Genomic DNA, 114,260 nt, shown 5'->3' with positions numbered 1-114,260 from the left:
CAGATTCGCACCGACATGGTCAACGCCGCCCGCGCCGCCCAGGAAAGCGAGGAAATCCTGAGCGAGTTGGAAACCCAGCTTGAGGATTTGAAGTCGCTGGAAGGCGACAAGGGCGAAACGCTACGGCGGCGGTCGCAACAGATGACCGGCGTGCTGACCGCCTTGCAGCGTCTGGCGTGGCGGCCGACCGAGGCCTTGCTGGCCCAGCCACAGACCCCGGCGGACACCGTGCGTTCGGCCATCCTGCTGCGCGCCGCCGTGCCGCAGATCGAACGCTCGGCCCAGGATCTCAAGGGCGAGATCGACATGATGGCCCGCGTGCGGGCCGATATCGTCCAGCAAAAGAAACGAATCGCCACCACCGCCGCCCGGCTTGAGGGCGAGCACAACCGTCTCAAGGATTTGTGGCTGCGCAAGTCCAGCCTTCAGACCGCCACCTTGGCCGAGTCGGATGCCGCCGAACAACGCCTGCGAAACCTGGCGAGCGAAGCCGAGGATTTACGCGACCTGTTGACGCGGCTGGAAGAGGAACGCAAACGCCGCGAAGCCGAGGCCGCCGCCAAGGTCGCCGCCGAAAAGGCCGCCCGCGAGGCCGAGATCAAGGCCCAAAAAGCGGCGCGCGAGGCCGAATTGGCCGCGCAAAAGGCGGCGCGCGAGGCCGAATTGGCCGCGCAACGGGCGGAAAAGGAACGCAAGGTCCGCGAGATGGCCGCCGCCCAGACGGCCCGCGAAGCCGAACTGGCCGCGCAAAAAACCGCCAAGGAAGCGGAAATCATGGCCCAGAAAGCCGCCCGCGACGTGGAAAAGGCGGCGCGCGAGGTTGCCGCCTCGCGCACCGCCTCGACCGGCCGCTCGTTCAGCCAGGGCCAAGGCCAGATGCCGTTTCCGGCCCGCGGCCGCATCATCACCCGGTACGGGCAGACCAACGATGTCGGCGTGGTCAACAAGGGGCTTGAGATCGCCACCCGCAAGGGGGCCCAGGTCATCGCCCCCTTCGACGGCCAGGTCGCTTTCGCCGGGCCGTTTCGCGGCTATGGCCTGCTCTTGATCATCGAACACAGCGAAGGCTATCATACGCTCCTTGCGGGCATGGCCCGGATTGACGCCACGGTCGGACAACGCCTCACTTCGGGCGAACCCGTCGGGATCATGGCTCAGGACGAAGCCAAGCCCATGTTGTATGTGGAACTGCGCCGCAACGGCCAGCCCGTGAACCCCTTGCCTTGGCTCACCGCTCAGAAACGTAAGGTTAGTGGATGATTCGCAAGACTTTGATTGCTGCGGGTGCGCTTGCCCTGCTGGCTGGCACGTCGCTTGTTCCCGCCCACGCGGCCGAGCGCAAGGAAACCTATAAGCTGATGGAACTGTTCGCCGAGGTGTTCGAGAAGGTCCGCTCGGACTACGTCGAGCCGGTGAACGACGAGGAACTGATCGAGGCGGCGCTGAACGGCATGCTGACCTCGCTCGATCCCCATTCCAGCTACCTCAATCCCAAGAATTCGCGGGACATGGACATCAACACCAAGGGCGAGTTCGGCGGCCTTGGCATCGAGGTGACCATGGAACAGGGCTGGGTCAAGGTGGTGTCGCCCATCGACGACACCCCGGCCTTCCGCGCGGGCATGCAGCCGGGTGACTTCATCACCCACCTCGACGGCGAGCCGGTCCAGGGGCTGACCCTGTCCGAGGCGGTGGACCGCATGCGCGGCCCGGTCAATACCGACATCAAGCTGACCGTGCGTCGCGTTGGGGCCGAACCCTTCGACGTCAAGCTGACGCGCGCCGTCATCCGTATCCAGACGGTGCGCTCGCACGCCGAAGGCAATATCGGCTATATCCGCATCACCCAATTCAGCCAAAGCACCCACGGCGATCTGGTCAAGCACATGGCCGAGTTGAAGAAGTCCATCGGCAAGGACATCGCCGGCTTCGTCATCGACCTGCGCAACAATCCCGGCGGATTGCTGGATCAGGCCATCGCCGTGTCCGACGACTTCCTGGACAAGGGGGAAATCGTCTCGACCCGTTCGCGCAAGGCCGAGGACACCCAGCGCTTCAACGCCCGCGCTGGGGACATCGCCGACGGCCTGCCGCTGGTGGTGCTGATCAACGATGGTTCGGCCTCGGCCTCGGAAATCGTCGCCGGCGCGCTTCAGGATCATCGCCGCGCCCTGCTGCTGGGCAGCCGGTCGTTCGGCAAGGGCTCGGTGCAGACCCTGATCCAGTTGCCGGGACATGGCTCCATGCGCCTGACCACGGCGCGTTACTACACGCCTTCGGGCCGGTCGATCCAGGCGGTCGGCATCGAGCCCGACATCAAGGTGCTGCAAGCCAAGGTCGAGCCGATCGCTGTTCCCGAGCGGGAACGCCGGGCCGAGGCGCATTTGCGCGGTGCGCTGGCCAATCCAGACGCCCCGAACGGCAAGGAAGACAAGAAGGCGGCGCCCCAGGGCAAGGCGACTCCCGAGCCCGAGCCCGAGGATGCCGACGGCAAGCCGGCTCCCGTGGTGATCAAGCTGGGCGACCCGACCCAGGATTACCAGATGGCCCGCGCGCTGGACCTGATCCGCGGCCTGTCGCTGTACCGCGCGCCCGCCAACTAGTGCATTGAAACATTCAGATGGTTCAATGCACCAAGCCCGAGCGGCACTTGAGCTTGGCTTGCGCCGCAGCCGCAGCCGCCAAAGGCAAGCCTAGTGCTCTGACGCATATGAATGCGTCGGAGCACTAGGCACGGCACGCAATTGTCGGACGCCGCCCGGTGCGTTGGCCCCGGGCGGCGTTTCCGTAAGGACTTATTGAATTCTTAACCGGGCCGTCCGCATGGTCTTGGCATCATGGGACGGACACGGCGCGCATAAGGGTGGCAATGCTCTCGTTGGACGACGACGAGGATCTGATTGCGGAACGGCTGCTCGGATCGGTGGAACCCGAACCGCGCCGGCGCGTCAACCTGCGCCCGCTGTTGACCGGCCTGTTGGTTCTGGTGCTTGGCGGCGGCTTGGGAGCCGGGGCCTATCTGGCTTCCACCATGGACACGCGCGATCTGATCGCCCTGCTCGACATCGGCGACCGGCCCCGCCTGTCGCTGGAAATGCCGGGGCGCAACAACCGTGGCGACAGCACGCCGCCGGTGGTCTCGGGGGCGGGGCCATTGCTCACGCCTCCCGGCGCGCCGGGCGAAAACGACACCCCCGCCCTGGTGCCGCCGCAGACCGGCCACACCGAGGGCGAAGGCCACGAAAGCCCGCCGCAACCGGCCGCCCCGGTCGAAACGCCTCCCCCTCCCGTGATCGCGCCGCCGGTTCCATCCGGTCCGGTGGCGACCACGTCGCCGCCGGTGGTGCCGGCCGCCCCGGTTGCCGCCACGCAACCGTTGCCCGCCGCCGGCTATCAGGCCCCAAGCTACGCTTCGTTGCCGGACCCCGCCACCAAGGCGCAGCCGTTGCCGCCGGCCCCGATCGAGGAGCTGTTGCGCCGCAGCGCCTATGGACCGTTGCCGGTGGTGTCGCGCGGCGGCCAGACCGCGTTCCAGGCCTATGCCCGACCGTTCGAGATGAAGCCCGGAAAAATCCGCATGGCCGTGGTGGTGGCCGGACTGGGCCTGGACAAGGACGCGACCGAAGCCGCCATCGACAAGCTGCCGCCCGAGGTCACCCTGGCTTTCAGTCCCTATGCCGGGGCCTTGGACAAATGGGTCAAGCGGGCGCGTGACGCCGGGCACGAGGTCATGGTCATGGTGCCTGCCGAATCCGAAGGCTTTCCCTCTCGCGACCCCGGTCCCTGGGGGTTGTTGGTGGGCAACCCGGCCGAAGAGAACATTACCCGGCTGGAACAGGTGTTGGCCCGTGTGCCCGGCGCCTTCGGCGCGCTGGCGCCCGGCGGGGCCTTCGTTCGCTCGCCCAAGCTGGCGCCGGTGCTGGCCGCGTTGCGCGAACGTGGACTGGCCTTCGCCGGAGAGGGAGCCAAGCTCGACGTGGACTTGCCGCGTGCCGAAGTCATCGCCACCATCGACCACGACCTGTTCCGCGACGCCATCGAGAGTCGTCTGAACGCCGCCGCCGACATCGCCCGCAAGAACGGGCGGGGGTTGCTGGTGGTCACCCCTCGCCCGGTGGCCTTCGACCGTCTGTTGGGATGGTTCGGGCGCATGGGCGAACAGGGTTTGGTGCTGGCCCCGGCCTCGGCTGTCGTCACCTTGAACGGAAAGTCATGAGCAAGCTCGTCCCCTATCACGACCGCCCTTACCGCCCCAATGTCGGCCTGGTGCTGTTCAACGCCCACGGTCTGGTGTTCACCGCGCGACGGATCGACACCAACCAGGACGCCTGGCAGTTCCCCCAAGGCGGCATCGACGACGGCGAGGACCCGACCACCGCCGCCTTGCGCGAGATGGAAGAGGAAATCGGCACCGCCAAGGCCGAGGTGATCGGCGAAAGCCAAAGCTGGTTCTCCTACGATCTGCCGCCCGAAGTGGCCGACCGTTGGCACCAGGGCCGCTGGCGCGGCCAAAAACAGAAATGGTTCGCCTTGCGCTTCCTGGGCGACGATTCCGACATAAACATCGCCACCGAACACCCGGAATTCGCCGAATGGCGGTGGATGCGGCTTGAGGATGTTCCCGCGACCATCGTGCCGTTCAAACGGGCGCTTTACGAACAGGTGGTGGCCGAGTTCCTGCCTATCGCCCGCTCTTTCGGCGGCTGACGCGGCCAATCGCCAGCGGTCGGGAAAATTGGTAGTGTTGTCGGAAGAGCGTGGCAAGGAAAGCCGCATGAGTTCACCCGATCACCGCCAGCCGCAAGACGAGTTGCGGTCAATCCTCGACAACATGACCGACGTGTTCTATCGCACCGATGCCCAGGGACGGATTACCCTGGTGTCGCGGTCGGTCGAGGATTTGTTGGGATGGTCCCGCGAAGAGGTGCTGGGTCGCGACGTCCGCGACTTCTACGTGGATTCCGATCAGCGCCTCTTGCTTCTGGAACATCTGGATAGCCAGGGGGGCCGAATCCTGGGGCACGACCTGGCCCTTCGACGGCGCGACGGCGCCGTCGTGTGGGTTTCGGTCAGCGCCCGCCGTTTGAGTGAACGCGAAGGCGGCGGCACCGAAGGCACCGTGCATGACGTTTCCGACCGTCGCCGCGCCGAGGCCGAGGCCCGGCACCGCCGCGAAGTGGTGCAATCGCTGCTGAACGCCACCAGCGACGCCACCATGCTGATCGATGGCGACGGCGCCTTGCTGGCCTGCAACCAGGTGTTCGCCGAGCGCCTCGGCCATACGGTGGAGCAGTTGATCGGCCACGACCTGTTCGCCCTGTTTCCGCCAGAGGTGGCCGCCCGCCGTCGCATCGCCTGCGCGCAGGCGGCAAGAAGCGGCGAAACCATCGTGTTGCGCGACATCCGTGGTCAACGTCACCTGCTCAACACCATAACACCCGTTCCCAACCCGGACGGGACGCCGTGGCTGGCGGTGTTTTCCCGCGACATCACCGAGGACGTGGAAACCAAGGCCCGGATCGAAGCGCATCTGGCGACCATCCGTCGTTCCAACGAGGAACTGGAGCAATTCGCCTATGTCGCGTCACACGACCTGCGCGAACCGTTGCGTCAGATCTCCAGCTATATCGGCCTGTTGGAACGCCGGTGCGCGGAATTGTTCGACGACGACGGACGCGAGTTCATGGCCTATGTGAGCAACGGCGCCCGGCGGATGGATTCGTTGATTCTCGACCTGCTGGCGTTTTCCCGCGTCACCCGCCACGAGGTCGAGATGAGCGACGTGGTCTTGGCCCGTGCTGTCGCCGCCGGTTTGGAAGTCTTGAACCTCGCTCCCGAAGACAGCGTCGAAGTGGCGGTGGATGATGGTTTCGTCATCCATGGCGATTTCGGCCAACTGGCCCGGATGTTCCAGAACCTGATCGGCAACGCCCTGAAATACCGTTCCCCGGAGCGTCCAGCACGGGTCAGGGTGCGGGCGGAACGCCAAGAGGGCGGCACGGTCGCCGTCGCGGTGATCGACAACGGTATCGGCATCGACCCTTGCTACCATGACCGGATTTTCCGCATTTTTCAGCGCCTGCACGGCGGCGGCAAGTACGAGGGGACCGGCATCGGTCTGGCCATCGTCAAAAAGGTGGCGGAAAACCACGGCGGCATGGTCGGCGTGGAATCCGCCCTCGACCAAGGCAGCACCTTCACCGTGACCTTGCCGCTGGTGGATTAGGCGAAGGGGCCGAAGCGGTCGCCCAGGCGCAGGGCCAGGGCGGCGATGGTCAAGGTGGGGTTGGCCCAGCCGCCGGTGGGAAACACCGAACTGCCGGCGATGTGCAGATTGGCGACCCCGTGTACCCGGCCGTGCCGGTCCACCACGCCATGGGCGGGATCGTCGGCCATGCGGGTGGTTCCCATGTGGTGGTAGCCGCCGATGGGGTGGGCGCTGATCTTGGGGTCGGTGTGCCACAGAGGCCCGTTCTCGTCCAGCCAATCGGCCGGGCCGAGTTCGCCAAGATTGTCGCGCGTCAACGCGGTGCCCAAGGCTTCGACCAGGGAACGGACGCTGTGCTTGTCGAGCGCGGTGAAGTTCCAGTCGAGCAGGGTGCGGGGCATCCCCAACGCGTCGCGTTCGTCGGCCAACGTCACCCGGCTGTCGGGATTGGGTGCCTGTTCGGCGCGGACGATGACCGCCACTTCCGCCTGTCCGCTTTTGATCGCCAGCCACGGGCGCAAGGGATGGGTCGCCTCGTTCAGCCACCGCAGGCCGCGCTTGGTCATCCGCCAAAGCCGGCGGTTGGTCGAGGTGGCGTCGAGATTGTGCTTGAGCGCGGCGTAAGAGCGCGCGATCAACGCCTGGCGCGCAGCCTCGGGCTGACGCAAGCCCAGGGTGATGGCGCTGTTGAGGGATCGGGTACGTTCCTGTGCCGTCTCGGACAGGCGCAACAGGGCGGCATGCGACGCGGTTCCGGTCCGGTGGCGGCGGCCGAACGTGCGCAACAATTCCCAGATGCCCGGTCCGCTGACCCGGCCGCCGCGCGCGTGGGGGTGTTCCATGAAGAACCGGCCCACCAGATCGCGATCATTGCCGATACCCGCCGCCGCGACGTCGCACGACGCCAGCAACAGGCGCGGGTTTTCGATGCCGCCCAAGGCCAGCACGAAATGGCGTGCGGTCACCGTGGCGCATTTTCCCGATACGTCGCGGATCGTGGCCGAGGAAACGAAGCTTGCTCCGGGATCAAGATGCAGGGCGGTCACCGTGGCGTGAGTCAGGACACGGCAGCGGGGATGGTCCAACACGTCGCCGATCCTGGGGGCGGCGAAGCGGTCGGCCACGTCGTCGAAGCTCCAGAACCCGACCGCCAGATCATCCCGGTCCAGGGACTGCAACAACGGCAAGCAATCCGCCATCGACCGGCGGTCGGCCGCGGGGGCGGGGACCTGGAAAATCTTCAGCGCCTGATCGTAATAGGGACGCAATTCCGCAAGACCGAACGGCCATCCGCTGTGCGGCACCCAGGCCCGCGTCTCGAAATCGACCGGGTCCAGTTCAGCGCAGCGGCCGCCCCAGATGGCGGTGGTGCCCCCCAGCATGCGCAGGCTGACGGAATCGAGGTCGTAATAGGGATGCCCGATTTCCCCGCCCGCCGACAGGTTCTGAACCCGCGTTTCGAAATCCGTGCCGCCGCTTTCCACCAAAAGGACCGACCAGCCCAGCGCCAGCAATCTCCGGGCCAGGGTCAGGCCGGCAATTCCGGCACCGATGATGCAAATGGGCGTGTCAAAGGTCTGGTTCGAATCAAGGGAACGAAGGTCGGCAAGCATCGCAAAATGGTCAAGTTCACAGGTTTGTGAAGTGTACCACTCGCATGTTGCGTTGCCACAAAATATTCATCTTCAGGTGTTGTTCGTTTTCGGAGCCAGGATCTCGCCGAACACGGCGCGAATGTCCTCGAATGCCGGCGGCGGCAGACCGCCCAATTGCGCAAGACGGTCGGCATAACGCTTGACCATCCATTGAGTGGCTCCGCCAATCCCGAACACCGAACGGTATTCGTCTTCGCCCAAGGTGACGTAGGCGACGAAGAAGAAGCTGACGAACAGCCGCAAGTCGCCCCCCAGCACCGGCATGATATGAGCCAACGCCTCGGGCGCGGTGCCGGCCACTTGGGCGATGGCACGGCGCAGCTTGCCGGCGTCGCGATCCGGGAACAGCCGCGCCAGATCCATCTGGCTGCACACCTTGTACAACAGGTCCGAATCCAGCGTGTCGCCGCTGGGCTTGATCAGCCTCTGCGCTTTGTCCAACAACAAGGGGGGGCGCCCCTCGGCCAGACCGGCCCGTTCCTCGCGGCTGGCCAGCGCCCTGAGTTCGCTGGGTTCGCGGATGTCGAGAAGACGAGGGCCCAGTTGTGCCACCATCTCGGGCGCCAGAGGGGCGTAATGGGGGATAAGACCGGCTTGCCAATCGAACCGCAGATGTTCGCGGATCATCCCGAACAGCCGGTCGCCAGCCCCCACCACCTTGCGAAAGGTCGGCGGCGGCGGCGCGCTGAGACCCAAGGCGCGGGACATGCGGGCCAACAGTCCGGGGCGGTGCTTGGGCACCAGCTTGACCCGTTTGGTCGCGCCCAGCTTGCGGCGGAAATAACGTCGCGCCGACGCCTGGACGATCAGCGTCACCGCCTCGCCCAAGGTACGGCCGCATGACAGTGTCGCGTCGTCGCGCACCACCGGTTGACGGGACGCATCGACCACATGGCCAGAGAACAGTTCGGGCCGGGAACGGAACAGGCGGAAGCAATCGTGCAAAATGGTGGGATCGTTCATGGCGGCCTCGTAGGCCACCTCGGTCGTCACCCCGCGCAAAGGCTCGATCTCGGCCTGGAACACGCTCACCAACTCACCCTTCAGGGCGTCGGCGATCTGTTGCGTGGGTTTCGGTGAATTCTGCTCGAACGGGCTGCGTGTTGTCACTGCGTCTACCCCAAGACGTGACACTGCCCTCCCCCATGCAAATGCTTATCATTGAAGATGGGGTTTTTCTTCCGTCGAAATGTAACTTCTTGCAACCGTCACAAACGGACAACACGCGATGCAAACGAAACGGGCGGCCCATGGGGGCCGCCCGGCGTTAAACAAAGCCTGTCCAGGCCGTCGCTCAGCCAGCGGCGGAGCCGTGGCAATGCTTGTATTTCTTGCCGGACCCGCACGGGCACGGCGCGTTGCGCGGCGTCGCCCCCCAGGTGGCGGGATCGGAGGGGTTGACCGACGTGTCGCGGCGCACCAGGCCGGCGGCCTCGGCGTCTTCGGCGAAAGCGGGGTCCTGGCGGCTTTCATGCATTTCCGAAGGCGCATGCGGCGCCAGCGTTTCCTCGACGTCGCTGGGGCCGACCCGAAGCTCCACATGGGCCAGGACGCTGGTCACCCGTTCGCGCAGATCGTGCAACATCTGCTCGAACAGGTTGAAGGCCTCGCGCTTGTATTCGTTCAGCGGGTCGCGCTGGGCATAGGCCCGCAAGCCGATACCCTGGCGCAGGTGGTCGAGTTGCAGCAGGTGCTCTTTCCACGACTGGTCGAGAATCTGCAACAACAGGCTCTTTTCCACCATGCGCATGACCTCGGGACCGTAATCGGCGGCCTTGGCCGCCATCTTGCGGTCGACGGCGTCGACGACACGGTGCTTGACCTCCTGGTCGGCGATGCCTTCTTCCTTGCCCCATTCGACGATGGGCAGGTCCAGGTTGAAGACGCGCAGCACTTCCTCGTGCAGGCCGGCCAAGTCCCATTGTTCGGCATAGGCGCGTTCGGGGATGCAGCGGGCGACCATCTCGTCCACCACTTCGTGGCGCATGCCGACGATCTCGTCAGACACGTCGTCCACCTGCATCAGTTCCTTGCGCTGCTCGTAGATGACCTTGCGCTGGTCGTTCATGACGTCGTCGAACTTCAGCAGGTTCTTACGAACGTCGAAATTCCGCGCTTCGACCTTTTGCTGAGCCTTTTCCAGGGCCTTGTTGATCCAGGGATGGACGATGGCCTCGCCTTCCTTGAGCCCCAGCTTCTGCAACATGGTGTCCATGCGCTGCGAACCGAAGATGCGCATCAGATCGTCTTCCAGCGACAGGAAGAACTTGGAGGCGCCGGGGTCGCCCTGGCGGCCGGAACGGCCGCGCAACTGGTTGTCGATGCGGCGGCTTTCGTGGCGTTCGGTGCCGATCACGTAAAGGCCGCCGGCTTCCAGCACCCGCTGCTTGTTGGCTTCGACCTCGGCACGAATGGCCTCGACCTTGGCCGGGTCGGCGTCGGCGCCCAGTTCGTTGCGTACCCGCATGTCGAAATTGCCGCCCAACTGGATGTCGGTGCCGCGGCCGGCCATGTTGGTGGCGATGGTCACCGCGCCGGGCACGCCGGCCTGGGCGACGATGCTGGCTTCCTGTTCGTGGTAGCGGGCGTTCAGCACGCTATGCGGAATCTTCTTCTTCTTGAGAAGGTCGGCCAGAAGCTCGGACTTCTCGATCGAGGTGGTGCCGACCAGGATCGGCTGTTCGCGGGTCCGGCATTCCTCGATCAAGGTGACGATGGCGTCGTACTTCTCGCGCGCGGTGCGATAGACCTCGTCGTCGTGATCGGCGCGGGCGACGGGGTTGTTGGTCGGCATCTCGACCACTTCCAGGTTATAGATTTCCTGGAATTCGCCGGCCTCGGTCATGGCGGTGCCGGTCATGCCCGACAGCTTGGGATACAGACGGAACAGGTTCTGGAAGGTGATCGAGGCCAGCGTCTGGTTCTCGTTCTCGATCCGCACGTTTTCCTTGGCCTCCAGCGCCTGATGCAGGCCCTCGCCATAGCGGCGGCCTTCCATCATGCGGCCGGTGAACTCGTCGATGATGATGACCTTGTCGTTCTTGACGATGTAGTCGACGTCGCGGGTGAACAGCTTGTGCGCCCGCAGCGCCTGGTTGGAATGGTGCACCAGGCTGACGTTGGCGTAGTCGTAGAGGTTGCCCCCGGTCTTCATCAGGCCGGCCTCGATCAGCAACTGCTCCATGTGCTCGGTGCCGGCCTCGGTGAAGGTGACGGCGCGCACCTTCTCGTCCTTTTCGAAATCCTCGTCGGAAAGTGACGGGATCAGGCGGTTGACCAGGCGGTACAGTTCGGAATTGTCCTCGGTCGGACCCGAGATGATCAGCGGCGTGCGCGCCTCGTCGATCAGGATCGAGTCGACTTCGTCGACGATGGCGAAGCTGAACGGCCGGTGGACCATTTCCTCCAGCCGGAACTTCATGTTGTCGCGCAGGTAGTCGAAGCCCAGTTCGTTGTTGGTGGCGTAGGTCACGTCGCAGGCATAGGCGGCCCGGCGCTGCTCGTCGTCCATGCCGTGCACGATGACGCCGGTGGTGAGGCCCAGGAAGCGGTAGACTTGGCCCATCCATTCGCTGTCGCGCTTGGCCAGGTAGTCGTTGACGGTGACCACGTGCACGCCCATGCCGGGCAGGGCGTTGAGGTAGCCGGCCAGGGTCGAGACCAGGGTCTTGCCTTCACCGGTCTTCATCTCGGCGATCTTGCCGGAATGCAGCACCATGCCGCCCATCAACTGGACGTCGAAATGGCGCTGACCAAGGGTGCGGCGCGCCGCTTCGCGCACGGTGGCGAAGGCTTCGTCCAACAGGTCGTCGAGGTCGGCGCCTTCGGCCAAGCGGTTGCGGAACTCTTCCGTCTTTCCCTGCAACTGGGCGTCGGAGAGCGCCTGGAACTCGGGTTCCAGGGCGTTGATCGCGGCCACATGGGCTTTGAGCCCCTTGATGATGCGGTCGTTCGCGGTTCCGAAGAGCCGCCGGGCGATGGCGCCGAACATGCGTTGAGACCTCGGGAATTCTGTGGTTGGCCGCGGGGCGCGGGGGCCTTTTTCGACCGGCAACAGATAGAGCCCATGGGGGGTTCTGTCAATGACGGGCGGCCAACTTTGCCTTATCCCCCCGCCTCAGGCCGGCAGGGTGAAGCACACCGCGACGCCGCCGTCGTTGCCGTCCTCGATCCAGATACGGCCGCCATGGGCTTCGACCAGCTTGCGGGCCAGCGCCAGGCCGGTGCCGTTGCCGGGGATGCGGTCGCGGGTGTGAAGGCGGGAAAACAACGAAAAAACCGCTTCGCGGAATTCCGCTTCGATGCCGATGCCGTTGTCCACCACCCGTACTTGCCATCCCTTGTCGATCTGCCGCGCCTCGACCGTGATCTTGGGCGGCACGCCGGGCCGGCGGAATTTCAAGGCGTTGCCCAAAAGCGCGTGCAACACCACCGCCAGCTTGCCGGGATCGGCGTCGAGCCACGGCAGGTCCCGCGCGACGATTTCGGCGTCGCAGGATTCGATGACCGTTCGCAATCCCTCGACCGTGTCGGCCACCAGACGGCCCAGCGACACCCGCATGGGCACGAATCCCGAGGTCAGGGCGAAGCGTTCGGCGTCGCCGATCAAGGCCTTGAGGCGGGCGATGCCTTCGACCGTGTAGGCGATGAACTGCCGCCCCTCGGCATCCAGTTGGCTGTCATAACGTTTGGCCAGCAATTGCACGAAACTGCCGACCTGACGCAACGGCTCCTGAAGGTCATGGGACAGGGCGTGACTGAGTTCGCGCATGCGCTCGTTGGCCGCCGCCACTTCCTCGAGGCTGCGCATCAGCTCGCGCTCGGCCTTCAGTTTGGCGGTGACGTCGACGATCTGCACCAGCCGCAGATAGCGCCCTCCCACCAGAACCATCCGGCCATAGGTGGCGACGTCCAGCGGACGCCCGTCCTTGCAGCGCATGCGCCACACTCCGCCGCGCTCGCCGTCGATCAGACGCGGCAGGCTGGCCTCGAAGGTCACCCGCGTCTCTTGGGGCATGAGGTCGGTGAAGGAAAGCCCGCGGGCCTCGGCCGGGTCATAACCGAACAGTCGTCCGGCGGCGTCGTTGATCTCGACCAGACACAGGCTTTCGGGATCATAAAGCGCCAGCGCCTCGGGACTGTCGGCGAACAGCATGCGGTAGCGGTTCTCGGAATGCTCGATGGCCCGCAGCAATTGGACGCCCACGCCATAGATCAAAAGCGCGCTGATCCCGACGAAGAACCAGCCCTTCCAGGTCTGGACGGTCGTCAGGGTGATCGGGTCATGGACCAGCATCGCCACCACCAGATCGGACACCGCGATCCAGATCGTCCCGAAAATGGCGTAGATTGCCGCCAATGCCAGGGCGAAATACGCACTTCTGGTTGAAATTATGGCGCCCATCCCCTCCCTCCCGACGAAAGGCGCTTCAGTTTAGCATCGTTTGTGGGAATGATGGCACCCCGCCTTAAGGGGGACAGCCGAGGCCGCTCTTGTGCTGGTCCTCGGGTTGTGCTTCAACCGCCGTATCGAGGTGTGGAAGCCTGCGCTCCGGCGACCGTCCTCTTTCTTGCAAGGAACATTCGACCGATGAAGATCCTTTCCGCCCGCTGCGCCTTCCTCGCCGCCGGTTTTGGCGTCCTTTTGGCTGCTCCGTCCGCTTGGGCCGCGGACAAGGACCCGGTGGTCGCCGTGGTCAACGGCAGCGAGATCCATGCCTCGGCGCTCGCCTCCTACCGCCGGACCCTGCCGCCGCAGATGGCCGCGCAAGTGCCGTACGAAGCGCTTCTCGACAGCATGATCAACAACCGTCTGGCCTTCGACCAGGGCAAGAAGGAAGGTATCGACAAGGACCCCGAGGTCAAGCAGGCGCTCAAGGACATCGAGCAGCAGCTGGTGGTGAAGGCGTGGATGGGCAAGAAGCTCAAGGCCGCGGTCACCGACGAGGCGGTCAAGCAGGGCTATGACAAGTTCCTGGCCGAGTTCAAGCCGGCCGAGGAAGTGCGCGCCCGCCACATCCTGACCGAGAGCGAAGAAGCGGCCAAGGTGGTGATCAGCGACCTGCAAAAGGGTGCCGACTTCACCGAGACCGCCAAGGCCAAGTCCAAGGACCCGTCGGCCCGTCAGAATGGCGGCGACCTGGGTTACTTCACCAAGGACGAAATGGTGCCCCAGTTCTCGGAAGCCGCCTTCGCCATGAAGAACGGCGAATTGTCCACGACCCCGGTGAAAAGCCAGTTCGGCTGGCATGTGATCAAGGTCGAGGACCGCCGCATGAGCAGCCCGCCCAGCTTCGAACAGGCCCAGCCGGTGCTGCGCGAGAAGCTGGCCGAGGACACCGCCGAGGCGCTGATCTCGGACATGCGGGCCAAGGCCAAGGTCAAGCGCTTCGACCCCGAGGGCAAGCCGCTGCCCGACGCCAAGTAACAGAACTTTTATCCGGGAAAGCATGGATGGACGGCGCGCCGCGCCGCCATCCGTGCTAATCCATCCGTCATTCGTGTCATTGTCTCAAGGACGCCGCTCCCATGACCGCGCTTTCGCCGCTCGCTCCCGCTGCTTTTCCGACCATGCCGCCTTTGGCCGGTGTCCGTCTGGCCAGCCACGCCTGCGGCATCCGCTATCAGGGACGGACCGACCTGTTGTTGGTCGAGGTTGACGCCGGGACCAGTGTCGCCGGGGTCTACACCAAATCCTTGACCTGTTCGGCCCCGGTCGATTGGTGCAAGACGGCCAGCGCCAAGGGCAAGGGCCGGGTTCTGGTGGTCAACTCGGGCAACGCCAACGCCTTCACCGGCGCCCTGGGCGTCGCCTCGGTCGAGCGCACGGCGGCCAAGACCGCCGAATTGTTCGATTGCAAGAAGACCGAGGTCTACATCGCCTCGACCGGCACCATCGGCGTGCCGCTGCCCGATGAAAAGATCACCGCCGCCCTGGCCGACGCGCGGGCCAAGCTGTCGGCCGATTCCTGGGCCGACGCCGCCGCCGCCATCATGACCACCGACACCTTCCCCAAGGGCAGCACCCGCACCGCGACGATCGACGGCGTCACCGTCACCATCAACGGCATCGCCAAGGGCGCGGGCATGATCGCGCCCGACATGGCGACCATGCTGTCCTTCGTCTTCACCGACGCCGACTTGCCGCACGACGTGCTTCAGGAGCTCTTGAAGAAGGGTACCGACCGCTCGTTCAACGCCATCACCGTGGACAGCGACACCTCGACCTCCGACACGCTGTTGCTGTTCGCCACCGGCAAGGCCGGCAACGCCAGGGTGACCGACGCCAAGGACAAGCGTCTGGCCGATTTCAGGAAGAAGCTGTTCGAGGTGCTTCTGGACCTGGCCCATCAGGTGGTCAAGGACGGCGAGGGGGCGAGCAAGTTCGTCGAGATCACCGTCACCGGCGCCGCCGGCAACAAGGCGGCCAAGACCATCGCCCTGGCCATCGCCAACTCGCCCCTGGTCAAGACCGCCATCGCCGGCGAGGACGCCAATTGGGGCCGCGTGGTCATGGCCGTCGGCAAGGCCGGCGAAAAGGCCGACCGTGACAGGCTGTGCATCAAGATCGGCGGGGTCGAGGTGGCCAGGAACGGTCAGGTGGTCGAAGGCTACGACGAGACCCCGGTGACCGCCCACATGAAGGGCCAGAACATCGTCATCGAAACCGATGTCGGCATCGGCAAGGGCAAGGCCACGGTGTGGACCTGCGACCTGACCCACGCCTATATCGACATCAACGGCTCGTACCGTACCTGATCCGGCCATGTCCGACGAAGAACAGGGCTGTTGGTCGGCGGGATCGGTATGGCGCGGCCAGCCGTTGCTGAGCGCACGCCTCAAGCTGCGCCCCTTGCGGGCGGACGACGCGCCGCGACTGGCCGAATTGCTGGATGATTGGGAGGTGGTGAAGCACACCGCCGCCATCCCTCATCCTTATACCTTGGCCGACGGCGAAACCTTCGTCGCCGCCATGGAGGTCAAGCGTCAGATCCGCAAGGGCATGGCGCTGGCCATGGAACGCAGCCTGGATGGCGTGGTCATCGGTGTCATCGGCTTTGGCCTGGAAACCGACGGCACCCCGGAATTGGGCTGGTGGGTCGGCCGTGAATACTGGGGTCAGGGCTACGCCACCGAGGCGGCGCGGCGGCTGGTACGCCACCTGTTCGACGATTTGGGCTATCCTTCGGCCTGGGCCGCCGCCCATCCCGACAATTCCGCCTCGCGCGCGGTGATGGACAAGCTGGGCATGGTTCTGGCCAAGCATCAGCGCATCGGCCAGCCGGCGCGCGGCCAGTCGGTGGTGATGCCGGTCTACACCCTGGATGCCGAGGATTGGGGCAGGGCCCACGCCGCCCGGCCGACGCTTCTGGTGGCTGCGGCGGCGTTGATCGATGTCGATGGCCGCGTGCTGATGGCCACCCGGCCGCCGGGCAAGATGATGTCGGGGCTGTGGGAATTCCCTGGCGGCAAGGTCCATGCCGGCGAAACGCCCGAGGCGGCGCTGGTCCGGGAACTGGACGAGGAATTGGGAATCGATGTGCGGCAAAGCTGTCTGGCGCCGCTTGCCTTCGCCTCGCACGATTACGACACCTTCCATCTGTTGATGCCGCTTTACGCCGTGCGCCAATGGCACGGCGATCCCGTCGCGCGTGAAGGCCAGGGGCTCAAGTGGGTGCGTCCCACGCGCATGGGCGACATCCCCATGCCACCTGCGGATATTCCTCTGGTGGCATTGTTGCGCGATTGGTTATAATCGCCATCGCTTACACCCGTCACCTCAGGTGACACGGAGGTTGGCGGTGCCCTTGAACTGCAAGGAACGTGAAGCCCTGCGCTTCCTTGGCGTGCATCTGGTCTATGGACTGGCGGCGGCGTTCACCTTTGGCGCGGCGGTTCTGGGGATCAACCTGGGCAATCTGTGGACCCTGATCGTCAACTCGAACCATCCGGTGATCGTCACCGTGCTGTTCTTCTTTGGTCTGAGCGTGACGTTCGGCAGCGTCGGCATGGGCGTCGGCATCATGAGCTTGGCCAGCGACGACGAAAGCGAACATCGCTAAAACCGGTCCGCAAGGCGCTACCCGGAATCCCTTTCCCGGTAACCGGCAGTTTTTTCCCGCCCGAAAATCCCCCGCTGCCCGTATGGGGTGCGGAAAACTCATCTAACGCATTGTAATTGAACGATATCCGCTTTCCCGAAATTTTGGCACGACATCTGCATCGACAGTTGGGCCAAAAGCTCCATCACGGGGAAGCGGACATGACGGTTTATTCGATCAACCAGCGGATTCTCGAACAATCCGCCGCCACCACGTCGGCGACCAGTTCCGGTAAGTCGGACGAGGACGCCGCCGCCGACTTCGTCAACGCGCTGCAAAAGGCCGCGTCGACGTTGTTCTCTGGAAGTGCGACCGCCTCTCCGTCCGCCGAGAAGGCGTTGGCCAGCCATTTCGACCGCAAGGAAGAACAGGCGGCGCAACCCAAGGCCGAAACCACGTCCTCGCGGACCGAGACCACCCGTTCGTCCCGCCAGGAAGCGCGCGAAGAGCGCGCCGCCACCCGCGCCGAGAAAAAGGCGGCCCGTGACGACGCTCGCGCCGAACGGGCGGATGCAAAGGATGGAACCAAGGCGGCCCCGGCCGAGCAATCCGACGAGCAAGTGAGCCAGGATGGTGACGGCGTCGCGGTCACCGCCCCCGAAACCGCGCCGGCCGAAACCGTCGCCGTCGAACAGCCGGTGCAGCCCGAAGCCGTCGCCGTGGTCGTCGAGGCCCCGGTGGAACAGGCCGTCCAGCCCCAGGTGGCCGAGGCCGCCGACACGGTGGCCGTCGAAGATGCCGCTGTCGAAACCGCCGATACCCCGGCCGAGCAGTTGGCCGCGTTGCCGCAGGCCGCCGAGGATGACGACAGCCCCGAGACCGCTTCCCCCGCCGATGCCGAGACCGAGAGCGAACAACCCGCCCTGACCGCCGACGACGTTCAGACCGCCACTCCCGTCCAGGCCCAGCAGGCCGCCAAGGGCAAGGACAAGGACAAGGTGCAGGAACAGGCCGACGATCTGGCCGAGCGTCTGGACGACACCGGCGCCCAGGTGCGCGTCGCGGTCAAGGTGGACACTGCCGCCAAGCCGGCCGAAACCGATACCGTCGCCGATCCGTCCGCCGACCCGTTGCTGCCGCACGAAGCGGCGGCGCAGGTGCCGCAGCCCAACGCCGGCACCGCCGGGCGCAATCCGGCCGACGCCCAGAATTCCGGTCTGGCCGCGACCCAAGGCAACGCCAACCCCGCTGCCCAGGGCCAAGCCGCAGGTCAGGCCGCCACTCCCTTCGAAGCCATCATGGCCGCCCAGGCGGAGGCCACCGCCGCCAAGCCGGCGGACGCTTCCGCCGGACAGACCCAAGGCGGCACCCAGCCGATTGCCGGACTGACCGGGGCCACCGGCACCACCGCCGCGCAAAAGGCCCAGGCGCCACAGGCCGCCCAGGCGCCGCGCCAGGCCCAGGTGCCGCAGGAACAGCAACAGGTCATGGACCAGATCAGCGTCCAGATCGCCAAGCAAGCCAAGAACGGCGGCGATACCATCAAGGTGCAGTTGAAGCCGACCGAGATGGGCTCGATCGAGATCAAGCTGGACGTGGCCAAGGATGGCACCGTTACCACCGTGGTCACCGCCGACAACAAGGACACCCTGGACATGTTGCGACGCGACCAGAGCAGCCTGCAAAAGGCGCTGAACGACGCCGGGCTGAAATCCGACCTCGGTTCCATGAGCTTCAATCTGCGTGAAGGCAATCAGCAGCAGAGCAACCAGCAAGGCAACGAAAGCCGTGTCGGCCGCCGCCGCGCCCGTCTGGAAGCCGCTGCCGCCGCCGACGCCGCCAACGCCACCGCCGCCGCCGCCGCTCAAGTCCGTTGGGGCATGAGCAAGGCCGGCGTGGACATCCAGGTCTAAGGGGGAGAAACGGCCATGACCACCACCGCCGGGGTCGATTCATCCACCGCCGCCGCCGCCACTTCGGCAACCAGCCGCAAGTCGCTGGCCCAGAACTTCGACACCTTCCTGACCATGCTGACCACCCAGCTCAAGCATCAGGACCCGCTGTCGCCCATGGATTCCACCGAATTCACCAACCAGTTGGTGCAATTCGCCGGCGTCGAACAGCAGATCAACGCCAATTCCAACCTGGAAAAGCTGATCAGCGCCACCAGCCTGAACACCAAGTCCCAGGCCATCAACTACATCGGCCATTTCATCGAAGCGGACACCAGCGCGGTGCCGCTCCAGGACGGTGCGGCCAGCTTCTCGGTGACCTTGGACGCGGAACCCGCTTCCGTCGTCGCGGTCATCAAGAACGCCGACGGCGACATCGTCGCCAACAAGACCCTGCAAAAGATTTCGGGTCGCCAGGAAGTCACCTGGGACGGCAAGGACAAGGACGGCAACCAGTTGGACGACGGCCTTTACACCATCACCGTCAGCGCCCTTGACGCCGAGGGCGAGGCCATCGAAAGCGCCGTCACCGTGTACGGCAAGGTCACCGACGTCGCGTCCGACGACACCGGCACGTTGATCGGCATGGGTAAGGTTGTGGTCAACATCGACAAGATCTTGACCGTTCGAGATAGCGCCAGCGTCCAGTCGGACACTGACTCGACAGATTCGACCGATACGGCCGATTCGACCGACTCGACCGACAACACCACCGACGAAACGACGAACTGACGACTGGCCTAGCGGATAGGAGGTTCTTATGAGCTTGTACGGCGCTCTCTACTCTGGTGTTTCCGGTCTTTCCGCCCAGTCTTCGGCCATGGGCGCCATCTCGGACAACATCTCGAACGTCAACACCACCGGCTACAAGGGGTCCAAGGTGAACTTCAACACCTTGGTCACCAAACAGGTGTCCCTGACCAACTATTCGCCGGGTGGCGTTCAGTCCAAGCCGCGCGCCGGCATCGACGTCCAGGGTCTGCTTCAGGCCACCAACTCGTCGACCGACGTGTCGCTCTCGGGCCAGGGCATGTTCGTGGTCAACGAGGCCGCCAATCCCGGCAACGGCGACATGTTCGCCTATACCCGCGCCGGTTCGTTCAAGGTGGACAACGAAGGCTACCTCCAGAACGTCTCGGGCTGGTACATGCAGGGTTGGCCGCTGATGTCCTGGGACAACTCGCTCCAGGCCTCGACCGTGACGGTGGGCAACAACGTCTACATGAAGGGCTACAAGGACGACACCGGCAATCAGGTCTACATCAACGACAACATCGTGTCGTCGACCCACCTTCAGCCGTTGAACATGAACAATATCGGCGGCACCGCGTCGCAGACCCGCAACCTGCGCATGGGCGCCAACCTGCCCAACGGCGATCTGGTGGGCGCCTCCCACAACCAGCCGGTGACCATCTACGACAGCCTGGGCGGCGACGCCACCGTCCAGTTCAACTGGAAGAAGACGTCCCAGAACAACTGGGGCCTTGAGGCCTATCCGCCGGAGGGCGCGCGTTCGATGACGCTGAAGACCGCCTCGGCGTCGGGCAACTCGGGCCAGGTGTTCAATTCCATGGGCCGTCTCGACTTCCTGGGGTTGCCGATCTCGGGCGGCACGCTGGGCATGAACATCAACGGCACCGCCTACACCTTCGACACCGTCACCGGCATCGGTTCGGACGGCGCCACCGCCGACAATTTCGACACCTCGGTGACCTCGACCTCGACCGGCGCCTTCGTCGATAGTCTGGCCAGCGACGTCAACACCGCGTTCCAGTTGGAATATAATTCCGTCAGCCTGGATCTCAGCGGCGGCGACGCTGGTGGCAGCACCCTCGCCTTCGTGATCGACGGTGTCCCTCAACCTTTCACCACCGATGCCTTGGATACCACCGCCGCCGACATCGCCGATACGCTCAACGAAAATGCCGACTTCACTGGCCTGGGCCTTCGGGCGTTCGCCAACGGCACCGACCTGCACATCTACAGCAACGAAGCCATGAGCTTCACGATAAACACCGCCGCGTCTACCAACCAGTTCCAGTTGGGCACCTGGAGCGCCACCTCCAAGACCACCGACGGCATCACCTATTGCGAACGTCTGGCCGGCACCAATTCCCTGGTGTTCCGTCAGCGCGACACCAATTCCAATCTGGTGGTCACCGGCCTCAACAGCCTGGACCTGTCGGACGGCAGCAGCGCCACCCAGCAGGGCATGGACGAAACCGACTCATCGACTAACAACGACACCGACGGTTTCACCCTGGAAATGGCCCCCAACGCCACCAAATCGGCCATCGTCTTCAACGGCGACGGCACCCCGGCCGAAATCAACGTGTCCTACATCAACATCGACTGGGCCAACGGCTCGATCGACATGAACGGATCCGACGAAATCGGCCTGTTCCTGGGCAACACCGGCATCAAGGACGGCATGACCCAGTTGAATGGCGACTATCAGTTGAACTACTGGACCCAGAACGGCGCCAAGTTCGGCAACTTCGCCGGCGTGTCGATCGGCGAGGACGGCATCGTCACCGCGCTGTTCGACAACGGCGTGACCCGTCCGGTGTTCCAGATCCCGGTGGCCACCTTCGTCAACGTCAACGGCATGGAAAGCCTGACCGGCAACGTCTACATCGCCACCGACGCCTCGGGCGAGCCAACGCTGCGCGGTGCCGGTTCGGCCGGCTCCGGTTCGGTGCAGTCCGCCGCGCTTGAGGCCTCGACGGTCGACATCGGCACCGAGTTCACCACCATGATCGTCACCCAACGCGCCTATTCGGCGGCGGCCAAGATCATCACCACCGCCGACCAGATGCTGGACGAGCTGGTGCAGATCAAGCGCTGATCCGCCTTACCTCCTTTATCCGCGCAAACTCGAGGGGCCGGTTCCAACCGGCCCCTTCTTTTTTGTCCGCTCGACGGGTGGGTCAGGAGGAAGGTACTCGGCAATTTCTGCCCACCGTTAACCTTCCTTAAATGGTGCGGGGCATAGGCTCGCCCTAGAGGTGGGCCTTTGTCCCCAGTTTGGCGAATCCGGGTGCTATCGACGTGAATGCATTCCTTCAGATGATGCGTGGCCTTGGCCCCATGCGGCTGGCCGCCATCGCCGGTGTCGGCGTCTCCATCCTCGGCTTCTTCATCTATCTGATGAGCCGGGTGGCGGCGCCGCAGATGGAGTTGCTGTACGGCGACCTCGAGATGAGCGATTCCAAGGCCATCGTCGAGAAGCTGAGCACCGACAAGGTGCCGTTCGAGGTTCGCAAGGACGGTGCCGAGATCTGGGTGCCCAAGGACCGCAAGAACGAATTGCGCGTGCGCATGGCCGAACAGGCCATGCCGGCCATGGGCCGCGTCGCCGGCTACGAATTGTTCGACAAGCAAGATTCCCTGTCCGCCACCAGCTTCCAGCAGAACATCAACTATGTCCGCGCCCTGGAAGGCGAACTGTCCCGCACCATCCGGGCCATCGACAGGGTCAAGAGCGCCCGCGTCCATCTGGTGCTGCCCAAGCGCGAGGCCTTCGCCCGCGAAGCCAACGACCCCAGCGCCTCGGTCATCCTCAAGATGCAGGGAACGGCCCGACTGGAGCGGGGCCAGGTGGTGGCCATCCAGCACCTGATCGCGGCGGCCGTGCCCAAGATGAAGCCCAGCCGCATTTCCATCGTCGACGATCGTGGCACGTTGCTGGCCAAGGGGTTCGAGAACGAAGAGGAACTGGCAGCCCAGACCGCCGAGGAGTTGAAGCTCAAGACCGAGAACCGTCTTGCCCGTACGGTCGAGGGTATCCTTGAACGGTCCTTGGGGCCGGGCCGCGTCCGCGCCGAGGTCGCGGTCGAAATGGACATGAGCCGGGCGGTCACCACCGAGGAGGTCTACGACCCCGACAGCCGCGTGGTCCGCAGCCAGGTCACCGTCAACGAGGACGAAAGCAACCAGGAAGGCGAGCCGCCCAACGTCACCGTCACCAACAACCTGCCCGATCCCAACGCCGCCAATTCGTCGAACAACCGCTCGTCCTCGAAGTCGGCCAAGAGCCAGGAAACCGTCAATTACGAGATTTCCAAGAAGACCAAGAACACCGTGCGCGAGATCGGCGAGATCAAGCGCGTGACCGCGGCGGTTCTGGTCGACGGCATCTACGACGTGGCCGCCGACGGGACCAAGACCTATCGCGACCGCACGCCCGAGGAAATCACCAAGATCGAGGATCTGGTGCGCAACGCCATCGGCTACGACCGCTCGCGCGAGGATCAGGTCAAGGTCATCTCGATGCAGTTCGCCGGCGGCGAGGAACAGTATCAGGCCGAGGAACCCGGCGAGTTCATCTTCGGCATGCGCCGCGACTTCGTCGAGAAGGTGGCCTCGAACCTGGGTCTGTCCATCGTCGCCATCCTGTTCCTGCTGCTGGTGCTGCGCCCGCTTATCGGCCGCGCCATCGAAAGCATGCAAGGTCAGGTCGGACCCGATGGCCGCCGCCTGCTGACCGCCGATGGTCAGGTGGTGCCGCAACTGACCGGCCCCGGCGCGCCGGCCACCCCCGCTCCGGCGCTGGGAGGCGAGGAAGAGGTGATCGCCGACGAACTGATCGACATCGACAAGGTGGAAGGCCGCGTCAAGGCGTCCTCGATCCGCAAGATCGGCGAGATCGTCGAAAAGCATCCCGAGGAAGCTTTGTCGATCATCCGCAATTGGCTGTACCAGGAAGCTTGAGCTAGGAGTCCGCACCCATGGCCCGCATGAAAGAGGACTACCGCTCGCTTACCGGCCCGCAAAAGGCCGCCATGCTGATGCTGAGCCTGGGCGAGGAACATTCCTCGAAACTCTTCGCGATGATGGACGACGAGGAGATCAAGGAACTCTCGCAGATCATGGCCAATCTGGGCACGGTCTCGGCCAACCTGATCGAGCGGCTGTTCGTCGAGTTCGCCGACCAGCTTTCCTCGACCGGTTCCCTGGTCGGCTCGATGGAAAGCACCGAGCGGTTGCTGATGAAGTCGCTGTCCAAGGATCGCGTCGCCACCATCATGGAAGAAATTCGCGGCCCCGCCGGCCGCACCATGTGGGACAAGCTGGGCAACGTGAACGAGGCGGTGCTGGCCAACTACCTGAAGAACGAATACCCACAGACCGTGGCGGTGGTGCTGGCCAAGATCAAGCCCGACCACGGCGCCCGCGTGCTGTCGCTGTTGCCGGAAAACTTCGCCATGGAAGTGATCATGCGCATGCTGCGCATGGAGGCGGTGCAGAAGGAAGTGCTGGACGGCGTGGAAAAGACGTTGCGCACCGAGTTCATGAGCAATTTGGCCCGCACCCAGCGCCGCGACGCCCACGAGATGATGGCCGACATCTTCAACAACCTGGACCGCAACGCCGAGAACCGCTTCATGTCGGCCCTGGAAGAACGCAACCGCGAGAGCGCGGAAAAGATCAAGGCCCTCATGTTCACCTTCGAGGATCTGGTGCGCATCGACGCCTCGGGCATCCAGACCCTGTTGCGTCAGGTCGAGAAGGACAAGCTGGCCATGGCGCTCAAGGGCGGCTCGGACGCGGTCAAGGACCTGTTCTTCAAGAACATGTCGGAACGCGCCGGCAAGATGCTCAAGGAAGACATGGAAGCTCTGGGCCCGGTTCGCCTGCGCGACGTGGACCAGGCACAGTCGCTGATCGTCGCCATGGCGAAGGAGCTGGCGGCGTCGGGCCAGATCGTCATCTCGGAAGGCCGGGAAGAAGACGAGCTGGTCTACTAAGCCATGGCCAGCTATCGCAAATACATGTTCGACCTGGACTTCGACGAACACCGCCCGCATCCGCAGGAAATGCAGGTGGAGACCGAGGAGCCCGAGGAAGAGGCCGAGCCCGAACCGCCGCCGCCGCCCACCTTTACCGAGGAAGAGTTGGCGATGGCCCGCGATCTGGCTTTCGAGGAGGGCCGGCAAACCGGCTTTTCCGAAGCCAACGAGCAGATCGAGCGCCAGACCCAGGCGACGCTGGCGGCGCTGTCCGACCAGATGGCGACCGTCTTTCGTCAGGCCGAGGATGCCGCCGACGTCAACGCCCGTGCCGCCGTGCGCGTCGCCCAGGCGGTGCTGAAGAAAATGCTGCCGGCCGCCTGCGAGACCCACGCCTTCGACGAGGTGACCCGCGTGGTCGAGGAAATCGTCGGCCACATCCTGGACGAGCCGCGCATCATCGTCAAAGTGGCGGAGCCGCTGGTCGAGGGTGTGCGCGAGAAGCTGGAAGCCGCCGTCCAGGCACATGGTTTCGAGGGCCGCGTCGTGGTCCAGGCCGACCCTCGTCTGAGCGTCGGCGACGCCCGTGTGGAATGGGCCGATGGCGGCGCCGAACGCGATCAGGCGCGCCTGTGGTCAGAAATAGAAAGCACGGTGGACCGTGCGTTGGCATCCGGCGACTTGGCCGGAGGCTGAGGATTTTGGTGAAAGGGTAAACCCATGGCCGATTTCGACCTGAACGACTTCAACACCGAAGACGAGCGCCCGGCGGACGTGCCGGACGGTCCCAGGTCCGCACGCGACCTGGAGGCGGTCTACGATATTCCGGTCCAGGTCTCGGCCGTTCTCGGAAAGTCCAGCATGCAGGTCAACCAGTTGCTGAAGCTGGGACGCGGTGCGGTGGTGGAACTGGACCGCAAGGTCGGCGAGGCCATCGACATCTACGTCAACAACCGCCTCGTGGCGCGCGGTGAAGTGGTTGTGGTGGAAGATCGCCTGGGCGTGACCATGACCGAAATCATCAAGACCGACCGCAGCTAGACGGCAACAGGGGGCACACGTCATGCGACTTCTGATCATCGGCGCCATGGACGGCCAGATCGGCGCCGCCAGCCAGATTGCCATGGGGCGTGGCGCCAAGGTCAGCCTGGCCGAGGACGTGGACCAGGGGCTGGACTTCCTGCGCGCCCAGGGCGCCGATCTGGTGATGATCGATGTCCGTCGCGACGTGCAGAAGCTGATGGAGGCGGTGGAGAGCGAACGCATCGCGGTGCCGGTGATCGCCTGCGGCGTCGCTTCCGACGCCTCGGCCGCGGTGCGCGCCATCAAGGCCGGCGCCAAGGAATACCTGCCGCTGCCGCCCGATGCCGAGATGATCGCCGCCGTTCTGGCCGCCGTCACCGAGGACAGCCATGCCATCCTGTTCAAGGACCCGCGCATGGCCCAGACCATGAAGCTGGCCGAACAGGTGGCGGGCAGCCATGCCTCGATCCTGGTGACCGGCGAATCGGGCACCGGCAAGGAATTGATGGCCCGTTTCATCCACAACAAATCCCCGCGGTCCAAGGCCCGCTTCGTTGCCGTGAACTGCGCGGCCATTCCAGAGAACCTGTTGGAATCCGAGCTGTTCGGCCATGAGAAGGGCGCCTTTACCGGAGCCGTGGCCCGCCGTATCGGCAAGTTCGAGGAAGCCAACGGCGGCACCCTGCTGCTCGACGAAGTCTCGGAAATGGACATCCGGCTTCAGGCCAAGCTGTTGCGCGCCATCCAGGAAAAGGAAATCGACCGGGTCGGCGGCAACCAGCCGGTCAAGGTGGACGTGCGCATCATCGCCACCTCGAACCGCAACCTCGAAGAGGAAGTTCAGGCCAAGACCTTCCGCGAGGATCTTTATTATCGCCTGAACGTGGTCAACCTGATGTTGCCGGCGTTGCGCGAACGCCCGCTCGACATCGCCATCCTGGCCGACCATTTCAACAAGAAATATTCGGAAAGCAACGGCATCGCCTTTAAGCCGCTGTCGGCCGAGGTCCGCCAGATGTTGACCCGGCATTCGTGGCGCGGCAACGTGCGCGAGTTGGAAAACACCATGCATCGCGCCGTTTTGTTGGCCACCGGTGCCGAGATCGGCCCCGACGCCATCATCTTGTCGGGCGGCCCCTTGGGCGGTGTCCAGGACCCGGTGGTGGCCCAGGCCGCCTCGGCGGCGGCATCGGTGATCTCGGGCGCGAAAAGTCTGGTGGGCAAGACGGTGGCCGAGGTCGAACGCGACCTGATCATCGACACGCTGTCGCATTGCCTGGGCAACCGGACCCATGCCGCCAACATCCTGGGCATCTCGATCCGTACGTTGAGGAACAAGCTGAAGCAATATTCCGACGAAGGCGTGCCGGTGCCGCCGGCCGGCGGGGAAGCCGCCTGAGCCATGACCGGATCGGAGTTCTGACGCATGGCCGAAGGAAACGCCGCCAACGCGGCCAGTGCCGCCAAGGACGCATGGAGCAGGTTCAGCGCCGCGCTCAGGCGTGGCGACGTCATCATGGCCATCGGCGTGCTGGCCATCCTGACCGCGCTGATCCTGCCGCTGCCGCCATGGGCGCTGGACATGGGGCTGGCGCTGTCGCTCACCTTCTCGGTGCTGGTGTTGATGGTCTCCATCTTCATCGAGAAGCCGTTGCAGTTCTCGTCGTTTCCGACGGTGCTGCTGTTGGCGACGCTGATCCGTCTCGCCCTCAACCTGGCGTCGACCCGCCTGATCCTCAGTCACGGCCACGAAGGCGTGGAAGGCGCCGGGCAGGTGATCGCCGCGTTCGCCAGCTTCATCATGAGCGGCAATTTCGTCATCGGCATCATCGTCTTCGCCATCCTGGTGATCGTCAACTTCGTGGTCATCACCAAGGGTTCGACCCGTATCGCCGAGGTGGCCGCGCGTTTCACCCTGGACGGCTTGCCCGGCAAGCAGATGGCCATCGATGCCGATCTGTCGGCGGGCATGATCGACGAAGCCACCGCCAAGGCCCGCCGCAAGGAGCTTGAGGCGGAAAGCCAGTTCTTCGGCTCCATGGACGGTGCCTCGAAATTCGTGCGCGGCGACGCCGTCGCCGGCCTGATGATCACCTTCATCAACGGCATCGGCGGCATGATCATCGGCATGGTGCAGGGCGGGTTGCCTTTCGCCCAAGCCGCCGACTTCTACACCAAGCTGACGGTGGGCGACGGTCTGGTGACCCAGGTTCCGGCGCTGCTGGTGTCGGTGGCGGCGGGCATGCTGGTGACCAAGGCCGGCGTGCACGAGGCGGTGGACAAGGCCCTGTACGGTCAGTTGGCCGGCTATCCGCGCGCGGTGGGCACCGCCGGCGGCCTGATGTTCCTGATGGCGCTGGTGCCCAACATGCCGTTCCTGCCCTTCGCCATGCTGGGCCTGGGCATGGGAGCCGCCGCCTTCTTCCTGGACAAGGGCCAGCGCGCCAAGGCCGAACGCGAGGCGGTCGAGGCGCAGCAGGAGGCGCAGCAGGCCGCCCCCATTCCCGAGGAACCCATTTCCACCGCGCTCAGGATCGACATGGTGCGCCTGGAACTGGGATACGGGTTGTTGCAGATGATCAACAACCCCAAGGGCGTCAAGCTGACCGATCAGATCAAGTCCCTGCGCCGCGCCATGGCCTCGGAACAGGGCTTCGTCATGCCCAGCGTGCGTATCCAGGACAACATGCAATTGCCGGCCAACACCTATGTCATCTTCATCAAGGAGGTGGAATCCGGCCGGGGCGACCTGCGTCCCAACCAGTTGCTGATCATGGACCCCAGGGGCGACGACATCACGTTGCCGGGCGAGAAGACCAAGGAACCGACCTTCGGACTTCCGGCCATGTGGATCGATCCCAGCAACCGCGAGGAAGCGCTGTTCCGTGGCTATACCGTGGTCGATCCGCCGACCGTGGTCACCACCCACCTGACCGAGGTGATCAAGGACAACATGAGCGAGTTGTTGTCCCACGCCGAAACCCAGAAGCTGTTGGACGAGCTGGACAAGGAACACCAGAAGCTGGTGGGCGAACTGATCCCCAGCCAGATCACCGTCGGCGGTCTGCAACGGGTTCTTCAGAATTTGTTGGGCGAGCGCATCTCGATCCGCGACCTGCCCACCATCTTGGAAGGCATCGCCGAGGCGTGCGGTCACACCCGCAACGTCACCATGATCACCGAACACGTGCGCGCCCGGCTGGCCCGGCAAATCTCCGACCAGAACAGCGGCCCGGCCGGCTTCATTCCGCTCATCACCCTGTCGCCCGACTGGGAACAGGCCTTCGCCGAGAATCTGGTGGGCCAAGGCGAGGAAAAACAGCTGTCCATGCCGCCGTCGCAGCTTCAGGATTTCATCACCAAGGTCCGCCAGACCTTCGAGCGTTTCGCCATGCAAGGCGAGACGCCGGTGCTGCTGACCAGCCCGATGGTCCGGCCTTATGTGCGCTCGATCATCGAACGGTTCCGCCCCATCACCGTTGTCATCAGTCAGGCGGAAATCCATCCCAAGGCACGGATCAAGACGTTGGGGCAGATATGACGCGCGGAGTGCCGGCTGAATGAGGCTGAAATCCTTCACTGCCGCCACCATGGCCGAGGCCATGGAAATGGTCCGCCTGGAATTGGGCGACGACGCCATCATCGTCTCGACCCAACGCGCCTCGGGGACCAAGGGGGTTCGCATCACCGCCGCGCTGGAACCCGCCGACGCCGATCTGGCGGTGGCCGAGATGCTGGAGGAAAGCCATCCCTCCTCGTCGGCCGAAACGGTCAGGGCGGCCCTTGATGCCCACGGACTGCCGCCGCGTCTGGCCGAACGGCTGATCAACGCCGTCCGCACCACCGGAATCAGCGACCCGGTGCTGGCCTGCGCCGCGGCGCTTGAGGCCGGCTTCACCTTCGCCTGTCTGCCCGATCATTCGGCGCCGCGCCCGTTCATGCTGGTGGGGCCGCCCGGTTCGGGCAAGTCCATCGCGGCGGCCAAGCTGGCGGCGCGCAGCGTGCTCAAGCAACGCCAGGTGTCGGTGATCACCTGCGACAACTTGCGGGCCGGAGCCACCGAGCAATTGGCCGCCTTCACCCGCATTCTGGAAATCGAGCTGGTCAAGGCGCGCGGTCCCGACAGTCTGCGCCGGGCGGTGGAGGCGGCGGCCGGCATGTATGACCTGATGCTGATCGACAGTCCCGGCCTGAACCCGTTCCGTCAGACCGACATGGATTACCTGAGCGAACTGGTCGAGGCCGCCGACGTCGAACCGATCCTGGTGATGGCCGCCGGCGGCGATCCGGTGGAATCGGGCGAGGTGGCGGAATCCTTCGCCGCCATTGGCGCCACGCGGCTGTTCACCACCAGGCTGGACACCACACGGCGGCTGGGCGGCATGCTGTCGGCGGCCGAGATCGGTCAGCTTGCCCTGTGCGACGTTTCCGCCAGTCCCCATGTGGCCAGCGGACTTTCGCCCATTTCGGCCATGTCGCTGGCCCGCCTGCTGCTTCCCCAGGCGCCCGAGCCGGCGCCCACCCACGATGAAACCTTTTGGACCGACGAGGCAAACGCATCATGACGACCGAAGCCCCCACGCTCGCGCCCCGCGCCCCCCAACGGGCGAAAGGCCGCAACGTCGTCGCCGTGGCGTCCGGCAAGGGCGGCGTCGGCAAGACCTGGTTCTCGATCACCCTGAGCCACGCCCTGGCCCGCGCCGGCAAGCGCGTGCTGCTGTTCGACGGCGACCTGGGGCTGGCCAACGTCGACATCCAGCTTGGCCTGATGCCCAAGACCGACCTGGGCAGCGTGGTCGCCGGACGGTTGACCCTCAACCAAGCCATGACCCGTTATCCCGAAGGCGGCTTCGACATCATCGCCGGCCGTTCGGGGTCCGGCACCCTGGCCAACATCCCGCTGTCGCGGCTTCAGATGCTGGGCGACGATCTGGTGGTGCTGTCCAATTCCTATGACAAGGTGGTGGTCGATCTGGGTGCCGGCGTGGAAAAGACCACCCGCAACTTCGCCCAACAGGCCGGCACCATCCTGGTGGTCACCACCGACGAGCCTACCTCGCTGACCGACGCCTATGCCTTCATCAAGGTCACCCACATGGAGCGCCCCGGCACCGACATGCGGGTGGTGGTCAACATGGCCAACTCCACGCGCGAGGGCGAGCGTATCTACAACACCTTGCTCAAGGCCTGCGAGGGGTTCCTCAAGATCAGTCCGCCTTTGGCCGGTGTCATCCGCCGCGATCTCAAGGTGCGCGAGGCCATCCGCAACCAGACGCCGATCCTGATCCGTTCGCCCAATTGCGAGGCGGCCACCGATGTCGAGGCGCTGGTCGAGCGTCTGCTGCGAAGCTGAGGTCAGGCCATGGCCGACGCCATCCCGCCCACTCTGGCCGGCACGGCCGTCACCGCCTCGGGCGGGACGGCGCCGGTGGCGGTGGCGGCATCGTCGGTTTCGGGTGCCGCGCTCAAACTGTCCGAAGGCGCGCTGATGGAAGCGGTGGCCAACGCCCGCGCCAGCAAGGGCGTGGTCGAGGTCACCACCAGCGAGGGCACCTTCCAGCTCAAGGCGCTGCCCGGCCAATCCCTACCGGCCTTTGCGCCCGGTTCCAAGCTGACATTGCAAAGCGGCACCGGCGGCCAATTGTATCTGGTCGCGGTCAACGGCCGTCCTCTGGTCGGGTTGACCATGGCGACCATGGGGCAACCGCTGCCCGGATTGATGACCATCCTGCCGCAAGCGGGGGGGCAACAGCCGCAGGCTCACGGCGCGGCAGGGCATGCCGGAGCATCCCCGGCGACGGCGGGGCACACGCTTTCCGGCCAGCCGGGTGCCACACCAAACGCCACGCAGTCCAACACCGGCGCGCCAGTGACCTCCCCCGCCGGAACGCCCGCGTCGCCGCCGGGATTGACCGCCACCGTCATCCGTCCGGCCCAATCCCCGTTGCCACCCGGCACCATGCCGGCCACTGTTCCCGGAACGGTCGGCGCGGGGACGCTTGCCTTGCCGCCCGATCTGCCGTCCGGCACCCGCTTGACCGTTCGCATCGCCGGCGTGGAAATCCCCCCGCAACAACAAGGGGGGGCGCCATCTCCTGGTGCCCCCCCGACCGCCACCGCCCCTCAGACCAATCTTATCGCCCAGACGCCGTTGTCGCAGGGCAGTCCGCAGATTGCGCAGCCGCAATCCACTCCCCAGACCGTCCTGTTGCCGGCGGTGGTCACCGCCCACCCGCCCGGCGGCCAGGCGGTGGTCCAGACAGCCATCGGCACCTTGGCGGTGCCGACCTATGCGGATTTGGCCAGCGGTACCCGGCTGACGCTGGAAGTGATCGGCAAGCCGGTGCCGCCGCCGCCCGCCGCCACGACCGCGCCCGTTCCCTCGTCGCCGGCCCTGGGCGCCCAAGGCTGGCCGGTCCTGAGCGAAGCTCTGAACGTGTTGGCCCAGTCCAACCAGCCCCAGGCGCTCGAGCAATTGCTGCGCGCCCTCCCCCAGGCCGACACCCGGCTGGCCGCCAGCATGGCGGCATTCGCCGGTGGCCTGCGCGGTGGCCCGGATGGGCGCTCGCCCTTGCCCGACAGCGCGGTACGCGGATTGGACAAGGCCGGACGCAAGGATCTGGCTGCGCGCCTGCTCGGCGACCTTGAAGGCCTGCGCCAGGAAACGGGGCGACCCTTGGCCGGCGGCGAATGGCGGGTTCACACCATGCCGTTCCTGAACGGCGGCGCCATCGAACCCGTCCGCCTGTTCGTGCGCCGTACGCCTGACGACGAAGCGGCGGCCGGCTCTGGCGGACGTGGTGACCGCAACAACGACCATCGTTTCGTGCTCGACCTGAACCTCAGCCGCTTGGGCCGGGTTCAGTTGGATGGTTTGGTGCGGCGCGAGGAAAAACTGTTCGACCTGATCATCCGCACCGGTGAACCGCTGGATACGGAAACCCGCCGCGACATCCTGGGCATCTTCACCAATGCCAGCGAATTGGTGGGAACCAAGGGGACGGTGTCGTTCCAATCGGGCGGCCGCTGGCTGGACTTTCCGCCAACTCCACCCGCCCCGACCCGTCTGGAGGTTTAGCAGGCTGCGGAAAAAGTCATCGCGTGGCGTTTTCACTCGATGCTGTCATGGCCGTGCTTGACACGGCCATCCACGCGGCGCCGCAGGAATATTATGAAAAACAATGGCTTGTGCTGACGCGCATGGATGCCCGGATCAAGTCCGGGCATGACGGGGAAAGGCGCGGATAGGGCGGAACGGATTTTTTCCGCAGCCTGTTAGGCCGCGTCTTGTTTGGATGGGGCCGCCCGTTCCGTCAGCGCCAACCCACTTCGCGCGCGAAACCGTCAAGCGCGTGTTGCAGATGCAGCCATTCGGCCGGCGGCATTTCGCCGGCGGCCTGGGCCGCGGCCTGGGCTTCGGCCACCGCCTCGGACAGCGGCGGCAGGCCGACCTTGGCCCGGCGGGCATCCACTTCCGCCTCGTTTTCGATGGGAAGCGGGCTGAGGACGTTGTCGTCGTCCCAATCCAACTGGGTGCCGTAAATCTGGGGCTTGCCTTCAAGGCTGCGGATACGGTCCTCAAGCGTCGCGGCATGCCAGGCGGGAATGTCGCCGCGATTGGCCGCGCCTTTCATCAGGGTCAGGCAGCGTCGCAGGAAATTGGGCCGGGAAATGGCATGCACGGCGATCAGAAACGCCGCCTCGACCCCGTCGGCGCCGGATTCGAACTGGCTGGGCCAGCCGTCCTCGTCCACCAGCAACTCCAACTCGCGGGCGTTGGCCTCGTGCAGGGTGCGCATGGTCGGGTGATAGCCATCGAACAGATGCCCCGACAGCGCCAGTTGGCTGCGCAGGCGGCGGTCGTTTTCGGCCAGACGGATCAGAACGTCGCGCATCGAAAGAAACACGTCCGCATAGGGGTAGCTACCCCTGGCACATAAACCCTTTTGCCGCGTCCGTCCACCGCACAAACAGACATGGCTGCATGGCATTGCAAAAAAAGAAACGGCGGCACCGGGGGGGATGGTGCCGCCGTCGAGGGAAAGGACGCGCTGGTTCTTGCTTAGTCGCGCGCGCCCGACAACAGGCCACGGGCGATAACCTGGGCCTGGATTTCCGCCGCGCCCTCGAAAATGTTGAGGATGCGGGCGTCACAGAGGATGCGGCTGATCTGGTATTCCTCGGCGTAGCCGTTGCCGCCATGGATCTGAAGGGCGTTGTCGGCGTTGGACCACGCGACACGGGCGCCCAACAGCTTGGCCATGCCGGCCTCGATGTCGCAGCGGTGGCCGCCGTCCTTCTCGCGCGCCGAGAAATAGGTAAGCTGGCGGGCGATCATGGTTTCCACCGCCGACCACGCCACCTTGCAGGCGACGCGCGGGAACTTGAAGAGCGGCTTGCCGAACTGCACGCGGTCCTTGGCGTATTGCAGCCCGACCTCGAGCGCGTTCTGGGCGACGCCGACGGCGCGGGCGGCGGTCTGGATGCGGGCGGATTCGAAGGTTTCCATGAGCTGCTTGAAGCCCTGGCCCTCGACCCCGCCCAGCAAGTTGGCGGCCGGCACCTTGAAGCCGTCGAAGCCCAGTTCGTATTCCTTCATGCCGCGATAGCCCAACACCTTGATCTCGCCGCCGGTCATGCCGGGGGTCGGGAACGGCTCGGTCTCGGTGCCGCGCTGTTTCGGCGCCAGCATCATGGACAGGCCGCGCCAGTCCTTGGTCTCGGGATTGGTGCGGACCAGAAGGGTCATCAGGTCGGAACGCGAGGCGTGGGTGATCCAGGTCTTGTTGCCGGTGACCACGTATTCGTCGCCGTCCTTGACCGCACGGGTGCGCAAGGACCCCAGATCGGACCCGGTATTGGGTTCGGTGAACACGGCGGTCGGCAGAATTTCGCCCGACGCGATCTTGGGCAGCCATTCCTGTTTCTGTTCTTCGGTGCCACCCAGGCGGATCAACTCGCCGGCGATCTCGGCGCGGGTACCCAAGGAACCGACGCCGATATAGCCGCGCGACAATTCCTCGGTGACCACGCACATGGCGGTCTTGCCCATGCCCAGGCCGCCGTATTCCTCGGGCAGGGTCAGGCCGAACACGCCCATCTCGGCCACATGCTCAAGGACTTCCAGCGGGATCAGCTCGTCCTTCAGGTGCCATTCGTGGCAATGGGGCGCCACTTCGGCCTCGACGAACCTGCGGAACTGATCGCGGATCATCTCCAGTGTTTCGTCGTCCAGCCCCAGATCGCCGAAATGGTGGCCGTCCTCGATCAGTTGCGCGATGCGCACGCGCACCGCCGGCGCGTTGCCCTGGCGGCGCAACAGGCTCAGCGCGTCGGAGTGGAACTTGTGGCAGGTGGCGGAATCCAGGCCCATGTCGATGGGGCGGACGTATTCGCCTTGGCTCATGGGGATGCCGCCGAAAATCTGCGCCCCATATTCGCCGAACGCCGATTGCAGCATCAGCGCCTCAAGCTCGCCGAACTTGCCGGCGGCTTCCAGACGGCGCGCCCATTCCAGCATCTGCTCCAGTGCCGCCACATAGGTGGTCAGCCAGGCGAAACCGTGGGCGGCTTCCTGGTTGGCCTCGAACAGGGCGGAATCGATCTTGGCGCCGTTGCTCACCATGGCGGTGACCGAAACCTTGGCGGCGGCGCGAAGCGCCTGCAAGGACTCAAGGGCGGTGGCGCAAGTGGGGATCAGATCAGGCAGCACAACGATGGTCATGGGCGTCCTCTTGGCAAAAGCAACCCCCTCTCCCGTCCCCGCCATCGGCAGGGCGGGAGAGGGGGCGACACAAGCTTACTCGCCCTCGGCGACGTCTTCGAGGGTATAGCGGCCGGGCTTCTTGGCCTGCACCAGCACGGCCATGTTGCCGGGCTTGTGCTGGTTGCGCAGCATCTGCATGTGGGCCTTGGGGATGTCCTCCCAGGAATAGCATTCCGACATGCACGGGTCGATGCGTCGCTCGATCACCAGTTGGTTGGCCTGCGACGCCTGGAGCAGGTTGGCGAAGTGGCTGCCCTGGATGCGCTTCTGGCGCATCCACACGAAGCGGGCGTCGAAGGTCAGGTTGAAACCGCTGGTGCCGGCACAGAACACCACCATGCCACCGCGCTTGACCACGTTGCACGACACCGGGAAGGTGGCTTCGCCGGGATGTTCGAACACGAAGTCGACGTCGTTGCCCTTGCCGGTGATGTCCCAGATGGCCTTGCCGAACTCACGCACCTTCTTCATGTAGTTCTTGAACACCGCCGGGTCGCCGTCGACGTCGGGCAACTGGCCCCAGCAGTCGAAATCCTTGCGGTTGACGACACCCTTGGCGCCCAGCCCCATGACGAAGTCGCGCTTGTCCTCTTCCGAGATCACGCCGATGGCGTTGGCGCCCGACACGGCGATCAACTGGATGGCCATGGAGCCCAGGCCGCCGGCCGCGCCCCACACCAGAACGTTGTGGCCGGGACGCAGCACATGCGGACGGTGACCGAACAGCATGCGGTAGGCGGTGGCGAGCGTCAGGGTGTAACAGGCCGATTCTTCCCAGGTCAGATGCTTGGGACGGTGCATCACCTGCTGCGCCTGGACGCGGGTGAACTGGGCAAAGGCGCCGTCACCGGTCTCGTAGCCCCAGATGCGCTGGGTCGGCGAGTTCATGGGGTCGCCGCCGTTGCATTCCTCGTCGTCGCCGTCGGTCTGGTTGCAATGAACCACGACCTCGTCGCCGACCTTCCAGCGCTTCACCTTGGAGCCGACCTTCCACACGATGCCGGCGGCGTCGGAGCCGGCGATGTGGTAGGGCATGTCATGGTAGTCGAAGGGCGAGATCGGCTTGCCCAGCGCGGCCCACACGCCGTTGTAGTTGACGCCGGCGGCCATCACCATGATCAGCACTTCATGCGGATCGATTTCCGGGGTGTCGACCACTTCGACCAGCATGGCCGTGTCGGGGTTGCCGTGCCGCTCGCGCCGGATGGCCCACGCATACATCTGCTTCGGCACATGGCCCAGCGGCGGGATCTCGCCAAGTTCGTAAAGATCCTTGATCGCCTGTCCGGGCCGGATGTCGGTCGCAATCGCCGCTTCACTCATCCGAGTCACTCCTCGTCTCCGAAAACCACTTCCGCTTGTCGTTTGGGGAATCTGGGACGATTCCCGGTTTTTCACCGCCAGCCCCAAGTGGGACGTTCAGGCGACTTTCGGTTTGTAGCGTTTTGCGGCTTTCTTCGCAATGCACAAAATGATAGTTTGTTTCGCGAAGTTCGGAAATCGGGAAATTTTACGTCGTCCCGAGCCGGGCATCCATTAGGATGATGATACGGCGCCCGCCATTCGGGGCCAGCAGAGAAGGTGACGAAGGAATGACGGACAAGACCCCCGCCCGCGAGAAGCCCTGGCTGTTTCGCACCTATTCCGGGCACAGCTCGGCGGCGGAATCGAACAAGCTGTTCCGCACCAACCTGGGCAAGGGTCAGACCGGCCTGTCCATCGCCTTCGACCTGCCGACCCAGACCGGCTACGATTCCGACCATGTGCTGGCCCGTGGCGAAGTGGGCAAGGTGGGCGTGCCGGTGTGCCATATCGGCGACATGCAGACGCTTTTCCAGGACATTCCGCTGGAAAAGATGAACACCTCCATGACCATCAACGCGCCGGCGGCGTGGTTGTTGTCGCTTTACATCGCCACGGCGGAAAAGCAGGGGGCTGCGCGCCAAAGCCTGAACGGCACCACCCAGAACGACATCATCAAGGAATACCTGTCGCGCGGCACCTACATCTTCGGGCCGCAGCCAAGCCTCAGGCTGACCAGCGACGTCATCGCCTTCACCTATCGCGAGGTTCCCAAGTGGAACCCCATGAACGTCTGCTCGTACCACCTGCAAGAGGCCGGCGCGACGCCCCAACAGGAGCTGGCCTTTGCCCTGGCCACCGCCATCGCCGTGCTCGACACCGTGCGTCCCACGGTGCCGGCCGAGGATTTCCCGGTGGTGGTCAGCCGCATCAGCTTCTTCGTCAACGCCGGCATCCGCTTCGTCACCGAATTGTGCAAGATGCGGTCCTTCACCTATCTGTGGGACGAAATCTGCCGCGAACGCTATGGCATCACCGACGAGAAGGCCCGCCGTTTCCGCTATGGCGTCCAGGTCAATTCCCTGGGCCTGACCGAGCCGCAGCCGGAAAACAACGTTTACCGCATCCTGCTGGAGATGCTGGCGGTGGTGCTGTCCAAGGACGCCCGCGCCCGCGCCGTGCAGTTGCCGGCCTGGAACGAGGCGCTGGGCCTGCCGCGCCCTTGGGACCAGCAATGGTCGTTGCGGCTGCAACAGATCATGGCCTATGAAACCGACCTGCTGGAATACGGCGACATCTTCAACGGCTCGGTCGAGATCGCCCGCAAGGTGGACGAACTGATGGCCGGCGCCCGCGACGAACTGGCCCGCATCGACGGCATGGGCGGCGCCGTGGCGGCGGTGGAATCCAGCTACATGAAGCAGAAGCTGGTGGAATCCAACGCCCGGCGCATCGCCGGAATCGAATCGGGCGAGCAGATCGTGGTCGGCGTCAACAAGTGGACGGAAACCGAGCCCAGCCCGCTGACCGGCGGTGACGGTTCCATTCTGACCGTCGATCCCAAGGCCGAACAGGAACAGATCGAGCGCCTGAAGGCGTTCAAGGCTTCCCGCGACGGCGCGGCGGTGGAAAAGGCTCTGGCCGAGCTGCGGTCCGCCGCCCAGGAAGGCCGCAACGTCATGGAACCCAGCATCGCCGCCGCCCATGCGGGGGTCACCACCGGCGAGTGGTCGCAGACCCTGCGTGAGGTGTTCGGCGAATACCGCGCACCGACCGGCGTGTCGCGGGCTGCGGCCAATTCCCAGGGCGAAAAGATCGTCGCCGTGCGCGCCCGCGTCGAGGAAGTGTCGGCCAAGCTGGGCCGTCGCATCAAGATGCTGGTGGGCAAGCCGGGGCTGGACGGTCATTCCAACGGCGCCGAACAGATCGCCGTGCGGGCGCGCGACGCCGGTATGGAGGTGGTGTACGAGGGCATCCGCCTGACCCCCGCCCAGATCGTCAACGCCGCCCTGGAAGAAGGCGTGCACGTGGTCGGCCTATCGATCCTGTCAGGCAGCCACGTGCCGCTGGTGACAGAGGTGCTGGAGCGCATGCGCGCGGCGGGGCTGGGCGACGTGCCGGTGGTGGCCGGCGGCATCATTCCGGCCGAGGACGAAAAGACCCTGTTGGCGGCGGGATGTGCCCGCATCTACACGCCGAAGGATTACGACATCACCGCCATCATGGGCGACATCGTCGCCTTGGTGGAGGGGAGTTCCAAGGCGGCTTAAGACCGCCGCTGACAGCGAACCAACTTCGAGGGCGGCGTCAGCCGCCCTTTTTTTGCGACGTTAGCCGGCTTTTCATCTTTTCCGTGCTATGATCCACAGGCGTATCCAGAACGGAGATCGCCGATGCTCAGAATGAACGCCGTGGGCGCCAACGCCCTTTTGCAGTTCCAGGCCCGTATCCTTGGTCAACGCACCAAGACCAAGGCGACGGAAGAGGACGACAAGGCCTCGGATCCCCTGTCCGAGGCTGTGAAGCAGTCGCGCCAGGCGCTAGACGCCATGGAACAGGCCAAGCGCACCGCCAAGGAGCAGCGCAAGGCCGCCGCACGCGACAAGATCGACCGGTTGAAAAAGGAATTGGACGCATTGCGTCTGATGGCCAGCGTGGGCGACCCCAAGGCGGTGGCCCGGCGCGTCAAGCAGTTGGCCCGGGAGTTGGCCGCCGCCGCCAAGGAATACGCGGCTGCCGGCGGAAGCGACGGTGCGACGTCGTCTGCGTCATCGAGTTCGGTTGCGGTGGGTGACGCTGGTGCCGCCCAAAGCGCGGCAGGGGCGGAGGCGGCGGTTTCCGAACAGGCGGAAAATCAAAGCGAGGATTCCGCCGGCCAGGACGCGGAACAAGGCACCGAACAGGCGGCGGAACAGGCGGCCCAAGCCGCCTTGTCCGAGGCCGAGCAAGCCGAGGACGAAGCCAAGAAAAGCGGAGAGCCAAAGGAAGAGGACGCCCGCAATCCTGGGGAAGTCTTTCAGCAAGCCGCCGCCGAGATGAATGCCAAGGGCAAGGAAGCCGAGGCTGACGCCAAGTTCGCCGAGGACGTGCGGCGTCTTTACAACACGCTCAAGAACATCCTGGAACAGGTGCGTCGTCGTGCCGCCGCCGAAGGCCGCGACGACGAAGACATGGAGCAATTGGCCAAGGACGTCGCCCAGGCCGGCGACGACATCGACGCCGCCCTGGGGGGCGGCATCCAACCGGTTGATCTGCTGTTGTGACGTGGCGGGCTCCGGCTGGAGCCCAGTCACGCCCCGGAGCCCGGTCACGCCAGCGAGGAGACCCGTTCCTCGAAATCCTGGACCAGGGTGTCCCAGGCGTCCTCGATCTCGGCCTTGAGGTCGAGCCAAGTGCCGTCCGGTTCGTCACCCAGTGCGTCCAGTTTTTCGCGCACAAGGTCGCGGCGGTGTTCCAGCCAGCTTAATTGTTCCGCCAATTCCTGCCGTAATCCGTCGTGCGGGCTGGCGGCAAGGCGGCTGCGGATGCTGGCGACCTGAAGCGACAGGTCGCGCAACCTTTGCCGCATGGCGTCCTGATAGGCTTGCCTGCCCATGGGCATTCTCCACAATCGCGTGGGGACCGCTGCAAGGCTGCGCCTTTGCCGTCCGGCGACGCAACCATGCATCCGGGATAGGTGATCCCTATTCCGACAAGATGGGATGTGCACAGGGCGAAGAATACCGGTTCCGCGAATTTCCGCTCGTGGGACCGGTCTGCGGCTGTTGAGTTCGCGCCGTTTAAGCCGACGTGCCGCTCAGTCCAGGATCGCCAGCACGTTTTCCGGCGGGCGGCCCAGCGCGGCCTTGGCGCCGGCCACCACGATGGGGCGCTCGATGACCGCCGGGTTGGCGACCATGGCGGCGACCAGTTCGGCGTCGGACAGCGCTGTCGGGTCGATTCCGGCCTCGGCCGCTTCCTTCTTGCGCAGGATTTCCGCCGGATTCTTGCCCAGAAGCGTCAGGATGCGGCTCAGTTCCTCTGCGGTGGGCGGGGTCTTCAGATATTCGACCACATGGGGGACGATGCCCTTGTCCTCGATCAGCTTCAGCGTCTCGCGCGACTTGCTGCACCGGGGATTGTGATAAATGGTGATTTGCGACATGGGGGCCTTGCGGTGGGGTTGTTTTGCCTTGCAAGGTTAGGCGTCCGCCCCATTTTCGTCAAAGTCCGTCTCCACCCTGACCCTTTTTCGCAATCAAAGGCACGATCGATCCATGAACCGCATGCTCGCGCAAACCTGCGCCGCGCTGTTGCTGGCGCTTTCCGTCGTCCTTTCCATCCCTGTTCCGGCCCTGGCCCAGCAAGATGCTGCCACGGGCAGCGAGATGCGCGCCGAGGAACTGCAAAAGCTGGTGTCGACGCTCGAGGACGATGGTGAACGCCAGCGTCTGGTGCAGCAATTGAAAGGATTGGTCGCCGCCCAGCGTCAGGGACGGATGGCCGAGGAACCCAGTTTGTTTGGTGCCGTGGGCGAACGCTTCGCGGCGTTCGGCGACGACGTCCTGGATGGTGTCGCCGCCCTGCGGAACCTGCCGGTCCTGGGAACGTCCATCAGCCGGCACTTGTCCGATCCCGATTTGCGCGCCCGTTGGCTGGGAATCGCCTGGCGGTTGACGGCGTTGCTGGCCGTGGGGGTGTTGGTCGATCAGTTCTTGACCAGAACGTTGCGGCGGGTCGAGCGGTTGACCATTCCGCGCGTCGACGCCAGCGTCCTTGAGCGGGTGCCGCTGGGATTGGTGCGGGCGGCCTTGCGGACCTTGCCCATCGGCGGCGCGGCGGCGGCGGCCCACGGGATGGTGGCGGTTCTGGCCCTGTCTGGAAGCGTGCGGGTGGCGGGCGGCATGATGGTTGCCGCTTATGTTGCCGCACGGTTGCTGATGGTGTTGGCGCGGCTGGTGGTGGCGCCGCGCACGCCGTCGCTCAGGCTGTTGCCGGTGGATGACGAAACGGCGGAATATCTGGTGATCTGGTCGCGCCGGCTGGCCGGGGTCGGGGTGTTCGGCACTTTGGCGGTGGAATCCGCACGTCTTCTGGGGTTGCCGCGCGGAGCCGCCGACATGCTTTTCAAGACGCTGGGGTTGGCCATGGCCACCATGCTGGTGATCTTCATCATGCAAAACCGCCATGCGGTGGCCCGTGCGTTGCGCGGCGGCGACACCGGTGGCCGTCTGTCCGTGCTGCGCCGTCGTTTCGCGGAAATCTGGCACATTCTGGCCGCCCTTTACGTGGCGGCGGGGTATGGCGTGTGGGCTCTCAAGGTTCAGGGCGGCTTCGACTTCATGATGCGCGCCAGCGTGTTGTCGGTGGTGGTTCTGGTGGTGGCCGGCATGGTGTCCGCCGCTCTGGCCCGTCTGATCGAACGCGGCTTCGCCATCAGCCAGGACGCCCGCAGCGAGTTTCCGCTGTTGGAAGCCCGCGCCAACCGTTACCTGCCGGTGCTGCACGTTGTGTTGCGCGGCGCGGTGATCTTGCTGACGCTTCTGGCGCTGGCCCAGGTCTGGGGGCTTGACACCTTGGGCATGTTGACCTCGGACGGTGGCCGCCGGGTGGTGTCGGCGGTCATCAGCATCGCCGCCGTCCTGGTCGGCGCGCTGGTGGTCTGGGAACTGGCTTCGGGGGCGATCGAACGCTATCTCGACGCCATCGACGGCGACGGCAACCTCGTCCAGCGTTCGGCCCGCGTCCGCACGTTGCTGCCGCTGTTGCGCAACGCCCTGTTCGTGGTGCTGGTGGTGATGGTGTCGCTGATCGTCCTGTCGGAACTGGGCGTCAACATCGCGCCGCTTCTGGCCGGTGCCGGCGTGGTCGGCGTGGCCATCGGCTTCGGTTCGCAAAAGCTGGTCCAGGACGTCATCACCGGCGCCTTCATTTTGTTCGAGGACACCATGGCGGTGGGCGACGTGGTGTCGTTGGGCGGTCATTCCGGCGTGGTCGAAGCCATGAGCATCCGGGCCATCCGCCTGCGCGACTTTTCCGGCGCGGTGCACACCATTCCGTTCAGCGGCGTCTCGGACGTGGTCAACATGACCAAGGACTTCTCGTTCGCGGTGTTCGAGGTGGGGGTGGCCTATCGCGAGGATACCGACGCGGTGACCGCCGTTCTCGGCGAATTGGGAGCGGAATTGCAGGCCGACGCGGAATATGGCCCGCTGATCCTGGAACCGCTGGAGATCGTCGGCGTCGACCGCTTCGACGCTTCCTCGGTGGTGATCAAGGCCCGCTTCAAGACCTTGCCCATCAAGCAATGGTCGGTGATGCGCGAATTCAATCGCCGCATGAAGAAGCGGTTCGACGAATTGGGGATCGAGATTCCCTTCCCGCAAACCACATTGTGGTTCGGCGAGGACAAGCAGGGCAAGGCGCCGCCGGCCCGTGTCGCCGCGATGGCGCTGGGGGCGCCGGACCCGGCCGTGCGGATGGATTGACAGCCAGGGGGGGGGCGGCGGGATGGTCTCCCTCGTCCAATCGTCGAGGGAAAGCCATGTCGCCGTTTCGTCGTTCTGTCGCTGTCGTCCTTGGGGTGTTGTTGTGCGCTTCGTCCGCTGGTGCGGCATCGACGGCGGGGAGCGGGGGGCGACCCCTGACGCATGAGGAGGCGTTCTGCTACGCCATCGGACTGATCTACGCCTACAACCAAACGCTCGACCGCGAACAGGGCATTGGTTACGAGGACAGCCTGCAAGTGCGTGACGAGGTGGTGGCGAAGAAACCCATGATCGCGTTGACCGCCTTGCCCGGCCAGGGTGACGCCGCCGAACTCAGCGTTCCGGTCGGTTCCCGCGTGGTTGTGGCCGAGCGGGTGCCGTTCGAAAATCCCGAATTCTATCGCGTGGCGGTGCCGCAACAGGGATTGGAAGGGGTTTTCATGGCGACGGGACAGTTCTCGCAATTCGCCACTCTTGAGAACCAGATCAAGCATCGCGACCGGGTCGCCGCGTTGCGCGACGCCTTCATCGGCCGTATCGAACGTGAGGTGCTGGCGCCGTTGGGGGTGACCTACGAGATGCTGTACCGCATGTTCGGCCAAAGCCGGACGACCAAATGCTGAAAATCAGCCGACCTCTTCCAACGCTTCGGCGCTTTCGGCGTCGATGATCCGGCGGCAGATGTCGAAATCGAAACCGGCGCGGGCCAGGGCGGCCAAGTCCTTATTGCGCGTTTCCGCGCGGCCGTCGCGGCGGAACGGACCCAGCCGACGCTTTCTCGCCAACCGGATGGCGGCGGCCAAGTCCGGTTCCGCCACGTCCTCGGCCAGGGCGTCGAAGGCGGCGGCGGCATGGTCGGCGGCCACGCCCTTGGCGGCCAGCGTGGCGCGGATGGTGCGGCTGCCCTTGCCGGCGCGATGCAGGGCGCGGACCTTGGCCTCGGCATAGGCGGCGTCGTTCACGTATCCCAGCCGGGCCAGCTTGGCGACCACCTCCTCCACCTGCGGGGTGTGCTCGGCCGTGTCGCCGCCCCAATGGGCGACCGAGCGTGCCACCTTGCGCATCAGCACCCGTCTGAGGTTGGCGCTGGACGAGGCGAAGCGTTCCAGGTAATGCAACGCTGCATTTTCCAGATACGATGGGGTGATCTTGGCGGGGACTTTGACCATGTTCCCGACACTACCCCGAACCGCCCGAGCACGCCATGCCCCAACCCGTGACCGCCCTGCCGCCCCGTCCCCGCACTTACGGAGCCGTCAACTGGCTGGGGTTCTGGACGCTTCTCACCAAGGAAATCCGCCGTTTCCTCAAGGTCTACTTCCAGACCATCCTGGCCCCGGTGGTGACCACGCTGTTGTTCCTGGCGGTGTTCGCCCTGGCCTTAGGCAAGGTGGCGGCCAATGTCGGCGGCGTGCCCTTCGTCGAGTTCCTGGTGCCCGGACTGGTGATGATGGCCATGGTCCAGAACGCCTTCGCCAACACCTCGTCATCGATCATCATCGCCAAGGTCCAGGGCAACATCGTCGACATGCTGATGCCGCCGCTGTCGGCGGCCGAACAGACGCTGGCGGTGGCATTGGGGGGCGTGGTGCGCGGGCTGGTGGTCGGCGTCGCGGTGACCGTCGCCATGGCGCTGTTCGTGCGGGTGCATGTGCACGCGCCGGGCTTCATCCTTTTCCATGCGGTGGGCGGGGTGCTGATGCTGTCGTTGCTGGGCATGCTGGGCGGCATCTGGGCGGACAAGTTCGACCACATGGCGGCGGTGACCAATTTCGTGGTGACGCCGCTGTCGTTCCTGTCGGGCACCTTCTATTCCATCGAGCGCCTGCCCGAGGGATTCCATGCCTTCGCCCTGGCCAATCCGTTCTTCTACATGATCGACGGCTTCCGCTACGGCTTCATCGGCCACGCCGACGGCTCGCTGTGGGTGGGGATGGCGGTGGTGGGGCTGAGCGACCTTGTCCTGGCGCTGTGGACGTGGCGTTTGTTGTCCACGGGTTATAAATTGCGCGCTTGATTCGTGAAATTTCCGCCAAAAGGTTGACTTTCCTTCCCGATGCGCGGATAGTCCCGCCTTTCCTTTTCATGCAGGCCGGTCCAGAACGTCCGTTGGGGACGTAAGGCTCCCGGCGTTGCAGTTGGGGAGGTGGAGAAGTGTTTCCTGTCGTAATGCCGACCTATGCGCGTGCCGATGTCGCCTTCGAACGGGGCGAAGGTGCTATCTTGTGGTCGAGCGACGGGCGACGATTCCTCGACTTCGGCTCGGGCGTGGCGGTGACCGCGCTGGGCCATTGCCACCCTCATCTGGTCAAGGCGCTGCAAGAGCAGGCGGCCAAGCTGTGGCACACCTCGAACCTCTACCGGGTGACCGGGCAGGAGAACGTGGCGGCGCGGCTGGTGGAGAATACCTTCGCCGACACCGTGTTCTTCTGCAACTCGGGGGCCGAGGCCAACGAGTGCGCCATCAAGATGGCCCGCAAGTTCCATTACGAGGGCGGCGACAAGGGCCGGTTCGAAATCATCTGCGCCACCGGCGCCTTCCACGGCCGCACGCTGGCCACCGTGGCGGCCGGCGGCCAGGAAAAGCACATGAAGGGCTTCGATCCCTTCATGCCCGGTTTCGTGCATGTGCCTTATGGCAACCTCAACGCCCTGCGCGCAGCCATCACCCCGCAATCCGCCGCCATCCTGGTCGAGCCGGTGCAGGGCGAGGGCGGCATCATTCCCGGCGACCCGGATTACCTGAAGCGGCTGCGCGCCACCGCCGACGAATTCGGCCTGTTGCTGATCTTCGACGAGGTGCAGACCGGCATGGGCCGCACCGGAACCTTGTTCGCCCACCAGCATGCCGGCATCACGCCGGACATCATGGCGGTGGCCAAGGGGCTGGGCGGCGGCTTCCCGGTCGGCGCCTGCCTGGCCACCGAAAAGGCGGCGCGCGGCATGACCGCCGGCGCCCACGGTTCCACCTTCGGCGGCAACCCGCTGGCCATGGCCGCCGCCGGAGCGGTGCTGGACGTCATGCTGGCGCCCGGCTTCCTGGACGAAGTGGCCCATTGGGCCGGCGTCCTTGGCTCCAAGCTGACCGAGGTGGTGGCGCGGTTCCCCGACGTCGTCGAGGAAGTGCGCGGTGTCGGCATGATGATTGGCCTCAAGTGCCGCATCCCCAACACCGAGCTTCAGGCCAAGCTGCTGGCCAACGGTCTGTTGACCGTTGGGGCCGGCGACAACGTGGTGCGGCTGTTGCCGCCCCTGATCATCCGCGAGCGGGAAATCGACGAAGCCATCGACATCCTGGCCCGCACCCTTTCCGAGGTGACCCCATGACCGTCCACCCCGGCCGCACTCGGGCGGGCCAAATCCGGCATTTCCTGGATCTCGACCGCTTCGACACCGAGACCTTGCGCCGCATTCTCGACCTTGGTGCCGCCTACAAGCGCGGCGACCATCCCTTCGGCACCCACAAGCCGTTGTCGGGCCGCATGTTGGCGATGATCTTCGAGAAGCCGTCGACCCGGACCCGCGTCTCGTTCGAGACCGGCGTCAAGCAACTGGGCGGCGACGCCGTGGTGCTGTCCAAGGGCGACACCCAACTGGGCCGCGGCGAGACCATTCCCGACACGGCGCGGGTGTTGTCGCGTTATGTGGATGCCATCATGATCCGCACCGACGATCCCCGGAAGCTGGCGGAACTGTCGGAATACGCCACAGTGCCGGTGATCAACGGCCTGACCGACCGCACCCATCCCTGTCAGGTGATGGCCGACATCATGACCTTCGAGGAACATCGCGGTCGTCTGGACGGCAAGGTCGTCGCCTGGGTCGGCGACGGCAACAATGTCGCCGCCAGTTGGATTCAGGCCGCCGCCCATTTCGGCTGCGCCATCCGTCTGGCCTGTCCGCCCGAACTGACGCCGGATTCCGGCGTGGTGGCGTGGGCGCGCGAGCGCGGCGCTTCGGTCGAGATCGGCACCGATCCGGCGGCGGCGGTGGCCGGCGCCCATCTGGTGATCACCGACACCTGGGTATCCATGGGCTGCGCCGACGGCAACCGTCATCACCTGTTGAGCCCCTATCAGGTCAACGAAGCCCTGATGGCCAAGGCCGATCCGTCGGCGCTGTTCATGCATTGCCTGCCGGCGCACCGCAACGAGGAAGTCACCGACGCGGTGATGGACGGTCCCCAGTCGGTGGTGTGGGACGAGGCGGAGAACCGTCTGCACGTGCAAAAGGGCATCCTGAGCTGGTGCCTGCTGTGAGTGGTGCCGGCACCGATCTGATCCTGCCGTTCCAGGTGGCCGGCGGCGCCGTGCGCGGCCGTGTGGTCCGTCTGGGCGCGGCGGTCGAGACCATCCTGGCCGGGCACGACTATCCGCCCCTGGTGGCCGGCATGCTGGCCGAGACTTTGGCCCTGGCCGCCGTCCTGGCGGGGTCGTTGAAATATGACGGCGTCTTCACCCTTCAGGCCCAGGGCAACGGCCCCATCGGCCTGTTGGTGGCCGACGTCACCAGCGCCGGCGACATTCGCGGCTACGCCCGCTTCGACGCCGAGGCGGTGGCGGCGGTGGGCGAGGCGACGGTGCCGGCGCTGCTGGGCAGCGGCTATCTGGCCTTCACCGTTGACCAAGGCCCCAAGACCGAGCGTTACCAGGGCATCGTCGAACTGTCGGGCAACGCCCTGGCCGATTGCGCACGGCAATACTTTACTCAGTCCGAACAGCTCGACACCGAGGTCATGCTGGGCGTCAGCCTGGGGCCGCGGGTCATGGCCGCCGCGGTGATGATCCAGCGCATGCCGGGAAGCCAGCCGGGCGCCCCCATCCTGACCGCCGACGAATCGCTTGAGGCGTGGCGCACCGCCACCATCTTGCTGGCCAGCCTGACGCGCGAGGAACTGCTTGATGCCCAGCTTGCCGCCGGCGACCTGGCGCACCGTCTGTTCCATGCCGAGGGCTTGCAGACCTGGGACGCCAAGCCGCTGCGCGCTCAATGCCGCTGTTCGGAAGCCAAGATCGCCAGCGCGTTGCGGTCGATCCCGCGTGCCGAGATCGAAGAGCTCAAGGACGAGAGCGGCAAGGTGAGCATCACCTGCGAGTTCTGCCGGACCGTCTACGGATTCGACGCCGCCGCCCTGGAACGGGTGTACATGCCGCCCACCAAGCGCGAAATGAACGCCTGATCCGCTTGACGGACGGGGTTCGCATGCCACAATGGCTCCGGTTCCAACTTTCAGAAAGGGGATGCCCGCCCATGTTCCTCCGTCGCTCCCACGTGGTGCTGGCGCTGGCCTGTGCCCTGGCCCTTGGCGCTTGTGAAAACAAGCCGCCGGTGCAAAAGCTCCCCGAGATCAGCTTTGCCGACAAGGCGCCGTTCCGGCTTGACGTCGGCCAGTTGGAGATCGTGCCGGAATACGTTTCCCCGGCCAAGCGTCCCAACATCGAGCACCTGATGCCGGTCAGCCCCGAGGCCGCCACCGTGCGCTGGGCCCAGGACCGCTTGCGGCCCATCGGCCGTTCCGGCTATGCCCGCGTCATCATCCGCGACGCCAAGGTGATCGAGGTGCCGTTGCAGGTGGACAAGGGCTTCTCCGGCATGTTCAAGGACCAGCAAGCCGCGCGCTTCGACGGCAGCCTGGACGTGGCCGTACAGATCTTGGACGAACGCCACCTGCCGGTGGCCGACGTGGTGGCGCGTGCCACCCGCACCAAGACGGTGGCCGAGGGGGCCTCGCTCAACGAACGCGACCGCGTGCTGTATGAAATCTCCGAAAGCATGATCCGCGACATCGATTCCCAGATGGACGGATTGATCCGCACCTACCTGAACCGCTGGGTGCAGTAGACGCCGGGACAACGCAAAGCGCCGCCGGAAGCGATTCCGGCGGCGCTTTTGTTCGTTTGGCCTAAAGCTGGCCGCGCCAACGCCAGACGGCGAAACCGCTGGCCAGCGGCACCAGCCAGCCCAGCGGCAGGAACGTCAGTCCCAGGCGGTTCTGGATCGAGGAGAGGATGGCCCAGCATCCCAGCAGGACCATCGCGCCGGTCAACGTGCCGAGGATGGTCTTGCCCATCGGATAGCCGGCGCGACGCAACAGGACCGGGGCGCCGACCAATCCCATCAACAGAACCACCGGCAACGACAGGCCGTTCACCATTTCCATGTTCAATGCTCCTCGCGGTGGGTGGCGAAGGCGATCTTGTCGACCACGGCCAGCAACAATGCCGACACCACGAAGGTCAGATGGATGATCACCAGCCACATCAGCTTGTCGTTGGCGATGCTCTCGGCCTTGACGAAGGCCTTGAGCAGATGGATCGAGGAAATGGCGACGATGCTGGCCGCCACCTTGATCTTCAGCGTGCCGGTGTCCACCTTGCCCAGCCACGACAACTGCCCTTCGGCGTGGTCGATGCGCGAGACGAAGTTTTCGTATCCCGACAGCACCACCATCACCAGCAGGTTGGCCACCAGCACCAGATCGGCCATGGCCAGTGCCGCCAGGATCAGGTCGGTTTCCGCCAGTTCCGGCAGGATCGGCAAAAGGTGCAGGAATTCCTGGAAGAACTTGATGGTGAACAGCACCAAGGTCAGCGTCAGGCCGATGTAAAGCGGCACCAGCAACCAGCGGCCGGCGAACAGGAACCGTTCGAGCGCGCGTTCAAGCATGAAACTCTCCCCCCCTGCAATCCAGGGGGCAGAGATAGCCCACTCGCCGGGAAAGTCAACCGCGTGGGGGAATGGGCGCCGTCACGCCGCCGGCTTGGGCAAATAGGCGGCGATGTCCACCGCGTCGATCTGCTCGGGCCGCAGGTATTGCTCGGCGTAGATTTTCCACACCCCCGACGTCAGGAACAATTGCCACAATTCGGCGTCGATGTGCTGGTCCTTGACCATGAAGGACATGATCTTCAGCGATTCCGACAGCGTCTTGGGCTTCTTGTAGGGACGGTCGGCGGCGGTCAGCGCCTCGAAGATGTCGGCGATGGCCATCATGCGGGCGGGAATGGACATGTCGTCGCGCTTCAGGCCCTTGGGATAGCCGCTGCCGTCCATCTTTTCGTGGTGGCCGCCGGCCCATTCCGGCACCCGCGCCAGATTCTTGGGGAAAGGCAGGGCCTTCAGCATCAGGATGGTCTGGGTGATGTGCTCGTTGATCTTGAAACGGTCCTCGGCGGTCAGCGTGCCGCGGCCGATGGCCAGGTTGTAAAGCTCGCCCAGGTCGTACTTGTTCTGGCACGGCCGCATGGCGAACCCTTCGGCTTCGTACTGCGCCAGGTCGATGGTGACGTCGTGCGGGATGATGTGCCAGTCCTTGTTGGACAGCATCTTTTCCACCACCGGCGGCTTCGGCTCCTCGCCATGCCGGCGCCTCATCTCGTCGATGGACAGGCCCAAGGTGTCGTCGATGGTGCGCACCCAGGTCTGTTCGGCGATGGCGTTCATGCGTTCGATGCGTTCGGGGGCCATGAACTCGCCGCCGACGTTGCATTCGGCGATGAAGGCGAAGTCGTCGTCCAGTTGCGCCAGACGTTGCTCCATCTCGGCCTTGAGCTCGCTCTCGGGCCGTTCGCCGGCCACCACGCCCTGAAGATAGTCGATCACCGTGTCGCGCTTGGCGACCTCGAAGCGCATGCGCACTTCGTGAATGCGGTTATAGATGGTCTCCAGCTTGGTCGCCTTGTCGACGATGTATTCCGGCGTGGTCACCTTGCCGCAATCGTGCAGGCCGGCGGCGACTTCCAACTCGTACCACTCGTCCTCGGTCAGCATGAAGTCCTTGAACGGGCCTTCGGTGCTTTCGCATGCCGCCTTGGCCAGCATGAAGGTGATGGTGGGAACGCGGTTGCAGTGGCCGCCGGTATAGGGCGACTTGGCGTCGATGCTGCCGGCGATGACCTGGATGAAGCTCTTGAACAGGTGTTTCTGGGCTTCGATCAGGCGGGAATTGTCCAGCGCCACCGCGGCTTGCGACGACAGTGCCTCGATCAGCGGGGTGATGTCGGGACCGAAGGCGACGACGTTGTTGCGGCGGTCGCGGGCGTTGATCAACTGAAGAACGCCGATGACTTCGTTCTCGTAATTCTTGAGCGGCACCGTCAGGAAGGATTTCGACCGGTAACCGGTCTTGGAATCGAAGGCCTTGGTGCCGGAAAAGTCGAACTTGTCCACGTCATAGGCGTCGGCGATGTTCACCGTGGTTCCCGACAGGGCGCAATACGAGGCGACGTTCTTATGGTTGGGCTTGCCCTCGTCGTCGTACAGCCTGAGCGGCGGAAAGGGGATCGCCTTGCCGGTGGTGCCGCCCATGGCGACGTCCAGCGTGTCGTTCAGCATGATCTCGAACTTGAGACCGTCCTTTTCCTCGCTCACCAGATAAAGCGTGCCGCCATCGGCGTTGGTCATGGACTTGGCGCCGAGGAGGATCTTCTCCATCAGGCGGTTGTGGTTACGCTCGGCGGAAAGGGCGATGCCCAATTCGATCAGAGTGCGATAGCGCTGTTCCTGCGAAGCCGCAGCCATGTCCCTCACTCCCTTGACGCCGGCCCGGCGTCCCACCCCCCGTCACACTACGTCACAGAGTACAGGGATTCCCGAAACCCGCCAAGCCGGGTATAGACCTTGCTTGGCGATGAAAATGCGGTGGACGCGCTCCGGGGTTGACGGCCGCCGTCGCTTGGCGCCACCCTTGGCCGCCGTTTCTGCGGAGGCCCCTTTGCCCTACGATTCCTTGCGCGATTTCATCCACAAACTCGAAGCGTCCGGCCGGCTGGTGCGGGTGTCGGCAGCAGTTTCGCCCGCGCTCGAGATGACCGAGATCCAGACCCGGCTGTTGGCCGAAGGCGGGCCGGCGGTGCTGTTCGAGAACGTGGTGCGCGCCGATGGTTCGAAATATCCCATGACGATGCTGGTCAATCTGTTCGGCACGGTGGAGCGCGTCGCCTGGGGCATGGACCGCGAACCGCATCAGTTGCGCGAGGTGGGCGAGACCCTGGCCTTCCTGAAACAGCCCGAGCCGCCGGCCTCGCTGCGCGACGCCTGGGACATGCTGCCCCTGATGAAGACCGTGCTGGCCATGAAGCCCAAGGTCGTGGGCGGCGCGCCCTGTCAGCAGGTGGTCTATCAGGGCGACGACGTGGACCTGTCCATGCTGCCGATCCAGGGCTGCTGGCCGGGCGAGCCGGCGCCGCTGATCACCTGGCCGCTGGTGGTGACGCAAGGCCCCGACACCAAGGGCGACCGGCGCGACAACTACAATCTCGGCATCTACCGCATGCAGGTGACCGGGCGCAACACCACGCTGATGCGCTGGCTCAAGCATCGCGGCGGAGCGCAGCATTACCAGCGTTGGGCCCAACGCGAAGCGGGACGTCCTGAAAGTGCCAAACGCGAGCCCATGCCGGCCGCCGTGGTCATCGGCGCCGATCCCGGCACCATCATCGCCGCCGTCACCCCGGTTCCCGAGACCCTGTCCGAGTACCAGTTCGCCGGTCTGCTGCGCGGCAAGAAGGTTGAATTGGTGGAGTGCAAGACGGTGCCGCTCAAGGTCCCGGCCGAGGCCGAGATCGTGCTGGAAGGCCACGTCATGCTGGACGAGTTCGGCCCCGAAGGCCCCTATGGCGACCACACCGGCTATTACAACAATGTCGAGGAATTCCCGGTGTTCCGTGTCTCGGCCATCACCATGCGCCGCGACCCCATCTACCTGTCCACCTTCACCGGCCGTCCGCCGGACGAGCCCAGCGTGCTGGGCGAGGCGCTGAACGAGGTGTTCATCCCGCTGTTGTCCCAGCAATTCCCCGAGATCAAGGATTTCTGGCTGCCGCCCGAGGGATGCAGCTACCGCATCGCCGTGGTCAGCATGAAGAAAGCCTATCCCGGCCACGCCAAGCGGGTGATGTTCGGGGTGTGGAGCTTCCTCAAGCAGTTCATGTACACCAAGTTCGTCATCGTGGTGGACGACGACATCGACGCGCGGGACTGGAAGGACGTGATGTGGGCGGTCAGCACCCGCATGGACCCGGCCCGCGACATCACGGTGATCGAGGGCACGCCCATCGACTATCTGGATTTCGCCAGCCCGGAATCGGGGCTGGGCGGCAAGATCGGCCTGGATGCCACCAACAAATGGCCGCCCGAGACCCACCGCGAGTGGGGCGTCAAGCTGCGCATGGATCAGGGCGTGGTGGACAAGGTGAGCGAGCGCTGGGCCGAATACGGCTTGCCGGGCAGCGGCAAACCCATCTGGAAGTGAGGCGTGATGTCCGAGGAACCGACCAACAATTCCAAGAAGCTGATCCTGGCGTTGGCCCTGTGCCTGACCATTTGCGCGGGGCTTGCATTCCTGATCAATCAGTTCAGCCCTTGAGTGCCCCATAAGAAAGGCATAGCGTTCTTTCCTGGGCCGGGGTGACGGCCTGAAACGGGGAGAGGGACGCGCATGTTCGAGGCCGCGGAACTGGGCCGCAAGGTCAGCCGAGAGGAATTCGACGCCCTGGCGCCGGATCTTCGGACCGAGTTGCTGGACTTGCAGCAACAATTGCGGGGCGCCGACTTTCCGGTGGTCATCGTTTTCGCCGGCGTCGACGGGGCCGGCAAGAACGAGACCGTGAACCTTTTGAACGAATGGATGGACCCGCGCTGGATCGTTACCCGCGCCTATGGTCCGCCTTCCGACGAGGAACGCGAACGCCCGGAATACTGGCGTTTCTGGCGTGACCTGCCGCCCAAGGGCAAGATCGGGATGTTCCTGTCGTCGTGGTATCATCACCCGTTCGTCTCCCACGCCATGGGCGAGACCAGCCCGGCCGAGATGGACGAGGATCTGGCCCGCATCGTCCGCTTCGAGAAGACCCTGGCCGACGAAGGCGCGCTGATCCTCAAGTTCTGGATGCATCTGTCCGAGAAGGCTCAGAAGAAGCGGCTGAAGAAGCTCGAGGAAGACCCGCTGACCAAGTGGCAGGTGTCGGAGACCGACTGGAAGCACTTCAAGCTTTACGACAAGTTCGTCGGTGCCGCCGAGCGGCTGATCATGAAGACGTCCAAGGGCCATGCCCAGTGGCACATCGTCGAGGGCGCCGACCCCCGCTACCGCTATTCCGTGGTGCTGAGCACGGTGCGCGACGCCATCGTCCGGCATCTTGAAACGCGCGCGGTGGCGCGCAAGGTGGCGGCCGAGATGAAAGAGGTCCCCGCGAAGAAGGCCAAGCCGGCGGCGCTTGGCGGCCAGCCGTCGATCCTGTCGTCGCTTGACATGACCAGTTCGATCTCTGGCGACGACTATAACCGCGTCCTTCAGGAATGCCGGGGACGGCTGTCGACGCTGCACCGTCAGGCCAAGCAACAGGGCGTTTCCACCGTCCTGGTGTTCGAGGGGTGGGACGCGGCGGGCAAGGGCGGCACCATCCGCCGGCTGACCAACGCGCTCAACGCGCGGGACTATCAGGTCATCCCCATCGCCGCGCCGACCGAGGAAGAACGCGCCCAGCATTATCTGTGGCGGTTCTGGCGCCATCTGGCGCGGTCGGGCCGCGTCACCATCTTCGATCGTTCGTGGTACGGCCGGGTGCTGGTGGAGCGGGTCGAGGGCTTCTGTTCCGAGGAAGCCTGGCGCCGCGCCTATGGCGAGATCACCGATTTCGAGGATCAATTGGTCCGCGCCGGCACGGTGCTGTGCAAGTTCTGGCTGCACATTACCCCCGAGGAACAATTGGCCCGCTTCAACCAGCGTGGCGAGATCGAATACAAGAAATGGAAGTTGACCGACGAGGACTGGCGTAACCGCGAGAAGTGGGGCGATTACGAGGCGGCGGTCAACGACATGGTGGAGAAAACCTCGACCAGCATGGCGCCGTGGACCCTGGTCGAGGCCAACGACAAGCCCTTCGCCCGCGTCAAGGTGCTGACCACCGTGTGCGACGCGCTCGAGGCGGCGTTGAAGGGGAAGAAGAGTTAGCCTCCCCCTTCCGGCGGACAAAGCGGCGGCAAGGATGTCGCTTTCCGGATATTTTCATTTGCCAAAATTGACGGCCGCCCCTCGGTTGGTGATACTGCGCCCCTGCACGAGATAGTTGCCGCAGAGCGACACTCGCCGGGGGGAGGAACATCATGCGTATTGGCGGTCGGCTTTGGCTGATCGTCGTCACCGCCGTGCTTGGCACGTTGGCGGTGGTGGCGTTCAGCGTCCAGCAGATGCGGTCGGATTTGTTGTTGGACCGCGAGATCAAGACGCGGCACATCGTCGATCTGGGCCGGACCCTGCTTGGTCACTATCAGCGGATGGAACGGGACGGCACGCTTGACCGTGCCGCCGCCCAGGCCCAGGCGTTGGCCGCCATCTCGGCCATCCGCTACGACGGCGCGGAGTATCTTTGGGTCCACCGCCTGTCCGATTCGACCATGCTGGCCCATTCCAACGCCAAGCTGGTGGGCACCAGCCTGGACGGCATGCAAGATCCCACCGGCCTTTATCTGTTCCGCGAGATGAACCGCCAGGTCACGCGGGCCGGTGCCGGTTTCGTTACCTATCAATGGCCGAAGCCGGGGGCGGAGCGGCCGGTGCCGAAACTGTCCTATGTGGCGGGATTCGAGCCCTGGGGCTGGGTGGTCGGTTCGGGCATCTATGTGGACGACGTCGATTCCGCCTTCCGCCAGCGTGTGTTGTGGTTCGCCGCCGCCGCCCTGATGGTGTTGGCGGTGGTGGGGACGGTGGCTTGGCTGAACGGTCGCCGCATCACCCGGCCGCTTGCCGACGTCACCGTCGCCATTCGCCGTTTGACCAATGACGAACATGATTTCCAGATCGGCCACACTCACCGTTCCGATGAAATCGGCGAACTGGCGCGCGGTCTGGTCAAGTTTCGTGATCATGTGGCCGAGGCCGAGCGCGTTGCCGCCGAGCGTCTGCGCGGCCAGGAGGAGCAGTTGCGCCGCCAGCGCGAGATCGAGCGTCTGGCCGCCGAGTTCGACGTCCAGGTGGCGGCAGTGACAAAATCCGTCACCGCCGCCGCCACCCAGATGCAGGCGACCAGCCAATCCATGTCGGCCATCGCCGAACAGACCCGGATGCAGTCGTCGGCGGTGGCTTCGGCCGCCGGACAGGCGGCGATGAGCGTCCAGAACGTCGCCTCGGCCACCGAGGAACTGACCGCGACCGAGGCGGAGATCGCCCGTCAGGTGAACGATTCCGCGCGCATCGCCCAAGCCGCCGTGCGCGAGGCCCAGCGGTCGGGCGAGATCGTCTTGGGACTGACGGCCGCTGCCGGACGGATCGGCGAGGTGGTCGATCTGATCGGGGCCATCGCGACGCAAACCAATTTGTTGGCGCTGAACGCCACCATCGAGGCGGCCCGTGCCGGCGAAGCCGGAAAAGGTTTCGCCGTGGTGGCGAACGAGGTGAAAAGTCTCGCCACCCAGACTTCGCGGGCCACCGCCGAGATTTCCGCCCAGATCTGCGCGGTACAGGATTCGGCGACCGAGGCCGCGTCGGCCATCGCCACCATCGGCGATATCATCGGGGCCATCAACCGCACCTCGGCCGAGGTGTCGTCGGCGGTGGACCAGCAAAGCGCAGCCACCGCCGAAATCGCCCGCAGCGTGGAACAGGCCGCGACCGGCACCGAGGCGGTGTCGCACACCATCGTCGAGGTCAGTCTGGCGGCCCATACCGCCGGGGCTACCGCTACCGAGGTGTTGCAGGCGGCCGGGGAATTGTCGCAACAGGCCAATGAACTGCGGCTGTACGTGGAAAACTTCCTGTGCGGCGTGCGCGAGGCCGGTGCTGCTCAGGCGGCCTGAGAAAAGCTGGGGACAAAGCGAAAGGCCCGGCGGGACGGCCGCCGGGCCTTTGATTTGGTGGAGCCAAGGAGGATCGAACTCCTGACCTCTACAATGCCATTGTAGCGCTCTCCCAGCTGAGCTATGGCCCCGAAACTTTCGCGACGCGGCCTGGGGGGCCGCCATCGGTGGAGCCGGGAAAATATGGATTTCATGCCGGCTGGTCAAGGGGGAAAAGAACCGTCGTGACGGTCTGTCCGGGATTGGCCAAAAAGCGAAAGACCCGGCGGGGTGCCGCCGGGTCCTTCGATTTGGTGGAGCCAAGGAGGATCGAACTCCTGACCTCTACAATGCCATTGTAGCGCTCTCCCAGCTGAGCTATGGCCCCGAAACTTTCACGACTTCGGCTCTGGGTTCCGTCGTCGGTGGAGCGGGAAATTATGGACTTCGGCCATTGGGGTCAAGAGGATTCTTTCAGCCCCGTGACTTTTTTGCCGGAGTGGCGAAATCCAGGAGAACGAAGGTCTTCAGACCTCGTCCCCGATCTCCTCGTCCAGGTGCTCCATGACCTCGGCCATGTCGTCGTCGTCCTCGCCCAGGTCCGAGGCGTCCTCGATCAGGCCGCTCTCGTCCTCGTCCGCCGAATCCTCGTCGTTGTCGAGCGCGTCCTCGTCTTCCTCGATGGCGGCGATGTCGCCGCTCTCCAGATCCACGGCACTGGCCGCGCTCTGCGCCGCCGCCTTGGCTTCGGCCTGGGCAGCGCTGCTGGCGCTGCTGCGGCGAACCTTGAACGGCATGTCGGGTTCAACCGTGCCGCCGCATTTGGGGCAGGTGATGGGCGAGCGGCTCATGTCGTAGAAACGACAGCCGCAGCTGTTGCAAGTGCGCTTCTGACCCCATTCCGGCTTGGCCACGTGATTCCTCCTTGCGAAACGTCTCGTCCCCGCCGGGACGGTGGGGTGGTTCGGGGGCATTTGCCATGTTCGCCCCCGTGTGTCAAAACGAAAAAAACCTGTCCCCCCATGCCGGGGGCGTGCCGCCGTCTTCTTCTAGGTGCGGCGTCGGTGTTTATGGTAGATCAGGCGCCCTGTGGGGCAAAGGCCCCACATAAGTAAATCATCGGGGCAAAGGCCCCACATGAGTAAATCATCGGGGCAAAGGCCCCACATGAGTAAATCATCGGGGCAACCGCCTCATGATGACGGCCGTCCCGGCCCGCATGTGGCGAACGGTGGGAGAGAACATGAGCAAGCCCTTGAAATCCAGCCAGGCCATGCCCTTGTCGGGTGGCGTGCGCGTGCCGGGCGACAAGTCCATTTCCCATCGCGCGCTGATGTTCGGAGCGCTGGCGGTAGGCGAAAGCCGGATCGAGGGGTTGCTGGAAGGCGACGACGTGTTGCGCACCGCGGCGGCCATGCGGGCGCTGGGTGCCGAGGTGGAACGTCTGGAAGACGGCAGCTGGCGCCTGTGGGGGCGCGGGGTCGGCGGTCTTCAGGAACCGGCCGACGTGCTGGATCTCGGCAATTCCGGCACCGGGGCGCGGCTGATGATGGGGTTGGTCGCCACCCATCCCTTCACCACCATCTTCACCGGCGACGCGTCCTTGCGCTCGCGTCCCATGAAGCGGGTGTCGGAACCGCTGTCGCGCATGGGGGCGCGCTTCTTCACCCGCGAGGGGGGGCGCCTGCCGGCGGCGGTGGTGGGCACCGACAATCCGCTGCCCATCGTCTACGAGTTGCCGGTGGCCTCGGCCCAGGTGAAGTCGGCGATCCTGTTGGCCGGCCTCAACACGCCGGGCATTACCACGGTGATCGAAAAGGAAGCCACCCGCGATCACACCGAGTTGATGCTCAGGAATTTCGGCGCCACCGTCGATGTCGAATATCTGGAAGACGGCCGCCACGCCATTTCGGTGACCGGGTTCCCCGAATTGACCGGCCGCCATGTGGTGGTGCCGGCCGACCCCAGCTCCGCCGCTTTTCCGGCGGTTGCCGCGCTGATCGTGCCGGGGTCCGAAATCACCTTGCGCGGGGTCGGCATGAACCCGTTGCGCACCGGGCTTTACACCACCCTTCAGGAAATGGGCGCCGACATCTGCTTCCAGGACGCGCGCGAGGAAGGGGGCGAGCCGGTGGCCGACCTGTTGATCCGCGCGTCGCGGCTTCGCGGTGTCGAGGTGCCGGCCGAACGGGCGCCGTCGATGATCGACGAATACCCGATTCTGGCGGTCGCCGCTGCTTTCGCCACCGGCACCACCCGCATGAACGGCCTGTCCGAATTGCGGGTCAAGGAAAGCGATCGCTTCGCCGCCGTCATGCGCGGTCTGGTGGCCTGTGGCGTCAAGGTCGAGGAGGAGGGCGACACCATGGTCGTCCACGGCACCGGCGCGCCGCCGCCCGGCGGCGGCACCGTGGCGGTGAACCTGGACCACCGTATCGCCATGTCGTTCCTGGTGCTGGGCATGGCGTCCGGCCAGCCGGTGACGGTGGACGACGCCGAGGCCATCGAGACCAGTTTTCCCGGCTTCGAGACGTTGATGAACGGCCTCGGCGCCAAGATCGAGACCGTTTGAACGAGTGAACGACCGGAGCGAGCCGAAGGCGAGGGACTGGGCCATCGAGGCCCCGCGAGCTTATGCGAGCGTGAGCCCTGCGAGCCGAAAGCGAGCGCCCGGCGCTTGAGGGACAAAACATATGACTGTTATCGCCATCGATGGTCCGGCCGCTGCCGGCAAGGGTACCCTGGCCCGGCGGGTCGCCGCCGAATTGGGGTTCGATTACCTGGATACCGGCCTGATCTATCGCGCGGTCGGCATGAAGGTGTGGAACGCCGGCTTCGAGCCGTCCGATCCCGCCCGCGCCGGTGAAGCGGCACGCGACCTCGAACCCGAGGATCTGACCGCCGACGATCTGCGCGGCGACGAGGCGGCCCAGGCCGCCAGCAAGGTCGCCGCCATTCCCGAGGTGCGGGACCAGTTGCTGGAATTCCAGCGCCGTTTCGCCGCCCAGCCGCCGGGCGGCAAGGGCGCGGTGTTGGACGGCCGCGACATCGGCACCGTGGTCTGCCCCGAAGCGGCCATCAAGCTTTACGTCACCGCCAGCGCCGAGACCCGTGCCCGCCGCCGTCTGCTGGAGCTTCAGGGCAAGGGTGTCGAGACCTCTTTCGATACGGTGCTGGCCGAGATGCGCGAACGCGACGAACGCGATTCGCAACGTGCGGTCGCACCCCTGAAGCCGGCCGAGGACGCCCACCAGTTGGATACGTCCGATTTGGACGCCGCCGCCGCCTTTGACGCGGCGATTGCGTTTATCCGCGCAAAGCTGTAAGAGTCCGCTTTTTACAGCCCCGGCCGGTGACGGTACGGGGCCTGTTGCCATGTGGCGGGGAAATTCCCGCAAGACCGCCGGATACAACCGGACGGCCGGGTAAAAGAAGATGAAAGGAAGTATCTGGTTATGACTATGGAAGATTTCGCCGCCCTTTTGGACGAGACCATGGGTGTCGGCAACCCGTTCGAAGGCACCGTGATCAAGGGCGCCATCGTTCGCATCGAAAATGATTTCGCCGTCATCGACGTCGGTCTGAAGTCGGAAGGCCGCGTGCCGCTGAAGGAATTCGCCACCGCTGGCCGCGCTCCGGAAATCCAGGCGGGTGATTCCGTCGAGGTGTTCGTCGAGCGCTATGAAGACCGCAACGGCGAAGTGGTGCTGAGCCGCGAGAAGGCCAAGCGCGAGGAAGCCTGGACCCTGCTGGAGAAGTCCTTCCAGGACAACCAGCGCGTCACCGGCGTTATCTTCGGTCGCGTCAAGGGTGGCTTCACCGTCGATCTGTCGGGCGCCGTCGCCTTCCTGCCGGGTTCCCAGGTGGACATCCGTCCGGTGCGCGACATCACCCCGCTGCTGGGCACCCCCCAGCCCTTCCAGATCCTCAAGATGGACCGCTCGCGCGGCAACATCGTGGTTTCGCGCCGCGCCGTGCTGGAAGAGACCCGCGCCGAACAGCGTTCCGAGCTGATCGAGAACCTCAAGGAAGGTCAGATCCTCGAGGGCGTGGTCAAGAACATCACCGATTACGGTGCGTTCGTTGACCTGGGCGGCGTCGACGGCCTGCTGCACGTCACCGACATCGCCTGGAAGCGCATCAATCATCCGTCCGAAGCCCTGCACATCGGTCAGACCGTGCGCGTGCAGGTCATCCGCTTCAACCCGGAAACCCAGCGTATCTCGCTCGGCATCAAGCAGCTGGACGCTGATCCGTGGGAGGGCGTGGAAGCAAAGTACCCGGTGGGCGCCAAGTTCGTCGGCCGCGTCACCAACATCACCGATTACGGCGCCTTCGTGGAGCTGGAGCCGGGTGTCGAGGGTCTGGTGCACGTCTCCGAGATGAGCTGGACCAAGAAGAACGTCCACCCCGGCAAGATCGTCTCGACCTCGCAGGAAGTCGAAGTGATGGTGCTGGACGTCGATCCGCAGAAGCGCCGCATCTCGCTGGGCCTCAAGCAGTGCCTGGCCAATCCGTGGGAATCCTTCGTCGAGAAGTTCCCGGCCGGCACCGAGGTCGAGGGCGAGGTCAAGAACATCACCGAATTCGGTCTGTTCATCGGCCTGCCGGGCGACATCGACGGCATGGTGCACCTGTCCGACCTGTCCTGGGACAAGTCGGGCGAGGCCGCCATCGCCGAGTTCAAGAAGGGCGACATGGTCAAGGCCAAGGTCCTGGACGTCGACGTCGAGAAGGAGCGTATCTCTCTCGGCATCAAGCAGTTGTCCAGCGATCCCTTCCAGGACGCCGTCGCCAGCATCAAGAAGGGCGACATCGTCACCGCCACCGTCACCTCGGTCACCGAGAACGGTCTGGAGGTCCAGGTGGACGGCCTGACCGGCTTCATCCGCAAGGGTGAGCTGTCGCGTGACCGCTCGGAGCAGCGCCCCGAGAAGTTCGCCGTCGGCGAGAAGATCGACGCCAAGGTCACTCTGATCGAGAAGGGCGCCCGCAAGGTCACCTTGTCGGTCAAGGCCCGCGAGATCGACGAGGAGAAGCAGGCGATGGCCGAGTACGGTTCGTCCGACTCGGGCGCTTCGCTCGGCGACATCCTCGGCGCCGCCATGCGCCGGGCTCAGGAAGAGAAGTAATCCTTCTCGGTCAAAGCCAAAGGATCGGGGCGTCCCTTTTGGGGCGCCCCTTTTCTTTGGGTGTTCGTGGTTGCGAATCGGTCACGCATCGGATACCCCTTACGGTCCACGTAACCGGGGAAATCCGTCTTGTCTTCCATGCGCCTGATCCGTCATTGCGGCGAACTGCCTCCCGATCTCAAGGGGGGCGTGGTGGCGCTTGGCAATTTCGACGGCGTGCACAAGGGACATCAGGCGGTGATCTGCGCCGCGCGGCGCATCGCCGACCAATTGGGCGCGCCCTTGGTGGTGATGTGCTTCGAGCCCCACCCGCGCAGTTTCTTCCGCCCCGACCAGCCGCCGTTCAGGCTGACGCCGTTCCGCGTCAAGGCCCGTCTGGTCGAGGCGCTGGGCGCCGACCTGATGGTGGCCCAGCATTTCGACGCCGCCTTCGCCAACCTGACGGCGCTGGAATTCATCGCCTCGATCCTGGTGTGCGGGCTGGCGGCGCGTCATGTGGTGGTGGGATATGATTACGTGTTCGGCAAGGGGCGCCAGGGCACCGGCGCCTTGCTGCAAAAGGCCGCGAACGAGGGGAATTTCGGCTTTACCGCCGTGCCGCCGGAGATGGCGCCCGATGGCGACGTCTATTCCTCGACCCGCGTGCGCGAGTTCCTGGTCGGCGGCCAGCCGGCCGAGGCGGCCAAGCTGTTGGGCCATTACTGGGAGGTGGAGGGCCGGGTCGAACACGGCGACGCGCGTGGCCGCACCATCGGTTTTCCCACCGCCAATTTCGCCTTGGGCGAATACCAGCGCCCGGCCACCGGCGTCTACGCGGTGCGGGCCGGTGTCGATCTGGGCGTGGTCACGCAATGGCATGACGGCGTCGCCAATTTTGGCCGCCGCCCCACCTTCGACAAGACCGACGAGGTTCTGGAGGTTCATTTGCTGGACGCCAACGTCGATCTTTACGGCAAGCATCTGCGGGTGGCCCTGGTGGATTACCTGCGTCCCGAGATGAAGTTTTCCGGCCTGGCTGCGCTGAAGGCGCAGATCGAGGACGACGTACGCGCGGCCCGCGCCTTGCTGGCCGAGCACCATTTTCCCGACAGCCCCGGCCCCATGGTGCCGTTGGGCGATAACTGAAGAGAAGTCCGATGAGCGTGGACTACAAGTCGACCGTTTTTCTGCCCAAGACCGATTTCCCCATGAAGGCCGGCCTGCCCGAGCTCGAGCCCAAGCTGCTGGCGCGCTGGGCTTCGATCGGTCTGTTCGGCCGCATGCGGGACGTGGCCAAGGGCCGGGAAAAATTCATGCTGCATGACGGCCCGCCCTACGCCAACGGCCATCTGCACATCGGTCACGCGCTCAACAAGATTCTCAAGGACGTCATCAACCGCACCCAGTTCATGCTGGGGCGTGATGTCCACTACATCCCCGGCTGGGACTGCCACGGTCTGCCCATCGAATGGAAGATCGAGGAAAAGTACCGTGCCGCCGGCCTGGACAAGGATCAGGTGCCGGTGGTGCAGTTCCGCGAGGAATGCCGTGAATTCGCCCGCGGCTGGATCGACATCCAGCGCGAGGAATTCAAGCGCCTGGGCGTGGAAGGGGACTGGGACCACCCTTACACCACCATGACCAACGCCGCCGAGGCGACCATCGCCCGCGAGCTGGGCAAGTTCCTGCTGGACGGGTCCTTGTACAAGGGCGTCAAGCCGGTGATGTGGTCGGTGGTGGAAAAGACCGCCCTGGCCGAGGCCGAGGTCGAGTACCACGACCACACATCGGTCACCATCTGGGTCAAGTTCCCCGTCGTCACCGCCGGCTGCGCCGAGGTCGAAGGGGCGTCCGTGGTGATCTGGACCACCACGCCGTGGACCATGCCGGGCAACCGTGCCGTGGCCTATGGCCCCGAGTTCGACTATGTGGTGGTCGAGGTGACGGAAGTCGCCGAAGGCTCGTTGGCCCGTGTCGGCGACAAGCTGGTGCTGATCAAGGATCAGGCGGAACAGGTGGCCAAGGACGCCAAGGCGACCTTCAAGGTGCTCTCGACCATCAAGGGCGAGGCGCTGGCCGGCACCGTCTGCCATCATCCGCTCAAGTTCCATCCCGAGGCCAAGGGCGGCTACGACTTCCCCGTTCCGGCGCTGCCCGGCGATTTCGTCACCACCGACACCGGCACCGGCTTCGTGCACATCGCGCCCGGCCATGGCGAGGACGACTTCCTGTTGGGCAAGGAGCATGGCATCGCCGTGCCCGACACCGTGCAGCCCGACGGCACTTATTATCCGTCGGTGGCCGTCTTCGCCGGCCAGAGCGTGCTGGCCCAGGGCAAGAACGGCAAGTATTACAGCCCGGTCGCCAAGCCGGTGATCGAGGCCATGACCGTGTGCGGCAACCTGTTGGCGCATGGCAAGGTCGAGCACTCGTACCCCCATTCCTGGCGGTCCAAGGCGCCGTTGATCTTCCGCACCACGCCGCAATGGTTCGTGTCCATGGAAAGCCATGGCCTGCGGGAAAAGGCGTTGAAGGCCATCGACGAAACCCGGTTCGTTCCCGACCAGGGCCGCAACCGCATCGGCGCCATGATCGCCACCCGTCCCGACTGGTGCCTGTCGCGCCAGCGGGCCTGGGGCGTGCCGCTGCCCTTGTTCATCGACAAGATGACCGGCCAGCCGTTGCGTGACGCCGAGGTCATGGACCGCATCGTCGCCGCCTTCGAACAAGAGGGCTCGGACGCCTGGTACACCAGCCCGGCCTCGCGGTTCCTGGGCAACAGTTACGATCCCGACCAGTTCGAACAGGTGTTCGACGTGCTCGACGTGTGGTTCGATTCCGGCTGCACCCACGCCTTCGTGCTGGAAAGCGGCGAATGGGACGACACCCAATGGCCGGCCAGCCTGTACCTGGAAGGGTCGGACCAGCATCGCGGCTGGTTCCACTCCTCGTTGCTGGAAAGCTGCGGCACGCGCGGCCGTGCGCCCTACGAGGCGGTGCTGACCCACGGCTTCGTGCTGGACGAGCAAGGCCGCAAGATGTCCAAATCGCTGGGCAACGTGGTCTCGCCCCAGGACGTGGTCGGCGTCCAGGGCGCCGACATCCTGCGCCTGTGGGTGGTGGGGTCGGATTATTCCGACGATCTGCGCATCGGCCCGGAAATCCTCAAGACCCAGGTGGACATCTATCGCCGCCTGCGCAACACCCTGCGTTATCTGCTGGGCGCGGTGGACGGCCTTGCCGAGGCGGAAAAGCTGCCGGTGGCCGAGATGCCCGAGCTTGAGCGCTGGGTGCTGCACCGCCTGACCGAGATCGACGCGGGCCTGAAACAGGCCTGCCATGATTTCGAATTCCATGGCTGGTTCAACGAATTGCACAATTTCTGCGCGGTCGACCTGTCGGCGTTCTATTTCGACATCCGCAAGGACGCGCTTTACTGCGACGCGCCCGACAGCATCCGCCGCCGCGCCGCCCGCACGGTGATGGACCTGCTGCTCGACGCCTTGTGCAAATGGCTGGCGCCCTTTACCTGCTTCACCGCCGAGGAAGCCTGGCTGGCCCGCCATCCGTCCGAGGACGGTTCGGTGCATCTGGAAACCTTCCCGGTCATCCCGGCCGAATGGCGGGACGCCGCCTTGGCCGCCAAGTGGGAAACCGTTCGCGCCGTTCGCCGGGTGGTTACCGGCGCGCTGGAAATCGAGCGTGTGGCCAAGCGCATCGGCTCCAGCCTTCAGGCCAGCCCGGCGCTTTATGTCGAGGACACGGCCGTCACCGCCGCCCTTGACGGTCTGGATCTGGCGGAAATCTGCATCACCTCGGGGCTGATGCTGGTCAAGGGCGCCGCGCCCGAGGGGGCCTTCACCCTGTCGGACGTGCCCGGCATCGGCGTCCTGCCCAAGGCAGCCGAGGGCGAGAAATGCCAGCGCTGCTGGAAGGTGCTGAACGAGGTGGGCAAGCACAAGCATGACAGCGTGTGCGGCCGCTGTTCGGACGCGGTGGACGTGCCGTGAGCCGCTCCATGCGCTGTTCCATACGCCCGGGCCTGATCCTGGCCGCCGTCATCGTCGTGCTCGACCAGCTTTCCAAATGGGCGGTGGTCGAGCACCTGATGCGGCCGGAAGGCGTGGCCGACACGCCCTTCTATTCTCCGGTCCGCATCGAGATCCTGCCGGTGTTCGATCTGGTGATGGCGTGGAACCGGGGTGTGTCGTTCGGCATTCTCAACAATGCCGGCGCCTGGAACGCGGTGATCCTGTCGGTGCTGTCGGTGGCGATCTCGGCCGGCCTGTTGGTGTGGATGCGAAAATCCACTTCGATGTTGGTGACTTTGGCTTTGGGTGGCATCATCGGCGGTGCTTTGGGCAATGTTGTCGATCGCGTGCGTTGGGGGGCGGTTGCCGACTTCCTGGACGTACATGTCATGGGCTATCATTGGCCCGCCTTCAACGTGGCGGATTCCGCCATTACCGTCGGTGCCGTCCTGCTGGTGCTGGACGCCTTGTTCGCCAAGCCGTCTTCGGATAAAAACTAGGGCCATGATGCGCAACACCACGTCCGCTCCCGTCCGCGCCCTGTTTGCCGCCTTTGTGGCGGTGGGGGCCGCGATCGCTCTGTCCGGTTGCACCGATACCCGCCGCGCGCTGGGTTTCGAGAAGGCGCCGCCGGACGAATTCCAGGTGGTGGAGCGCGCGCCGCTGTCCATGCCGCCCGACTTCTCGCTTCGGCCGCCGAGCCCCGGTTCGGTCCGTCCGCAAGAGGGGTCGGCGCGTGAGCAGGCCCGTCAGGCGCTGTTCGGCCGCTCGGCGGGAACGCCGGTGTCCACCACCGGTCGTACCCAGGGCGACGTGGCGCTGTTGAAGAAGGCCGGGGCCGAGCAGATCCAGCCCGACATCCGTGTCCTGATCAACAAGGAAACCCAAGCCTTGGCCGGCATGGACACGAGCTTCACCGACAAGCTGGTGTTCTGGCGCAAGCCCGAAGGCCCCGGTGCCGGAGAACAGTTGGACGCCGGCAAGGAAGCGCAGCGGCTGCGTGAGAATCAAGCCCTGGGCCGTTCCGCCACCGACGGCGACAGCCCGCGCATCCAGCGTCGCCGCAAGGGCATGCTGGAAGGCATTTTCGACTGACGCCCCCTTGGGGCACGAAAGAGGGGCGCGGCCAGCGGGTCGCGCCTTTTTCGTATGCGGGCGTTGCCTTGGGATCGCCATGATCCCGGCCTATATCCCGACCGACGTGCCCGGAAGCCTCCCGGAGGAAGTATGAAACTCGCCCGTCTCGCCCTGGCCGCCGCCTTGTTGTCGCCGTTGCCGGCGGCCGCCCAGGTGTTCAATCCCACCACCTATCGGCTGGACAACGGCCTTCAGGTGGTGGTGGTGGAAAACCACCGCGCCCCGATCGTCAGCCACATGGTGTGGTATCGGGTCGGCGCCGCCGACGAGGTGCCGGGCAAAAGCGGCATCGCGCACCTTTTGGAACACCTGATGTTCAAGGGAACGCCAAGTGTGCCGCCGGGCGAGTTTTCCAAGATCGTCGCCCGCATGGGCGGTCGCGACAACGCCTTCACCTCGTCCGACTACACCGCCTATTATCAGAACGTCGCCGCCGACCGACTGGAAGCGGTGATGAAGATGGAAGCCGACCGCATGCGCAACCTGACGCTGGACGATTCCAACGTCACCACCGAACGCGCCGTGGTCGAGGAGGAGCGCCGTTCGCGCACCGACAACAATCCCCAGGCGCTTCTGGCCGAGCAGGTCGAGGCCGCGCTTTACCTCAACCATCCCTATCGCCGGCCGATCATCGGCTGGGCCAGCGAGATCGCCAGTCTGTCGCGTCAGGACGCGCTCGACTTCTACAAGCGCTGGTACGCCCCCAACAATGCCATCCTGGTGGTGGCGGGCGACGTGCAGCCCGAGAAGGTGCGGCAATTGGCGGAAACCTATTACGGTCCGCTCAAGCCGGAAAATGTGCCCGAGCGCCAGCGTATCGAGGAGCCGCCGCCGGTGGCGGCACGGATTGTGACGTTGTCCGACGCCCGCGTGCAACAGCCGTCGTGGGGCCGTTCGTACCTCGCCCCCAGTTATGCCTCGGCTGCCGACAAGGCGCAGCCCTATGCGCTTGAGGTGCTGTCCGAGATCCTGGGCGGCAACACCACCGCGCGGCTGTATAAATCCCTGGTGGTGGAGCAAGGCGTCGCGACCTCGGCATCGGCATGGTACGACCCCTCGTCCCTGGATCACACCACGTTCGGCGTGGCGGCGACGCCTCGCCCCGGAATCGCCATGGACAAGCTTCAGGCCGCCATGGACAAGGAAATCGCCCGCGTGCTGGAAAAGGGCATCGACGCGGCCGAGGTCGAGCGGGCCAAGGAACGGCTGCGCGCCAACGTTGTCTATGCGCGCGATTCGCTGCACACCGCCGCCCAGGTCCTGGGACAGGCGTTGACCACCGGCCAGACGGTCGAGGACGTCGAGGCTTGGCCCGCCCGCATCGCCGCCGTCGATGCCGCCCAGGTCAACGCCGCCGCCCGTGCGGTGCTGGACGCCAAGGCGTCGGTCACCGGCGTCTTGTTGCCGGTTCCGGGCGTGGAGACGGCCGCCGCCCGTCCGGCCCCCATGCAGCCCGCCGCCAAGGAGGTCCGCTGATGCGCCGTCTGTTCGCATTCCTGTTCGTGCTGGTGGTGGCGACACCTGCCGCCCATGCCGTCACCATCGAGCGCGTGGTCAGTCCCGGCGGCGTCGAGGCGTGGCTGGTCCAAGACCATTCCAACCCCATCTTGTCGCTGTCGCTGGCCATGGCCGGCGGCGCCTCGGTCGAGGGCAAGCCCGGTCTGGCGACCATGGTGTCGGGCCTGTTGGACGAAGGGGCGGGACCGTACGATTCCCAGACCTTCCAGGGCAAGCTGGAGGACTTGGCCATCCAGATGTCGTTCAGCGCCGGCAAGGATAATCTCCTTGGATCGCTGAAGACGCTGAGCGAACGTCGCGACGTGGCTTTCGACCTGTTCCGGCTGGCCCTGACCCAGCCGCGTTTCGACAAGGAACCGGTCGAGCGGGTGCGCAGCCAGATTGTGACCCTGCTGGCCCGCGAGGCGCAAAGCCCCGAAGCGGTGGCGGCCCGTGCCTGGTATCGTCTGGTGTTCGGCGACCACCCCTATGGGACGCCGTCGCGGGGTGAACCGGCGACCATCAAGTCGATCACCACCGCCGAACTCAAGACCTACGCCAAGACCTGGCTCAGCCGCCAGGGCATGGTGGTCTCGGTGGTGGGCGACATCACCCCGGCCGAACTGGCGCCGTTGCTGGACAAGACCTTCGGCGCCCTGCCGGATCGTCACCCGAAGATTGCCGTGCCGGAAGCGATGGTGGGGGCGGCGGGCCGTATCCAGGTGATCGAACGCGACAACCCGCAAAGCGTCGCCGCGTTCGGAACCCAGGGCCTCAAACGCGACGATCCCGATTGGTACGCGGCCTATGTGATGAATTACATCCTGGGCGGCGGCGGCTTTTCCTCGTGGCTGACCGAGGAAGTTCGGGAAAAGCGGGGGTTGGCGTATTCCGTCTATTCCTATCTAGTGCCTTTGGACCATGCCGGCCTGATCAGCGGCGGCGTCGCCACCCAGAACGCGCGGACCAGGGAATCGTTGGAACTGATCAAGGCGCAGTTCGCCCGCATGGTGGAAAACGGCGTCACCGACCAGGAACTGGCCGACGCCAAGACCTATCTGACCGGGTCCTTCGCCCTTCAGATGGATTCCACCTCCTCGGTCGCCGGCCTGTTGACGGCGATGCAACTGGACAAGCTGGGCATCGACTATCTTGATCGCCGCAACGCCTTGATCGAGGCGGTGAGCAAGGAACAGGTCAAGGCGGTGGCCGCCCGCCTGCTCGACCCGTCCCGTCTGACCTTCGTGGTGGTGGGCAAGCCCGAGGGGCTGGGGAAGTAGGGGGACAAGCGATTTGAAACACGTTACAAGTCGGCATGGTTCGTCGGATTGATTCCCCCGGTCTCTTGGATTTCTCGGATCACGAAGCGTGGTTGCCGTGGGTCCAGGAATGCCTGCCCGATCAGTCCCTGCCACCGACCGGCCCCGTGGTCATGGACCTGTTCGCAGGGTGCGGTGGCATGGCTTTGGGGTTCGAGTCGCAAGGCTTCCTGACCGCCGGCTACGAGATGAAGCCGGCGGTTGCCGCAACCTACAGCAAGAATCTGGCGGGGCCGTGTGACGAAGTTTTCCTGACGGTGGGAATGCCGGAAGGGAAGGCGGAGGTGCTGATCGGAGGCCCGCCGTGTCAACCGTTCAGTCAAATCGGCTATCAACGGGGGAAGCGTGATCCCCGAGATGGCTTTCCCATATTCTTGGACGCCGTCGAACGGGTGCGGCCGAAGATCGCCATTATTGAAAACGTTCGAGGTTTGCTGTTCCGGAACAAGGATTATCTACGGCAGGTCGCGGACGAATTGACGCGGTTTGGTTATGCGGTGGATGCGCGCTTGCTCAAGGCGGCGGAATTCGGTGTACCGCAGAAACGCGAACGTGTCGTGATCGTCGCCTCTCGCGTCGGCTGGTCGTGGCCGGAAGCGGTTGTGTCCAATCCTGTTACGGCGGGAATAGCTTTGGGGCCACTGGCCTATAGCCACGGGCCCGATAGTCGCTTCCTGACCGCCAGTATGGATCGCTATGTTGCTGAATACGAAAGGAAAAGCAACTGTGTCCGGCCCCGTGACCTGCACCTGGATCAGCCGTCGCGGACGGTGACGTGCCGTAATCTGGGTGGGGCGACTTCGGATATGCTGCGGATTCGCTTGCTTGATGGTCGACGGCGCATGTTGACGGTGCGAGAGGCTGCCCGGTTGCAGGGGTTCCCGGATTGGTTCACCTTTGAGGGTGGTGAATACGACCAGTTCGAGCAGATCGGCAATGCCGTCCCTCCGTTGATGGGCAGGGCTATCGCCGCTCAGGTCTGGAGGCACCTGGACGGGCTTCCCCCTGGGGCGGTGCCGGTCGCCAAAGGGATGGGGGAAATTTTGGATAGCGATACCGTTACCATAAAGATCGAGCAGGCTCAGAACATCCTGCGCAGCATCGGAGTGCCTCTTCGTGATTATACCGCACGCCGCCGCGAGCGTCTGGCGTTGGCGCTGCTTGCGGTCGCGCATCTGGCGCCTGGGGATGGATGGTCCAATGCGAAAAGCCATCTGGTCGATAATCGTGTTCCCCCGGTGACGACCCGACAGATTATCGCCTTCTGGAACAAGTATTATGGTGAGAACGTCGCGGATTCTTCCTATGACGACGTACGGCGGAAGGATCTGGTCATTCTGGTCGAGGTAGGCCTTGTCGCCAAAAGCGCGGCCAATTCCGCTGCGGACACCAACGACGGAACGCGCGGCTACGCGATTGTCGCCGAGGCATTACCCTTGTTGCAGAGTTATGGTGGAACCGCTTGGGACGATGAACTGATTCGGTTCCGGGCGCAGCATGTGGCTTTGGCCGACCGGCTGAGCAAGGCGCGCGAGATGAAAATGGTTCCAGTGACCCTCCCTGGGGGACAAGAGCTGAAGCTGTCTCCGGGGCCGCACAACGCCATTCAGAAAGCTGTGGTCGAGCAGTTTCTTCCTCGGTTCTCCCGAGGGGCCCAGGTCCTGTATATCGGCGATACGGAAAACAAGCTGCTTTATTGTGACGAGGCAGCTTTGAAGACGTTGGGGTTGCCGGAATTGTCCCGCGACATGCTGCCCGATGTCGTCGCCTATGAGCCGGAGCGGAATTGGTTGTTTTTGGTCGAGGCGGTGCATTCGTCCAACCCGATCAGCGAAATTCGCCACATGAAGCTGCGCGAGTTCACCAAGGACTGTACGGCAGGGTGTGTCTACGTCAGCGCCTTCGAAACCATGAAGGCGTTCGCGAAGTTCTCCAAGGAGATCGGTTGGGAAACCGAGGCTTGGGTCGCAAGCAAGCCCGAGCACATGATCCATTTCAACGGTTGCCGCTTCCTCGGTCCCTACGAACGTTGAACATGAAAAACCCCTCTTCCGCCTGGCGGAAGAGGGGGCATGGATCGCGGGGATCTCAGGCGGCCGCTGCGGCGGCGCTTTTGACCAGCGCCGCGCGGGCGCGGATTTCGTCGATGCGGTCCACCAGCGCGGCGATACCCAGCGATTCCTCGATGCGGGCGCGTTCTTCCATCAGCGCCTGAAGCTGGGCCGGGCTGGCGACCTTCATGCGGGCATTCATGTCTTCCTCGACCAGGGCGAATTGAGCCACCGCGTCGTCAAGCATGGCGTCGAGGCGCTTGCGTTCGCTTTCCAGCCGGGCGAGTTCGATTTCGAACGGGTTGCTCATGGCAGACGTCCCTTTGGGCTTCAGGCGGCCAGTTGCCGGGGCAGGTCGAGGCGTTCGACCTCGGCGCGGGCGGTAAGCACCATCTCGAAGGTGGCGGCTTCCATGGTTCGGCCTCCGGTAGTTCGGGGGGTAACGGCGAGGCAAGTTCTTTGCTGTGCTGCATTATAGCAAAACTGAAATGGCATGGAATATCTTGGTGGAATTAATTTGTATCACTTATGAAAATGAAGCCTATGCATTGTGAATGTTGTGTTTGTTGTTCAAATGAAAATGAATGGATATTGAATGAAATGACAACGCCCGCAGGGAAAGTCCCCGCGGGCGCCATGTGTAATTACTAATGATGGAGCGAGCTCAGTGAGCGGCGTCCCATGACGCACCGGTTCCCACCTCGACCACCAGCGGCACGTCCAGTTGGGCGGCCCCTTCCATCACCCGCTTGACCAAGGCGGTGGTGTCCGCGATCTCGGCTTCGGGAACTTCGAAAACCAGTTCGTCGTGCACCTGAAGCAGCATGCGGGCCTTCGATCCGGCGGCGGCGATCTCGCCGGGCAGGCGGATCATGGCACGTTTGATGATGTCGGCGGCGCCGCCCTGGATCGGGCCGTTGATGGCGGCACGCTCGCCAAAGGCCCGCAATGGTCCCTTGGCGTTGATGTCGGGCACATAGACCTTGCGGCCGAACAAGGTGGTGACGAAGCCGTTGTCGCGTGCTTCCTGTTTGGCCCGTTCCATGTAGTCGCGGATTTCCGGGAAGCGGGCGAAATAGGCGTCGATGAAGGTCTTGGCCTCGCCGTTCGAGATGCCCAGCTGTTGCGCCAGACCAAATGCCGAGATGCCGTAGATGACGCCGAAATTGATGGCCTTGGCGCGGCGGCGCAGGGACGGGTCCATGCCCTCGATCGGCACGCCGAACACTTGGGAGGCGGTGATGGCGTGGATGTCGGCGCCGTCCCGGAACGCCTGTTTCAGCCCCTCGATTCCCGCCACGTGGGCGACCAGACGCAATTCGATCTGCGAATAATCGGCCGACAACAGCACGTTGCCCGGCTCGGGCACGAAGGCTGCGCGGATCTTGCGCCCTTCCTCGGTGCGGATGGGGATGTTCTGAAGGTTGGGGTCCGACGACGACAGCCGGCCGGTGGTGGTCACCGCCAGCGAATAACTGGTGTGGACGCGCCGTGTGTCGGGGTTGATCTGGGCGACCAGCGCGTCGGCGTAGGTGCTTTTCAGCTTGGCCAACTGGCGCCAGTCGAGCAACCGGGCGGGCAGGGCGTGTCCCTGTAGCGCCAGTTCCTCCAGCGCATCGGCGCCGGTGGCCCATTGCCCGGTCTTGGTCTTCTTGCCGCCGGGCAGCGCCATTTCCTCGAACAGAACCTTGCCCAACTGGGCAGGCGAGGCGACGTTGAATTCGTGTCCGGCCAGGGCGTGGATGTCTTTTTCCAATTCGGCCATGCGGGCGCCGAATTCCTCGGACAGCGCCAGCAGGGCGGGGCTGTCGACCTTGATGCCCTCGCGCTCCATGGCCGCGACGATGGTCGCCAGGGGGCGTTCCAGCGTCTCGTACACCGTCACCATGTGTTCGGCCAGCAACCGCCCCTTGAGCAGGGCATGCAACCTGAGCGTGATGTCGGCGTCTTCGGCGGCATAGGCCAGGGCCTTGTCCAGCGGCACCCGGTCGAAGGTGATCTGGGCCTTGCCGCTGCCGCAGACGTCGGCGAACTTGATGGTGGAATGCCCCAGATGACGCTGGGCCAGTTCGTCCATGCCATGGCCGTGGCTGGCGCCGTCCAGCACATAGGACAGCAGCATGGTGTCGTCGATGGGCGCAACCTCAAGACCGGCGCGGTTCAAGATGTGCAAGTCGTATTTGATGTTGTGCCCGACCTTGAGAACCGACGGGTCGGCGCAAAGCGGGCGCAGCTTTTCCAGGACGACGTCGCGGGGCAGGATCTTGGGGCTTTCCGGCGCGCCGGGATCGCTCAGCAACAGCGAGCCCTGCGCCTCGGCCGGCGAATGCTTGACCGGGATGTAGCAGGCCCGCCCCGGCGCGGTGGACAGCGACACCCCCACCAGTTCGGCGCGCAGGGCGTCCAGGCCGGTGGTCTCGGTGTCGATGGCGACGATGCCGGCGCGGGTCGCCTCGGCCACCCAGGCGTCCAGGGAAGCGACCGAGGTTACCAACTCGTATTCGATTTTGTCCGGCGCGGCGGCAGGAGCCATCGCGGCGGTTGGAGGCAGGGCGGACGTCGCGGACTTGGGCGCGGGAATCTTGGGCATGGTGGCGCCACCGCCGCCCAACCGGGCACTCAGCGACTTGAAGCCCTGCTCGCGGACGAACTCGGCCAGCAATTCGGGCGCGGGCTGGCGCTTGGCGAAGCTTTCCAGCGGCTCGACCACCGGCACGTCGCGCTTGAGACGCACCAACTCGCGGCTGACGCGGGCCATGTCGGCGTTGGTCATCAAGGTTTCGCGCCGCTTGGGCTGCTTGATTTCGGCTGCGCGGGCCAACAAGGTGTCAAGGTCGCCGTATTCGGTGATCAACTGGGCGGCGGTCTTGATGCCGATGCCCGGCACGCCCGGCACGTTGTCGGTGGAATCGCCGCACAGGGACTGGACGTCCACCACCTTGTCGGGCGGCACGCCGAACTTCTCGACCACCTGTTCGGCGGCGATGGCACGCCCCTTGAGCGGGTCCATCATCTCGACGCCATCGCCCACCAACTGCATCAGGTCCTTGTCGGACGAGACGATGGTGACGCGGGCGCCCAGGGCCACCGCCTGGGTGGCGTAGGTGGCGATCAGGTCGTCGGCCTCGAACCCTTCCTGCTCGACGGCGGGCACGTTGAAGGCCCGTGTCGCCTCGCGGATCAGCGGGAACTGGGGCACCAACTCCTCGGGAGCGGGGGGGCGGTTGGCCTTGTATGCGGGGTAGATGTCGCTGCGGAAGGTCTTCCGCGCCGCGTCGAAGATGACCGCCACATGGTCGGCGTCGGTCTCGTTCAACAGCTTCATCATCATGGTGGTGAAGCCGTAGACGGCGTTGACGGGGGTGCCGTCGGCGCGCGTCATCATGGGCAGACCGTGGAAGGCCCGGAAAATGAATCCCGAGCCGTCCACCAGATACACGTGGCGGGGAGTGCTCACCGTCAGTGACCGTGCGCCTTGGCGCCCTCGGCCAGCACATAGGTGCGCGAGCAATAGGGGCACACCACCTCGCGCTCGGCGCCGAAATGCAGGAACACGCGCGGATGGCCCAGGGGGCCGGTGCCGCCGTCACAGGCGACGGTGGCGGTTTCGACCGTTTGGGGTTCGATCTTGGCTTCAGTGACGGCAGACATGGCAGGCATCCGTTGACCGTGGAAACGGCCGGATGATACCCATGTCGGGCCATGGTTCAAACACCCATCGATCCGAATTCGCCCGACAACGCCATCGAGACCCGCGATCTTCGCAAGGTCTATCGCGGCCGGCGCGGCACCAAGGTGGCGCTGGACGGCGTTTCGCTGGCGGTGCCGCGCGGTTCCTTCTTCGGTCTTCTGGGGCCCAACGGCGCCGGCAAGAGCACCTTCATCAACATCCTGGCCGGGCTGGTGATCAAGAGCGGCGGCCAAGCCTGTGTCTGGGGCCGCGACATCGACCGCGCCCCGCGTGAGGCCAAGGCGGCCATCGGCGTGGTGCCGCAGGAACTGAACCTGGACCCGTTCTTCACCCCGCGCGAGTTGCTGGAGGTCCAGGCCGGCATGTACGGCGTGCCCAAGGCGGAACGCCGCACCATGGAAATCCTTGAGGCGGTGGGGTTGGCCGACAAGGCGGAGGCCTATGCCCGGACCCTGTCGGGCGGCATGCGCCGACGTCTGCTGGTGGCCAAGGCCATGGTGCACAATCCGCCGGTCCTGGTGCTGGACGAACCCACCGCCGGTGTCGATATCGAGTTGCGGCAGTCGCTCTGGGCCTATGTCAAACAGCTCAACGCCGCTGGGACCACCATCGTCCTGACCACCCATTACCTCGAGGAAGCCGAGGAATTGTGCGACCGCATCGCCATCATCAACCATGGCCGCGTGGTGGCGTGCGAGGACAAGCGGACCCTGTTGGGGCGGCTGGACAGCAAGGCGCTGGTGCTGGCCGTCACCGGGCCGCTGGAAACGGTGCCCGAGGCCCTGGTGCCGTTCGCCCCGGAAATTCGCCCCGACGGCCGTCTGGTGGTCCGCTACAAACCGTCCGAGATGCCGGTGGCCGCCATCCTGGACGCGGTGGCCGCCGCCGGTTTGCGGGTTGCCGACCTGTCCACCGAGGAAACCGACCTCGAGGACATCTTCCTGCAACTGACCTCGTCGCGGATGCCATGAGGATACGGGCGCTGGCGGTCCTGATGCTGGCGGCCCTGGTCGCGGCCTGTGCCGCGCGCACGCAACAGGCGGGGCCGGCGGTGGCGCCGCCCCAGTGGGAAAAGGCCGCGTGGGTGACGGCCGACGGCGTGCGTCTGCCGCTGCGGTCTTGGCTGCCCCAGGGTGAGGTGCGGGCCGTGCTGCTGGCGCTGCACGGCATGAACGACTATTCCAATTTCTTCGACGAACCGGGCAAATATCTGGCCGCCAAGGGCATCGCCTCTTACGCCTATGACCAGCGCGGTTTCGGTGCCGCACCACAGCCCGGCATCTTTTCCTCGGCCGCCACCATGGCCGCCGACGCCCGTGCCGCGCTGGAGCTGGTGGCCGCGCGTCATCCCGGCGTGCCGGTCTATCTGTTGGGGGAAAGCATGGGCGGCGCGGTCGCCATGCTGGCCACCGCTGGCGAGCCGCCGTCCGACCTGCGCGGAGTGATCCTGTCGGCGCCGGCGGTGTGGAGCCGCCAATCCATGGGCTGGTTCCAGCGCGCGGCGCTGTGGCTGGCCTATCAGGTGGCGCCGGGGTGGAAGTTGACCGGCGAGGGGCTCGACATCTGGCCGTCCGACAACATCCCCATGCTGCGGGCGCTGGCCGCCGATCCGCTGGTGATCAAGGGAACCAGGGTCGATGCCATCAATGGCGTGGTCGACCTGATGGACGCCGCCGCCGTTACCGCGCCGCGAATTCGCCTGCCGGCCCTGGTGCTGTATGGCGCCAAGGATCAGGTGGTGCCGGCCGCTCCGGTGTGGGCGGCGGTGGAACGCCTGCCCGGATTGGGGCATGACCAGCGGGCGGCGTTCTATGCCAGTGGCTACCACATGCTGTTGCGCGATCTGGAGGCCCGCGTGGTTCTGGACGATGTCGCCGCCTGGATGGCCGACCCGTCCGCGCCCTTGCCGTCGGCGGCCGACCAGGCGGCAAAGGCCGAATTGGCGAGGCTGCGGGGATGACGGCGACGGGCTTTCATGACATTCTTCGCATCATGAAAACAATCGCCGTCCTTTTGCTGTTCCTGGTGCTGGCACCGACGGTGCGGGCCGCCGAACTCGATCTGGGCTTCGCCCGTTCCGGCATGACGCTGGACGAGTTCCGCGCGGGCGTCTGGCCTGACGGCACCATTGTCCGTTGTTCCGGCGAGGCCGACTTGCCGCCCGAATCCGACGACGTGCGGCTGGCGGTGCCCGATCCGGTGGCGAGGCTGGGCGGCACGCGCTGCGGCCTGTTCCATCAAAGCGGCACGCAATGGCATCCCAGCGTGATCCAGGTCGCCGGCATCGAGACCCAGGTGTGGGGCAAGTTCTTTCCCGACCGTTCCGGCACGCCGCGCCTGATGCATCTGGTCCTGCGCCAGCCGGCGGCGGCCTTTGGGGTGTTGGCCGATTACTTCGGCGAGCGCTTTGGCGAACCGGAATTGCGGCGCGACAATCTGGCGCGCTGGCAAGAGCCCGAGGCCGAGGTGGCGATCATCGTCGATGGCGGCATCTTGCTGGCCTTCGTCATCGACACCCGTCTCCAGGCGGCGTTGCACGCCCGCACCAGCCACCATATCCGCCGCACGGAAGCCAGGGAAAAGCAAAAATGAAACGTCTGCTGGGCGTTTGCGCGGTCCTGTCGGCGATGGCCGGGCCGGCCATGGCCAAGGATTACGACCTGGGCTACGCCCGCATCGGCATGATGATGGGCCAGTTCCGCTTTGCCGCGTGGCCGGCCGGGCTGAGCGTGCGCTGTTCCGACGACGTTGACCGCCCCAAGGAGGTTGACCGGCTGTTGGCCATGCCGCGCCAGATGGCCGATTTGGGAGCCGTTCGCTGCGCCTTGCTCAAGGTGGACGAGGCCGGGAAATACAGCGCGGCGACGCGCCGGGTCGGCGGCTCGCCGGTCGAGGTGGCGGCCACCTTCGCCCCCGATGCCGGCGGCACCAAGCGGCTGGTGCAATTGTTCCTGCAAGGCCCGCGCGACGGCTTCGACGGTTTGGTGGCGCATTTCACCGCGCGTCTGGGACCGCCCGCGGAAACCGACGGGCGTTTCGTGCGTTGGGCCGAACCGGGCAAGGAAGCCATCGTCCTGCACGAGGAAGGCGACACCGCGCTGGCGATGATGATCGACTGGAAGATGCAGGAAGCCATGAACGCCAAGATGGCAACCCGCAGATAGGAAAGGGCGGCGCATGCGGGCCAAGCTGGATTGGGAGGCGTGGTCCGACGATCTGTCGGTGGGGATCGCGGCCATCGACGACGACCATCGCGGCATCCTGGACCTGATCGCCCATTTGCACGAAGCCTATGATTCCGATCACGGCACCGACGCGGTACGTCTTGCCGTGGGACGAATCGCGGCCTATGCCGAAACCCATTTCCAGCGCGAGGAACGGATGCTGTTGCTGGCCGGCTATCCTTATCTGATCCAGCACCGCGCCCGTCACGACGCTTTTCGCGCCTATGTGGCCAACATCGTCATGGGGGCGTCGCCGTTGCCCGAGGTGGGCGAGTTGCTGTCGTGGCTGGTGGATTGGTGGGTCGGCCACATCGGCACCGAGGACAAGCAATACCGCGACCATGTCCAGTCGCGCCCCGACGCCGTGGCGGCCATCGATTCTTGATGGGCCGCACTGCCTGCCATATGGTTGCACCGTCAATTTAACGTCGCCCAAAAGGTGCTTCATGCGTGGTGTTTTTGTTTCCTTCGATCCGGTCACCCGTTCGGGGACCATCGAAGCCGGTGGCGTGGTCTACGCCTTTCCCCGAGGCAGCCTGCCGACCTTCATGAACCCGCAAGTCGGCGATCCGGTCAACTTCGAGCTTCGCAAGGGAGAGGTTGGCGCCATTTGGGCGGCCGATCCGGTGCAAGAACCGGGAACCTATCAGGAATTTTCCTGGCGCTGGTTCCTGTTCTCGCTGGGGGGGCGGGTGTCCTTGTCGCAATTCTGGATACGGTATTGGCTTCCGACCCGGTTGCTGGTGGTGGCGTATTTCGTGGGCGGCGGGGCGATGGGGTTGTCCATTGCCAACACACCGTACAACAACATCCTGATTCTGACGGTCTTCGCCATCCTGATGTGGGTTTGCGTCGCGGTCGAGGTGAAGCGGTGGCATGATCGCGACAAGTCGGGCCTGTGGGTCCTCATCGCCGTGGTGCCGCTGGTTGGACCGATCTGGGCCTTGATCGAAAACGGTTTCATGGATGGGAGCGCTGCGGCCAACCGCTACGGCTTGCCGCCGCTGCGGACCTAGCCTTCAACCTATTCCGCGTCCTCACCGTGGCCCAGCGCCCGGCGCAGGCGGCGCACCCCCAGGATCACCGCGCCGACGATGACCGGCAACGCCACCAGCGCCGCCAGATCCGGGTTGAGCGGCAGGCCGGCGCCTTTCAGGCCCTTGGCGGCGTACAGCACCAGGCCCAGCAGGTAATAGCTGATGGCCACCACCGACAGGCCCTCGACCGTTTCCTGAAGGCGCAATTGCAACTGGGCGCGGCGGTTCATGCTGCGCAGCAGGTCGCGGTTTTTTTCCTCTAGCGCGATGTCGACGCGGGTGCGCAACAGGTCGCCGGCCCGTGCCGCGCGCCGGCCCAGCAATTGCTGACGCTCGGCCGCCGTTTCACAGGTGCGCATGGCCGGCGCCAGACGGCGGTCGATGAATTCGTCGATGGTCTGCACGCCGGCGATGCGGTCTTCGCGCAATTCGTCGATACGGCGGGTGACGATGTCGTAATAGGCCCTGGCCGCCGACAGCCGGAAACTGGTGTCGGCGTCAAGGCGTTCGGCCTCGGCCGACAAGGCGGTCAGGCGGTCCAGAAGCTCGCGGTCGTTCTGCTCCACCTCGGGGTCGGCCAACTCGGTGACGATGTCGGCCAGGGCGCGGTCCATGCGCCCGACCTCGGCGAAAGCATGGCGGGCCACCGGAAAGGCCAGAAGCGCCATCATGCGATAGGTCTCGATCTCCACCAGACGCTGCAACAGCCGGCCGATCTGGCCGCGGGACAATCCGTGATCCAGCACCAGGGCGCGGCCGAAACCGTCGGCGTGCAGGCGGAAATCGGTCCACGCCTCGCCGGCGCCGCCCAACACCTTGGAACCGATCAGCATGTTGCCGTCGAACAGCGCCGACAGGCCGTCGCTGCTGTGGCTTCCCTTGTCCACCGCCACATGCAGGGCGGCGATCACCGCGCCGGGCATCCGTTCCAGCCAGTCGGTGGGCGCCAGTTCCAGTGCCGGGGCGGCGAAGGGATGGTCGAACGGGTCGAAACGCAGGAAGGTGTAGGTCGAGAATTCGGAATGGCGTTCCCATTTCAGGCGCAACGCCCCCAGGTCGCGCGACAGGTGGGCGGCGTTCTCGCCCGGCGGTTCCACACCGTGCGCCGCCAGCAACTCGGTCAGGAAGGCGCGTTCGTCGGTGGCGGTCAAGCCGTGGTGCAAGATGGCGACATGGCTGGCGCGCACCGGCGCCACCAATTGTTCATAGGGGCGCGCGTGCACCTCGCCGGCCAGGGCACGGCGGCCCGGGTGCTCGGTCAGCGCCCAATTCCGCTCTGGTATCGGTGCGGCCATGGCCTATATTCCCTTGAGGCGGCGTCTTCGCTGCCGAATGGTGTACACTCCGGCCCGCGTCCTGCCAACCGCCCGACTGGCCCTACCCGTTCCGACAGGAGACCCCCTTGCCGCAAGACGTTCCCGCCAAAGCCGGTGCCCACGCCCACGAATTGTTCTTCGTCCGCGCCGGCCTGGATCGCGACAACGTGCGCAAGATCGTCGCCGAAAGCCTGACCGGCGCCGATGACGGCGAATTGTTCCTGGAATACCGCCAGTCGGAAAGCCTGGTGCTGGACGACCGCCAGATCAAGTCGGCCAGCTTCGACACCGCGCAAGGCTTCGGCCTGCGCTCGGTGGCGGGCGAGGCGCACGGCTATGCCCATGGTTCCGAGTTGAACGAAGAGGCGATCAAGCGTGCCGCCACCACCGTCTCGGCCGTCAAGTCGGGCCGCACCGGCCATTTGGCCGAAGGACCGGTGGGCACCAACGCCGCCCTTTACACCGACCTCAATCCGCTGGCCCTGGTGCCGTTCGAATCCAAGGTCAAGCTGCTGGAGGAGATCGACGCCTACACCCGTGGACGCGAACCGCGCGTGCGGCAGGTGTCGGCGTCGCTGTCCGGGTCGTGGCAGGCGGTCTATATCCTGCGCGGCGACGGCAGCCACGCCGCCGACATCCGGCCCCTGGTGCGGATCAACGTCTCGGTGGTGCTGGGCCAGGGAGAGCGCATGGAAACCGGCAGCCATGGCATGGGCGGCCGTTTCACCTATGACGGCGTCATGGCCCCCGAGCAATGGCGCCATTGCGTGGACGAGGCGTTGCGTCAGGCCTCGGTCAATCTGGATTCCGTTTCCGCCCCGGCCGGCGAGATGAGCGTGGTGCTGGGCCCCGGCTGGCCCGGCGTGATGTTGCACGAGGCGGTGGGGCACGGGCTCGAAGGCGACTTCAACCGCAAGGGCACCAGCGCCTTTTCCGGCATGATCGGCCAGCGCGTCGCCGCCAAGGGGGTGACGGTGGTCGATGACGGCACGCTGCCTGATTTGCGCGGTTCCATCACCATCGACGACGAAGGCACGGCCAGTTCCCGCACCACGCTGATCGAGGACGGCATCCTGGTCGGCTACATGCAAGATCGTCTGAACGCCCGCTTGACCGGGGTGCGGCCCACCGGCAACGGCCGCCGCCAATCCTATGCCCATCCGCCGTTGCCGCGCATGACCAACACCTTCATGGTCGCCGGCGAGCACGACCCGGCCGAGATCGTCGCCTCGGTGAAGAAGGGAATCTACGCCGTCAATTTCGGCGGCGGCCAGGTGGACATCACCTCGGGCAAGTTCGTGTTCGCCGCCACCGAGGCCTATCTGATCGAGAACGGCAAGATCGGCCCGGCGGTCAAGGGCGCCACCCTGATCGGCAACGGTCCCGACGCCATGACCCGTGTGTCGATGATCGGCAACGACCTTCAGATCGACCCCGGTGTCGGCACCTGCGGCAAGGACGGCCAAGGCGTGCCGGTGGGCGTCGGCCAGCCGACGCTGCGCATGGACGGCCTGACGGTGGGGGGAACGGCGGTGTGATGTTGGCTTCTATCGGTTGTTGATCGGCTGCGATATCCTCTGCCCGATACGGGGTGGGGGAAACTCATGATCAAGGTCTTTTTGGCGGTGCTTGGGCTGTCGGTCTTCCTGACGGCCTGTGCTCCAGATGTCTTGGACCGGCCAGCCGACGTGGGAACCGCCAACCAATTGTTTTCGGCCCTACAGGACGGGCGTTACGACCTCATCGAGGCCATGGCCGATCCTGAATTGCGGAAAAAGGATCTCCGCTCTCCTTTGATTCAGATGCGTTCCCTGTTGCCGTCGTCACCGGCCACGTCCATGACGGTTGCGCAATACGGGGCGGTCAAGATCATGGATGCGGCCGGGACCGTCCGGCGGGTCAACCTGGAGCTACAGGCCGGGTTTGGCGAGCAATGGTTCCTGGCCAGCTTTCAATGGCGCACGGAAAACCAAGGTTCAGCCATCCTCGAAGGTTTTCACCTGCAACCCCTGGCGATGCCGCTCGAGACGCTGAATGCCTTCACGTTCCAGGGCAAGGGGGGCGTGCATTACGCGATCCTGGTCCTGGCCGTGCTTGCGCCGGCCCTCAGCGTGACGGCCCTTGCCCTGTGCTTGCTTTCGTCCATGCCGCGTCGGCGCAAGGTTCTTTGGGCGGTCGGCATCCTGTTCGGCGTCTGTCAGGTGTCGTTGAACTGGACCTCGGGCGAGGTGATGGTCAACCCGCTGTTCTTTCAATTCCTGTCCGGGGGGTATACCCGTGCAGGACTGGGGCCGTTCGTGGTGCGGGCGTCGGTGCCCTTGTTCGCGCTGCTGTTCCTTGTGCGTTGGTATCGTGACCGTCGGCAAGCGCCGTGATTTCCTGGTCTTCCCGGTCAAATATCGCCAAGCGATGGTCGCGAAGCGCGGGGGAAGTGGCTATGGTGTGACGGAAATCCTTTGGTGCCCTCTCGCGGAAACATGATGCAGCCTGCTCAGACGAAAACGGTCGCCGAAATCTTCGCCGAGGCCATGGCCGCCTATGAAGACGGGCGGGGGGGAGAGGCCAAGCGGCTGGCCAAGAAGCTGACCGAAGTCGCGCCCAAATTCGGCGGCGCCCATTACCTGATGGGGCTGTTGTCCCTGGATTCCGGCCAGGGCAAGCGGGCCGTGGACAGTCTGGCCCGCGCCATCGCCATCACCCCCGGCCAGACGGTGCTGCATCTGGCCATGGGGCAGGCGCTGGAGATGTCCGGCGACGTCGCCGAGGCGGCGCTGCATTACCGTACCGTGCTGACCCTGGACCCCGCCCATGCCGAGGCCCATGCCCGCCTGGGGGCGCTGTTGGGGCGGCAGGGGCGGCGCGACCAAGCGATCGAACATTGCCGCGCCGCCATCGCCGCCAGTCCGGTCCATGCCGAGGCGCTGAACTGTCTGGGAGCCCTGTTGACCGAGGCGGGGCGGCCGGGCGAAGCCTGCGACGCGTTGCGGCGGGCGTTGGACCTGCGTCCCGACTGGCCGGCGGCACTGAACAATTTCGGCTTGGCGCTGCGTGATTGCGGCCGTCTCGACGCCGCCGCCACCATTTTGGAGGGGGCGGTCGATCTGCGCCCGGACCAGCCGGGCATGCGGGCCAATCTGGCGTCGGTCTATCGTGCCCAGAACCGGCTCGACGACGCCCGCAAGGCGGCCGAGGACGGGACGCGCGTGGCGCCGCGCAGCCTTGAATGCTGGATGGAACTGGGGCTGATCCGTCAGGCCCAGGACCATTTCGAAGGCGCGGCGGCGGCGTTCGAACGGGTTACCGCCCTGGCGCCGCGTTCCCCCAGGGGATGGTATTGCCTGGGCGAGGCCTGTCGCCGGCTGGGCGAGAACGCCCGTGCGGCACGGGCCTATGGCAAGGCGCTGAAGCTGGATGAGCGCGACCTGCACGGTGCCGCCCTTGGCTTGGCCCTGGTGGGGGGCGGGCCGGTGCCGGACAAGGCGCCCGAGGCCTATGTGCGTCAGCTGTTCGACGATTACGCCGACCGTTTCGACCAGTCGTTGGTGGACAAGCTGGAATATTGCGCGCCGCAGCTTCTGGCCGACGCTCTGGCCCGGACCATCGACCGGCGCGGCGGACTCGACATCATGGACGCCGGCTGTGGTACCGGCCTGGCGGCGCCGGTGCTCAAGCCCTATGCGAAGCGGCTGGACGGCGTCGATTTGTCGCCGGCCATGGTGGCGCGTGCCGACGAACGCGGTCTTTACGACGAATTGCTGGTGGGCGAACTGGTGGAGACGCTTCTGGCGCGGCCCGAACGCTACGACCTGTTGGTGGCGGCCGACGTGCTGGTCTATCTCGGTGACCTTGGCCCGGTGATGCAGGCGGCGCGCGTGGCGGTGCGGGCCGGCGGCGCCTTCGCCTTCACGGTGGAGAAGACCGCAGAATCCGGCAGCTATGTGTTGGGCGCCAAGCAACGTTATGCCCATGCCGCCGACTATGTCGCCGCCACTGCTGCCGAAGCGGGTTTTTCCGTCGCCCTGATGGAAGACGCGGTCACCCGCCGCGACGGCGGCAACGAGGTGCCCGGTCTGGTGGTGGTTCTGAAGGGCTGATCAGCGCGCCACCAAGGCCCCGGCCGCCACCCGGTCGGGGCTTTTCTTGGCTTCCTTCTTGAGGCCGGCGATCAGTTGGCTGATCTCGTCCACGGTGTGGACCGGGCGTCCGGCCGGCAGGTGCACCACCGCCGCCGACACCGACATTAATGCAAAGCGTACCACGTTGCCCTGTCGATCCTGGCCGGTGATATGGCCGGCGGCGCGGGTTTCGTCGTCGTAGAAGCTTTCGACATCGCGGCGGAAGGTCTCCACCAGATCGGCGATGGTGCCCATGGTCTCGGCGTAACCCTGGCCGCGGAAGCCGCCGAAGAAATCGTCGCCGCCCACATGAGCGGGAAAGCAGGTGTCGCGCGGCAGCGCCTTGGACAGCAATTCGGCGAACAGCAGGATGGCGCGGTCGCCTAGGCGGAAGCCGTATTTGTCGTTGAACGGCTTGAAATTGTCGAAGTCGAAATAGGCCAGCACCACTTCCTGGTCGGTGGCGGCCAGCACTTCCGACACGTATTCGTGGATCAGGTTGTTGCCCGGCAGCTTGGTCAGCGGGTTCTGGTCGCGCGCGGCGGCCAGGTTCTTTTCGTTGATGACCCGCAACAGCGAATGCGCCGACAGAAAGCCCACGTATTTCATGTTGTCGACGATGATGATCCCTTCGGACCGTTCCACCGTCGAATAGGCCTGAAGGATGCGTTCGGCCTTGGTGTTGATGTCGGCCATGGGACAGCGGGTGACGAAGTCCTTGAGCTTGCGGCCGATGGTCTTGTTGCTGATCAGCGCCTTGCCGTACAGCGAGTAGGTGTAGTCCTTGAGTTCCTTCTCACGCACGATGCCGACCGGTTCGCCGGCTTCGTCCACCACCGGAAAGAAGGTCAGCGACTTGTCGGCGCGGAAGCGTTCGAACACCTCCTCCATGCGGCAATCCAGGCCGATGGGATCGACATAGGTGATCTGGTCGGCGATCAGTTTCTGGTCGCTGACGGCGGCACGGCGTTCGCTTTTCGCCATGTGGGCGATGGCCTGGTAGGCGGGCTTCAACTCCGCCATGTCCACGGTCGGCTTTTGCACCAGATAACCCTGGATCAGGTCGCAGCCGATATCCTTGCACACGAAATACTCGCGCTCGGTCTCGACGCCCTCGGCCAGCACCACCACGCCCAACAGGTGGGCGATGTTGACGATCTGGGACAAGAACAGCTTCTTCTTCGAATCGTTGGCGATGTCGGACACGAAAAAGCGATCGATCTTCAAAAAGTCGGGCTCGGCGAAATACAGCAATTGCAGGCCGGAAAAACCGGTGCCGAAATCGTCGATGGCCAGCCGGAAGCCGGCGCGTTTGTCGTGGGCCAGAACGCTGGCCGCTTCGCCGGGATGGTCGAAGGCGTGTCGTTCGGACACTTCGTAGACCACCTGTGATTCGTCAAGGCCGGCGCGTTCCAGAAGCTTGCGGGTCCGCGCGGTCAGGCTGCCCGAGGCATCGAGGGCGCGGTTGTCGAGGTTGAGGAACAGCTTGCTTTGTCGGCAATGGTCGAGGCGCAGGAATTTCTCCATCGCCTTTTCCCGAAGCGCCAGTTCCATTTCGGGCAGGGCACCCAAGGCGTGGCAGGTGTCGAAGAAATCCTGGATCGAGGAGAAGCCGGCGGCTTCGGTGTTGCGCAAAAGCGCTTCGTAGCCGTAGCAGGCGCCGGTGTGGATGTTGACGATGGGCTGGAAGGCCACGTCCAAGGTGGCGATGATCTCGGCCCAAGGCCGCAAGGTGGCGGCGAAGGGGCTCGTGGTGTGCACCGTTGGCGACGTCGCCTTGGTGGCTTCGCCGTGGGCATGGACCGGGGTGAACATCGTCGCGTCTCCGTGTGCCGACGGACTATGCCGCGGCGGCGGCATTGTCGCTGTTTTCCGGGGGGGGGAGTCAACGCACACCCATGCGTGCAACGAAAAATTCACCAGGACCCGCTTCCGGCGGCCAAAACCAGTCTTTATCACCGCTTTCCTTGACTCGGGCCTCCCCCTTGGGCAGGCTGCGCGGATTCAGGATTTTTAGGTTTCGAGACAGGAATGACCAAGTCGGAGCTGATCGCTCGCCTGGCGGAAAGGAATCCCCACCTTTACCAGCGCGACGTCGAACGCATCGTGACCACCATTTTCGACGAGATCGCCGCCGCCCTGGCGCAGGGCGACCGAGTCGAGTTGCGCGGGTTCGGTGCGTTTTCGGTGAAGCAGCGCGATGCCCGCCAGGGCCGCAACCCCCGGACCGGCGAACAGGTTTCGGTCCAGGGCAAAGTGATTCCGTTCTTCAAGACCGGCAAGCAGTTGCGCGAGCTGCTTAACGGCGACGACGAGGAATAGGGGGGCGTGATGCGCCTGCTCGGCTGGCTTCTGGCGTTGCCGGTGTCGCTGGTGGCGGTGGTTTTCGCCGTCGCCAACCGCCATGGCCTGCGCCTGGAATTGTGGCCGCTGCCCTGGAGTGTCGAAGTGCCGGTCTATCTGGCGGTCCTGGGGCCGCTGGTGCTGGGATTGATGCTGGGGGCCTTGGTCGCTTGGCTGGGCGGCCATTCCGCCCGCATGGCGGCGGGGTATCATCGCCGCCGCGCCGAATCGCTGGAACGTCAGCTGGCTGCCGCCGGCGGTTCCGACGACAAGGTTTCCGCGCCGCAACTGCCGCCGCCCGCGGGCGGCTGAGGCTGTTTCCCGGATCTCTCGCGCGCGGCTTCGGTCTGCGCTATAACGCCCTCTGGACATTCCTGGAGACGCCATGACTTCGCCCGTTTACGTCGCCCTCGACACCACTGATGTTGCCCAGGCGGCGGCGCTTGCAACCGGCCTCAAGGGGCTGGTGGCCGGCGTCAAGCTGGGTCTGGAGTTCTTCAGCTATTGCGGGCCGCGTGGGGTCGAAGCCATTGCCGATCTCGGCATGCCGTTGTTCCTGGACCTCAAGCTGCACGACATTCCCAACACGGTGGCCGGCGCCATGCGTGGCGTGGCCAAGCTGGCGCCGCGGCTGACCACCATCCATGCCTCTGGCGGTTTCGCCATGATGCAGGCGGCGGCCGAGGCGGCGCGCGAAGGCGCGGCCAAGGCCAACCGGTCGGCGACCAAGGTTCTGGCGGTCACCGTGCTGACCTCGCTCGACCAGCCGGCGATGGCCGAGGTGGGCTTTGGCGGCACTGTGCTCGATCAGGTCAAGCGGCTGGCCGAACTGGCGCAAAAGGCCGGCGTCGATGGTCTGGTCTGTTCCCCGCACGAGGTGGCGCATGTGCGCGACGTGGTCGGCTCGGACATGACCCTGGTGGTTCCCGGCATTCGCCCCGCCTGGGCCGAGGCTGGCGACCAAAAGCGGTTCATGACGCCGAAAGAGGCGTTGAAGGCCGGCGCCGACCTGTTGGTCATCGGCCGCCCGATCACCGGCGCCACCAACCCGGCCGACGCGGCGCGACGCATCGCGGAAGAACTGCGGTAGGGGATATCCCATGGCGGCACAGGTCAAGATTTGCGGCCTGAACGACGAAGAGGCCATCGACGCGGCGCTGGAAGCCGGTGCCGAGTTCATCGGCTTCGTGTTCTATCCCAAGAGCCCGCGCGCGGTGAGCGCCGAACAGGCGGCCGAGTTGAGCCAGTTCGTCGAGGGTGTCTGCAAGGTCGGCCTGTTCGTCGATCCCGACGATGCGTTGTTGGACGAGGTGACCAGCCATTTGCGCCTGGACATGCTTCAGTTCCACGGATCGGAAACGCCCGAGCGTCTGGCGCGGGTGCGGGCCGAATACGGCGTCGAGGTGATGAAGGTCATCCCGGTGGCGACAAAGGACGACCTTGCCGCCGCCGAGCCGTTTTACGAGGTGGTCGACTGGATCTTGTTCGACGCCAAGCCGCCCAAGGGGGCGGATTTGCCCGGCGGCAACGCCGTCAGCTTCGACTGGTCGGTGCTGGCGGGGTTCAAATGCCCGGTGCCGTGGATGCTGGCGGGTGGCCTGACGTCCGCCAACGTGGCCGAGGCGATCCGGGTGACCGGAGCCCCGGCGGTGGACGTGTCGTCCGGGGTCGAGGAGCGTCCCGGCGTCAAGGACCCGGCCAAGATCGCCGCTTTCGTGGCGGCGGCCAAGAGCGCCGCCTGAGCGGCGCCCCTGTCAATCCACCCGCCGCCTGAGCGGCGCCCTGGTGGCGGTCATCCTGCCGCGACGCCGGCCTCGGCAAAAGTCGCCATGCCGGTGTGACAGGCCAGCGCGCCTTTGACGACGCCGATGGCCAGGGCGGCGCCCGACGCCTCGCCCAGACGCATGCCCAGGCTCAGCAACGGTTCCTTGCCCAGTGCCGACAGCAAGCGCTGATGCCCCGGTTCGGCCGAGACGTGGGCGACCACGCAATGGTCGAGCGCGCCGGGGCAGGCGGCTTCGAGCGGAGCGGCGGCGGCGGTGCAGACATAGCCGTCCAACAGCACCGGCACCCGCTTGAGACGCGCCGCCAGCACGGCGCCGGCCATGGCCGCCAGTTCGCGCCCGCCAAGGGAGCGCAGGATTTCCAACGGTGCCTTGCCCTTGTGCAAGGCGGCTCCGGCCGCGACCACCTCGGTCTTGCGGATCAGGCCGGCATTGTCGACACCGGTTCCGCGCCCGGTCCAACCATCGGCGTCGCCGCCATAAAGCGCGCAGGCGATGGCCGCCGCCGGGGTGGTGTTGCCGATCCCCATTTCGCCCAAGGCCAGCAAGTCGGTGTCGTCGGGAACCGAATCCATGCCGGCACGGAAGGCGGCGACGAATTCGGCCTCGTCCATGGCGGGACCTTTGGTGAAGTCGGCGGTGGGGCGGTCAAGGTCCAGGGACACCACCGCCAGTTCGGTGCCGAAGGTGCGGCAGAGCTGGTTGATGGCGGCGCCGCCATGCTCGAAGTTCTTCACCATCTGCACGGTGACCTCGGCGGGAAAGGCCGACACGCCCAACGCGGCGACACCATGGTTTCCGGCGAAGACGCGGGCGCGCGGGGTTTCCAGGCGCGGCGGGTGACGCCCCTGCCAACTGGCCAGCCACAACGACAATTCCTCGAGACGGCCCAGGGCGCCCGGCGGCTTGGTCAATTGCGGGTCGCGGGCGGCCCACAAGGCGGCGGCGGCCTGATCCGCCGCGGGCAAGGCGGCGATCAGGGACTCGATGTCGGCCACACTAGAAATGGAGGTATTCAAATGACCTCTCCCCAAGATGTTGCGCAGGCGCGGCGGTTGGTCCTATAACCCAAACGACAGCCGAAATCACCATCGACGATGACAGAACAGCCATCCCCCCCGCCCGAGATATTGCCGCCGCCCGGCCTGTTGGCCCAGGCGCATCTGGCTTTCGTCTTCCTGACGCGCTTGCCGTTGCCCGATTGCGGCATGTTGCCGCCCGGCACGCTGGCGCGTGCCATGCGTTTCTTTCCCCTGGTCGGGGGGGCGGTCGGGGCGTTGTCCGGGCTGGTGTTCCTGGCGGCGCAGGCCGTGTTGCCCGCCTTGCCGGCCGCGATGCTGGCGGTGCTGGCCGGGGTGCTGCTGACCGGCGCCTTGCACGAGGACGGTTTGGCCGACACCGCCGACGGGCTTGGGGCGCGTGGAGGTCGCGAGAAGCGGCTTGAGGTGATGCGCGATTCCCGTTCGGGCGCCTATGGCGTGCTGGCCCTGGTGTTTTCAGTGGGGTTGCGCTGCGCGGCCTTGGCCGCCGCGCCGTCCGGTCTGGCGGGGTTGGGGGCGCTGGTGGCGGCGGCGGCATGGTCGCGGGCTCTGATTCCGGCGGCCATGCAGGTGATGCCATCGGCCCGTGCCGAAGGGTTGGGCGCCGGGGCCGGCGTGCCCGACGCCACCGTGGCGGCGACGGCGGCGGTTCTGGGGCTGGTGCTGGCACTGGGGGGCCTGGGAACTGGCGCGCCGGTGGCGGTGCTGTCGGCTTTGGCAGCCGCTTGGGGGATGGTGGTTCTGGCGCGACGAAATTTCGGCGGGTTTACCGGCGACGTATTGGGGGCGGTGCAGCAAGTGGCGGAAATGGCGGTTCTGGTGGCAGCGGCGGGAGCTTGGGCATGAACAAGGCGCGTGACACCCGCTGGTGGCTGGTACGGCATGCGCCGGTGCCGTGCCCGCATGGCCGGATCACTGGTCAGTTGGACGTGGCCTGTGATACTTCGGACGACGAGGACTTCCTGCAACTGGCACGGCGTGTTCCGGCCAACGCGGTGTTGGTGGAAAGCGGCCTGATGCGCTGCCGTCAGACGGCGGGGGCGCTTGAGGCGGCCGGCTTGCTGTTGCCGCCGCCGGTGGTCGAACCCGATCTGGCCGAACAGAATTTCGGCCGCTGGCAGGGAAAAAGCTGGCTGGAACTGGAAACCGCCAAGGACCCCGATCTCGCCGCGTTTTGGCAGGACCCGGCGGAAACCACCCCGCCCGAGGGTGAAAGCTTTGCCCTGGTCTGTGCCCGCGTGCGCCGTGCCCTGTGTCGGCTGTCGGACCAGTTCCCCGGCCGCGACGTGGTGGCCGTGGTTCATGCCGGCACCATCCGGGCCGCGCTGGCCATGGCCTTGGGCTTGGAACCGGCGCAAGCGCTACGGTTTTCCATTCAGCCGTTGTCCCTGACCCGGATCGAGGGCACCAGTGACGGCTGGCGGGTGGATTGCGTCAATGTGACGGCGGTTTAGTCGGCGCGCAGGGCTGGACCGGGTCTTGGCCGCACAAATGGGCCAGCCACCAATGGGCCAGAAGCTTGAGGTCGTGGCGGCTGTCGGGACCTTCTCCCCGGCACAGCCGCTCCAGGGCGTCATGCCCGCTTTCAAGATGCTCGGTCAAAAGGTGGTTGAGTTCGCCCAAAAGCCGCTCGACGACTTCTTGCGGGGCGCCAACGGCCAGGGATTCGTCCAACTCGTTCAAGAGGTCAACGACGGCCCGGTGCGCCAGATCGGTGGGACGGTGGCCCACCTCGAATTCCTGTTGCCACTGTAACAGCATGGTCGTTCCGCCTCCTCAAAAGTGGCTGTTTCGACCTGTTGGCAAGTGTGCTCCTTCGGGGGCGGGGTCACCACCTGGGGAAAGGGATAAGGGGATTATCCAAGGGGTTAATGGGCGCCCGACTTTTCGCGGATCAACCATTCCACGCGGCACGATCCCGTCTGTGGCGCCAGTGTCCGTGCCAACCAGGGCAGCAACGTCTCCAACGCTTCGTCCAGTTTCCAGGGCGGGTTGACCAGCACCAGTCCGGCACCGTTCAGGCGGTCGGGCACGTCGTCAGGGGCGACCAGCACCTCGGCCACCAGGGTTTTGGGCAGATCTATCATGCACAAATCGGCGTGGAAACGGGCTACCGGCTCGCGCGCCTTGATCGGATACCACAGCGCATAAAGGCCGGAATTCCAGCGTTTCATGGCTTGGGCCAGCCCCTTGCGCATGGCGGCGAACTCGTCGCGTTTCTCGAACGGCGGGTCGATCAGCACCAGCCCCCGCCGTTCGGGCGGCGGCAGCATGGATTTGAGCGCGCCGTAGCCGTCGGTGTGGTGAACGCCGATGCGCGTGTCCTGCCGGAACCGTCGCCGCAATTCGTCCACGTCCTCGGGATGCAACTCGCACAGGGCAAGGCGGTCGCCGGGCCGGGCCAATGACGCCACCACCTGCGGCGAGCCGGGATAGTGCAGGACGCCGCCACCGGGGTTGACCGCCTCGACCGCCGTCAGATAGGGGGCCAGTTCCTCGGGCGCATCGGTGGCCGCGGCCAGCACGCGGCCGATGCCGTCCTGCCATTCGCCGGTCTTTTCCGCCTGGACCGAGCCCAGGTCGTAAGAGCCGATGCCGGCATGGGTGTCGAGATAGCAGAACGCCGATTCCTTGCGCTTGAGGTGCTCGACGATCAAGGCCAGGACCGCGTGCTTCTGGACATCGGCGAAGTTGCCGGCGTGATAGGCGTGACGATAGTTCATGGCGCGGGTTGTGCGACAAAACGTCTTGCCGCGCAAGGGGGGGAAGTGGGGTGAATATACTTTAGGTTAAAATGCCATTTGTGGAAATCAACGACTTGTGTTCGTTTTCCCCGATCCGCCAAATATTGTCCATGACGCGCGTGCGAACATTGATCCAGATTTAAGCATCGGTTAAGTGTCAATGGTGTACGAGATATGCCTGAAGGAAGCCGTGCGGCCGGAAAGCGGCGTGTGGCGTCCCTAGGCACAGCCAACCCGGGGGGGATATGGCAAGGTCTGACGTTCATTTGACAGGTGTGGAGCGGACTTTCGGCCGCGACGAGATCATCGTCAGCAAGACCGATCTCAAGGGCCGGATCATCTACGCCAACGAGGTGTTCCTCAGCATCGCCGGCTACAGCGAGCGCGAGATTCTGGGACAGCCTCATAATGCCATCCGCCATCCGGCCATGCCGCGTTGTGTGTTCAAGCTGTTGTGGGACACCATCCAGTCCGGCAGCGAGATTTTCGCCTATGTCCTGAACCGGGCCAAGAACGGCGATCATTACTGGGTTCTGGCGCATGTCACGCCGACCTTCGACGGTCAGGGAAACATCGTCAGCTATCATTCCAACCGACGCAGCCCCAAGCGCGAATCGGTGGCCAAGGCCGAGGCTCTCTATAACGAGCTTCTGGCGATCGAAGCGGCGCACGAAGACCGCAAGCAAGGGATGGAAGCCTCGTTCAAGGCCCTTGTGGACAAGTTGCAGGCGCTGGGGGTTCCTTACGATGAATTCGTCTTCGCTCTCTAAGGCGCTGTGGTCGTCGGTGGTGTGTGCCGCCGCCGGCTTGGTGTTGCTGGTGATGGAACTGGTCTCGGGACAGGGCGTGGCCCAATCCCTGGTGGCCGGGGTGGTCTTGCTGGCCGGGCTGTCGGGATTGGTGTTCACCGTCAAGACCCGCGCCAACGCGCTGCGGTCCCGCGAGGTTTTGACCCAGGCCGCCGCCGGCCGTCTGGACGTGCGTCTGGTCGGGTTGACCGAAGGCGGCGTGCTGGGCGAACTGGATCACGCCATCAACCGTCTGCTCGACCTGACCGAGGCCTTCACCAAGGAGGCCGACGCCGCCATGGCGAAAACCGCCGAGGGGCGTTATTTCCGTCATATCCTGTTGGAGGGTCTGGTCGGCGAGTTCTCGGATCACGCGCGGCTGATCAACGACGCGCTGGCCGGCATGGAACGGCGCAGCAAGGAATTCGTCACCGAGGCCACCGGCGTCGGCAACACCATCAAGCACATGAGCCAGGCGGTGGCGGCCACCGCCACCGAATTGGAAGCCACCGCCCAGCAGATGAGCTCGATCGCGTCGCAGACCAGCGAGCAATCGGCCACCGTGGCACGGGCGGCGGGTGACGCCTCAAGCCATGTGGAAGGCGTCGCGGCGGCGGCCGAACAGGTGGCCGGCGGCATCCGCGAGGTGGCGTCGCGCATCCAGGCCTCGGCCGACATGGCCCAGGAAACGGTGCGCGTGGCCGGCGAAACCGACGAAGCCATCCATGGACTGCTTGAGGCGGCGCAAAAGATCGGCGATGTGGTCAACATGATCACCGAGATCGCGTCGCAGACCAACCTTCTGGCGCTGAACGCCACCATCGAGGCGGCACGAGCCGGCGAGGCCGGCAAGGGTTTCGCGGTCGTCGCCAACGAGGTCAAGCATCTGGCCAACCAGACGTCGCGGGCCACCGACGACATCTCGGCCCAGATCATGGGCATGCGCGAAGCCACCGGCCACGCGGTCGAGGCGGTGCGCGCCATCGCCGGCATGATCCGCGACATCAACGACAACTCGACCGGCATCGCCGCCGCCACCGAACAGCAATCGTCGGCGGTGGCCGAGATCAGCCGCTCGATCCGCGACGTCGCCGCCAGTGTGCAGACGGTGGCCAACACCATCGGCGACGTCAGCCAGGTGGCCGGCACCGCCACCGAGGCCGCCGACCAGGTTCTGGTCGCCGCCGGCGACCTGGCGGCGCGCACGGTCGGCATGAACGACGACATCGACGCCTTCGTCGTGCGCGTCTGTTCGGGCATCCGCAACCAGTAACCGGGAAAGCGCTTGCGTCGGGCCGTTGCGTTGCGGTAAAGCTACGGCTTCGACGGAGGTCATCGTTCATGTCTGGTCGCTTCGCCATCGCTGCCGCGATTGCCGACCTGGGTGTCGCCCAGGGCGCGACGTCCGTCGCCACCACTAAAACCGGCACTAAGATCACCGTTTAGCGCGGGCCGGTTCGTCACGACTGCATCAAGGCCCGCGGACGGTTCCCGCGGGCTTTCGCATAATGGGGAAGGCGCTCGGGGCGAAGACCAGGGCTCCAGACAACGGAGAAAGGGAACATGGGTTACAAGGTTGCTGTCATCGGCGCCACCGGCAACGTGGGTCGCGAAATCCTGCGCATCCTGGACGAGCGCAACTTCCCCGCCGACGAAGTGGTGGCGTTGGCCTCCGCGCGTTCGGTCGGCAAGGAAGTGTCGTTCGGCGACGACAAGATCCTCAAGGTCCAGGACCTCGAGAAGTTCGACTTCGCCGGTTGCGACATCGCCCTGTCGTCGCCCGGCGCCAAGGTGTCGGCCATCCACTCCCCGCGCGCCGCGGCCGCCGGCTGCGTGGTGGTGGACAACACCTCGCATTTCCGCATGGACCCCGACATCCCGCTGGTGGTCCCGGAAGTGAACCCCGAGGCGATCGCCCAGTACACCAAGAAGGGCATCATCGCCAATCCCAACTGCTCGACCATCCAGATGCTGGTGGCGCTGAAGCCGCTGCATACGTTGGGCACCATCAAGCGCGTGGTGGTTTCGACCTACCAGTCTGTGTCGGGTGCCGGCAAGGAAGGCATGGACGAGTTGTTCGAACAGACCCGCGGCGTCTATGTCAACGACGCGCGCGAGCCGCAGAAATTCGCCAAGCCCATCGCCTTCAACCTGATTCCCCAGATCGACGTCTTCATGGATGACGGTTCGACCAAGGAAGAATGGAAGATGGTGGTCGAGACCAAGAAGATCCTGGACCCCAAGATCAAGGTCAACGCTACCTGCGTGCGCGTGCCGGTGTTCGTCGGCCATTCCGAATCGGTCAACGTCGAGTTCGAGAACTCGGTGTCGGTCGAGGAAGCCCGCGCCGCCCTTGAATCCGCGCCCGGCGTGGTGGTGGTGGACCGCCACGAACCCGGCGGCTACATCACTCCGATCGAATGCGTGGGCGAGGATGCCACCTATGTCAGCCGTATTCGCCAGGACCCGACCATCGACAACGGCCTGTCGTTCTGGTGCGTGTCGGACAACCTGCGCAAGGGCGCTGCGCTGAACGCGGTGCAGATCGCCGAAGTGCTGATCCGCGACTACCTGAAGAAGTAGGCGCCGGCCGCAGGAACGTAAAACGGCGGAGCCTTGCGGCTCCGCCGTTTTTCTTTGCGGTTTTCCCCGACCCGTAGGGGGGAGGGGAGGGAGGGGGAAGGACCCGCCGTGGCTGCTTCCCGGCAGGGGAGAGGGAAGCGCCTTGAGCCAGACCATATGTCGGGCTTGACTCATCGATCCAACGGAATATTTCTGTTACAGAAATCGAAGGGGGCGATGATATGAAAATCCTGCCGACCTTGCGCCAGTTGCGCTATCTGGTGGCGCTGTCCGAATACCGGCATTTCGGTCGTGCCGCCGAAAGCTGTCTGGCCACCCAATCCACCTTGTCGGCCGGGTTGCAGGAGTTGGAGAATCTGTTGGGGGTGGTGCTGGTCGAACGCACCAAGCGCAAGGTCATGCTGACCCCCATCGGCGAGGAAGTGGTGGCCCGTGCCCGCACCGTGCTGCGCGGCGCCGAGGAAATCGCCGATCTTGCCGCCGCGTCGTCGGAACCGCTGTCGGGGCCGTTGCGGCTGGGGGTCATTCCGACCATCGGTCCCTATGTTCTGCCGCGTGTGATGCCGTATCTACGCGAGACCCATCCCGGCCTCAGACTTTATCTGCGCGAGGATTTGACGGCACGGCTGCTGGAACGTCTGGCGGCCGGTGATCTGGATGTGGTGTTGATCGCGCTGCCTTATCACGCCCCCGATGTCGAGACGTTGGAGGTGGGCGACGACCCCTTCTTGCTGGCCTGCCCGCCCGATCATCCGCTGGCGGCCAAAGCCGACCTGTGTTCGGCCGATCTGGCCGCCGCGGAATTGCTGTTGCTGGAGGAAGGCCACTGCCTGCGCGACCACGCCCTGGCCGCCTGTCACTTGCCGGGACCGGCCAAGGGCGAGGGGATTCTCGGCACCAGCATGGTGACCTTGGTGCAGATGGTGGCCAACGGTCTGGGCATCACGCTGCTGCCCAAGATGGCGGTGGATTGCGGCGTGTTGGCCGGTACTGGTCTGGTGGCGCGGCCGATCATGGATGCCGGGGTGCGCGGCATCGGTCTGGCGTGGCGGCCCAGTTCGCCGCGCAAGGCCGATTTCCGGGCCTTGGCCGAAGTGCTGAAGGGCGCGTGAAACAGAAAAGGGGGCGACCTTGCGGCACCCCCTCTTTCCTGTCGTACCGTTGCCGGTCCTTAGTCGAACAGGCTGGAAACCGAACGTTCTTCGGAAATGCGCTGGATCGATTCGGCCATCAGCGGCGCGATGGTGATCTGACGGATGTTGGGCGCGGCCTTCACCGCCTCGGTCGCCGGAATGGAATCGGTGATGACCAGTTCCTCGAGCGGGCTCGAGGTGACGCGGGCGACGGCGCCGCCCGACAGCACGCCGTGGGTGACATAGGCCGAGACCGACACGGCGCCGGCGTTCATCAACGCGGTGGCGGCGTTGCACAGGGTGCCGGCGGAATCGACGATGTCGTCGACCATGATGCAGCGCCGTCCCCTGACGTCGCCGATGATGTTCATGACCTCGGACACGCCGGCGCGTTCGCGGCGCTTGTCGATGATCGCCAAATCGGCGTCGATGCGGCTGGCGATGGCGCGGGCACGCACCACGCCGCCGACGTCAGGCGACACGATCATGACGTTCTCATAGCGCGAGCGGATGTCGTTGGTGAACACCGGCGCGGCGTAGAGGTTGTCGAGCGGAATGTCGAAGAAGCCCTGAATCTGGCCGGAATGCAGATCCAGCGTGACGACGCGGTCGGCGCCGGCGGTGGTGATCAGGTTCGCCACCAGCTTGGCCGAGATCGGGGTGCGGGGGCCGGATTTGCGATCCTGGCGGGCATAGCCGAAATAGGGGATCACCGCGGTGACGCGCCGGGCAGAGCCGCGCTTCAACGCGTCCAGCGTGATCAGCAGCTCCATCAGATTGTCGTTGGTGGGGTAGCAGGTGGACTGGATGACGAAGACATCCTCGCCGCGGACGTTCTCGTGGATTTCGACGAACACCTCCATGTCGGAAAACCGGCGGACCGAGCCCTTGGTGATGCCGATGTTGAGGTATTCGGCAATCGCTTCCGCGAGCGGACGATTGCTGTTGCAGGCGAGGATTTTCATGGTGTTGCTACCCGTGCGCGCAAGATTCAAGACCAGCGGCCGCCGTGACGGCCAAATATCCCGGATGGCGCGGCTTTCAGGGTCGGAACCCCGGACGGGCCGACCATTTCGCGCCTTGATTTTTTGAAAGCTTTCTTGAACGGGCCTCGTATATCAGCAGGTTACTTTTCTGTAAATGGAATTACGGCTGCTTGCCGCCGTGGTTTTCCGAATCGGTCAGGACAACCTCGACCACGCCGGCGGCGCCGCCCTCGGCGATGTCGCGGGCCATGGTGCCCCAGGACTTGTCCAGACGGCCCTTGGGAATGCTGCCGTCCTGGGCAACCCGGCCCAGTTCGGCGCCGTCCTTGCCGGTCTTGACGATCCAGGCGACGCCGACGATCTCCTCGCCCTGCCGGCCGGGGGTGACGGTGACGCGACCCTCCACCAGATAGGTGCCGCCCTCGGGCTTGATCGCCAGACCGCCCCGGCCCAACGCCCGTTTCATGGCTTCGGTCAGGGAGCTGTCGCCGTCGCCGGGCAGACCGCGCAACGGTGCGACCGTGGCGGTGGGGCGCCGGTCGATCGCCTGCGGCGTCGGCATTTGGGACGGGGCCGCGTCGGGATCGGCCAGCGGCATGGACAAACGGCTGGCCGCCGCCATGGCGGCACGTTTCAGCAGGATCGGGCTGCCCTGTTCCAGGGTGGCGCGGGGAACCCGATGTTCGGCGGTTTCGGAAACGGTGCCGTCGGGTGCCTTGAGCGTCCAGAGAACCTGGGCGCCCTGGGCGGTTTCCTGCAATTCGCCTTCGACCACGTACCCGAAGGGGTGACCGTCGCCGACCAGGGCGGGAACTTCCTGGTCCTCGAACGCCCGCACCAGGGATTCGGCCAGGGCGCGTCCGTCGGCGGTGTCGGCGGGGGGGCGGACGGTGACGCCGCGGGTCATCTTGGGCACCGCCAGGCGGGGAATGGAATCGTCGTGGCGGAACGGCTGCGGCACCTCGCCGCAGGCGGCGAGCGCCAGGATGGCGGCCAGGACCGCGAGCGACGGTCTCACGACGCGACCATGGCGACACAGGTGACCAGCGACCCGATCATCAAAAAGGCGAACAGCATGAGAAAGTGCGGCATGCCTAGCGATCCAGCAAGATGGCGGTCAATTGCCGCCCGTAATCGCCGCCGCCGCGCAAGGTGGTGCGGCGGTAGCTGAAGAAGCGGGCCTCGTCGCGGCAGGTGTCGGCGGGAACGCGGGTGACGTCGACGACACCCAGCCGCGCCAGTTTGCGCGATACATAGCCCGGCAGGTCGAACAGGAAATGGCCGGCGCGGCGGGCGGGGGCGAAGAAATCCTTGTTCTCGTCGGCCTCGGCCAGGAACGGCGCCGGGAAGTCCGGCCCGACCTCGTATGAACGGTGGCCGATGCACGGGCCGATGGCGGCGACGATGTTCTTTTTCTTGGCGCCCTGGGCGACCATCAGGTCCAAGGTGGAATCGAGCGCGCCGCCCAGCGCCCCCTTCCAGCCGGCATGGGCGGCGCCGACCACGCCGCCACGGCGGTCGGCGAACAGCACCGGCGCGCAATCGGCGGTCAGGATGCCCAGCGCCAGGCCCGGAATGGTGGTGACCATGGCGTCGGCGACGGGACGGGCGCCATCGGCCCACGGGGCCGTCACCAGCACCGCGGTCGCGGTGTGCTGCTGGTGCACGGTGACCAGGGCGGTGGGCGCCAGATCCAGCATGGACATGGCGCGGGCCCGGTTCTCGGCCACCGCCGCCGGGTCGTCGCTGGAGCCGGTGCCGCAGTTGAGCGAGGCGTAAAGGCCCTGCGACACGCCGCCTTCACGGGTGAAGAAACCGTGGCGGATGTGGTTGACCTCGTTCAAGGCGGACAGGGTGATCATGGGGGGCGAAACCTTCAGGACACGAACCCGATGGGGGCAGGCAAGGCGGGGTTCGTCAGCGCCAGAACCTTGAACAGGGTGCCCATTTCGCCGGGATCGATCAAGCGTCGCATCTGTCCGTTGATGTCGGCGGCGACCTTTGGGCCGGCGTTCTGCGCCAGCAAGGCGGCGCGGGTGCGGATGCCCAAGGTCTCCAGGAAGGCGCCTTGGGGGACCGGTCCCCAGGCCCGTGCCGGCTGTGCCGCCGCCGCCAGTGCCTCGAAATCCACATGGGCGGTGAGGTCGGCGCTTCCGGGATTTTCCAGGACCGGGTGAAAGCGGTGACGCTTGACCGCCTGGAAAGTGTCGCCCACACCCGATTGGGCATGGCCGTAATCGACGAACAGCGCCGCCCCCGTTTCACCGGCCAATCTGGCCCCCACGGTGGCGGCCAGGGCGCGGCCTTGGGGACAGGTCTCGACGATCGAGCCGTCGGCCGCCGCCAGCACCTCCGCCGGCACCTCCGGTGTGTGTTCCGGGCCGGGGACGAAGGCGAAATCGTCGCCGCACAGTCCCACCATGCGTTCGCGCCACACCCCACCCGTCTTTTCGAACTGGCGGATGGGCAGGGCGTCGAACAATTCGTTGGCGACCATGATCAACGGTCCCTGGGGCAGGTCCTCGAACCGCTCGGCCCAATTGATTTCGGCACCGCCCAGGGTCTGGCGCTGACGTTGGCGCAGGCGCGGGCTGGTTTCCACCAGCCACACCTCGGCCGCCTTGAGAAACGGCGGCACACCGGCGGCGGCACGCAACAGATCGCGCATCAGGGTGCCACGGCCGGGCCCCATCTCGGCCAGCACCACGCGGGACGGGCAGCCCATGGCCTGCCAGGTTACCGCCGCCCACAGCCCGATCAGTTCGCCGAACATCTGGCTGATTTCGGGGGCGGTGGTGAAGTCGCCCGAGGTGCCGAACGGCTCGCGGCTCATGTAATAGCCGTGTTCGGGGTGGCTTAGCGCCTCGGCCATGAAGTCGGCGACGGTGATCGGACCGCCGGCCCGGATGCGCCCGGCCAAGATGTCCGACAGCGCCGTCATCAGGGACGGTGGCCGTATTTGTGGGCCCACCACACCACGCCGGCTCCGGCTAGGATCAGCGGGACCGACAGCAATTGGCCCATGGTGGCGCCACCGATCAGGAAGCCGAGATGGGCGTCGGGCTGACGGAAGAACTCGCCGATGATCCGCGCGATGCCGTATCCCATCAGGAACACCCCGGCCAGGGTGCCGCGGTGTTCGCGGATGTCGCGGTTGCGCCACAGCAGGAACAGGACCAGGAACAGCGCCAACCCTTCAAGGCCGGCCTGATAAAGCTGGCTGGGGTGGCGCGGATCGGGGCCGCCGCCGGGAAAGACCATGGCCCACGGCACGTCGGGGGCGACCCGGCCGAACAATTCGCCGTTGATGAAATTGGCGATGCGGCCGAAGAACAGGCCGATGGGCACCGCACAGCACACCACGTCGCCGATGGCGAACAGGTTCAGGCCGCGTCGCCGCGCGAACAGGATGATGGCGACGATGACGCCCAGCGCGCCGCCGTGGAAGGCCATACCGCCATGCCACAGCATGAAGATTTCGGCCGGGTGGGACAGGTAATAGCCGGGTTTGTAGAACAGCACGTAGCCCAGGCGGCCGCCCAGCACCACGCCCAGTGTCGCCCACACCAGAAAGTCGTCCACGTCCACGTCGCGCATGGCATGTGGCGGCTTGGACACCAGCCATTTGACGTAACGCCAGCCCAGCATCAGCCCGGCGATGTAGGCGATGGCATACCAGCGGATGGCGAACGGCCCCAGCTCGATGGCGATGGGGTCGATGTGGGGATAGGCGATGGCCAGCATCAGCGGTACCGGTCCGGGCGGTCGAGGAAGTTCTTCACGTACTGGCTGACACCGTCCTCCAGCGAGGTGAAGGGGCGGTCGTAGCCGGCGGCGCGCAGGTTGGCCATGCTGGCTTCGGTGAAGTACTGGTACTTGTCGCGGATGGCGATCGGCGTGTCCTGGAACTTGATCTTCGGGTCCTTGCCCAGCGCGCCATAGACCGCCGAAGCCAGGTCGAGGAAGGTTCGCGCGCTTCCGGTTCCGACATTGAAGATGCCGCTGACCTGAGGGTTGTCCAACAGCCACATCATCACGTCGACCACGTCGCCGACCCAAATGAAGTCGCGCATCTGGCCGCCATCCTTGTATTTCGGATTGTGCGAGCGGAACAGTTGGTAGGCGGCGTCTTCCTTGGCGTGCGGATAGACCTGGGCGACCACGCTTTGCTGGCCGCCCTTGTGGTATTCGTTGGGGCCGTAGACGTTGAAGAACTTGAGTCCGGCGAATTGCGGCGGCCGGCGCGAGCCCATGGCGATCTTGCGCGCCACCCGGCGGTCGAACAGATGCTTGGACCAGCCATAGGCGTTCATGGGATGCAGCTTGGCCAGATGCTCCATGGACCAGTCGTCGTCGAAGCCGGCGCTGCCGTCGCCGTAGGTGGCGGCGCTCGAGGCGTAGATGAAGCGCACGCCCGACAGCGCGCACCACTTCCACAACGCCAAACTGAGCGAGAAGTTGTTGGCGGCGATCTTGTCGGCGTCGGTCTCGGTGGTGGCCGAGATGGCGCCCATGTGGAAGATCACCTCGACGTTCTTGCGGTTGGCTTCCAGGAAATCGAACAATTGTTCGGGATGGACGATGTCGGCGATCTCGCGTTTGGCGATGTTGCGCCATTTGTCGTTGGAGCGCAGGCGGTCGCACACCACCAGCTTGCCGGCGCCGCGCTCTTCCAGCGCGGCCAGGATGTTGGACCCGATGAAACCGGCCCCTCCGGTGACGACGATCATGCTCGGCTGCTCCTTGCTTCCGGTCTTGGGGCTTTATAGGCCGGGGCGGGGCGTCGGGCAAGCGACGGGCGTTCTCTTGCAATTGTCCGCTCCGCTCCCGTAATATCCGGCGTCATTCATTGAAAGAGCGTGCGCCATGCAGACCCAGAACCCCTTCTTCGACGATCTCGCCCGCATGGCCGGGGGGGCGCTGGGGGCATTGTCGGGGCTGAAGGCCGAGATCGAGACCCTGGTCCGCCAACAGTTCGAGCGGGTCATGGCCGGCGCCGACATGGTGCCGCGCGACGAGTTCGAGGCGGTGCGCGCCCTGGCCATCAAGGCCCGCAGCGAACAGGAAGACCTCGAGGTCCGCGTCGCCGCGCTCGAGGCCAAGCTGGCGGAACTGGGCGCCGCCAAGGAATAGTCGGCGGGCTGGACTATCCACAGGATATCCACAAGTCGCCATGAACTATCAGCAACAATAACGTTGCGAACTTGTTCGAACAGTGCCGGCACTCGTCGGTGCTGTGGATGAATTCGGCCCTTATCCACAACAAATGCGAGTCCATTTGTTCATAAGGTGTTGCACCGCGGTCGCGGCTGTGCCTACTCTACCGCTTGTGCGCGGGGCGTAAGCTGGCCACAAGACATGGGGCCAAGAACGCCTTTTCCGACAACGGCCAAGCCACGGAGGGCGAAGGCATGTCGATTTCCCTCGTCTACGAGGAAGAGACCGCGATCAATCCCCTCGACATCGTCGAGCAATTCGTCGTCGCCAACGATTGGGCTTTCGACCGCCGTTCCGACGAGGAACTGGCCGCCGAGGTGCCGGGTAAGTGGTGTAACTACTCGCTTTATTTCGCCTGGCGTGAAGACACCGGCGGCATGCACTTCACCTGTGCTTTCGACATGAAGGTGCCGGCGCCCAAGCGTGGGCCGATCCACGAATTGCTGGCGGTGATCAATGAAAAGCTGTGGCTCGGACATTTCGGCCTGTGGGAGGAAGAGGGCGTGCCCATGTTCCGCCACACCTCGCTGTTGCGCGGCGCCGCCGGGTTCTCGGCCGAGCAGATCGAGGACCTGATGGACATCGCGGTCACCGAGTGCGAGCGCTTCTATCCGGCTTTCCAGTTCGTGGTGTGGGGCGGCAAGTCGGCCAAGGAAGCCATCGCCGCGTCGCTGTTGGAAACCGTGGGCGAAGCCTGAGACGCGCAAAAAACCACATGGGGTGTTGCGGGGGCGGGGCGTCGATCGCCGCTGTTCAACGGTCGCCGTCTGTGGTCATCTAATTTCTCTTCTTCGGTAATCTGCAAACGAGGCGCGTCGTGACCCGAGTGCTGTTGGTCGGCTGTGGCAAGATGGGGTCCGCCATGTTGGCGGGCTGGATCGAGCGGGGCATCGACCCCGCCGGCATCGTGGTGGTGGAACCCGGTGGCGCGGCGCGCGACACCTTCGGCCCCAAGGGGGTGACGGTGGTGGATACGGTCGGCGCCGTTGATCGCGCCTTCATGCCCGACGTGGTGGTGCTGGCGGTCAAGCCGCAGGTGATGGCCGAGGTCGCGCCCTCTTACGCCCGGTTCAAGGACGGGGTGTTCCTGTCCATCGCCGCCGGCAAGCCGGTGTCGTTCTTTGCCGGTCTTCTGGGCGACGTCGCCATCGTACGGGCCATGCCCAACACACCGGCCGCCGTGCGCGCCGGCATCACCGTCTGCGTCGCCAACGCCCGCGTGGATGCCGCCCGCCGGGCCGCCTGCCAAATCCTGCTCGAAGCGGTGGGTGAAGTCGCCTGGATCGACGACGAGGGGCTGATGGACGCGGTCACCGCCGTTTCCGGTTCGGGTCCGGCCTATGTGTTCCTGTTGGCCGAGGTGATGGCCAAGGCCGGCGCCAAGGCCGGTCTGCCGCCGGAACTGGCGACCCGTCTGGCGCGGGCCACCGTGTGGGGATCGGGACAGTTGCTGAGCCAGTCGGCGGAAAGCAGCGAGCAATTGCGCATCAACGTCACCAGTCCCGGTGGGACCACCGCCGCCGCCCTGGCGGTGCTGATGGCCGAGGGCAAGGGATTCGGCGAGTTGATGGACGACGCCGTCGCCGCCGCCACCCGCCGTGGCAAGGAACTGGCGGGTTAATTTCCGGCGTTTGTATATGCGGCCAAGGGTTGGCGGCGCCGGTAAAGCCGGGCATCATGCCCGGCGATGAACGACGCGCCGTTACCCCCATCTTCGCCGGTTCCCGACTTGCCGCAGGGATTGGCCGACGATCTCGAGCTGATCGCCGAGATGACGGCCGATTTCGCCCTGTCGCGCGACATCGAGGAAAGCCTGCGGGTCGGGCTCAAGCTGATCGCCGAAAGGATGGAGGCCGAGGCGGCGTCGTTGTTCCTGATGGACGGCGACAGCGGCGAACTGGTGTGCCGCGCCTGTTGCGGTCCGGCCGACGTGACCGGGCTCAGGCTGCCGAAAGGTGACGGCATCGTCTGGCGCGCGGTGCTGCGCAACCGGCCGCAACTGGTGCGCGACACCGCCCTGGACCCGGATTTTACCCAAAAGGTGGACGACGCCACCGGCTTCACCACCCGCACGGTGCTGTGTGCGCCCATGTCGGTGCGCGACGAATGCCTGGGCGCCATCGAGTTGTTCAACAAACGCGGCAACCTGGCGTTCGACGACGACGACCGCCGCATTCTTCAGGCGTTGGCCGCTTCGGCGGCGTTGGCGCTGATCAACGCCCGTCAGGCGGCGGCCATGGCCGAGCGCGAGGCGTTCCGGCGCGAACTGGCGCTGGCCTTCGATATTCAGCGCGCCATGCTGCCGCCGTCGCGTCCGGCGGATTTTCCCATTCATGGTATCAACCGGCCGGCGCGCGGTGTGTCGGGCGACTTTTTCGACGTGGTGGAACTGCCGGACGGGCGCATCGCCTTCACCATCGCCGACGTGTCGGGCAAGGGCATGAACGCGGCGCTTTTGATGGCGAAAACCGCCAGCCTGTTTCGCTGCCTGTCCAAGCGCCTGGACGGTCCCGGCGCATTGTTGACGGCCATCGATTCCGAATTGGCGGAAACCGGTTCGGCGGGCATGTTCGTGACCATGGTCGCCGGCATCCTGGAACCCGCGACCGGGCGGGTGGTGCTGGCCAATGCCGGTCACGAGACGCCGCTGTTGCTGTGTGGCGACACGGTGCGCCGGATCGAGGGCGGCATGCCGCCCCTGGGCATCGATCCCGCCTTGTTCGCCGACGGTTGCCCGGAAAGCGAGATCGAGTTGGGCGGCCAGACCCTGGTGCTGTTCACCGACGGCCTGACCGAGGCGCGCGGCGAGGATGGCGAGATGCTGGGCGGCGAAGGGGTCGAGGAGTTGCTGTTGCGTCATCGCGCCTTGCCGCCGCCGGCGCGCATGGCGGCGGTGGTCGACGCCATCGCCCCCAAGGGGGCGGCGTTGCGCGACGACATGACCATGGTGCTGGTCGAGGAGCGCAAGGCCGCCTTGGACCGGCAGTTTCCCGCCCGTCCCGAATCCCTGTGCGACATCCGTCGGGCGGTGTCCGCGGCGGTTTCGGCGCTGGGCTGCGGCCAGGACATGGCCGGCGACGTGGTGCTGGCGGTGGACGAGGCCTGTCAGAACATCATCCGCCATGCCTATGGCGGCGGGGACGGCGATATCCGGGTCCGGGTCGAACGGGCCTGTGGCGACCTGGTGGTGCGTCTGAACGATTCGGCGCCGCCGGTGGATTGCGCCCGGCTGCTGCCGCGGCCGCTGGACGAGGTGCGTCCCGGCGGTCTGGGATTGCATTTCATTCGCTCGGTGATGGACCGGGTGGAGTTCCTGACGTCGCCCGACGGCGTCGGCAACCTGTTGCAGATGAGCAGACGGATAGACCCCCGATGAAGATGGAAACCCAAGAACGCGGCACCACCGTCGTTGTGACCCTGGCCGGCGAGATCGACCTTCAGCATTCGCCGACGGTGCGTCGCCAGTTGATGGACCTGATGTTCGAACAGCGTGACGTGCTGGTGGACCTGTCGCGCGTCGCCTATATCGACAGTTCCGGCATCGCCAGTCTGGTCGAGGCCTATCAGGCGGCGCGCAAGAACGCCACCCGCTTCGTCCTGGTGGCGGTCAGCGCCCCGGCCATGCGGGTACTGCAACTGGCCCGGCTGGACAAGGTGTTCGCCCTGGCCGACACTGTGGACGCCGCCTTGGCCGGTTAGGAAGCCCGATGCTCGCCGCCCGCCTCCACACCTTGTTCGACCGTCTTGGCCGCGCCTTCGTGCGCGGGCTCGAGGAGTTCGGCTTCGCCGCCAGCCTGTTGGGCGAGGCGCTGTGGTGGCTGGTTCTCGGTCAGCGGCGGCGGCAGCGGGTGCGGATGGCCCCGGTGGTGGCCCAGGCCATGGAAGTGGGGATCGCGGCGTTGCCCATCGTCACCATCCTGGCCGCCACCATCGGCCTGATGCTGGCCATCCAGGGCATCTACACGCTGCGCACCTTCGGTGCCGAAAGCCGGGTCACGCTGGGGATCGCGCTTTCCACCGTACGCGAGTTCTCGCCGCTGATCACCGGCATCCTGGTGGCCGGGCGTTCGGGCTCGGCACTGGCGGCGCGGCTGGGCACCATGCGGATCAACCAGGAAATCGATTCGCTGACGGTCATGGGCATCAACCCGGTGCGTTTCCTGGTGGTGCCGCCCCTGGTGGCGATGGTGGTGATGCTGCCGCTGATGACCCTGTGGGCCGACCTTGTCAGCCTGTTGGCGGCCGGGCTTTACGTCTCGGCCCAGCTTCAGACCTCGCTGGCCGCCTATGGCGACGAGTTGCAGACCGTGCTCAAGCTCAACGACGTCATGCATGGCCTGGCCAAAAGCGCCATCTTCGCCGTGCTGGTGACCATCGTCGGCGTGGTCAACGGCGCCTCGGTCACCGGCGGCGCCGAGGGGGTGGGGCGCATGACCACGCGCTCGGTGGTGCACGCCATTTCCGCCATCATCATCACCGACATGGTGTTCGCCTTCATGGTGACGCGATGACGGCCGAGACCAATTCCATCGAGGTCCGCAACCTCCAGACCTATTACGGCAGCCGTCATATCCTGAAGAACGTGTCGCTCGACGTGCGCATGGGCGAGATCTTCGTGATCATGGGGGGCTCGGGCTCGGGCAAGACCACGCTGCTCAACCACCTGCTTGGGTTGCTGCGGCCGTCGTCGGGTTCCATCCGCATCCTGGGCAGGGACGTCAACGCCGTCACTCCCCTGGAGAAACAGGAACTGCGGACCCGCATGGGGGTGGCGTTCCAATCGGGGGCCTTGTTCTCGTCCATGAGCGTGGGCGACAACATCGCCCTGCCCTTGCGCGAACATACCCAACTGGACGAGACCACCATCGGCATCGTCACCCGGCTCAAGCTCGAGGTGGTCAGTCTGGCCGGGTTCGAGGATCTGATGCCCTCGGAACTGTCGGGCGGCATGATCAAGCGCGCCGCCCTGGCCCGCGCCATCGTCATGGACCCCAGGCTGTTGTTCTGCGACGAACCCTCGGCCGGTCTCGACCCGGTGGTGGCGTCCAGCATCGATGACCTGATCCTGCGGCTGCGCGACGCCATGGGCATGTCCATCGTGGTGGTCACCCACGACCTGGATTCCACGTTCAAGATCGCCGACCGGATCTGCGTGCTGGACAAGGGCGAGGTGCTGGCGCTTGGCACCGTCGACGAAATCCGCGCCAGCACCAGTCCCCGCATCCAGAACCTGTTGAATCGCCGCACCGAAGAGGCCGAGGTGGACCCCGACGCCTATTTGCGCCGCCTGATGGGAATCCGTGACGGCGACGAGGACGAACCCCGAGGGAAACGCCTATGAAGGACGTGCGCATCAATTATGTGATCGTCGGCGGGTTCGTCGCCGCCATGCTGGTGGCGTTGCTGGTGGTGGTGGCGCTGTTGACCGGGCGGACGGGGACGGTCGACACCTATGTCACCCGGCTGAACAACGTCCAGGGCGTGAAGTTCGGCACCAAGGTCACCTATGAAGGCTTCGTGGTCGGCCAGGTGGACGACATCGTGCCGTTGCGCGAGGACGGGCGCACCAGTTTCCGGGTGGTGATGGCGGTGCGCGAGCATTGGCCCATTCCCGAAGGCAGTGTGGCCCGCGTCGCCGCCCCCGGCATCCTGGCGGCCATGACGGTGGACATCAAGGGCGGCGGGTCGGAGCGCATGCTGGAACCCGGCGCGGAAATTCCCGGCGGGCCGGCGGCCAACATCTTCGCCACCATGAACGAAATGGCCGGACAGGTGGCGGTATTGAACCAGCAGGGATTGCTGCCGCTGTTGGCTAACATCAACCAGCGGGTCGATTCCCTGGGCTCGATCCTGGAAAAACAGGCTCCCGACCTGTTGGCCAATCTGGTGGCCATTTCGTCCGATCTGGCGGTCAAGGCGCCGCGCATCACCGCCGACGTGCAGAAGATGACCGGTACCTTGTCGTCGCAGGTGGTGACCGAGGCCAATGCCGCCCGCGTCGCCCAGACGCTGGACAACCTGGCGGAACTGACCGCCGGTCTCAAGGACAGCCGGGCCAAGGTGGATTCGGTGCTGACGACGCTGGACGGCACGGTGCAAAAAAGCGGCCCGGCGGTCGAGGCCAGCCTTAAGGATCTGCGCTACATCCTGCAAAGTGTGGCGCGCAACATCGATTCCATCACCTACAACCTGGAAAACACCAGCCGCAATTTCAACGAATTCAGCCGCCAATTGCGGGAAAACCCCGGCGTGCTGATCGGCGGCACCAAGGCGCATGACGACGGATCGGGACGGCGGTAGAGAGAGCGGCCATGGGACACGGATGGACACGGATGAACCCGCAACGAAGCTGTCGCGGCCTGTTGGCGGTCCTTGGCGTCGCGGCCCTTGCCGCCTGCGCCTCGCCGGCGGCGCCGCGCGACAATTTCTACCGGCTGGGGGCGGTGCCCGAGGTGGCGGCGTTGTCCGCTCCGGTCCTGCCCGGCGTGGTCGAGGTCAACCGGCTGGACGTGGACGGGGTGCTGTCGGAACGCGGTCTGGCCTATGTGGAAGCCGACGGCGCGCTGTCGCGTTATCGTTATGACCTGTGGAGCGACGCCCCGGCCACCGCCTTGCAGCAGGATTTGGCGGAAACCCTGCGTCGTGCCGGAATCGCCCGCCAGGTGGTGACCCCTGATTTGCGGGTGCCGCCGGATTGGATGGTGCGTGGCCGGCTGTTCCGTTTCGAGGCCTTGCCTGACAAGGGACGGGTGGCGATCAAGCTGCAATTGGCCGTGGTGTCGGCCCGCGACGGGTCGCTGCTGATGCTGCGGAGCTATGAAGCCGAGCCGAGCGCGGCCGGAACCGGGCCGGCGGCGGCGGTCGCGGCCTTGCAACAGGGCACGGCCGCGCTATTGTCGCGTTTCGTTTCCGACCTGTCGCAAGTGTCCCTTCCGGTGTCCCGCCCATGAAAAACCGTCCGTTCAAGCGTTCTTCCGCATCCCGATCCAAGGGAAAGCCGCCGCCGCCCGCCCGCACCGTCGAGGTCGAGATCGAGGCCATCGGCGCGCGGGGTGACGGTGTGGCGCGGTTGGGCGAGGATCAGGTGTTCGTGCCCTTCACCGTGCCCGGCGACCGGGTGGTGGCCCGCGTCGAAGGTCGTCGGGGCGAAGGTCTGGCCGCCGCCTTGATCGAGGTGGTGGCGCCCGGCCCCGGCCGGGTCGAGCCGGCCTGCCCCCATTACGGCCGCTGTGGCGGATGCAGCCTTCAGCATGTGGCGGACGACATCTATGTCGCTTGGAAGCGTGCCCTGGTGGCGACGCAATTGGCCCGTGCCGGATTGGGCGACGTGGTGGTTGACGAGTTGGTGCGGGTGCCCGCCGGTTCCCGCCGCCGGGCGGCCTTCGCCTTTTCCCGGCGCAAGGCGGCGGTGACGCTTGGTTTCAACGCGCGGGCCAGCCACGCGGTGGTCGATGTCGAACGCTGTCTGTTGCTGGAGCCGGCCTTGGCGGCGTTGCTTCCCCCCCTGCGGGACCTGCTGGCCGCAGTGGTGGCCGACGGTGAGGATGGCGACGTGGTGGTGGCCCAGACCGAAAGCGGTCTCGACGTGTTGGTCGAGGCCGATGCCCGCCTTGACCTGTTCGACCGCGAACGCCTTGCCGCCTTCGCCGACGCTCACGATCTGGCGCGGCTGTCCTGGCGTCGCCCCGGCGCCGGTTTCGTCGATCCCATCGCCCGGCGCCGTCCGGCGCTGGTGCGGTTCGGCGGTGTCGCGGTGGAACCGGCCCCCGGCGGTTTCCTGCAACCGACGCGAGGCGGCGAATTGGCCATCGCCGAGCGGGTGGTGGCGGCCGTGGGCGGGGCGGACCCCGTCGCCGACCTTTATTCCGGCTGCGGCAGCTTCACCTTTCCTTTGGCCGCTTCCGGCCGTGCGGTGCACGCGGTCGAAGGCGAAGAGGGGCCGATCCGCGCTCTTGAGCTGGCGGTCAACGCCCAGGGCTTGCGCGTCACCTCGGAAGTGCGCGACCTTGCCCGTCGTCCGTTGCTGGCGCCCGAACTGAAAAAGTTCCAGGCGGTGGTGTTCGACCCGCCGCGTGCCGGCGCCCAGGCGCAGGCCGAGATTCTGGCCGAGGCCGGGCCGGATCTGGTGGTGGCGGTGTCGTGCAATCCGGCGACCCTGGCCCGCGACCTGCGCAGTTTGCGTGATGGCGGCTACCGGATCGAGACCGTCACGCCCATCGACCAGTTCCCGTTTTCCGCTCATCTGGAGGTGGTGGCGGTCTGCCGCCGTTGACCATGGAACAGCTTGTCGCCCAGTTTGGTTATCTGGCGGTTCTGGCCGGAACCTTCTTCGAGGGCGAAACGGTGCCGGTTCTGGCCGGCTTCGCCGCCCATCAGGGGTTGTTGCGCCTTGATCTGGTGATGTTGTGCGCCTTTGTCGGATCGTTCACCGGCGATCAGGTGTGGTTCTGGATGGGCCGCCGTTATGGCAAGGCCTGGCTGGGAAAACATCCCAAAAGCGCAGCCGCGTCGGCCCGTGTCGGCCGCATGCTGGATCGGTGGGGCGACGGTTTCGTGCTGGTGTGCCGCTTTCTTTACGGGTTGCGCACGGTTGGGCTGATCGGTATCGCGCTGTCGTCCATTCCGCCCTTGCGCTTCGCCCTGCTCAACATGGTTTCGGCCGCCGTGTGGGCGGTGACGGTGGGTGGCCTGGGCTATCTGTTCGGTCAGGCGATCCAGGGCATGATGGGCGAGATCAAGCAATGGGAACACCGCATCCTGGTGGCGGCAGCCATTGCGGTCGTGGTCTACGGGCTGCACCGGCTGGTGCGGGCACGGCTGAAACGCAAGGAGGCGCCCGAAGACGCCCCCCCGCAAACGCCGGGTGCCTGACTTCAACCCTTGGCCGGGACCATCAGGGTGGCTTCGCCGTCCAGCACCACCTTGTCGCCGACCAGACATTGGGTCTTGAAGGTGGCGAACTTCTTTTCCGGGGCCAGCGCGGTCACCTCGACGCGGGCCATCACCGTGTCGCCGATCTTGACCGGGGCCTTGAACTTCAGGCTTTGCGAGACGTAGATGCAGCCCGGTCCCGGCAGCTTGGTGCCGAACACGGTCGAGATGAACGACGCCGACAGCATGCCGTGGGCGATACGACCCTTGAACATGGTGCCCTTGGCGTATTCCTCGTTCAGGTGGACCGGGTTGGTGTCGCCCGACACGCCGGCGAAAGCCGCGATGTCGGCCTCGGTCACGGTCTTGCCGAACACCGCCGTCTGGCCGACGAACAATTCCTCGAAATAGAAGCCGTTCAGGGATTCGCCGCTCATGCCGTGTGCTCCTCTGTTCATGGGCCGCTTGGTGTGGCCGCTTGGTGCGCCGCAGTATAGACAGTGGCCCGAGCGCCCACAACCCGAGCCCACGCGATTTCCCGAGGTTGCAACACGGGCCGGCCTGTGGCGGAATGGCGGCCCGTCGCCTTGTCAGGGGAAATCGCCGTGCGCCGTGCCGTTCTTGCCTGTCTTGCCCTTGCCGCCCTTGGCGGATGCGCCGCGACTTCGGTGCCGTGGCAAAATCCCGACGTGCCGAAAAGCCAGTGGAGTCGCGACTGGTCCGCGTGCCGCCGGTGGGCCGAGGCCCAGGCCGGCTATCGCGAGGACGAAGGGTCGGGCGTGTTCCGCGACTACGACCGCGCCGCCGCCAAGAAGCAGATTCAGGCCTATGCCGGCATGTGCATGACCGACCGGGGCTATCTGCCCACCAGCAAGAAGTGAGGTTTCCCATGCGTCGAGTTCTGTTCACCGCCGCCCTGATCCTGGCCGCCGCTCCGGCGTGGGCCGAGGATTTCCCGAAATCTCCCAAGGTCGGCCCGCCCGAGCCGTTGCCCGAACCGATCTGCGACGTGTCGGCGGCTAATGACGGCGGCTGGCTGGTGGGACGCTGGGTGGCGCCGCAGACCCGCATGGAATTCGTCCGGGCCGGCGAGGCGCTGACCTGGACCATGGACCGCAAGGGCAGCATCAACACCGATTTCGGGTGGCGGGATGGCGCCCAGATTTCCGGCGGCGTCGAGGCCGTCAGCGGTTGCACGGTGACGCTGAACGCCGGCGAGGGTGCTTTTCGCTTCCAGGGCGTGCTGACCGATTCGGGCAAGCTTTACGGTTTCGCCACCAACAAAAAGGGCGAGGTCGTGCGCTTTACCCTGCGCCGGGAGCG

The 114,260-nt window shown here is 65.4% G+C and carries 104 protein-coding genes, 2 tRNA genes and 1 pseudogene (1 of these 107 running past the window's edge); 76 read left to right on the top strand and 31 right to left on the bottom strand.

Annotated features, from left to right (window positions below):
* From G4223_RS18515 to G4223_RS18495, 5 genes are all read left to right on the top strand, one after another.
* Window positions 1–1,260, top strand: the 3' portion of a protein-coding gene (locus G4223_RS18515; RefSeq protein ID WP_338086931.1) for a peptidoglycan DD-metalloendopeptidase family protein. The gene continues 192 nt to the left of window position 1, outside the view; 1,260 of the gene's 1,452 nt are visible here — the last part of the coding sequence; its start codon lies off the left edge, out of view; the stop codon is at window positions 1,258–1,260.
* Entirely contained in the window at window positions 1,257–2,603 is a 1,347-nt protein-coding gene (locus tag G4223_RS18510; protein ID WP_163682790.1) for a S41 family peptidase, read from the top strand. Before G4223_RS18515 ends, G4223_RS18510 begins: the two co-directional genes overlap by 4 nt.
* A 266-nt stretch (window positions 2,604–2,869) precedes the next feature.
* Complete coding sequence (locus tag G4223_RS20310; protein ID WP_163682788.1) at window positions 2,870–4,216, top strand: divergent polysaccharide deacetylase family protein; 1,347 nt, start codon at window positions 2,870–2,872, stop codon at window positions 4,214–4,216.
* Complete coding sequence (locus G4223_RS18500; protein ID WP_163682786.1) at window positions 4,213–4,707, top strand: RNA pyrophosphohydrolase; 495 nt, start codon at window positions 4,213–4,215, stop codon at window positions 4,705–4,707. Before G4223_RS20310 ends, G4223_RS18500 begins: the two co-directional genes overlap by 4 nt.
* 67 nt (window positions 4,708–4,774) lie before the next feature.
* On the top strand, window positions 4,775–6,226 hold the full coding sequence (locus G4223_RS18495; protein ID WP_163682784.1) for a sensor histidine kinase: 1,452 nt from the start codon (window positions 4,775–4,777) through the stop codon (window positions 6,224–6,226).
* Here G4223_RS18495 and G4223_RS18490 read toward each other — a convergent pair.
* The 4 genes from G4223_RS18490 to G4223_RS18475 form a co-directional block, all read right to left on the bottom strand.
* Window positions 6,223–7,821, bottom strand: coding sequence for an FAD-dependent oxidoreductase (locus tag G4223_RS18490; RefSeq protein ID WP_163682782.1), 1,599 nt, complete (start codon window positions 7,819–7,821; stop codon window positions 6,223–6,225). The two genes, G4223_RS18495 and G4223_RS18490, sit on opposite strands and share 4 nt — an antisense overlap.
* Before the next feature lie 72 nt (window positions 7,822–7,893).
* Complete coding sequence (locus G4223_RS18485; RefSeq protein ID WP_163682780.1) at window positions 7,894–8,973, bottom strand: hypothetical protein; 1,080 nt, start codon at window positions 8,971–8,973, stop codon at window positions 7,894–7,896.
* 184 nt (window positions 8,974–9,157) lie between these two features.
* The gene (secA, locus tag G4223_RS18480) at window positions 9,158–11,854 is read right to left on the bottom strand and encodes a preprotein translocase subunit SecA (RefSeq protein WP_163682778.1); all 2,697 of its coding nucleotides are present in this window, start codon (window positions 11,852–11,854) and stop codon (window positions 9,158–9,160) included.
* Between the two features lie 126 nt (window positions 11,855–11,980).
* Window positions 11,981–13,267 (bottom strand): sensor histidine kinase, encoded by a 1,287-nt coding sequence (locus G4223_RS18475; protein WP_163682776.1) that lies wholly within the window; start codon window positions 13,265–13,267, stop codon window positions 11,981–11,983.
* A 186-nt stretch (window positions 13,268–13,453) separates the two neighbouring features.
* On the opposite strand from G4223_RS18475, the gene G4223_RS18470 reads away from it, so the two are divergent.
* The 17 genes and pseudogenes from G4223_RS18470 to G4223_RS18395 all read left to right on the top strand — a co-directional run bounded on the left by G4223_RS18470 (window position 13,454) and on the right by G4223_RS18395 (window position 32,689).
* Window positions 13,454–14,290 (top strand): peptidylprolyl isomerase, encoded by an 837-nt coding sequence (locus G4223_RS18470; RefSeq protein WP_163682774.1) that lies wholly within the window; start codon window positions 13,454–13,456, stop codon window positions 14,288–14,290.
* 101 nt (window positions 14,291–14,391) lie between these two features.
* Window positions 14,392–15,621 carry a bifunctional glutamate N-acetyltransferase/amino-acid acetyltransferase ArgJ gene (gene argJ / locus G4223_RS18465; protein WP_163682772.1) on the top strand — a complete coding sequence of 410 codons (1,230 nt, stop codon included), beginning with the start codon at window positions 14,392–14,394 and terminating at the stop codon, window positions 15,619–15,621.
* 7 nt (window positions 15,622–15,628) lie between these two features.
* Window positions 15,629–16,105, top strand: a pseudogene (locus tag G4223_RS20465) (GNAT family N-acetyltransferase); the annotation flags it as partial.
* Between the two features lie 63 nt (window positions 16,106–16,168).
* Complete coding sequence (locus G4223_RS20460; protein WP_420844463.1) at window positions 16,169–16,618, top strand: (deoxy)nucleoside triphosphate pyrophosphohydrolase; 450 nt, start codon at window positions 16,169–16,171, stop codon at window positions 16,616–16,618.
* Between the two features lie 46 nt (window positions 16,619–16,664).
* Window positions 16,665–16,925, top strand: a complete 261-nt coding sequence (locus G4223_RS18455) for a hypothetical protein (RefSeq protein ID WP_338086930.1) — start codon at window positions 16,665–16,667, stop codon at window positions 16,923–16,925.
* 200 nt (window positions 16,926–17,125) lie between these two features.
* Window positions 17,126–18,817, top strand: coding sequence for a flagellar hook-length control protein FliK (locus tag G4223_RS18450; protein WP_163682768.1), 1,692 nt, complete (start codon window positions 17,126–17,128; stop codon window positions 18,815–18,817).
* A 15-nt stretch (window positions 18,818–18,832) separates the two neighbouring features.
* Window positions 18,833–19,588, top strand: coding sequence for a flagellar hook assembly protein FlgD (locus G4223_RS18445; RefSeq protein WP_163682766.1), 756 nt, complete (start codon window positions 18,833–18,835; stop codon window positions 19,586–19,588).
* A 28-nt stretch (window positions 19,589–19,616) separates the two neighbouring features.
* Window positions 19,617–21,704 carry a flagellar hook-basal body complex protein gene (locus G4223_RS18440; protein WP_163682763.1) on the top strand — a complete coding sequence of 696 codons (2,088 nt, stop codon included), beginning with the start codon at window positions 19,617–19,619 and terminating at the stop codon, window positions 21,702–21,704.
* 203 nt (window positions 21,705–21,907) lie between these two features.
* Complete coding sequence (fliF, locus tag G4223_RS18435) at window positions 21,908–23,569, top strand: flagellar basal-body MS-ring/collar protein FliF (protein WP_163682762.1); 1,662 nt, start codon at window positions 21,908–21,910, stop codon at window positions 23,567–23,569.
* A 17-nt stretch (window positions 23,570–23,586) separates the two neighbouring features.
* On the top strand, window positions 23,587–24,606 hold the full coding sequence (gene fliG / locus G4223_RS18430) for a flagellar motor switch protein FliG (protein WP_163682760.1): 1,020 nt from the start codon (window positions 23,587–23,589) through the stop codon (window positions 24,604–24,606).
* Window positions 24,607–24,609: 3 nt separating this feature from the next.
* A complete protein-coding gene (locus G4223_RS18425) occupies window positions 24,610–25,284 on the top strand; it encodes a FliH/SctL family protein (RefSeq protein ID WP_163682758.1) in 675 nt (224 codons plus the stop codon).
* Window positions 25,285–25,308: 24 nt separating this feature from the next.
* Entirely contained in the window at window positions 25,309–25,629 is a 321-nt protein-coding gene (gene fliN, locus G4223_RS18420) for a flagellar motor switch protein FliN (protein ID WP_163682756.1), read from the top strand.
* Between the two features lie 22 nt (window positions 25,630–25,651).
* Window positions 25,652–27,010, top strand: a complete 1,359-nt coding sequence (gene flbD / locus G4223_RS18415; protein ID WP_163682754.1) for a sigma-54-dependent transcriptional regulator FlbD — start codon at window positions 25,652–25,654, stop codon at window positions 27,008–27,010.
* A 27-nt stretch (window positions 27,011–27,037) separates the two neighbouring features.
* On the top strand, window positions 27,038–29,152 hold the full coding sequence (flhA, locus tag G4223_RS18410) for a flagellar biosynthesis protein FlhA (RefSeq protein ID WP_163682752.1): 2,115 nt from the start codon (window positions 27,038–27,040) through the stop codon (window positions 29,150–29,152).
* Window positions 29,153–29,171: 19 nt separating this feature from the next.
* Complete coding sequence (locus G4223_RS18405; RefSeq protein WP_163682750.1) at window positions 29,172–30,176, top strand: flagellar biosynthesis protein FlhF; 1,005 nt, start codon at window positions 29,172–29,174, stop codon at window positions 30,174–30,176.
* The gene (locus tag G4223_RS18400; RefSeq protein WP_205762573.1) at window positions 30,173–30,964 is read left to right on the top strand and encodes a MinD/ParA family protein; all 792 of its coding nucleotides are present in this window, start codon (window positions 30,173–30,175) and stop codon (window positions 30,962–30,964) included. The genes G4223_RS18405 and G4223_RS18400 overlap by 4 nt, the downstream gene beginning before the upstream one ends.
* 9 nt (window positions 30,965–30,973) lie before the next feature.
* Window positions 30,974–32,689 (top strand): hypothetical protein, encoded by a 1,716-nt coding sequence (locus tag G4223_RS18395; RefSeq protein ID WP_163682748.1) that lies wholly within the window; start codon window positions 30,974–30,976, stop codon window positions 32,687–32,689.
* Window positions 32,690–32,924: 235 nt separating this feature from the next.
* Here the strand turns inward: G4223_RS18395 and G4223_RS18390 are convergent, their stop codons facing one another.
* From G4223_RS18390 to ccrA, 3 genes are all read right to left on the bottom strand, one after another.
* The gene (locus G4223_RS18390; protein WP_163682746.1) at window positions 32,925–33,506 is read right to left on the bottom strand and encodes a DUF6624 domain-containing protein; all 582 of its coding nucleotides are present in this window, start codon (window positions 33,504–33,506) and stop codon (window positions 32,925–32,927) included.
* Between the two features lie 167 nt (window positions 33,507–33,673).
* Window positions 33,674–35,335 (bottom strand): acyl-CoA dehydrogenase family protein, encoded by a 1,662-nt coding sequence (locus G4223_RS18385; RefSeq protein ID WP_163682744.1) that lies wholly within the window; start codon window positions 35,333–35,335, stop codon window positions 33,674–33,676.
* Between the two features lie 75 nt (window positions 35,336–35,410).
* The gene (ccrA, locus tag G4223_RS18380) at window positions 35,411–36,700 is read right to left on the bottom strand and encodes a crotonyl-CoA carboxylase/reductase (RefSeq protein ID WP_163682741.1); all 1,290 of its coding nucleotides are present in this window, start codon (window positions 36,698–36,700) and stop codon (window positions 35,411–35,413) included.
* 269 nt (window positions 36,701–36,969) lie between these two features.
* On the opposite strand from ccrA, the gene G4223_RS18375 reads away from it, so the two are divergent.
* Both G4223_RS18375 and G4223_RS18370 read left to right on the top strand, forming a co-directional pair.
* Window positions 36,970–38,949 (top strand): protein meaA, encoded by a 1,980-nt coding sequence (locus tag G4223_RS18375; RefSeq protein WP_163682739.1) that lies wholly within the window; start codon window positions 36,970–36,972, stop codon window positions 38,947–38,949.
* A 123-nt stretch (window positions 38,950–39,072) separates the two neighbouring features.
* Window positions 39,073–39,942 (top strand): hypothetical protein, encoded by an 870-nt coding sequence (locus G4223_RS18370; RefSeq protein ID WP_163682737.1) that lies wholly within the window; start codon window positions 39,073–39,075, stop codon window positions 39,940–39,942.
* 44 nt (window positions 39,943–39,986) lie between these two features.
* Here the strand turns inward: G4223_RS18370 and G4223_RS18365 are convergent, their stop codons facing one another.
* Together G4223_RS18365 and arsC are read right to left on the bottom strand one after the other, a co-directional pair.
* Window positions 39,987–40,274 (bottom strand): sll1863 family stress response protein, encoded by a 288-nt coding sequence (locus G4223_RS18365; RefSeq protein WP_163682735.1) that lies wholly within the window; start codon window positions 40,272–40,274, stop codon window positions 39,987–39,989.
* 201 nt (window positions 40,275–40,475) lie between these two features.
* Window positions 40,476–40,823 carry an arsenate reductase (glutaredoxin) gene (gene arsC, locus G4223_RS18360; RefSeq protein WP_163682733.1) on the bottom strand — a complete coding sequence of 116 codons (348 nt, stop codon included), beginning with the start codon at window positions 40,821–40,823 and terminating at the stop codon, window positions 40,476–40,478.
* A 112-nt stretch (window positions 40,824–40,935) separates the two neighbouring features.
* Between arsC and G4223_RS18355 the strand changes: the two genes are divergently transcribed.
* Complete coding sequence (locus G4223_RS18355; RefSeq protein WP_163682731.1) at window positions 40,936–43,146, top strand: mechanosensitive ion channel domain-containing protein; 2,211 nt, start codon at window positions 40,936–40,938, stop codon at window positions 43,144–43,146.
* A 56-nt stretch (window positions 43,147–43,202) separates the two neighbouring features.
* Window positions 43,203–43,769, top strand: a complete 567-nt coding sequence (locus G4223_RS18350) for a hypothetical protein (protein WP_163682729.1) — start codon at window positions 43,203–43,205, stop codon at window positions 43,767–43,769.
* 3 nt (window positions 43,770–43,772) lie between these two features.
* Here G4223_RS18350 and G4223_RS18345 read toward each other — a convergent pair whose 3' ends face one another.
* Entirely contained in the window at window positions 43,773–44,315 is a 543-nt protein-coding gene (locus tag G4223_RS18345) for a regulatory protein RecX (RefSeq protein WP_163682728.1), read from the bottom strand.
* A 35-nt stretch (window positions 44,316–44,350) separates the two neighbouring features.
* Between G4223_RS18345 and G4223_RS18340 the strand changes: the two genes are divergently transcribed.
* The 5 genes from G4223_RS18340 to G4223_RS18320 all read left to right on the top strand — a co-directional run bounded on the left by G4223_RS18340 (window position 44,351) and on the right by G4223_RS18320 (window position 48,987).
* Window positions 44,351–45,163, top strand: coding sequence for an ABC transporter permease (locus tag G4223_RS18340; protein WP_163682726.1), 813 nt, complete (start codon window positions 44,351–44,353; stop codon window positions 45,161–45,163).
* Between the two features lie 137 nt (window positions 45,164–45,300).
* Window positions 45,301–46,473, top strand: coding sequence for an aspartate aminotransferase family protein (locus G4223_RS18335; protein WP_338086926.1), 1,173 nt, complete (start codon window positions 45,301–45,303; stop codon window positions 46,471–46,473).
* Entirely contained in the window at window positions 46,470–47,405 is a 936-nt protein-coding gene (gene argF / locus G4223_RS18330) for an ornithine carbamoyltransferase (RefSeq protein WP_163682724.1), read from the top strand. The genes G4223_RS18335 and argF overlap by 4 nt, the downstream gene beginning before the upstream one ends.
* Window positions 47,393–48,325 (top strand): Hsp33 family molecular chaperone HslO, encoded by a 933-nt coding sequence (gene hslO, locus G4223_RS18325; RefSeq protein WP_338086925.1) that lies wholly within the window; start codon window positions 47,393–47,395, stop codon window positions 48,323–48,325. Before argF ends, hslO begins: the two co-directional genes overlap by 13 nt.
* A gap of 71 nt (window positions 48,326–48,396) precedes the next feature.
* Complete coding sequence (locus G4223_RS18320) at window positions 48,397–48,987, top strand: hypothetical protein (RefSeq protein WP_163682722.1); 591 nt, start codon at window positions 48,397–48,399, stop codon at window positions 48,985–48,987.
* Window positions 48,988–49,048: 61 nt separating this feature from the next.
* On the opposite strand, the gene G4223_RS18315 is transcribed toward G4223_RS18320, so the two are convergent.
* The 3 genes from G4223_RS18315 to G4223_RS18305 all read right to left on the bottom strand — a co-directional run bounded on the left by G4223_RS18315 (window position 49,049) and on the right by G4223_RS18305 (window position 51,666).
* Window positions 49,049–49,306 carry a hypothetical protein gene (locus G4223_RS18315; RefSeq protein WP_163682720.1) on the bottom strand — a complete coding sequence of 86 codons (258 nt, stop codon included), beginning with the start codon at window positions 49,304–49,306 and terminating at the stop codon, window positions 49,049–49,051.
* A gap of 2 nt (window positions 49,307–49,308) precedes the next feature.
* Window positions 49,309–49,812 (bottom strand): TIGR00645 family protein, encoded by a 504-nt coding sequence (locus G4223_RS18310; protein ID WP_163682717.1) that lies wholly within the window; start codon window positions 49,810–49,812, stop codon window positions 49,309–49,311.
* An 81-nt stretch (window positions 49,813–49,893) separates the two neighbouring features.
* The gene (locus G4223_RS18305; protein WP_163682716.1) at window positions 49,894–51,666 is read right to left on the bottom strand and encodes an HD family phosphohydrolase; all 1,773 of its coding nucleotides are present in this window, start codon (window positions 51,664–51,666) and stop codon (window positions 49,894–49,896) included.
* Window positions 51,667–51,859: 193 nt separating this feature from the next.
* On the opposite strand from G4223_RS18305, the gene G4223_RS18300 reads away from it, so the two are divergent.
* The 3 genes from G4223_RS18300 to G4223_RS18290 all read left to right on the top strand — a co-directional run bounded on the left by G4223_RS18300 (window position 51,860) and on the right by G4223_RS18290 (window position 56,940).
* Window positions 51,860–53,398: a UbiD family decarboxylase gene (locus G4223_RS18300; RefSeq protein ID WP_163682713.1), complete on the top strand. Its 1,539-nt coding sequence runs from the start codon at window positions 51,860–51,862 to the stop codon at window positions 53,396–53,398.
* A gap of 186 nt (window positions 53,399–53,584) precedes the next feature.
* Window positions 53,585–55,099, top strand: a complete 1,515-nt coding sequence (gene pap / locus G4223_RS18295; RefSeq protein ID WP_163682711.1) for a polyphosphate:AMP phosphotransferase — start codon at window positions 53,585–53,587, stop codon at window positions 55,097–55,099.
* A gap of 152 nt (window positions 55,100–55,251) precedes the next feature.
* Entirely contained in the window at window positions 55,252–56,940 is a 1,689-nt protein-coding gene (locus tag G4223_RS18290; RefSeq protein ID WP_163682709.1) for a methyl-accepting chemotaxis protein, read from the top strand.
* Window positions 56,941–56,995: 55 nt separating this feature from the next.
* Here the strand turns inward: G4223_RS18290 and G4223_RS18285 are convergent.
* The 3 genes from G4223_RS18285 to G4223_RS18275 form a co-directional block, all read right to left on the bottom strand.
* Window positions 56,996–57,071: transfer RNA gene (locus G4223_RS18285), tRNA-Ala, on the bottom strand.
* A gap of 160 nt (window positions 57,072–57,231) precedes the next feature.
* Window positions 57,232–57,307: transfer RNA gene (locus tag G4223_RS18280), tRNA-Ala, on the bottom strand.
* A gap of 139 nt (window positions 57,308–57,446) precedes the next feature.
* Window positions 57,447–57,833 carry a TIGR02300 family protein gene (locus G4223_RS18275; RefSeq protein ID WP_163682707.1) on the bottom strand — a complete coding sequence of 129 codons (387 nt, stop codon included), beginning with the start codon at window positions 57,831–57,833 and terminating at the stop codon, window positions 57,447–57,449.
* Window positions 57,834–58,162: 329 nt separating this feature from the next.
* On the opposite strand from G4223_RS18275, the gene aroA reads away from it, so the two are divergent.
* The 10 genes from aroA (at window position 58,163) to G4223_RS18225 (ending at window position 72,047) form a co-directional block, all read left to right on the top strand.
* A complete protein-coding gene (gene aroA, locus G4223_RS18270) occupies window positions 58,163–59,491 on the top strand; it encodes a 3-phosphoshikimate 1-carboxyvinyltransferase (RefSeq protein ID WP_163682705.1) in 1,329 nt (442 codons plus the stop codon).
* Window positions 59,492–59,612: 121 nt separating this feature from the next.
* Window positions 59,613–60,245, top strand: coding sequence for a (d)CMP kinase (gene cmk / locus G4223_RS18265; RefSeq protein ID WP_163682703.1), 633 nt, complete (start codon window positions 59,613–59,615; stop codon window positions 60,243–60,245).
* Window positions 60,246–60,326: 81 nt separating this feature from the next.
* A complete protein-coding gene (gene rpsA / locus G4223_RS18260) occupies window positions 60,327–62,051 on the top strand; it encodes a 30S ribosomal protein S1 (RefSeq protein WP_338086932.1) in 1,725 nt (574 codons plus the stop codon).
* Between the two features lie 138 nt (window positions 62,052–62,189).
* On the top strand, window positions 62,190–63,176 hold the full coding sequence (locus tag G4223_RS18255; RefSeq protein ID WP_163682892.1) for a bifunctional riboflavin kinase/FAD synthetase: 987 nt from the start codon (window positions 62,190–62,192) through the stop codon (window positions 63,174–63,176).
* Window positions 63,177–63,187: 11 nt separating this feature from the next.
* Entirely contained in the window at window positions 63,188–66,040 is a 2,853-nt protein-coding gene (gene ileS, locus G4223_RS18250; RefSeq protein WP_163682699.1) for an isoleucine--tRNA ligase, read from the top strand.
* Entirely contained in the window at window positions 66,037–66,561 is a 525-nt protein-coding gene (gene lspA, locus G4223_RS18245) for a signal peptidase II (RefSeq protein ID WP_338086923.1), read from the top strand. Before ileS ends, lspA begins: the two co-directional genes overlap by 4 nt.
* A gap of 4 nt (window positions 66,562–66,565) precedes the next feature.
* The gene (locus G4223_RS18240) at window positions 66,566–67,156 is read left to right on the top strand and encodes a DUF3035 domain-containing protein (RefSeq protein WP_163682697.1); all 591 of its coding nucleotides are present in this window, start codon (window positions 66,566–66,568) and stop codon (window positions 67,154–67,156) included.
* A 132-nt stretch (window positions 67,157–67,288) separates the two neighbouring features.
* Window positions 67,289–68,674 (top strand): M16 family metallopeptidase, encoded by a 1,386-nt coding sequence (locus G4223_RS18235; protein ID WP_163682695.1) that lies wholly within the window; start codon window positions 67,289–67,291, stop codon window positions 68,672–68,674.
* Window positions 68,674–69,975, top strand: a complete 1,302-nt coding sequence (locus G4223_RS18230) for a M16 family metallopeptidase (protein WP_163682693.1) — start codon at window positions 68,674–68,676, stop codon at window positions 69,973–69,975. The genes G4223_RS18235 and G4223_RS18230 overlap by 1 nt, the downstream gene beginning before the upstream one ends.
* 35 nt (window positions 69,976–70,010) lie before the next feature.
* Window positions 70,011–72,047 carry a BsuBI/PstI family type II restriction endonuclease gene (locus G4223_RS18225; protein ID WP_163682691.1) on the top strand — a complete coding sequence of 679 codons (2,037 nt, stop codon included), beginning with the start codon at window positions 70,011–70,013 and terminating at the stop codon, window positions 72,045–72,047.
* Window positions 72,048–72,102: 55 nt separating this feature from the next.
* Here the strand turns inward: G4223_RS18225 and G4223_RS18220 are convergent, their stop codons facing one another.
* The 3 genes from G4223_RS18220 to G4223_RS18210 form a co-directional block, all read right to left on the bottom strand.
* Window positions 72,103–72,375, bottom strand: a complete 273-nt coding sequence (locus tag G4223_RS18220) for a hypothetical protein (protein ID WP_163682689.1) — start codon at window positions 72,373–72,375, stop codon at window positions 72,103–72,105.
* Window positions 72,376–72,729: 354 nt separating this feature from the next.
* The gene (gene polA, locus G4223_RS18215; RefSeq protein ID WP_163682687.1) at window positions 72,730–75,522 is read right to left on the bottom strand and encodes a DNA polymerase I; all 2,793 of its coding nucleotides are present in this window, start codon (window positions 75,520–75,522) and stop codon (window positions 72,730–72,732) included.
* Between the two features lie 2 nt (window positions 75,523–75,524).
* Window positions 75,525–75,716 carry a zinc-finger domain-containing protein gene (locus G4223_RS18210; protein WP_163682686.1) on the bottom strand — a complete coding sequence of 64 codons (192 nt, stop codon included), beginning with the start codon at window positions 75,714–75,716 and terminating at the stop codon, window positions 75,525–75,527.
* 51 nt (window positions 75,717–75,767) lie between these two features.
* Between G4223_RS18210 and G4223_RS18205 the strand changes: the two genes are divergently transcribed.
* From G4223_RS18205 to G4223_RS18180, 6 genes are all read left to right on the top strand, one after another.
* Window positions 75,768–76,727: an ABC transporter ATP-binding protein gene (locus G4223_RS18205; protein WP_163682684.1), complete on the top strand. Its 960-nt coding sequence runs from the start codon at window positions 75,768–75,770 to the stop codon at window positions 76,725–76,727.
* A complete protein-coding gene (locus G4223_RS18200; protein ID WP_163682682.1) occupies window positions 76,724–77,716 on the top strand; it encodes an alpha/beta hydrolase in 993 nt (330 codons plus the stop codon). The genes G4223_RS18205 and G4223_RS18200 overlap by 4 nt, the downstream gene beginning before the upstream one ends.
* 32 nt (window positions 77,717–77,748) lie before the next feature.
* Window positions 77,749–78,348, top strand: coding sequence for a hypothetical protein (locus tag G4223_RS18195; protein WP_163682680.1), 600 nt, complete (start codon window positions 77,749–77,751; stop codon window positions 78,346–78,348).
* A complete protein-coding gene (locus G4223_RS18190) occupies window positions 78,345–78,920 on the top strand; it encodes a hypothetical protein (protein WP_163682678.1) in 576 nt (191 codons plus the stop codon). Before G4223_RS18195 ends, G4223_RS18190 begins: the two co-directional genes overlap by 4 nt.
* A gap of 13 nt (window positions 78,921–78,933) precedes the next feature.
* Window positions 78,934–79,365, top strand: coding sequence for a bacteriohemerythrin (locus tag G4223_RS18185; protein ID WP_163682676.1), 432 nt, complete (start codon window positions 78,934–78,936; stop codon window positions 79,363–79,365).
* Between the two features lie 61 nt (window positions 79,366–79,426).
* Window positions 79,427–79,996 (top strand): DUF805 domain-containing protein, encoded by a 570-nt coding sequence (locus G4223_RS18180; RefSeq protein ID WP_163682674.1) that lies wholly within the window; start codon window positions 79,427–79,429, stop codon window positions 79,994–79,996.
* Window positions 79,997–80,004: 8 nt separating this feature from the next.
* On the opposite strand, the gene G4223_RS18175 is transcribed toward G4223_RS18180, so the two are convergent.
* A complete protein-coding gene (locus G4223_RS18175; RefSeq protein ID WP_163682672.1) occupies window positions 80,005–81,312 on the bottom strand; it encodes a DUF3422 family protein in 1,308 nt (435 codons plus the stop codon).
* 107 nt (window positions 81,313–81,419) lie between these two features.
* On the opposite strand from G4223_RS18175, the gene tldD reads away from it, so the two are divergent.
* The 3 genes from tldD to G4223_RS18160 all read left to right on the top strand — a co-directional run bounded on the left by tldD (window position 81,420) and on the right by G4223_RS18160 (window position 85,427).
* Window positions 81,420–82,871 (top strand): metalloprotease TldD, encoded by a 1,452-nt coding sequence (gene tldD / locus G4223_RS18170; protein WP_163682669.1) that lies wholly within the window; start codon window positions 81,420–81,422, stop codon window positions 82,869–82,871.
* Between the two features lie 66 nt (window positions 82,872–82,937).
* Window positions 82,938–83,708, top strand: a complete 771-nt coding sequence (locus tag G4223_RS18165; protein WP_163682667.1) for a hypothetical protein — start codon at window positions 82,938–82,940, stop codon at window positions 83,706–83,708.
* A gap of 102 nt (window positions 83,709–83,810) precedes the next feature.
* On the top strand, window positions 83,811–85,427 hold the full coding sequence (locus G4223_RS18160) for a tetratricopeptide repeat protein (protein ID WP_241004214.1): 1,617 nt from the start codon (window positions 83,811–83,813) through the stop codon (window positions 85,425–85,427).
* On the opposite strand, the gene G4223_RS18155 is transcribed toward G4223_RS18160, so the two are convergent.
* Window positions 85,428–87,263: a GGDEF domain-containing protein gene (locus tag G4223_RS18155; protein WP_163682666.1), complete on the bottom strand. Its 1,836-nt coding sequence runs from the start codon at window positions 87,261–87,263 to the stop codon at window positions 85,428–85,430.
* A gap of 216 nt (window positions 87,264–87,479) precedes the next feature.
* On the opposite strand from G4223_RS18155, the gene ihfB reads away from it, so the two are divergent.
* From ihfB to G4223_RS18135, 4 genes are all read left to right on the top strand, one after another.
* Entirely contained in the window at window positions 87,480–87,770 is a 291-nt protein-coding gene (ihfB, locus tag G4223_RS18150) for an integration host factor subunit beta (protein ID WP_163682664.1), read from the top strand.
* 6 nt (window positions 87,771–87,776) lie between these two features.
* The gene (locus tag G4223_RS18145) at window positions 87,777–88,103 is read left to right on the top strand and encodes a LapA family protein (protein ID WP_476738488.1); all 327 of its coding nucleotides are present in this window, start codon (window positions 87,777–87,779) and stop codon (window positions 88,101–88,103) included.
* Window positions 88,104–88,176: 73 nt separating this feature from the next.
* Entirely contained in the window at window positions 88,177–88,881 is a 705-nt protein-coding gene (gene pyrF / locus G4223_RS18140; RefSeq protein WP_163682662.1) for an orotidine-5'-phosphate decarboxylase, read from the top strand.
* Between the two features lie 10 nt (window positions 88,882–88,891).
* Entirely contained in the window at window positions 88,892–89,533 is a 642-nt protein-coding gene (locus tag G4223_RS18135; protein ID WP_163682660.1) for a phosphoribosylanthranilate isomerase, read from the top strand.
* A gap of 50 nt (window positions 89,534–89,583) precedes the next feature.
* Here G4223_RS18135 and cobT read toward each other — a convergent pair whose 3' ends face one another.
* Entirely contained in the window at window positions 89,584–90,594 is a 1,011-nt protein-coding gene (gene cobT, locus G4223_RS18130; RefSeq protein WP_163682658.1) for a nicotinate-nucleotide--dimethylbenzimidazole phosphoribosyltransferase, read from the bottom strand.
* A gap of 78 nt (window positions 90,595–90,672) precedes the next feature.
* Here cobT and cobS point away from each other — a divergent pair, with 78 nt between their 5' ends.
* Together cobS and G4223_RS18120 are read left to right on the top strand one after the other, a co-directional pair.
* A complete protein-coding gene (gene cobS, locus G4223_RS18125; RefSeq protein ID WP_163682656.1) occupies window positions 90,673–91,461 on the top strand; it encodes an adenosylcobinamide-GDP ribazoletransferase in 789 nt (262 codons plus the stop codon).
* Complete coding sequence (locus G4223_RS18120; RefSeq protein ID WP_163682654.1) at window positions 91,458–92,069, top strand: histidine phosphatase family protein; 612 nt, start codon at window positions 91,458–91,460, stop codon at window positions 92,067–92,069. The genes cobS and G4223_RS18120 overlap by 4 nt, the downstream gene beginning before the upstream one ends.
* Here G4223_RS18120 and G4223_RS18115 read toward each other — a convergent pair.
* Window positions 92,050–92,376: a hypothetical protein gene (locus G4223_RS18115; protein WP_163682652.1), complete on the bottom strand. Its 327-nt coding sequence runs from the start codon at window positions 92,374–92,376 to the stop codon at window positions 92,050–92,052. The two genes, G4223_RS18120 and G4223_RS18115, sit on opposite strands and share 20 nt — an antisense overlap.
* 107 nt (window positions 92,377–92,483) lie before the next feature.
* A complete protein-coding gene (locus G4223_RS18110) occupies window positions 92,484–93,338 on the bottom strand; it encodes a 23S rRNA (adenine(2030)-N(6))-methyltransferase RlmJ (RefSeq protein WP_163682650.1) in 855 nt (284 codons plus the stop codon).
* 266 nt (window positions 93,339–93,604) lie between these two features.
* On the opposite strand from G4223_RS18110, the gene G4223_RS18105 reads away from it, so the two are divergent.
* From G4223_RS18105 to G4223_RS18090, 4 genes are all read left to right on the top strand, one after another.
* A complete protein-coding gene (locus tag G4223_RS18105; protein ID WP_163682648.1) occupies window positions 93,605–94,129 on the top strand; it encodes a PAS domain-containing protein in 525 nt (174 codons plus the stop codon).
* Entirely contained in the window at window positions 94,107–95,420 is a 1,314-nt protein-coding gene (locus tag G4223_RS18100) for a methyl-accepting chemotaxis protein (protein WP_163682646.1), read from the top strand. The genes G4223_RS18105 and G4223_RS18100 overlap by 23 nt, the downstream gene beginning before the upstream one ends.
* Window positions 95,421–95,710: 290 nt before the next feature.
* Window positions 95,711–96,730: an aspartate-semialdehyde dehydrogenase gene (locus G4223_RS18095; protein WP_163682644.1), complete on the top strand. Its 1,020-nt coding sequence runs from the start codon at window positions 95,711–95,713 to the stop codon at window positions 96,728–96,730.
* Window positions 96,731–96,951: 221 nt separating this feature from the next.
* Entirely contained in the window at window positions 96,952–97,842 is an 891-nt protein-coding gene (locus G4223_RS18090) for a hydrogen peroxide-inducible genes activator (RefSeq protein WP_163682642.1), read from the top strand.
* 59 nt (window positions 97,843–97,901) lie between these two features.
* Here G4223_RS18090 and G4223_RS18085 read toward each other — a convergent pair whose 3' ends face one another.
* The 6 genes from G4223_RS18085 to rfaD form a co-directional block, all read right to left on the bottom strand.
* Window positions 97,902–98,828, bottom strand: a complete 927-nt coding sequence (locus G4223_RS18085; RefSeq protein ID WP_163682640.1) for a ribose-phosphate pyrophosphokinase — start codon at window positions 98,826–98,828, stop codon at window positions 97,902–97,904.
* A 181-nt stretch (window positions 98,829–99,009) separates the two neighbouring features.
* Window positions 99,010–99,867 carry a hypothetical protein gene (locus tag G4223_RS18080; protein ID WP_163682638.1) on the bottom strand — a complete coding sequence of 286 codons (858 nt, stop codon included), beginning with the start codon at window positions 99,865–99,867 and terminating at the stop codon, window positions 99,010–99,012.
* A gap of 76 nt (window positions 99,868–99,943) precedes the next feature.
* A complete protein-coding gene (gene pgeF, locus G4223_RS18075) occupies window positions 99,944–100,711 on the bottom strand; it encodes a peptidoglycan editing factor PgeF (RefSeq protein ID WP_163682636.1) in 768 nt (255 codons plus the stop codon).
* A 14-nt stretch (window positions 100,712–100,725) separates the two neighbouring features.
* The gene (locus G4223_RS18070) at window positions 100,726–101,790 is read right to left on the bottom strand and encodes a class I SAM-dependent methyltransferase (RefSeq protein ID WP_163682634.1); all 1,065 of its coding nucleotides are present in this window, start codon (window positions 101,788–101,790) and stop codon (window positions 100,726–100,728) included.
* Complete coding sequence (gene lgt / locus G4223_RS18065; RefSeq protein WP_163682883.1) at window positions 101,790–102,596, bottom strand: prolipoprotein diacylglyceryl transferase; 807 nt, start codon at window positions 102,594–102,596, stop codon at window positions 101,790–101,792. Before lgt ends, G4223_RS18070 begins: the two co-directional genes overlap by 1 nt.
* A complete protein-coding gene (gene rfaD, locus G4223_RS18060; RefSeq protein ID WP_163682632.1) occupies window positions 102,593–103,579 on the bottom strand; it encodes an ADP-glyceromanno-heptose 6-epimerase in 987 nt (328 codons plus the stop codon). Before rfaD ends, lgt begins: the two co-directional genes overlap by 4 nt.
* Before the next feature lie 136 nt (window positions 103,580–103,715).
* Between rfaD and G4223_RS18055 the strand changes: the two genes are divergently transcribed.
* The 11 genes from G4223_RS18055 (at window position 103,716) to G4223_RS18005 (ending at window position 112,937) form a co-directional block, all read left to right on the top strand.
* Window positions 103,716–103,982, top strand: a complete 267-nt coding sequence (locus G4223_RS18055; protein WP_163682630.1) for an accessory factor UbiK family protein — start codon at window positions 103,716–103,718, stop codon at window positions 103,980–103,982.
* Window positions 103,983–104,260: 278 nt separating this feature from the next.
* Window positions 104,261–104,764, top strand: coding sequence for a type III secretion system chaperone family protein (locus G4223_RS18050; protein WP_163682628.1), 504 nt, complete (start codon window positions 104,261–104,263; stop codon window positions 104,762–104,764).
* A gap of 119 nt (window positions 104,765–104,883) precedes the next feature.
* A complete protein-coding gene (gene proC / locus G4223_RS18045) occupies window positions 104,884–105,687 on the top strand; it encodes a pyrroline-5-carboxylate reductase (protein WP_163682626.1) in 804 nt (267 codons plus the stop codon).
* A 66-nt stretch (window positions 105,688–105,753) separates the two neighbouring features.
* Window positions 105,754–107,442, top strand: a complete 1,689-nt coding sequence (locus G4223_RS18040; RefSeq protein ID WP_163682624.1) for an ATP-binding SpoIIE family protein phosphatase — start codon at window positions 105,754–105,756, stop codon at window positions 107,440–107,442.
* Window positions 107,439–107,765 (top strand): STAS domain-containing protein, encoded by a 327-nt coding sequence (locus G4223_RS18035; RefSeq protein ID WP_163682621.1) that lies wholly within the window; start codon window positions 107,439–107,441, stop codon window positions 107,763–107,765. Before G4223_RS18040 ends, G4223_RS18035 begins: the two co-directional genes overlap by 4 nt.
* Before the next feature lie 8 nt (window positions 107,766–107,773).
* A complete protein-coding gene (locus G4223_RS18030; protein ID WP_163682619.1) occupies window positions 107,774–108,577 on the top strand; it encodes an MlaE family ABC transporter permease in 804 nt (267 codons plus the stop codon).
* Entirely contained in the window at window positions 108,574–109,407 is an 834-nt protein-coding gene (locus G4223_RS18025) for an ABC transporter ATP-binding protein (RefSeq protein ID WP_163682618.1), read from the top strand. The genes G4223_RS18030 and G4223_RS18025 overlap by 4 nt, the downstream gene beginning before the upstream one ends.
* Window positions 109,404–110,366, top strand: coding sequence for an MlaD family protein (locus G4223_RS18020; RefSeq protein ID WP_163682616.1), 963 nt, complete (start codon window positions 109,404–109,406; stop codon window positions 110,364–110,366). Before G4223_RS18025 ends, G4223_RS18020 begins: the two co-directional genes overlap by 4 nt.
* 32 nt (window positions 110,367–110,398) lie before the next feature.
* Window positions 110,399–111,016, top strand: a complete 618-nt coding sequence (locus tag G4223_RS18015; RefSeq protein WP_163682614.1) for an ABC-type transport auxiliary lipoprotein family protein — start codon at window positions 110,399–110,401, stop codon at window positions 111,014–111,016.
* Entirely contained in the window at window positions 111,013–112,338 is a 1,326-nt protein-coding gene (locus tag G4223_RS18010; RefSeq protein ID WP_163682612.1) for a class I SAM-dependent RNA methyltransferase, read from the top strand. The genes G4223_RS18015 and G4223_RS18010 overlap by 4 nt, the downstream gene beginning before the upstream one ends.
* A 2-nt stretch (window positions 112,339–112,340) precedes the next feature.
* Window positions 112,341–112,937 (top strand): DedA family protein, encoded by a 597-nt coding sequence (locus tag G4223_RS18005; protein WP_241004217.1) that lies wholly within the window; start codon window positions 112,341–112,343, stop codon window positions 112,935–112,937.
* 2 nt (window positions 112,938–112,939) lie between these two features.
* On the opposite strand, the gene G4223_RS18000 is transcribed toward G4223_RS18005, so the two are convergent.
* Window positions 112,940–113,374: a MaoC family dehydratase gene (locus G4223_RS18000; RefSeq protein WP_163682608.1), complete on the bottom strand. Its 435-nt coding sequence runs from the start codon at window positions 113,372–113,374 to the stop codon at window positions 112,940–112,942.
* Window positions 113,375–113,542: 168 nt separating this feature from the next.
* Here G4223_RS18000 and G4223_RS17995 point away from each other — a divergent pair, with 168 nt between their 5' ends.
* A complete protein-coding gene (locus G4223_RS17995) occupies window positions 113,543–113,818 on the top strand; it encodes a hypothetical protein (protein ID WP_163682605.1) in 276 nt (91 codons plus the stop codon).
* Between the two features lie 8 nt (window positions 113,819–113,826).
* On the top strand, window positions 113,827–114,260 hold a 434-nt coding region (locus G4223_RS17990), incomplete at its 3' end, for a hypothetical protein (RefSeq protein ID WP_163682603.1).

Source organism: Magnetospirillum aberrantis SpK, assembly GCF_011022235.1.
Classification (GTDB): Bacteria; Pseudomonadota; Alphaproteobacteria; order Rhodospirillales; family Magnetospirillaceae; genus Magnetospirillum; species Magnetospirillum aberrantis.
This window is presented reverse-complemented; position numbering and strand designations above follow the sequence as displayed.

Excerpts from the sequence above, each read along its gene's own strand:
- ihfB (WP_163682664.1), top strand. The coding sequence starts at position 87,480 with ATGACCAAGTCGGAGCTGATCGCTCGCCTGGCGGAAAGGAATCCCCAC.
- G4223_RS18305 (WP_163682716.1), bottom strand. The coding sequence starts at position 51,666 with ATGGCTGCGGCTTCGCAGGAACAGCGCTATCGCACTCTGATCGAATTG.
- arsC (WP_163682733.1), bottom strand. The coding sequence starts at position 40,823 with ATGTCGCAAATCACCATTTATCACAATCCCCGGTGCAGCAAGTCGCGC.
- G4223_RS18205 (WP_163682684.1), top strand. The coding sequence starts at position 75,768 with ATGGTTCAAACACCCATCGATCCGAATTCGCCCGACAACGCCATCGAG.
- cobS (WP_163682656.1), top strand. The coding sequence starts at position 90,673 with ATGACAGAACAGCCATCCCCCCCGCCCGAGATATTGCCGCCGCCCGGC.
- G4223_RS18310 (WP_163682717.1), bottom strand. The coding sequence starts at position 49,812 with ATGCTTGAACGCGCGCTCGAACGGTTCCTGTTCGCCGGCCGCTGGTTG.
- G4223_RS18000 (WP_163682608.1), bottom strand. The coding sequence starts at position 113,374 with ATGAGCGGCGAATCCCTGAACGGCTTCTATTTCGAGGAATTGTTCGTC.
- G4223_RS18120 (WP_163682654.1), top strand. The coding sequence starts at position 91,458 with ATGAACAAGGCGCGTGACACCCGCTGGTGGCTGGTACGGCATGCGCCG.
- G4223_RS18035 (WP_163682621.1), top strand. The coding sequence starts at position 107,439 with ATGAAGATGGAAACCCAAGAACGCGGCACCACCGTCGTTGTGACCCTG.
- fliN (WP_163682756.1), top strand. The coding sequence starts at position 25,309 with ATGGCCGATTTCGACCTGAACGACTTCAACACCGAAGACGAGCGCCCG.
- G4223_RS18040 (WP_163682624.1), top strand. The coding sequence starts at position 105,754 with ATGAACGACGCGCCGTTACCCCCATCTTCGCCGGTTCCCGACTTGCCG.
- G4223_RS18500 (WP_163682786.1), top strand. The coding sequence starts at position 4,213 with ATGAGCAAGCTCGTCCCCTATCACGACCGCCCTTACCGCCCCAATGTC.
- G4223_RS18165 (WP_163682667.1), top strand. The coding sequence starts at position 82,938 with ATGATCAAGGTCTTTTTGGCGGTGCTTGGGCTGTCGGTCTTCCTGACG.
- flhA (WP_163682752.1), top strand. The coding sequence starts at position 27,038 with ATGGCCGAAGGAAACGCCGCCAACGCGGCCAGTGCCGCCAAGGACGCA.
- G4223_RS18070 (WP_163682634.1), bottom strand. The coding sequence starts at position 101,790 with ATGACGGCGCTGTCGGACATCTTGGCCGGGCGCATCCGGGCCGGCGGT.
- fliG (WP_163682760.1), top strand. The coding sequence starts at position 23,587 with ATGGCCCGCATGAAAGAGGACTACCGCTCGCTTACCGGCCCGCAAAAG.
- G4223_RS18400 (WP_205762573.1), top strand. The coding sequence starts at position 30,173 with ATGACGACCGAAGCCCCCACGCTCGCGCCCCGCGCCCCCCAACGGGCG.
- G4223_RS18015 (WP_163682614.1), top strand. The coding sequence starts at position 110,399 with ATGAACCCGCAACGAAGCTGTCGCGGCCTGTTGGCGGTCCTTGGCGTC.
- G4223_RS18365 (WP_163682735.1), bottom strand. The coding sequence starts at position 40,274 with ATGGGCAGGCAAGCCTATCAGGACGCCATGCGGCAAAGGTTGCGCGAC.
- argF (WP_163682724.1), top strand. The coding sequence starts at position 46,470 with ATGACCGTCCACCCCGGCCGCACTCGGGCGGGCCAAATCCGGCATTTC.
- G4223_RS18470 (WP_163682774.1), top strand. The coding sequence starts at position 13,454 with ATGAAGATCCTTTCCGCCCGCTGCGCCTTCCTCGCCGCCGGTTTTGGC.
- pap (WP_163682711.1), top strand. The coding sequence starts at position 53,585 with ATGTTCGAGGCCGCGGAACTGGGCCGCAAGGTCAGCCGAGAGGAATTC.
- G4223_RS18390 (WP_163682746.1), bottom strand. The coding sequence starts at position 33,506 with ATGCGCGACGTTCTGATCCGTCTGGCCGAAAACGACCGCCGCCTGCGC.
- G4223_RS18350 (WP_163682729.1), top strand. The coding sequence starts at position 43,203 with ATGTCGCCGTTTCGTCGTTCTGTCGCTGTCGTCCTTGGGGTGTTGTTG.
- G4223_RS18440 (WP_163682763.1), top strand. The coding sequence starts at position 19,617 with ATGAGCTTGTACGGCGCTCTCTACTCTGGTGTTTCCGGTCTTTCCGCC.
- G4223_RS18315 (WP_163682720.1), bottom strand. The coding sequence starts at position 49,306 with ATGGAAATGGTGAACGGCCTGTCGTTGCCGGTGGTTCTGTTGATGGGA.
- G4223_RS18375 (WP_163682739.1), top strand. The coding sequence starts at position 36,970 with ATGACGGACAAGACCCCCGCCCGCGAGAAGCCCTGGCTGTTTCGCACC.
- secA (WP_163682778.1), bottom strand. The coding sequence starts at position 11,854 with ATGTTCGGCGCCATCGCCCGGCGGCTCTTCGGAACCGCGAACGACCGC.
- G4223_RS18445 (WP_163682766.1), top strand. The coding sequence starts at position 18,833 with ATGACCACCACCGCCGGGGTCGATTCATCCACCGCCGCCGCCGCCACT.
- G4223_RS18510 (WP_163682790.1), top strand. The coding sequence starts at position 1,257 with ATGATTCGCAAGACTTTGATTGCTGCGGGTGCGCTTGCCCTGCTGGCT.
- G4223_RS18190 (WP_163682678.1), top strand. The coding sequence starts at position 78,345 with ATGAAACGTCTGCTGGGCGTTTGCGCGGTCCTGTCGGCGATGGCCGGG.
- G4223_RS18110 (WP_163682650.1), bottom strand. The coding sequence starts at position 93,338 with ATGAACTATCGTCACGCCTATCACGCCGGCAACTTCGCCGATGTCCAG.
- G4223_RS18185 (WP_163682676.1), top strand. The coding sequence starts at position 78,934 with ATGCGGGCCAAGCTGGATTGGGAGGCGTGGTCCGACGATCTGTCGGTG.
- G4223_RS18345 (WP_163682728.1), bottom strand. The coding sequence starts at position 44,315 with ATGGTCAAAGTCCCCGCCAAGATCACCCCATCGTATCTGGAAAATGCA.
- argJ (WP_163682772.1), top strand. The coding sequence starts at position 14,392 with ATGACCGCGCTTTCGCCGCTCGCTCCCGCTGCTTTTCCGACCATGCCG.
- pgeF (WP_163682636.1), bottom strand. The coding sequence starts at position 100,711 with ATGATCACCCTGTCCGCCTTGAACGAGGTCAACCACATCCGCCACGGT.
- G4223_RS18255 (WP_163682892.1), top strand. The coding sequence starts at position 62,190 with ATGCGCCTGATCCGTCATTGCGGCGAACTGCCTCCCGATCTCAAGGGG.
- rfaD (WP_163682632.1), bottom strand. The coding sequence starts at position 103,579 with ATGATCGTCGTCACCGGAGGGGCCGGTTTCATCGGGTCCAACATCCTG.
- G4223_RS18370 (WP_163682737.1), top strand. The coding sequence starts at position 39,073 with ATGCTCAGAATGAACGCCGTGGGCGCCAACGCCCTTTTGCAGTTCCAG.
- G4223_RS18490 (WP_163682782.1), bottom strand. The coding sequence starts at position 7,821 with ATGCTTGCCGACCTTCGTTCCCTTGATTCGAACCAGACCTTTGACACG.
- G4223_RS18220 (WP_163682689.1), bottom strand. The coding sequence starts at position 72,375 with ATGAGCAACCCGTTCGAAATCGAACTCGCCCGGCTGGAAAGCGAACGC.
- G4223_RS18175 (WP_163682672.1), bottom strand. The coding sequence starts at position 81,312 with ATGGCCGCACCGATACCAGAGCGGAATTGGGCGCTGACCGAGCACCCG.
- G4223_RS18030 (WP_163682619.1), top strand. The coding sequence starts at position 107,774 with ATGCTCGCCGCCCGCCTCCACACCTTGTTCGACCGTCTTGGCCGCGCC.
- G4223_RS18240 (WP_163682697.1), top strand. The coding sequence starts at position 66,566 with ATGATGCGCAACACCACGTCCGCTCCCGTCCGCGCCCTGTTTGCCGCC.
- G4223_RS18235 (WP_163682695.1), top strand. The coding sequence starts at position 67,289 with ATGAAACTCGCCCGTCTCGCCCTGGCCGCCGCCTTGTTGTCGCCGTTG.
- G4223_RS20460 (WP_420844463.1), top strand. The coding sequence starts at position 16,169 with ATGCCGGTCTACACCCTGGATGCCGAGGATTGGGGCAGGGCCCACGCC.
- G4223_RS18005 (WP_241004217.1), top strand. The coding sequence starts at position 112,341 with ATGGAACAGCTTGTCGCCCAGTTTGGTTATCTGGCGGTTCTGGCCGGA.
- G4223_RS18200 (WP_163682682.1), top strand. The coding sequence starts at position 76,724 with ATGAGGATACGGGCGCTGGCGGTCCTGATGCTGGCGGCCCTGGTCGCG.
- G4223_RS18135 (WP_163682660.1), top strand. The coding sequence starts at position 88,892 with ATGGCGGCACAGGTCAAGATTTGCGGCCTGAACGACGAAGAGGCCATC.
- G4223_RS18230 (WP_163682693.1), top strand. The coding sequence starts at position 68,674 with ATGCGCCGTCTGTTCGCATTCCTGTTCGTGCTGGTGGTGGCGACACCT.
- G4223_RS20310 (WP_163682788.1), top strand. The coding sequence starts at position 2,870 with ATGCTCTCGTTGGACGACGACGAGGATCTGATTGCGGAACGGCTGCTC.
- G4223_RS18425 (WP_163682758.1), top strand. The coding sequence starts at position 24,610 with ATGGCCAGCTATCGCAAATACATGTTCGACCTGGACTTCGACGAACAC.
- G4223_RS18225 (WP_163682691.1), top strand. The coding sequence starts at position 70,011 with ATGGTTCGTCGGATTGATTCCCCCGGTCTCTTGGATTTCTCGGATCAC.
- G4223_RS18160 (WP_241004214.1), top strand. The coding sequence starts at position 83,811 with ATGATGCAGCCTGCTCAGACGAAAACGGTCGCCGAAATCTTCGCCGAG.
- ileS (WP_163682699.1), top strand. The coding sequence starts at position 63,188 with ATGAGCGTGGACTACAAGTCGACCGTTTTTCTGCCCAAGACCGATTTC.
- G4223_RS18210 (WP_163682686.1), bottom strand. The coding sequence starts at position 75,716 with ATGTCTGCCGTCACTGAAGCCAAGATCGAACCCCAAACGGTCGAAACC.
- G4223_RS18475 (WP_163682776.1), bottom strand. The coding sequence starts at position 13,267 with ATGGGCGCCATAATTTCAACCAGAAGTGCGTATTTCGCCCTGGCATTG.
- G4223_RS18020 (WP_163682616.1), top strand. The coding sequence starts at position 109,404 with ATGAAGGACGTGCGCATCAATTATGTGATCGTCGGCGGGTTCGTCGCC.
- G4223_RS18105 (WP_163682648.1), top strand. The coding sequence starts at position 93,605 with ATGGCAAGGTCTGACGTTCATTTGACAGGTGTGGAGCGGACTTTCGGC.
- cmk (WP_163682703.1), top strand. The coding sequence starts at position 59,613 with ATGACTGTTATCGCCATCGATGGTCCGGCCGCTGCCGGCAAGGGTACC.
- G4223_RS18180 (WP_163682674.1), top strand. The coding sequence starts at position 79,427 with ATGCGTGGTGTTTTTGTTTCCTTCGATCCGGTCACCCGTTCGGGGACC.
- G4223_RS18025 (WP_163682618.1), top strand. The coding sequence starts at position 108,574 with ATGACGGCCGAGACCAATTCCATCGAGGTCCGCAACCTCCAGACCTAT.
- G4223_RS18290 (WP_163682709.1), top strand. The coding sequence starts at position 55,252 with ATGCGTATTGGCGGTCGGCTTTGGCTGATCGTCGTCACCGCCGTGCTT.
- G4223_RS18385 (WP_163682744.1), bottom strand. The coding sequence starts at position 35,335 with ATGACCATCGTTGTGCTGCCTGATCTGATCCCCACTTGCGCCACCGCC.
- flbD (WP_163682754.1), top strand. The coding sequence starts at position 25,652 with ATGCGACTTCTGATCATCGGCGCCATGGACGGCCAGATCGGCGCCGCC.
- G4223_RS18090 (WP_163682642.1), top strand. The coding sequence starts at position 96,952 with ATGAAAATCCTGCCGACCTTGCGCCAGTTGCGCTATCTGGTGGCGCTG.
- G4223_RS18495 (WP_163682784.1), top strand. The coding sequence starts at position 4,775 with ATGAGTTCACCCGATCACCGCCAGCCGCAAGACGAGTTGCGGTCAATC.
- G4223_RS18450 (WP_163682768.1), top strand. The coding sequence starts at position 17,126 with ATGACGGTTTATTCGATCAACCAGCGGATTCTCGAACAATCCGCCGCC.
- aroA (WP_163682705.1), top strand. The coding sequence starts at position 58,163 with ATGAGCAAGCCCTTGAAATCCAGCCAGGCCATGCCCTTGTCGGGTGGC.
- G4223_RS18100 (WP_163682646.1), top strand. The coding sequence starts at position 94,107 with ATGAATTCGTCTTCGCTCTCTAAGGCGCTGTGGTCGTCGGTGGTGTGT.
- G4223_RS18355 (WP_163682731.1), top strand. The coding sequence starts at position 40,936 with ATGAACCGCATGCTCGCGCAAACCTGCGCCGCGCTGTTGCTGGCGCTT.
- pyrF (WP_163682662.1), top strand. The coding sequence starts at position 88,177 with ATGACTTCGCCCGTTTACGTCGCCCTCGACACCACTGATGTTGCCCAG.
- G4223_RS18010 (WP_163682612.1), top strand. The coding sequence starts at position 111,013 with ATGAAAAACCGTCCGTTCAAGCGTTCTTCCGCATCCCGATCCAAGGGA.
- G4223_RS18395 (WP_163682748.1), top strand. The coding sequence starts at position 30,974 with ATGGCCGACGCCATCCCGCCCACTCTGGCCGGCACGGCCGTCACCGCC.
- ccrA (WP_163682741.1), bottom strand. The coding sequence starts at position 36,700 with ATGAGTGAAGCGGCGATTGCGACCGACATCCGGCCCGGACAGGCGATC.
- G4223_RS18095 (WP_163682644.1), top strand. The coding sequence starts at position 95,711 with ATGGGTTACAAGGTTGCTGTCATCGGCGCCACCGGCAACGTGGGTCGC.
- G4223_RS18085 (WP_163682640.1), bottom strand. The coding sequence starts at position 98,828 with ATGAAAATCCTCGCCTGCAACAGCAATCGTCCGCTCGCGGAAGCGATT.
- G4223_RS18405 (WP_163682750.1), top strand. The coding sequence starts at position 29,172 with ATGAGGCTGAAATCCTTCACTGCCGCCACCATGGCCGAGGCCATGGAA.
- G4223_RS18155 (WP_163682666.1), bottom strand. The coding sequence starts at position 87,263 with ATGTTCACCCCGGTCCATGCCCACGGCGAAGCCACCAAGGCGACGTCG.
- G4223_RS18320 (WP_163682722.1), top strand. The coding sequence starts at position 48,397 with ATGTTCCTCCGTCGCTCCCACGTGGTGCTGGCGCTGGCCTGTGCCCTG.
- G4223_RS18195 (WP_163682680.1), top strand. The coding sequence starts at position 77,749 with ATGAAAACAATCGCCGTCCTTTTGCTGTTCCTGGTGCTGGCACCGACG.
- G4223_RS18055 (WP_163682630.1), top strand. The coding sequence starts at position 103,716 with ATGCAGACCCAGAACCCCTTCTTCGACGATCTCGCCCGCATGGCCGGG.
- G4223_RS18340 (WP_163682726.1), top strand. The coding sequence starts at position 44,351 with ATGCCCCAACCCGTGACCGCCCTGCCGCCCCGTCCCCGCACTTACGGA.
- G4223_RS18050 (WP_163682628.1), top strand. The coding sequence starts at position 104,261 with ATGTCGATTTCCCTCGTCTACGAGGAAGAGACCGCGATCAATCCCCTC.
- G4223_RS18115 (WP_163682652.1), bottom strand. The coding sequence starts at position 92,376 with ATGCTGTTACAGTGGCAACAGGAATTCGAGGTGGGCCACCGTCCCACC.